The 115,343-nt window shown below is 30.7% G+C and carries 121 protein-coding genes, 6 tRNA genes, 1 pseudogene and 1 CRISPR repeat array (1 of these 129 running past the window's edge); of the genes and pseudogenes, 14 read left to right on the top strand and 114 right to left on the bottom strand.

The features are described from left to right. The 6 genes from purF to JX287_RS04970 all read right to left on the bottom strand — a co-directional run. Positions 1 to 332, bottom strand: the beginning of a protein-coding gene (purF, locus tag JX287_RS04995; protein WP_204643073.1) for an amidophosphoribosyltransferase. The gene continues 1,120 nt to the left of window position 1, outside the view; 332 of the gene's 1,452 nt are visible here — the first part of the coding sequence; it begins with the start codon at positions 330 to 332; the stop codon falls past the left edge of the window. Then, entirely contained in the window at positions 325 to 1,026 is a 702-nt protein-coding gene (purC, locus tag JX287_RS04990; protein ID WP_204643071.1) for a phosphoribosylaminoimidazolesuccinocarboxamide synthase, read from the bottom strand. Before purC ends, purF begins: the two co-directional genes overlap by 8 nt. Further along, on the bottom strand, positions 1,026 to 4,703 hold the full coding sequence (locus tag JX287_RS04985) for a phosphoribosylformylglycinamidine synthase (RefSeq protein ID WP_204643069.1): 3,678 nt from the start codon (positions 4,701 to 4,703) through the stop codon (positions 1,026 to 1,028). Before JX287_RS04985 ends, purC begins: the two co-directional genes overlap by 1 nt. After that, the gene (locus tag JX287_RS04980) at positions 4,696 to 5,739 is read right to left on the bottom strand and encodes a 5-(carboxyamino)imidazole ribonucleotide synthase (protein WP_204643067.1); all 1,044 of its coding nucleotides are present in this window, start codon (positions 5,737 to 5,739) and stop codon (positions 4,696 to 4,698) included. The genes JX287_RS04985 and JX287_RS04980 overlap by 8 nt, the downstream gene beginning before the upstream one ends. After that, positions 5,736 to 6,212 (bottom strand): 5-(carboxyamino)imidazole ribonucleotide mutase, encoded by a 477-nt coding sequence (purE, locus tag JX287_RS04975; RefSeq protein ID WP_204643065.1) that lies wholly within the window; start codon positions 6,210 to 6,212, stop codon positions 5,736 to 5,738. The genes JX287_RS04980 and purE overlap by 4 nt, the downstream gene beginning before the upstream one ends. A gap of 309 nt (positions 6,213 to 6,521) precedes the next feature. Further along, positions 6,522 to 7,895, bottom strand: coding sequence for a glycine--tRNA ligase (locus JX287_RS04970; protein WP_204643063.1), 1,374 nt, complete (start codon positions 7,893 to 7,895; stop codon positions 6,522 to 6,524). Positions 7,896 to 8,283: 388 nt separating this feature from the next. On the opposite strand from JX287_RS04970, the gene JX287_RS04965 reads away from it, so the two are divergent. After that, positions 8,284 to 8,976 (top strand): CPBP family intramembrane glutamic endopeptidase, encoded by a 693-nt coding sequence (locus JX287_RS04965; RefSeq protein ID WP_204643060.1) that lies wholly within the window; start codon positions 8,284 to 8,286, stop codon positions 8,974 to 8,976. Between the two features lie 9 nt (positions 8,977 to 8,985). Continuing rightward, positions 8,986 to 10,143, top strand: a complete 1,158-nt coding sequence (locus tag JX287_RS04960) for an MFS transporter (RefSeq protein WP_204643058.1) — start codon at positions 8,986 to 8,988, stop codon at positions 10,141 to 10,143. A gap of 112 nt (positions 10,144 to 10,255) precedes the next feature. On the opposite strand, the gene JX287_RS04955 is transcribed toward JX287_RS04960, so the two are convergent. From JX287_RS04955 to JX287_RS04935, 5 genes are all read right to left on the bottom strand, one after another. Continuing rightward, positions 10,256 to 11,290, bottom strand: a complete 1,035-nt coding sequence (locus JX287_RS04955; protein ID WP_204643056.1) for a M42 family metallopeptidase — start codon at positions 11,288 to 11,290, stop codon at positions 10,256 to 10,258. A gap of 67 nt (positions 11,291 to 11,357) precedes the next feature. Continuing rightward, on the bottom strand, positions 11,358 to 12,224 hold the full coding sequence (fba, locus tag JX287_RS04950; RefSeq protein ID WP_003145913.1) for a class II fructose-1,6-bisphosphate aldolase: 867 nt from the start codon (positions 12,222 to 12,224) through the stop codon (positions 11,358 to 11,360). 367 nt (positions 12,225 to 12,591) lie between these two features. Continuing rightward, the gene (locus JX287_RS04945) at positions 12,592 to 13,491 is read right to left on the bottom strand and encodes an RluA family pseudouridine synthase (RefSeq protein ID WP_204643054.1); all 900 of its coding nucleotides are present in this window, start codon (positions 13,489 to 13,491) and stop codon (positions 12,592 to 12,594) included. A gap of 296 nt (positions 13,492 to 13,787) precedes the next feature. Further along, positions 13,788 to 14,036, bottom strand: a complete 249-nt coding sequence (locus tag JX287_RS04940; protein ID WP_204643052.1) for a hypothetical protein — start codon at positions 14,034 to 14,036, stop codon at positions 13,788 to 13,790. Positions 14,037 to 14,091: 55 nt separating this feature from the next. Continuing rightward, the gene (locus tag JX287_RS04935; protein WP_204643050.1) at positions 14,092 to 15,036 is read right to left on the bottom strand and encodes an Rpn family recombination-promoting nuclease/putative transposase; all 945 of its coding nucleotides are present in this window, start codon (positions 15,034 to 15,036) and stop codon (positions 14,092 to 14,094) included. Between the two features lie 285 nt (positions 15,037 to 15,321). On the opposite strand from JX287_RS04935, the gene uvrB reads away from it, so the two are divergent. The 3 genes from uvrB (at position 15,322) to JX287_RS04920 (ending at position 20,042) form a co-directional block, all read left to right on the top strand. Further along, positions 15,322 to 17,322, top strand: a complete 2,001-nt coding sequence (gene uvrB, locus JX287_RS04930) for an excinuclease ABC subunit UvrB (RefSeq protein WP_204643042.1) — start codon at positions 15,322 to 15,324, stop codon at positions 17,320 to 17,322. Positions 17,323 to 17,604: 282 nt separating this feature from the next. After that, positions 17,605 to 18,672: a D-alanine--D-alanine ligase gene (locus tag JX287_RS04925; RefSeq protein WP_204643040.1), complete on the top strand. Its 1,068-nt coding sequence runs from the start codon at positions 17,605 to 17,607 to the stop codon at positions 18,670 to 18,672. An 8-nt stretch (positions 18,673 to 18,680) separates the two neighbouring features. Further along, positions 18,681 to 20,042, top strand: coding sequence for a UDP-N-acetylmuramoyl-tripeptide--D-alanyl-D-alanine ligase (locus tag JX287_RS04920; protein WP_204643037.1), 1,362 nt, complete (start codon positions 18,681 to 18,683; stop codon positions 20,040 to 20,042). A gap of 210 nt (positions 20,043 to 20,252) precedes the next feature. Further along, positions 20,253 to 22,782: direct repeats of the CRISPR family, unit length 36 nt; unit sequence GTTTAGTAGAATTCAAAATTTACATATCTCTCAAAC. A 169-nt stretch (positions 22,783 to 22,951) separates the two neighbouring features. Here JX287_RS04920 and csn2 read toward each other — a convergent pair. From csn2 to JX287_RS04600, 64 genes are all read right to left on the bottom strand, one after another. Beyond that, positions 22,952 to 23,617 carry a type II-A CRISPR-associated protein Csn2 gene (gene csn2 / locus JX287_RS04915; protein WP_204643035.1) on the bottom strand — a complete coding sequence of 222 codons (666 nt, stop codon included), beginning with the start codon at positions 23,615 to 23,617 and terminating at the stop codon, positions 22,952 to 22,954. Continuing rightward, entirely contained in the window at positions 23,614 to 23,919 is a 306-nt protein-coding gene (gene cas2, locus JX287_RS04910) for a CRISPR-associated endonuclease Cas2 (protein WP_204643033.1), read from the bottom strand. The genes csn2 and cas2 overlap by 4 nt, the downstream gene beginning before the upstream one ends. A gap of 4 nt (positions 23,920 to 23,923) precedes the next feature. Continuing rightward, positions 23,924 to 24,799, bottom strand: a complete 876-nt coding sequence (cas1, locus tag JX287_RS04905) for a type II CRISPR-associated endonuclease Cas1 (protein ID WP_204643022.1) — start codon at positions 24,797 to 24,799, stop codon at positions 23,924 to 23,926. Then, positions 24,774 to 25,970 carry a Cas9 endonuclease PAM-interacting domain-containing protein gene (locus JX287_RS04900; RefSeq protein WP_204643013.1) on the bottom strand — a complete coding sequence of 399 codons (1,197 nt, stop codon included), beginning with the start codon at positions 25,968 to 25,970 and terminating at the stop codon, positions 24,774 to 24,776. The genes cas1 and JX287_RS04900 overlap by 26 nt, the downstream gene beginning before the upstream one ends. Positions 25,971 to 26,154: 184 nt before the next feature. After that, positions 26,155 to 26,337 (bottom strand): hypothetical protein, encoded by a 183-nt coding sequence (locus JX287_RS04895; protein WP_204643011.1) that lies wholly within the window; start codon positions 26,335 to 26,337, stop codon positions 26,155 to 26,157. Between the two features lie 121 nt (positions 26,338 to 26,458). Next, positions 26,459 to 26,959, bottom strand: a complete 501-nt coding sequence (locus JX287_RS04890) for an IbrB-like domain-containing protein (protein ID WP_204643009.1) — start codon at positions 26,957 to 26,959, stop codon at positions 26,459 to 26,461. Then, on the bottom strand, positions 26,956 to 28,056 hold the full coding sequence (locus JX287_RS04885; RefSeq protein WP_204643007.1) for a phosphoadenosine phosphosulfate reductase family protein: 1,101 nt from the start codon (positions 28,054 to 28,056) through the stop codon (positions 26,956 to 26,958). The genes JX287_RS04890 and JX287_RS04885 overlap by 4 nt, the downstream gene beginning before the upstream one ends. Beyond that, on the bottom strand, positions 28,040 to 29,068 hold the full coding sequence (locus JX287_RS04880) for a hypothetical protein (protein ID WP_204643001.1): 1,029 nt from the start codon (positions 29,066 to 29,068) through the stop codon (positions 28,040 to 28,042). The genes JX287_RS04885 and JX287_RS04880 overlap by 17 nt, the downstream gene beginning before the upstream one ends. Next, positions 29,041 to 30,288 carry a DEAD/DEAH box helicase gene (locus tag JX287_RS04875; RefSeq protein WP_239650335.1) on the bottom strand — a complete coding sequence of 416 codons (1,248 nt, stop codon included), beginning with the start codon at positions 30,286 to 30,288 and terminating at the stop codon, positions 29,041 to 29,043. Before JX287_RS04875 ends, JX287_RS04880 begins: the two co-directional genes overlap by 28 nt. A gap of 1 nt (position 30,289) precedes the next feature. Then, positions 30,290 to 30,640 (bottom strand): hypothetical protein, encoded by a 351-nt coding sequence (locus JX287_RS04870; protein WP_204642999.1) that lies wholly within the window; start codon positions 30,638 to 30,640, stop codon positions 30,290 to 30,292. A gap of 2 nt (positions 30,641 to 30,642) precedes the next feature. Beyond that, on the bottom strand, positions 30,643 to 31,158 hold the full coding sequence (locus JX287_RS04865) for a hypothetical protein (RefSeq protein WP_204642997.1): 516 nt from the start codon (positions 31,156 to 31,158) through the stop codon (positions 30,643 to 30,645). A gap of 12 nt (positions 31,159 to 31,170) precedes the next feature. Next, entirely contained in the window at positions 31,171 to 31,497 is a 327-nt protein-coding gene (locus JX287_RS04860) for a hypothetical protein (RefSeq protein ID WP_204642995.1), read from the bottom strand. Positions 31,498 to 31,630: 133 nt separating this feature from the next. Beyond that, positions 31,631 to 32,434: an N-acetylmuramoyl-L-alanine amidase gene (locus JX287_RS04855; protein WP_204642993.1), complete on the bottom strand. Its 804-nt coding sequence runs from the start codon at positions 32,432 to 32,434 to the stop codon at positions 31,631 to 31,633. Further along, on the bottom strand, positions 32,418 to 32,678 hold the full coding sequence (locus JX287_RS04850; protein ID WP_239650334.1) for a phage holin family protein: 261 nt from the start codon (positions 32,676 to 32,678) through the stop codon (positions 32,418 to 32,420). The genes JX287_RS04855 and JX287_RS04850 overlap by 17 nt, the downstream gene beginning before the upstream one ends. 15 nt (positions 32,679 to 32,693) lie before the next feature. After that, a complete protein-coding gene (locus JX287_RS04845; protein WP_204642983.1) occupies positions 32,694 to 33,869 on the bottom strand; it encodes a hypothetical protein in 1,176 nt (391 codons plus the stop codon). 6 nt (positions 33,870 to 33,875) lie between these two features. After that, a complete protein-coding gene (locus JX287_RS04840) occupies positions 33,876 to 34,253 on the bottom strand; it encodes a phage holin family protein (RefSeq protein WP_204642981.1) in 378 nt (125 codons plus the stop codon). Positions 34,254 to 34,290: 37 nt separating this feature from the next. Continuing rightward, positions 34,291 to 34,428 carry a CD1375 family protein gene (locus tag JX287_RS04835; protein WP_204642979.1) on the bottom strand — a complete coding sequence of 46 codons (138 nt, stop codon included), beginning with the start codon at positions 34,426 to 34,428 and terminating at the stop codon, positions 34,291 to 34,293. Continuing rightward, a complete protein-coding gene (locus JX287_RS04830; RefSeq protein ID WP_204642976.1) occupies positions 34,403 to 34,834 on the bottom strand; it encodes a DUF1366 domain-containing protein in 432 nt (143 codons plus the stop codon). The genes JX287_RS04835 and JX287_RS04830 overlap by 26 nt, the downstream gene beginning before the upstream one ends. After that, the gene (locus JX287_RS04825) at positions 34,821 to 38,927 is read right to left on the bottom strand and encodes a phage tail spike protein (protein WP_204642974.1); all 4,107 of its coding nucleotides are present in this window, start codon (positions 38,925 to 38,927) and stop codon (positions 34,821 to 34,823) included. The genes JX287_RS04830 and JX287_RS04825 overlap by 14 nt, the downstream gene beginning before the upstream one ends. Next, positions 38,927 to 39,721, bottom strand: coding sequence for a distal tail protein Dit (locus JX287_RS04820; RefSeq protein WP_204642966.1), 795 nt, complete (start codon positions 39,719 to 39,721; stop codon positions 38,927 to 38,929). The genes JX287_RS04825 and JX287_RS04820 overlap by 1 nt, the downstream gene beginning before the upstream one ends. 11 nt (positions 39,722 to 39,732) lie before the next feature. Beyond that, positions 39,733 to 42,219, bottom strand: coding sequence for a tape measure protein (locus tag JX287_RS04815; protein ID WP_204642964.1), 2,487 nt, complete (start codon positions 42,217 to 42,219; stop codon positions 39,733 to 39,735). 15 nt (positions 42,220 to 42,234) lie between these two features. Continuing rightward, entirely contained in the window at positions 42,235 to 42,513 is a 279-nt protein-coding gene (locus JX287_RS04810; protein ID WP_204642962.1) for a hypothetical protein, read from the bottom strand. A 71-nt stretch (positions 42,514 to 42,584) separates the two neighbouring features. Then, positions 42,585 to 42,935 (bottom strand): tail assembly chaperone, encoded by a 351-nt coding sequence (locus tag JX287_RS04805; protein WP_204642960.1) that lies wholly within the window; start codon positions 42,933 to 42,935, stop codon positions 42,585 to 42,587. Between the two features lie 57 nt (positions 42,936 to 42,992). Next, complete coding sequence (locus JX287_RS04800; protein WP_204642958.1) at positions 42,993 to 43,514, bottom strand: phage major tail protein, TP901-1 family; 522 nt, start codon at positions 43,512 to 43,514, stop codon at positions 42,993 to 42,995. Positions 43,515 to 43,524: 10 nt separating this feature from the next. Next, positions 43,525 to 43,914 carry a phage capsid protein gene (locus JX287_RS04795; protein WP_204642956.1) on the bottom strand — a complete coding sequence of 130 codons (390 nt, stop codon included), beginning with the start codon at positions 43,912 to 43,914 and terminating at the stop codon, positions 43,525 to 43,527. Next, complete coding sequence (locus JX287_RS04790) at positions 43,911 to 44,252, bottom strand: HK97-gp10 family putative phage morphogenesis protein (protein WP_204642954.1); 342 nt, start codon at positions 44,250 to 44,252, stop codon at positions 43,911 to 43,913. Before JX287_RS04790 ends, JX287_RS04795 begins: the two co-directional genes overlap by 4 nt. Then, complete coding sequence (locus JX287_RS04785; RefSeq protein ID WP_204642952.1) at positions 44,242 to 44,550, bottom strand: hypothetical protein; 309 nt, start codon at positions 44,548 to 44,550, stop codon at positions 44,242 to 44,244. The genes JX287_RS04790 and JX287_RS04785 overlap by 11 nt, the downstream gene beginning before the upstream one ends. Continuing rightward, positions 44,550 to 44,888, bottom strand: coding sequence for a phage head-tail connector protein (locus tag JX287_RS04780; protein ID WP_102169759.1), 339 nt, complete (start codon positions 44,886 to 44,888; stop codon positions 44,550 to 44,552). The genes JX287_RS04785 and JX287_RS04780 overlap by 1 nt, the downstream gene beginning before the upstream one ends. Before the next feature lie 10 nt (positions 44,889 to 44,898). Beyond that, a complete protein-coding gene (locus JX287_RS04775; protein ID WP_204642949.1) occupies positions 44,899 to 45,939 on the bottom strand; it encodes a major capsid protein in 1,041 nt (346 codons plus the stop codon). 15 nt (positions 45,940 to 45,954) lie between these two features. Next, positions 45,955 to 46,335 (bottom strand): hypothetical protein, encoded by a 381-nt coding sequence (locus JX287_RS04770; RefSeq protein ID WP_204642947.1) that lies wholly within the window; start codon positions 46,333 to 46,335, stop codon positions 45,955 to 45,957. An 11-nt stretch (positions 46,336 to 46,346) separates the two neighbouring features. After that, positions 46,347 to 46,925 (bottom strand): DUF4355 domain-containing protein, encoded by a 579-nt coding sequence (locus JX287_RS04765; protein ID WP_204642943.1) that lies wholly within the window; start codon positions 46,923 to 46,925, stop codon positions 46,347 to 46,349. 246 nt (positions 46,926 to 47,171) lie between these two features. Continuing rightward, positions 47,172 to 47,342 carry a hypothetical protein gene (locus JX287_RS04760; protein WP_204642940.1) on the bottom strand — a complete coding sequence of 57 codons (171 nt, stop codon included), beginning with the start codon at positions 47,340 to 47,342 and terminating at the stop codon, positions 47,172 to 47,174. Beyond that, positions 47,342 to 49,120: a minor capsid protein gene (locus JX287_RS04755; RefSeq protein ID WP_204642937.1), complete on the bottom strand. Its 1,779-nt coding sequence runs from the start codon at positions 49,118 to 49,120 to the stop codon at positions 47,342 to 47,344. The genes JX287_RS04760 and JX287_RS04755 overlap by 1 nt, the downstream gene beginning before the upstream one ends. Beyond that, on the bottom strand, positions 49,104 to 50,735 hold the full coding sequence (locus JX287_RS04750; protein ID WP_204642922.1) for a phage portal protein: 1,632 nt from the start codon (positions 50,733 to 50,735) through the stop codon (positions 49,104 to 49,106). The genes JX287_RS04755 and JX287_RS04750 overlap by 17 nt, the downstream gene beginning before the upstream one ends. 3 nt (positions 50,736 to 50,738) lie before the next feature. Next, positions 50,739 to 52,121, bottom strand: coding sequence for a terminase large subunit domain-containing protein (locus JX287_RS04745; protein ID WP_204642908.1), 1,383 nt, complete (start codon positions 52,119 to 52,121; stop codon positions 50,739 to 50,741). Beyond that, complete coding sequence (locus JX287_RS04740) at positions 52,114 to 52,569, bottom strand: terminase small subunit (RefSeq protein ID WP_204642905.1); 456 nt, start codon at positions 52,567 to 52,569, stop codon at positions 52,114 to 52,116. Before JX287_RS04740 ends, JX287_RS04745 begins: the two co-directional genes overlap by 8 nt. Positions 52,570 to 52,813: 244 nt before the next feature. Next, positions 52,814 to 53,251, bottom strand: coding sequence for a hypothetical protein (locus JX287_RS04735; RefSeq protein ID WP_204642902.1), 438 nt, complete (start codon positions 53,249 to 53,251; stop codon positions 52,814 to 52,816). Beyond that, on the bottom strand, positions 53,232 to 53,564 hold the full coding sequence (locus JX287_RS04730) for a hypothetical protein (protein ID WP_204642899.1): 333 nt from the start codon (positions 53,562 to 53,564) through the stop codon (positions 53,232 to 53,234). The genes JX287_RS04735 and JX287_RS04730 overlap by 20 nt, the downstream gene beginning before the upstream one ends. Positions 53,565 to 53,696: 132 nt before the next feature. Next, positions 53,697 to 54,278 carry a med21 domain-containing protein gene (locus JX287_RS04725; RefSeq protein WP_239650333.1) on the bottom strand — a complete coding sequence of 194 codons (582 nt, stop codon included), beginning with the start codon at positions 54,276 to 54,278 and terminating at the stop codon, positions 53,697 to 53,699. A gap of 12 nt (positions 54,279 to 54,290) precedes the next feature. Beyond that, the gene (locus JX287_RS04720) at positions 54,291 to 54,557 is read right to left on the bottom strand and encodes a hypothetical protein (protein WP_204642896.1); all 267 of its coding nucleotides are present in this window, start codon (positions 54,555 to 54,557) and stop codon (positions 54,291 to 54,293) included. Between the two features lie 11 nt (positions 54,558 to 54,568). After that, positions 54,569 to 54,967, bottom strand: a complete 399-nt coding sequence (locus JX287_RS04715; RefSeq protein ID WP_204642893.1) for a DUF7448 domain-containing protein — start codon at positions 54,965 to 54,967, stop codon at positions 54,569 to 54,571. 2 nt (positions 54,968 to 54,969) lie between these two features. Continuing rightward, positions 54,970 to 55,350: a YopX family protein gene (locus JX287_RS04710; protein ID WP_204642890.1), complete on the bottom strand. Its 381-nt coding sequence runs from the start codon at positions 55,348 to 55,350 to the stop codon at positions 54,970 to 54,972. Between the two features lie 13 nt (positions 55,351 to 55,363). Continuing rightward, positions 55,364 to 55,693, bottom strand: coding sequence for a hypothetical protein (locus JX287_RS04705; protein ID WP_204642887.1), 330 nt, complete (start codon positions 55,691 to 55,693; stop codon positions 55,364 to 55,366). A 74-nt stretch (positions 55,694 to 55,767) separates the two neighbouring features. After that, positions 55,768 to 55,989: a hypothetical protein gene (locus JX287_RS04700; RefSeq protein WP_204642884.1), complete on the bottom strand. Its 222-nt coding sequence runs from the start codon at positions 55,987 to 55,989 to the stop codon at positions 55,768 to 55,770. Positions 55,990 to 56,000: 11 nt separating this feature from the next. After that, on the bottom strand, positions 56,001 to 56,303 hold the full coding sequence (locus JX287_RS04695) for a hypothetical protein (protein ID WP_204642882.1): 303 nt from the start codon (positions 56,301 to 56,303) through the stop codon (positions 56,001 to 56,003). Positions 56,304 to 56,306: 3 nt separating this feature from the next. Then, a complete protein-coding gene (locus JX287_RS04690; protein WP_204642879.1) occupies positions 56,307 to 56,519 on the bottom strand; it encodes a hypothetical protein in 213 nt (70 codons plus the stop codon). Positions 56,520 to 56,521: 2 nt separating this feature from the next. Continuing rightward, positions 56,522 to 57,907, bottom strand: coding sequence for a DEAD/DEAH box helicase (locus tag JX287_RS04685; protein WP_204642877.1), 1,386 nt, complete (start codon positions 57,905 to 57,907; stop codon positions 56,522 to 56,524). Next, positions 57,904 to 58,191, bottom strand: coding sequence for a VRR-NUC domain-containing protein (locus tag JX287_RS04680; RefSeq protein WP_204642875.1), 288 nt, complete (start codon positions 58,189 to 58,191; stop codon positions 57,904 to 57,906). Before JX287_RS04680 ends, JX287_RS04685 begins: the two co-directional genes overlap by 4 nt. Before the next feature lie 368 nt (positions 58,192 to 58,559). Then, the gene (locus JX287_RS04675; RefSeq protein WP_204642873.1) at positions 58,560 to 60,968 is read right to left on the bottom strand and encodes a virulence-associated E family protein; all 2,409 of its coding nucleotides are present in this window, start codon (positions 60,966 to 60,968) and stop codon (positions 58,560 to 58,562) included. A gap of 15 nt (positions 60,969 to 60,983) precedes the next feature. After that, on the bottom strand, positions 60,984 to 62,957 hold the full coding sequence (locus tag JX287_RS04670; protein ID WP_204642871.1) for a DNA polymerase: 1,974 nt from the start codon (positions 62,955 to 62,957) through the stop codon (positions 60,984 to 60,986). A 53-nt stretch (positions 62,958 to 63,010) separates the two neighbouring features. Further along, positions 63,011 to 63,694 (bottom strand): DUF2815 family protein, encoded by a 684-nt coding sequence (locus tag JX287_RS04665; protein ID WP_204642869.1) that lies wholly within the window; start codon positions 63,692 to 63,694, stop codon positions 63,011 to 63,013. 27 nt (positions 63,695 to 63,721) lie between these two features. Beyond that, complete coding sequence (locus JX287_RS04660; RefSeq protein ID WP_204642867.1) at positions 63,722 to 64,903, bottom strand: DUF2800 domain-containing protein; 1,182 nt, start codon at positions 64,901 to 64,903, stop codon at positions 63,722 to 63,724. Then, positions 64,903 to 65,397 carry a hypothetical protein gene (locus JX287_RS04655; protein WP_204642860.1) on the bottom strand — a complete coding sequence of 165 codons (495 nt, stop codon included), beginning with the start codon at positions 65,395 to 65,397 and terminating at the stop codon, positions 64,903 to 64,905. The genes JX287_RS04660 and JX287_RS04655 overlap by 1 nt, the downstream gene beginning before the upstream one ends. A gap of 11 nt (positions 65,398 to 65,408) precedes the next feature. Then, positions 65,409 to 65,768 (bottom strand): hypothetical protein, encoded by a 360-nt coding sequence (locus tag JX287_RS04650; RefSeq protein WP_204642858.1) that lies wholly within the window; start codon positions 65,766 to 65,768, stop codon positions 65,409 to 65,411. Continuing rightward, positions 65,746 to 65,934, bottom strand: coding sequence for a hypothetical protein (locus JX287_RS04645; protein ID WP_204642856.1), 189 nt, complete (start codon positions 65,932 to 65,934; stop codon positions 65,746 to 65,748). Before JX287_RS04645 ends, JX287_RS04650 begins: the two co-directional genes overlap by 23 nt. Continuing rightward, positions 65,924 to 66,328 carry a DUF3310 domain-containing protein gene (locus JX287_RS04640; RefSeq protein WP_204642854.1) on the bottom strand — a complete coding sequence of 135 codons (405 nt, stop codon included), beginning with the start codon at positions 66,326 to 66,328 and terminating at the stop codon, positions 65,924 to 65,926. The genes JX287_RS04645 and JX287_RS04640 overlap by 11 nt, the downstream gene beginning before the upstream one ends. Before the next feature lie 69 nt (positions 66,329 to 66,397). Continuing rightward, positions 66,398 to 66,634 (bottom strand): helix-turn-helix domain-containing protein, encoded by a 237-nt coding sequence (locus JX287_RS04635; protein WP_204642852.1) that lies wholly within the window; start codon positions 66,632 to 66,634, stop codon positions 66,398 to 66,400. Continuing rightward, positions 66,631 to 66,978: a helix-turn-helix domain-containing protein gene (locus JX287_RS04630; protein ID WP_204642850.1), complete on the bottom strand. Its 348-nt coding sequence runs from the start codon at positions 66,976 to 66,978 to the stop codon at positions 66,631 to 66,633. Before JX287_RS04630 ends, JX287_RS04635 begins: the two co-directional genes overlap by 4 nt. A gap of 15 nt (positions 66,979 to 66,993) precedes the next feature. After that, complete coding sequence (locus JX287_RS04625; protein ID WP_204642848.1) at positions 66,994 to 67,434, bottom strand: dUTPase; 441 nt, start codon at positions 67,432 to 67,434, stop codon at positions 66,994 to 66,996. A gap of 3 nt (positions 67,435 to 67,437) precedes the next feature. After that, a complete protein-coding gene (locus tag JX287_RS04620; RefSeq protein ID WP_204642845.1) occupies positions 67,438 to 67,629 on the bottom strand; it encodes a hypothetical protein in 192 nt (63 codons plus the stop codon). 3 nt (positions 67,630 to 67,632) lie between these two features. Next, positions 67,633 to 67,869: a helix-turn-helix domain-containing protein gene (locus tag JX287_RS04615; RefSeq protein WP_204642843.1), complete on the bottom strand. Its 237-nt coding sequence runs from the start codon at positions 67,867 to 67,869 to the stop codon at positions 67,633 to 67,635. Continuing rightward, on the bottom strand, positions 67,856 to 68,056 hold the full coding sequence (locus JX287_RS04610; RefSeq protein ID WP_204642840.1) for a hypothetical protein: 201 nt from the start codon (positions 68,054 to 68,056) through the stop codon (positions 67,856 to 67,858). The genes JX287_RS04615 and JX287_RS04610 overlap by 14 nt, the downstream gene beginning before the upstream one ends. 1 nt (position 68,057) lies before the next feature. Continuing rightward, the gene (locus tag JX287_RS04605) at positions 68,058 to 68,381 is read right to left on the bottom strand and encodes a hypothetical protein (RefSeq protein WP_204642837.1); all 324 of its coding nucleotides are present in this window, start codon (positions 68,379 to 68,381) and stop codon (positions 68,058 to 68,060) included. 56 nt (positions 68,382 to 68,437) lie between these two features. Beyond that, positions 68,438 to 68,632, bottom strand: a complete 195-nt coding sequence (locus tag JX287_RS04600; protein WP_204642834.1) for a helix-turn-helix transcriptional regulator — start codon at positions 68,630 to 68,632, stop codon at positions 68,438 to 68,440. A 168-nt stretch (positions 68,633 to 68,800) separates the two neighbouring features. Between JX287_RS04600 and JX287_RS04595 the strand changes: the two genes are divergently transcribed. From JX287_RS04595 to JX287_RS04575, 5 genes are all read left to right on the top strand, one after another. Further along, positions 68,801 to 69,214: a helix-turn-helix domain-containing protein gene (locus JX287_RS04595; protein ID WP_204642831.1), complete on the top strand. Its 414-nt coding sequence runs from the start codon at positions 68,801 to 68,803 to the stop codon at positions 69,212 to 69,214. Then, on the top strand, positions 69,204 to 69,641 hold the full coding sequence (locus tag JX287_RS04590; protein ID WP_204642829.1) for an ImmA/IrrE family metallo-endopeptidase: 438 nt from the start codon (positions 69,204 to 69,206) through the stop codon (positions 69,639 to 69,641). The genes JX287_RS04595 and JX287_RS04590 overlap by 11 nt, the downstream gene beginning before the upstream one ends. Positions 69,642 to 69,654: 13 nt before the next feature. Continuing rightward, positions 69,655 to 70,221 (top strand): hypothetical protein, encoded by a 567-nt coding sequence (locus tag JX287_RS04585; RefSeq protein WP_204642826.1) that lies wholly within the window; start codon positions 69,655 to 69,657, stop codon positions 70,219 to 70,221. 251 nt (positions 70,222 to 70,472) lie between these two features. Beyond that, a complete protein-coding gene (locus tag JX287_RS04580) occupies positions 70,473 to 71,675 on the top strand; it encodes a hypothetical protein (protein ID WP_204642823.1) in 1,203 nt (400 codons plus the stop codon). A gap of 434 nt (positions 71,676 to 72,109) precedes the next feature. Beyond that, on the top strand, positions 72,110 to 73,186 hold the full coding sequence (locus JX287_RS04575; protein WP_204642820.1) for a tyrosine-type recombinase/integrase: 1,077 nt from the start codon (positions 72,110 to 72,112) through the stop codon (positions 73,184 to 73,186). Between the two features lie 45 nt (positions 73,187 to 73,231). Here JX287_RS04575 and cas9 read toward each other — a convergent pair whose 3' ends face one another. Both cas9 and JX287_RS04565 read right to left on the bottom strand, forming a co-directional pair. Further along, positions 73,232 to 76,315: a type II CRISPR RNA-guided endonuclease Cas9 gene (gene cas9, locus JX287_RS04570; RefSeq protein WP_239650332.1), complete on the bottom strand. Its 3,084-nt coding sequence runs from the start codon at positions 76,313 to 76,315 to the stop codon at positions 73,232 to 73,234. A gap of 252 nt (positions 76,316 to 76,567) precedes the next feature. Continuing rightward, on the bottom strand, positions 76,568 to 78,046 hold the full coding sequence (locus JX287_RS04565; RefSeq protein WP_204642817.1) for an aldehyde dehydrogenase family protein: 1,479 nt from the start codon (positions 78,044 to 78,046) through the stop codon (positions 76,568 to 76,570). A 343-nt stretch (positions 78,047 to 78,389) separates the two neighbouring features. Here JX287_RS04565 and JX287_RS04560 point away from each other — a divergent pair, with 343 nt between their 5' ends. Further along, positions 78,390 to 78,935, top strand: coding sequence for a thermonuclease family protein (locus tag JX287_RS04560; protein ID WP_204642800.1), 546 nt, complete (start codon positions 78,390 to 78,392; stop codon positions 78,933 to 78,935). A 124-nt stretch (positions 78,936 to 79,059) separates the two neighbouring features. On the opposite strand, the gene JX287_RS04555 is transcribed toward JX287_RS04560, so the two are convergent. From JX287_RS04555 to JX287_RS04540, 4 genes are all read right to left on the bottom strand, one after another. Further along, positions 79,060 to 80,430 (bottom strand): amino acid permease, encoded by a 1,371-nt coding sequence (locus JX287_RS04555; RefSeq protein ID WP_204642783.1) that lies wholly within the window; start codon positions 80,428 to 80,430, stop codon positions 79,060 to 79,062. Positions 80,431 to 80,695: 265 nt separating this feature from the next. Next, positions 80,696 to 81,811, bottom strand: coding sequence for an alanine dehydrogenase (gene ald, locus JX287_RS04550; protein WP_204642780.1), 1,116 nt, complete (start codon positions 81,809 to 81,811; stop codon positions 80,696 to 80,698). Between the two features lie 686 nt (positions 81,812 to 82,497). Continuing rightward, positions 82,498 to 83,100, bottom strand: coding sequence for a 30S ribosomal protein S4 (gene rpsD, locus JX287_RS04545; RefSeq protein ID WP_048803338.1), 603 nt, complete (start codon positions 83,098 to 83,100; stop codon positions 82,498 to 82,500). 271 nt (positions 83,101 to 83,371) lie between these two features. Beyond that, positions 83,372 to 84,037 (bottom strand): gamma-glutamyl-gamma-aminobutyrate hydrolase family protein, encoded by a 666-nt coding sequence (locus JX287_RS04540; RefSeq protein WP_204642777.1) that lies wholly within the window; start codon positions 84,035 to 84,037, stop codon positions 83,372 to 83,374. Positions 84,038 to 84,405: 368 nt separating this feature from the next. Here JX287_RS04540 and JX287_RS04535 point away from each other — a divergent pair, with 368 nt between their 5' ends. Continuing rightward, a complete protein-coding gene (locus JX287_RS04535; protein ID WP_204642775.1) occupies positions 84,406 to 85,026 on the top strand; it encodes a hypothetical protein in 621 nt (206 codons plus the stop codon). Between the two features lie 157 nt (positions 85,027 to 85,183). Here JX287_RS04535 and rpsI read toward each other — a convergent pair whose 3' ends face one another. The 29 genes from rpsI to JX287_RS04390 form a co-directional block, all read right to left on the bottom strand. After that, positions 85,184 to 85,576 (bottom strand): 30S ribosomal protein S9, encoded by a 393-nt coding sequence (gene rpsI, locus JX287_RS04530; RefSeq protein ID WP_003145894.1) that lies wholly within the window; start codon positions 85,574 to 85,576, stop codon positions 85,184 to 85,186. Between the two features lie 19 nt (positions 85,577 to 85,595). Further along, positions 85,596 to 86,033 carry a 50S ribosomal protein L13 gene (gene rplM, locus JX287_RS04525; RefSeq protein WP_003144827.1) on the bottom strand — a complete coding sequence of 146 codons (438 nt, stop codon included), beginning with the start codon at positions 86,031 to 86,033 and terminating at the stop codon, positions 85,596 to 85,598. Between the two features lie 253 nt (positions 86,034 to 86,286). Continuing rightward, positions 86,287 to 87,750 carry a glutamate--tRNA ligase gene (gene gltX / locus JX287_RS04520; RefSeq protein ID WP_204642772.1) on the bottom strand — a complete coding sequence of 488 codons (1,464 nt, stop codon included), beginning with the start codon at positions 87,748 to 87,750 and terminating at the stop codon, positions 86,287 to 86,289. A 447-nt stretch (positions 87,751 to 88,197) separates the two neighbouring features. Beyond that, complete coding sequence (locus JX287_RS04515; RefSeq protein WP_204642768.1) at positions 88,198 to 90,075, bottom strand: acyltransferase family protein; 1,878 nt, start codon at positions 90,073 to 90,075, stop codon at positions 88,198 to 88,200. Between the two features lie 11 nt (positions 90,076 to 90,086). After that, positions 90,087 to 92,255 carry a Tex family protein gene (locus JX287_RS04510; RefSeq protein ID WP_204642765.1) on the bottom strand — a complete coding sequence of 723 codons (2,169 nt, stop codon included), beginning with the start codon at positions 92,253 to 92,255 and terminating at the stop codon, positions 90,087 to 90,089. Position 92,256: 1 nt separating this feature from the next. Continuing rightward, entirely contained in the window at positions 92,257 to 93,384 is a 1,128-nt protein-coding gene (gene alr / locus JX287_RS04505) for an alanine racemase (protein WP_204642762.1), read from the bottom strand. A gap of 4 nt (positions 93,385 to 93,388) precedes the next feature. Further along, a complete protein-coding gene (gene acpS, locus JX287_RS04500) occupies positions 93,389 to 93,742 on the bottom strand; it encodes a holo-ACP synthase (RefSeq protein WP_204642759.1) in 354 nt (117 codons plus the stop codon). Between the two features lie 373 nt (positions 93,743 to 94,115). Beyond that, on the bottom strand, positions 94,116 to 94,841 hold the full coding sequence (locus JX287_RS04495) for a zinc metallopeptidase (RefSeq protein WP_318263724.1): 726 nt from the start codon (positions 94,839 to 94,841) through the stop codon (positions 94,116 to 94,118). A gap of 239 nt (positions 94,842 to 95,080) precedes the next feature. Continuing rightward, entirely contained in the window at positions 95,081 to 96,388 is a 1,308-nt protein-coding gene (der, locus tag JX287_RS04490) for a ribosome biogenesis GTPase Der (RefSeq protein WP_048803331.1), read from the bottom strand. Positions 96,389 to 96,490: 102 nt separating this feature from the next. Beyond that, positions 96,491 to 97,699: a 30S ribosomal protein S1 gene (gene rpsA / locus JX287_RS04485; RefSeq protein WP_204642756.1), complete on the bottom strand. Its 1,209-nt coding sequence runs from the start codon at positions 97,697 to 97,699 to the stop codon at positions 96,491 to 96,493. Positions 97,700 to 97,780: 81 nt separating this feature from the next. Next, positions 97,781 to 98,512 (bottom strand): tRNA (guanosine(37)-N1)-methyltransferase TrmD, encoded by a 732-nt coding sequence (gene trmD / locus JX287_RS04480; protein ID WP_204642753.1) that lies wholly within the window; start codon positions 98,510 to 98,512, stop codon positions 97,781 to 97,783. After that, entirely contained in the window at positions 98,512 to 99,021 is a 510-nt protein-coding gene (rimM, locus tag JX287_RS04475) for a ribosome maturation factor RimM (protein WP_204642750.1), read from the bottom strand. The genes trmD and rimM overlap by 1 nt, the downstream gene beginning before the upstream one ends. A gap of 24 nt (positions 99,022 to 99,045) precedes the next feature. Continuing rightward, positions 99,046 to 100,605, bottom strand: coding sequence for a PhnE/PtxC family ABC transporter permease (locus JX287_RS04470; protein WP_204642748.1), 1,560 nt, complete (start codon positions 100,603 to 100,605; stop codon positions 99,046 to 99,048). Next, the gene (gene phnC / locus JX287_RS04465; RefSeq protein WP_204642744.1) at positions 100,580 to 101,317 is read right to left on the bottom strand and encodes a phosphonate ABC transporter ATP-binding protein; all 738 of its coding nucleotides are present in this window, start codon (positions 101,315 to 101,317) and stop codon (positions 100,580 to 100,582) included. The genes JX287_RS04470 and phnC overlap by 26 nt, the downstream gene beginning before the upstream one ends. A 214-nt stretch (positions 101,318 to 101,531) precedes the next feature. Continuing rightward, positions 101,532 to 101,879 carry a thioredoxin gene (locus JX287_RS04460; protein ID WP_204642729.1) on the bottom strand — a complete coding sequence of 116 codons (348 nt, stop codon included), beginning with the start codon at positions 101,877 to 101,879 and terminating at the stop codon, positions 101,532 to 101,534. A gap of 149 nt (positions 101,880 to 102,028) precedes the next feature. Beyond that, positions 102,029 to 102,104, bottom strand: a tRNA-His gene (locus JX287_RS04455). 26 nt (positions 102,105 to 102,130) lie between these two features. Beyond that, positions 102,131 to 102,203: transfer RNA gene (locus tag JX287_RS04450), tRNA-Phe, on the bottom strand. Positions 102,204 to 102,208: 5 nt separating this feature from the next. Next, positions 102,209 to 102,284 (bottom strand) — tRNA-Asp (locus JX287_RS04445). Between the two features lie 31 nt (positions 102,285 to 102,315). Then, a tRNA-Glu gene (locus JX287_RS04440) sits at positions 102,316 to 102,390 on the bottom strand. Between the two features lie 11 nt (positions 102,391 to 102,401). Further along, positions 102,402 to 102,489: transfer RNA gene (locus JX287_RS04435), tRNA-Ser, on the bottom strand. 2 nt (positions 102,490 to 102,491) lie between these two features. Continuing rightward, positions 102,492 to 102,565: transfer RNA gene (locus JX287_RS04430), tRNA-Asn, on the bottom strand. Between the two features lie 180 nt (positions 102,566 to 102,745). Then, positions 102,746 to 103,630, bottom strand: a complete 885-nt coding sequence (locus tag JX287_RS04425) for a phosphate/phosphite/phosphonate ABC transporter substrate-binding protein (protein WP_204642727.1) — start codon at positions 103,628 to 103,630, stop codon at positions 102,746 to 102,748. Positions 103,631 to 103,785: 155 nt separating this feature from the next. Next, positions 103,786 to 104,556 carry an RNA-binding protein gene (locus JX287_RS04420; RefSeq protein WP_204642724.1) on the bottom strand — a complete coding sequence of 257 codons (771 nt, stop codon included), beginning with the start codon at positions 104,554 to 104,556 and terminating at the stop codon, positions 103,786 to 103,788. A gap of 4 nt (positions 104,557 to 104,560) precedes the next feature. Further along, positions 104,561 to 104,842 (bottom strand): YggT family protein, encoded by a 282-nt coding sequence (locus tag JX287_RS04415; RefSeq protein ID WP_204642721.1) that lies wholly within the window; start codon positions 104,840 to 104,842, stop codon positions 104,561 to 104,563. Between the two features lie 2 nt (positions 104,843 to 104,844). Beyond that, positions 104,845 to 105,267, bottom strand: coding sequence for a cell division protein SepF (locus tag JX287_RS04410; RefSeq protein WP_204642718.1), 423 nt, complete (start codon positions 105,265 to 105,267; stop codon positions 104,845 to 104,847). 226 nt (positions 105,268 to 105,493) lie between these two features. Further along, on the bottom strand, positions 105,494 to 106,642 hold the full coding sequence (locus tag JX287_RS04405) for an AI-2E family transporter (RefSeq protein ID WP_204642703.1): 1,149 nt from the start codon (positions 106,640 to 106,642) through the stop codon (positions 105,494 to 105,496). Positions 106,643 to 106,662: 20 nt separating this feature from the next. Next, positions 106,663 to 106,869 carry a DUF1146 family protein gene (locus JX287_RS04400; protein WP_204642700.1) on the bottom strand — a complete coding sequence of 69 codons (207 nt, stop codon included), beginning with the start codon at positions 106,867 to 106,869 and terminating at the stop codon, positions 106,663 to 106,665. A 22-nt stretch (positions 106,870 to 106,891) separates the two neighbouring features. Continuing rightward, positions 106,892 to 107,845 (bottom strand): magnesium/cobalt transporter CorA, encoded by a 954-nt coding sequence (gene corA / locus JX287_RS04395; RefSeq protein ID WP_204642697.1) that lies wholly within the window; start codon positions 107,843 to 107,845, stop codon positions 106,892 to 106,894. Positions 107,846 to 107,913: 68 nt separating this feature from the next. Next, positions 107,914 to 108,669, bottom strand: a complete 756-nt coding sequence (locus JX287_RS04390; RefSeq protein ID WP_204642694.1) for a TrmH family RNA methyltransferase — start codon at positions 108,667 to 108,669, stop codon at positions 107,914 to 107,916. Positions 108,670 to 108,790: 121 nt separating this feature from the next. On the opposite strand from JX287_RS04390, the gene JX287_RS04385 reads away from it, so the two are divergent. Together JX287_RS04385 and JX287_RS04380 are read left to right on the top strand one after the other, a co-directional pair. Next, positions 108,791 to 109,177, top strand: a complete 387-nt coding sequence (locus JX287_RS04385) for a rhodanese-like domain-containing protein (RefSeq protein ID WP_204642691.1) — start codon at positions 108,791 to 108,793, stop codon at positions 109,175 to 109,177. A 142-nt stretch (positions 109,178 to 109,319) separates the two neighbouring features. After that, complete coding sequence (locus JX287_RS04380) at positions 109,320 to 109,580, top strand: TM2 domain-containing protein (RefSeq protein WP_204642688.1); 261 nt, start codon at positions 109,320 to 109,322, stop codon at positions 109,578 to 109,580. Positions 109,581 to 109,686: 106 nt separating this feature from the next. On the opposite strand, the gene JX287_RS04375 is transcribed toward JX287_RS04380, so the two are convergent. The 4 genes and pseudogenes from JX287_RS04375 to dnaG all read right to left on the bottom strand — a co-directional run bounded on the left by JX287_RS04375 (position 109,687) and on the right by dnaG (position 115,181). After that, positions 109,687 to 111,102 carry a peptide MFS transporter gene (locus tag JX287_RS04375; RefSeq protein ID WP_204642685.1) on the bottom strand — a complete coding sequence of 472 codons (1,416 nt, stop codon included), beginning with the start codon at positions 111,100 to 111,102 and terminating at the stop codon, positions 109,687 to 109,689. Positions 111,103 to 111,561: 459 nt separating this feature from the next. After that, positions 111,562 to 112,025, bottom strand: a pseudogene (gene tnpA, locus JX287_RS04370) (IS200/IS605 family transposase). A 264-nt stretch (positions 112,026 to 112,289) separates the two neighbouring features. Continuing rightward, the gene (gene rpoD / locus JX287_RS04365; RefSeq protein WP_204642682.1) at positions 112,290 to 113,375 is read right to left on the bottom strand and encodes an RNA polymerase sigma factor RpoD; all 1,086 of its coding nucleotides are present in this window, start codon (positions 113,373 to 113,375) and stop codon (positions 112,290 to 112,292) included. 12 nt (positions 113,376 to 113,387) lie between these two features. After that, positions 113,388 to 115,181 (bottom strand): DNA primase, encoded by a 1,794-nt coding sequence (gene dnaG, locus JX287_RS04360; protein WP_204642680.1) that lies wholly within the window; start codon positions 115,179 to 115,181, stop codon positions 113,388 to 113,390. Positions 115,182 to 115,343 lie beyond the last annotated feature (162 nt).

Raw genomic sequence — 115,343 nt, 5'->3', positions numbered from 1 at the left:
TTACCATTATGACAAATACCAACACTCATATCATAGAAATGAAATAGAAATGGTTGGATATTTTGGATGCTATTGCTACCGCTAGTTGCATATCTAACATGTCCAATAGCACTTTCACCTACTAATCTTTCTAATTTCTCTTTATCACGAAATACTTCTGATACTAGACCTAGGTCGCGATGCCCTCTAAGTGTTGTACCTTCTTTAGAAACTATTCCAGCTCCTTCTTGACCTCTATGTTGTAAACTATGTAAACCGAAGTACGTCACATTACTAGCTTCAGGATGTCCCCAAATACCAAATACTCCACATTCTTCATTAAGACTACGCATTTTTTAATCTCCTTAAAACTTCTTCATAAGCTTCCATTACTGAACCTAAATCTCTTCTAAATCTATCTTTGTCTAATTTCTCATTTGTATCCTTATCCCAAAGACGACATGTATCTGGAGAAATTTCATCAGCTAGAATTATTTCACCATCTTTAGTTTTTCCGAATTCAATTTTGAAGTCAACAAGTACTAAGTTTGCATCTAAGTATAATTTTTGTAATAGTTCATTGATTTTTAAAGCTTGTGTACGGATATTTTCTAACTCTTCTTCTGTAACGATTTCTAATGCCACTGCATGATCATTGTTGATTAATGGGTCATTTAGTTCATCATTTTTATAACTTAACTCAAAGACTGGTTTTTTTAATTTTTTTCCTTCTTCAAGTCCATATTTTTTCGCCATAGAACCAGCTACTATATTACGAACAATTACTTCTAAAGGAATAATAGTTACGTGTTTACATATTTGATCTGTTTCGTTAACTTTTTTAATGAAGTGTGTTTTTACACCTTCTTTTTCTAAGTATTCAAAGATTAATGAAGTAATTGTGTTATTAAATACCCCTTTACCTTCAAATTCTTCTTTTTTTACACCGTTAAAGGCTGTAGCACTATTTTTATAATGCACATATATTTCATCATTGTTTTCACATTCGAATAGTTGTTTAGCTTTTCCTTCGTATAAAAGTTTCATTATTTTCTTCCCCCTTTGAAGTAATTCACTCCATTTTTGAATATATCTTGTTTTACTTTTATTGTATTTGTTTTATATAGTGTAGCTCCGTATCTTTCACTGTGTCCCATTTTCCCTAGAATTAGTCCATCTTCACTAATTAATCCTTCAGTAGCTAGAACTGATCCATTAGGATTGAAGCGACCATTTAATGTAGCATTACCATCGAAATCACTATATTGGAAAGCTACAAGATGTTTAAATTTATTAATATTAAGTCCTACCACTTTACCTTCACCATGACTGAATACCACTTCGTGTTGATCTCCAATATTAAAATCTTGTAACCAAGGTGAGTTTGTATTAGCTACACGAGTAAAGGCTGTAGTTGAAATATGTTCATAACTATCGTTTCTATAAAGTGTTAAGTCGTCTTCAGCTAATTCTCTAACTTCACCATAAGGTAATAGTCCTGATTTAAGCAATGCTTGGAATCCATTACACACACCTAAGATTAATTTTTTCTGAGCAAGGTGTTTATGAATCGCATCTTTAACTTTTTCATTTTTTAAGAAGTTTACAATGTATTTAGCACTTCCATCTGGTTCATCCCCACTTGAGAATCCTCCAGGGAACATAATGATATGAGACTGTTCAATAGCTTTTGTGAATTCATCTATCGATTGTTCAATATCATTTTCACGAGTATTTCTAATAACTACTGTAATAGGTGTAGCTCCAGCTTCTAAGAAGGCTTTTTCACTATCATACTCACAGTTTGTACCAGGGAATACTGGAATAACTACTTTTACATCTTCTACATATTCTGGATAATATTTTTTCTCTTTGTATTCTGTATGTAGATTTTCAACATTACCTTTATCTTCATTTTGATATAATGGATAAACTTTATTTAGTGTTTTTGTGTATGCTTCGTAAATATCTTTATGCATAAACACTTCATTATTAATTATAATTCTTTCACTAACTTTTCCTAATTCTTCAAATGGAAGTTCAGCTGTTGCTTCTACTACTAGAGATGCTGGATCAAAGTTAAGAATATTTTCTTTTTCCACCTCAAAACCAAGATCATTACCTAGTGACATTTTCACTAATGAAGCGGCAATACTTCCCTCTTCTTGAACATAAGCAGATACTATCTTACCTTCTTTAATATATTTATGAACAAGTTCATAATTTTCTAAAGTTTTCTTAATGTCTGGGTATCCTTTTTCATCTTTTTCTACAGGAACGTAGTATAATCTATTGCCAACTTGTTTAAGTTCAGGAGTTATTACATCAGCTATTTTTACAGGAGTACAAGCGAATGAAATTAATGTCTCAACTACATTTAAATCATTGAAAGTACCTGACATACTATCCTTACCACCGATACTAGGTCTACCAATTTCTTTTTGAGCATAAATACTTCCTAATAAACTTTGAGTAACTTTACCCCATTTAGTACTATCAGTACCTAGTTTTTCGAAGTATTCTTGGAATGAGAAGTATAAGCTGTCTTTATTTCCACCTACTGCATAAACTTTTGCTACTGATTCTAACACCGCATAAATAGATGATAGGAATGGTGAGTAGTAAGAAATTTTTGGAATAAATCCATAAGTTAAGATTGTTGCAGTATCACTTGTTGTATGTAATGTTGGTAAAGCTTGAACACTTGCTTGAACTGGTGTAAGTTTATGTTTACCAGCAAAAGGCATAAGAACTGTAGTTACACCAATTGATGAGTCAAATTTTTGAGCAAGACCTTTTTGACAAGTTACATTTAACTCACCTAATTCGCTTAAGATATTTTCACGAGTTACTTCTTTATTTAAGAATGGATTAGCTGCAGTGTTATCTTTCATCGTTACTGTCGATTTTTGACGAACACCACTTGTTTCTAAGAAATCAGCACTCATATCAACAACTTTCTCATCGTTGTAATACATTTCTAATCTACGTCTATTAGTTACCGTAGCAACGTGAGCGTACTCAATATTTTCTTTCTCACATTCACGAACAAACTCATCATAATCTTTCTTATCAATAGCTACTGCCATACGTTCTTGAGATTCACTAGTAGCTAATTCTGTCGCATTTAAGCCTTGATATTTAGTAAGAACTTTTTCTAAATGAATTTCAATACCGTCAGAAAGTTCACCGATAGCTACACATACACCACCAGCACCAAAGTCATTACATTTTTTAACAAGTCTTGTAACTTCTGGTTTTCTAAATAAACGCTGTAACTTACGTTCTTCAGGGGCATTACCTTTTTGAACTTGGCTAGACATAGTGTTTAATGAATCGTTAGTATGTTCTACACTTGAACCACTCGCACCTTGAATACCATCACGACCAGTTCTACCACCTATCATTACAACGATATCACCATCGACAAGAGTTTCACGTTTATAATCTCCGTCCTTAACAGCTCCGACTACAGCACCAACTTCCATATGTTTAGCTACATAGCTATCATCATATAATTCACGAACAAAAGTAGTCGCAAGTCCAATTTGGTTACCGTATGATGAATTACCATGTGCAGTTCCTTTAGCTATATCTACTTGAGGAAGTTTGTGTTTTAAAGTATCTTCACGTTTTTGTAATACATTACCACTTCCTGAAATACGCATAGCTTGATATACGTAACTACGTCCTGAAAGTGGATCTCTAATAGCTCCTCCTATACAAGTACTCGCTCCTCCGAATGGTTCAATTTCACTTGGGTGGTTATGAGTTTCATTTTTGAATTGGATTAACCAGCGTTCTTTTTCACCATTATTTTCTATAGTAGTAAAGAATGAGCATGCATTAATCTCTTCACTTACTTCAATATTTTCATCTTTTAATACTTTCACATGATATTTACCGATAATACTCGCCATATCCATAAGCGTGATAGGTTTATCGTTACGGTCAAGTTCATCACGGACGTTTAAGTAATAATCAAATGCATCTTGCATCTCTTTTTGGAAAAGTTCTGACTCAATTTTAACTTCATCCAACACAGTTTCAAATGTAGTGTGTCGGCAGTGGTCACTCCAATAACAATCTAATACATAGATTTCAGTTTCAGTTGGTACGCGACCTTCTTTTTTGAAGTAATCTTGGATAAATACTAAATCTTCAATATTCATCGCTAGAGAAAATTCTTTTTTAAGACCAAGTAACGCATCTTTGTCAAACTCTAAAAATCCAGCTAAATCTTTTAGTGGTTTTGGAGTAGAATCTAATGTAAAGTCAAGAATTGATAAATCTTTTTTACGAGCTTCAATAGGATTTACTAAATAACTTTCAACAAGTTCTAATTGCTCATCTGTTAATTCTTTATTAAAAAGAACTAGCTTACCACTTCGTACAGTTGCTTTACTCTTCGAGTTAAGCAGTCTTATGCTTTCTTTTGCGCTGTCAGCTCTTTGATCGTATTGAGCAGGTAACACTTCATAAGCGAAGTACTTCCCATCATTTAGCTCAATATCTTCAAACACTTTATCGACAACAATCTCAGAAAACACAGAAGTTTTAGCTAGTTCATAAGTTTCTTCATCAATATTAAAGACATCATAAATTACATACAACTCGACAGAGTCAAGACCTAGATTAAACTCTAAGTTCAGATTATCTCTTAGCTGTAATTCTTCTTTATTATATCCATTACGTTTCTTTACAAAAATTCGTTTGTTAGTCATGTTCTCCTCCTAAAATTACATCACCGTAAAAATTAATATGTCCTATTTTTCTATCTTGTCGTGGTTCTTTTTCATATAAGTGTAAGTAACCACCATTATTTTTATACACAGCTATATAATAATCTAAGTCTTGACCTAGGATATTATATAATGTCGTTTCTTTATTCTCTATCTTACCAACTTTTAAGCCGCAAATAGCTTCAATATGAGCTCTAAATTGACTCTTAGTTGCACTCTGCATCGTTATATGTCCTGAATTGTGAACTCGTGGTGCTATTTCATTAAAAATAACTTTTCCTTCACTTATAAAAAACTCAACAGTAAGTACTCCGTAATAGTCAAAATTACTAAGAATTCTTTTCGTATACTCTATTGCAAGAGCTTCTTGTTCACTAGTTGCTGTAGTTGGTACTTTCGAACGATATAGAATATTATTTCTATGCTCATTCTCTACTACTGCAACGATATTAACCTCTTCTTTATCTTTAACAGCGACGACTGAGATTTCTTTATCAAGTTTAACGAACTCTTCTAGTAACGTATGTGGTTCTACTTCTTCACTAGAGCTTATTTTTTTCTGACCTTTTCCATCATAACCAAAACGTACAGTTTTCATTAAATAAGGCTTAGTTATTTCTACATTAGTATCTTCTTCAATATATATATAGTCTACTGTTGGAATGTCTAGTTTTCTAGCAAATTCTTTTTCATAATATCTATGTTGAGTAGTTCTCAGTACTTCTGCATTTTGTACAATATTATACTTTTTCTCTAGTTTTTCTAAAGAAGCGGCATCAATATTCTCGAATTCAAAAGTAATGATATCACTAACGGAGCATAACTTTTCAACACTTGCGAAATCATCGAACTCAGCTTGAATAAAAATATCGCTAAAAATTTTTGCACAACAGCTGTCACTAGGATCTAAAACAACAATTTTGTATCCCATCTCCTTGGCACTCATTGCGAGCATTCTTCCTAGTTGACCACCACCGATTATTCCAATAGTCTTTCCTGGTAAAATTGTCTTAATCATAGTTTCATCTCTTCCAATACTATTCTTTCTTGTTCTTTTTTAAATTGTTCGTATTTATCAGCATACTTCTCATCATAAATTCCTAGTATTGATAAGGCACTAATTGCCGCATTTTTAGCTCCAGCTAACCCAATTGCCATAGTTAAGACCGGTACACCTGCAGGCATCTGAACTATTGAATACAATGAGTCAACTCCACTAAGAACACTAGATTTAATCGGAACACCAATAACTGGTAATGTCGTCATAGAAGCAACCATCCCAGGAAGATGTGCTGCACCTCCTGCAGCCGCTATGATTAATGAATAACCATTTTTCTTCGCATTTTTAGAAAATTCAACTAAAAGATCAGGCGTTCTATGTGCACTTACTACTTTTTTATCAAAAGGAATTTCAAACTCTTCTAACAACTTACAAGTTTCTTCCATCGTTGTATAATCCGACTTCGAACCCATAATTACCGCAACTTTCATACTTTAAGCTCCTTTTTTTATTTGAATGTACGTTATTTAATCATAAATTTACATATTTTATTTTTATCGTACGTCTACATTTCAAATTATACTACTTGTTTAAATTTTTATCAAGTATAAATAGAATAAAAATCGGATATTTTTAATTTTTTATAAACAATTTTTAAGATTTTATGAACTTTTCAACCTATTCATTTATTTATACTACTTATTCACATAGGAAAATACAGACGTTTGATTAGAGTCTTTTAAATAACTCTTCAAACCGTAAAAAAACACTCAGAACAAATGTTCTGAGTGTCCATTTAATTAGAATTTAATTTTTTCTTCGATATATTGTTTTAATTCAGTGATAGGAATACGAGTTTGTTCCATAGTATCTCTATCACGAACAGTTACCATTCCATCGTTTTCAGACTCGAAGTCATAAGTGATACAGAAAGGAGTACCAACTTCATCTTGTCTTCTATATCTCTTACCAATTGATCCAGTTTCATCGAAATCAACCATAAAGTCCGCAGCTAATTGTTGATATACTTCAACAGCTTTATCACTTAATTTTTTAGAAAGTGGTAGTACTGCTGCTTTAAACGGAGCAAGAGCTGGGTGGAATTTAAGAACTGTACGAGTATCATTTTCTCCAACCACTTCTTCGTTATATGCATCACATAAGAATGCTAAAAGAACACGGTCAACCCCTACAGATGGTTCGATACAATATGGGATGAATTTTTCATTTGTACTTAAGTCTTGATAAGTTAAATCTTGACCAGAGTGTTCCATATGTTGTTTTAAGTCGTAATCTGTTCTTGAAGCAATACCCCAAAGTTCTCCCCAACCAAATGGGAATTTGAACTCGATGTCAGTAGTTGCATTTGAATAGTGAGATAATTCTTCTTGATCATGATCACGTAAACGGATATTTTCTTTAGTCATACCTAAGTCTAATAAGAATTTCTCACAACTGTTTTTCCAAGTTGTGTGCCAATCTAATTCTGTTCCTGGTTCACAGAAGAATTCTAATTCCATTTGTTCGAATTCACGAGTACGGAAGATAAAGTTCCCTGGTGTAATTTCGTTACGGAATGATTTACCAATTTGTCCAATACCAAATGGCAATTTTTTACGCATACTACGTTGAACGTTTTTGAAGTTAACGAAGATACCTTGTGCTGTTTCTGGACGTAGGTAAATTTGGCTTGTAGAATTTTCTACTACACCTTGGTTTGTTTTAAACATTAGGTTAAATTGACGAATGTTAGTGTAGTCATGGCTACCACATTCTGGACATTTAATGTTTTCACGATCGATAATAGCTTCTAATTCTTCAAATGGAAGACCATCAACTACTACATCCTCATTTTTTTCGTTGAAATAGTATTCTTCGATTAATTTATCCGCACGAAGACGTGATTTACAAACTTTACAATCCATCATAGGGTCACTGAAGTTACCTACGTGTCCTGATGCTTCCCAAGTACGAGGGTTCATAAAGATAGCAGCATCTAACCCTACGTTATATGGTGATTCTTGAATGAATTTTTTCCACCATGCTTTTTTTACGTTATTTTTTAATTCTACACCTAGTGGACCATAATCCCAAGTATTAGCTAATCCACCATAAATTTCAGATCCTTGAAATACGAATCCTCTATTTTTTGCTAGAGATAAAATTTTCTCCATTGTTGTTTCCTCCTTATTAATTAAAAATATAAAAAGCCCTAGATATGCCTAAGCACATCTAGGGACGAAATAATTTCCGCGGTTCCACCCTGATTAGTAAAAACTCAACTTTAACAATATTAAATTGTATTTAATGCCAATATTGTTGCTGAACTTTCACCATCATCAGCTCGCTTTCTTACTTTACATTCTATCACTAAATTTATAAATTTTCAAGTGAAATTTATAAAAATATCATGAATACGTTTAACTCTTGATGATAGATTATTTAAGTTAGATTTTTATCTTATTATTTTCACCATTATATACAACTTTTAATTAATAAGGTTGTACTCAGTATTTATAGATGTTATAATAGAAAATGATTAAAATTTAATAAGGAGGGTCTATGAGATTTTCATTAACTCGTGGTAATGTTAACCACCTACTTCTTAGTGGAATTATTTATATATTAGCAGTATTTGTTATTCCACTTCAACTCCCTCGAGACATTAGTGTAGATAAGCGTGTTACTATTGTCCTATTTATATCCATAACAGCTACTTTAATTCTTGGTTATATAGCAAGAAAAGGAACTAATGATATAGATAAACAAAAGACTAAGTATAATCTTATCACCCTTTTTGCGATTGGTATTATTGGATTTATTTCGATGATGTTTCTTCAAGGTATTTTGAACGGTTTGTTAGTATACCTATCAAACTTTTTCAACTTTCCTACTAAAAGTAAAAACACAAGTAACGTCGTTGAAGTATTAAAATTAAAACCATACTTCGTACTATATGTAGCTGTACTAGGACCAATAATGGAAGAATTATTCTTTAGAAAAGCAGTATTTGGATATTTTTACGATGCAATGATAGGTAGTAAAAAATGGATTAGATTTACTATTCCTGCATTAGTCACAGGAATAATATTCGCACTACCTCACGACGGTTTTTCACCAATTATGATCGTCTATATCGGTATGTCATTCGTATTTTCTTATCTATATTTACATACGAAAAGAATAATTACACCTATCGTAGCTCATATTCTAATGAACAGCTTAGTAGTTCTAGTGCAATTTTTCGTAAATTAGGAGGTAAATATGTCATCAAAAACTTGGTTATCGTCTAACTACTTTTTACAATTTTTAGTAACGGGTACTTTTTTACCATTCTGGATGGTATATCTGACTTCTATAAAAAACTTAAGTGTTCTAGAGGCCAGTTCGATATTCTCAATGCTGTATTTTGCTAGAGTTATCAGTGGTATATTTTTAAGTCCTTATTTGATAAAAAAATATAACTTAAATATCACGATGAAATTATCCGTTGCTTCAGGTCTAATACTTGCAGTCAGTTACGGTTTTACAAACGAAAAGATATTACTAGGGATTATAACCTTTCTATTCGGTTTAGTTTACTATATGATTAATCCTTTAGTAGAAGGACTAGCTTCATTGTTTTTACGCGAAGAAAATATCGACTACGGGAAAGCAAGAACATACGGATCACTTGGGTATACAGTTGTTGGTATATTTATCGGAGGAGTATTAGGTTATGTAGGTAATGGGGCACTATATTACATACTTATATTTTTAGTAGCATTATATTTAGTATTTATGTTCCTACCACAGCCTAAATTAGTAAAAAACTTAAACTTGGATAATAACAGTAACAACGATAAAAAAGAAAGCCTATATGACTGGGTATTAAAAGATAGAAACGCAATTCTATTGATAGTAACTATTTTCTTATACCAACTTTCTCACACAGCATATAACAACTATAACGCTATATATTTAGAAAGTATGAACATATCAGCCAAATGGCTATCAGGAGTAATCTTAAATATATCAGTAGTAGCGGAAATTATCTTCTTTATCTTTTCGAAAAGATTGGTAGATAAAATTAAACCAAAAAATCTATTGGTATTCGCGGGAGTTTGTGCCGTGATACGTTGGGCAGCCTTAGCAACTTTCCATAATATATATGTATTTACAGTAATGCAAACATTCCATGCGATAACATTTGCAGTTGCACATATAGCATTCATCTTAATGCTAAATAGAGATTACAACAACAAAGAGATTATAGATATGCAAAATCTATATACAGCAATCTGTTTCCAACTAAGTATGGCTATAGGATTGTATATTATGGGAGCATTATGGGATATTAGTACTTCATATGTGTTCTACGCGTCAGCAATTATCGCAGCTATAGGAACAATAGTCGCAACGAGATTAAAAGCAATTAGATAAAATTTAAAAGACCTAAAAACTATAGAATATATAAGTTTTCAGGTCTTTTGTCATACAATATTACTAAGTGTTTTTAAAAATCTATTAAAGCATATATTATTCTTTATAGTCACTATACTAAAGGACTTCGTAAATAAACATTAACTAATTTATGAGTTTGCTCTACTGAATCTACGTGCGTTCTTTCGTAAGAGTGGCTTGACTCTATTCCCGCACCTAGTAGGGCGTGTTTGACTTCAGCACCTGCTCGCATAGCGGCTGAGGCATCACTTCCATAATATGGATATATATCTAGTTTATATTCTATTCTATTTTCTTTAGCTAGATTTACTAGGTGATTTCTGAATTCATAGTTATATGGACCACTAGCATCTTTTACACAGATAGACACTGTGTATTCATCTGTTTGTTGGTCATCACCCATTGCTCCCATATCTACCGCAAGGTACTCTACTGCTTCTTTCGGAAGACTTGAGTTAGCTCCATGCCCTACTTCTTCAAATACACTAAACATAAAATGTGTTGTATATGGAAGTCCAACATTTTCTTCCTTATATATTCTTAATAAATCTAATAATATAGCTGCACTAACTTTATCATCTAAAAATCTACTCTTAATAAATCCTGTATCTGTAATGATGGTTCTAGGATCAAAACTAATGAAATCTCCAACGTCAATCCCTAATTCGCGTGTTTCTTCTTCGTTAGTTACTTTGGCATCTAATCTTACTTCCATATTATCTTCTGTGCGTTCTACAGTACCAGCATCTCTATATACGTGTGTGCTAGTTTGGTGAACTAAGATAGTACCACTTACAGTTTTTCCTGTACTTGCTACATGGACAAGACAGTTTTCTCCTTCAATCATATTCCAAGGATAACCACCAACTTTAGCTAATTTAAGTCTACCATCTGGTTTTACAGCACGAACCATAGCACCTAAAGTATCAACGTGAGCAGTAATTACACGATGTTTAGAATCGTCTTTCCCTTTTACTACTACATTCACTCCACCTTTATTAGTTCTTATTGGATTGTAGCCAAGTCTTTCCAGTTCTTCTACTAAGTAGTTAGAGATTTCTTTAGTGTATCCCGTAGGTGATACTATACTTGTTAGTTTTTTTAAATAATTTATTGTTTCTTGCATTGGAATTCTCCCTTCTATTAAAAAAAGACCCATGCAAAGCATGAGTCTTAAATATGTTTCGTAGTTATTATGCTTTGTTTCTTGAACCGAAGATATCGATTTTTTCGTGAACCATAGCTTTAATAGCTTCAAATCCAGGATTTAATAATTTACGAGGGTCGAAACCTTTAGGTTTTTGATCTCCACCTTCTTCAATGTATTTACGTGTAGCTTCAGCAAATGCTAATTGACATTCAGTGTTAACATTAACTTTAGATACTCCTAGAGAGATAGCTTTTTGGATTTGCTCAGTTGGGATTCCTGAACCACCGTGTAATACTAATGGAATTCCACCAGTGATGTTAGAAATTTTTTCTAATGTTTCAAAGCTTAATCCAGCCCAGTTTTCTGGATATTTACCGTGGATGTTACCAATACCTGCAGCTAGGAAGTCAATTCCTAAGTCAGCCATTGTTTTACATTCGTTTGGATCAGCTAATTCACCGCTACCGATAACTCCATCTTCTTCTCCACCGATTGAACCTACTTCACACTCGATAGAAAGACCTTTAGAGTGAGCTAAAGCAATCATTTCTTTAGATTTAGCGATGTTTTCTTCGAATGGATAGTGAGATCCATCGAACATTACTGAACTAAATCCAGCTTCGATAGCTTTTTGAGTTCCTTCGTATGAACCGTGGTCTAAGTGTAATGCAACAGGAACTGTAATTTTCATTTCTTCTACCATAGCTTCAACCATAGCTGCTACAGTTCTGAAACCAGTCATGTATTTAACTGCTCCTTCACTTACTCCTAAGATTACTGGACTTTTTGCTTCTTCACAAGCAGCTAAAATAGCTTTTGTCCATTCTAAGTTATTGATGTTGAAATGCCCTACTGCATATCCTTCTTTTCTTGCTTTTACAAGCATGTCTTTTGCTGGTACTAATACCATGTTGTTTGTCCTCCTTAAATAACTACTTACTATATATTATAATACTACACTTTTTAGAAAAAATAAACTATTTTCTATCATTATTTTCAATTAAGTGTAATATTTATTAAATTTTAACATATTAATTACTCTATTCTTTGGTATTACAAGTTTTTGTTGTTAACGTATACATCGTTAACTTCTTAGTTTTTATAAATTCCTTATTAAAATTTCATAATCAAATTTCTTAAAGATTTTCATTTATTTAATCTATTTAATTTTTTCCTCTAAACTAGATTGTTATACTAGTACACCTATAAATCTTTAAAAAATCACCCCAAAATTAGCTGTTTAAACTAATATTTGAGGCGATATATTATACTTTATACTATTTATCTAATTTAGACATAGTCTCAACCATATACTCAGGAATTTTTGTTTCAAAATATAAATGTTCTCCTGTAATTGGATGGTTGAATTCGATACTTTTTGAATGTAATGCTTGTCCATTAGTATTTAATGTTTTTCTCGGCCCATAGACTGGATCGCCTACTAATGGGTGGTTGATGTATTTCATATGCACTCTGATTTGGTGAGTACGTCCAGTTTCTAATTCACATTCGATAAGTGTATATTTCTCAAATCTCTCTACTACTTTAAAGTGTGTAATAGATGGTTTCCCTTCATCGATAACAGCCATTTCTTTACGTTCTTTTGGATTACGAGCTATTGGAGCATCAATTGTTCCGTAGTCATGTTTAATACTACCATGAACAAGAGCATAATATTTTCTCTTAACATCTTTATTCGCAATCATCTCAGATAATTTGACGTGTGCTTTATCATTTTTTGCAACGATTAATAAACCTGAAGTATCTTTATCAATTCTGTGAACAATACCAGGTCTAATAGTACCATTGATACTTGAAAGTTCACTGTGGAATAATAAGGCATTTACTAATGTTCCATCTTTGTGTCCTACTGATGGGTGAACAACCATACCTTTAGCTTTATTTACGATAATTAAATCATCGTCTTCATATACAATATCAATTGGAATATCTTGTTTTACAACATCTAATTCTTCAGGTTCCTTGTATTCAATAGTAATAATATTACCTTCTTTTAATTTAAAATTTGTTTTAATATTATTTCCATCTACTTTGATATAACCTTCAGAAATTAAGTTCTGGATATTTGTTCTAGAAACATCTGTTAATTCTTGTTGTAAAAATTTATCGATTCTTTCACTTTTCGGTGAAGTATATATAATTTTTTGTGTATCCATTACTTCCTCCTTTTTTCATACTATACTATCTTAACATATACATTCAAAAAAACAAAATAAAATATAGTAGAAATGTTTTAAAATATAGTATTAATTACACTATTCAAGATTTATTAATGTAAAGTTTCAATTATAATATAAATAATAAGAAATCTCCCTCTTCATATTTAGAAGCTATATTCCCATAAAATAGAAAAATGAGAGCAATAATTTAGAATCCGTTTATTCAAACTATGATTCAATATCACTCTCAGTTGTTGTATACATTTTTAGAAATACTAAATTACAAATCTTAATTAAGCCTGTAGATATTTATCTAACTCTTTTTCTGTTAAGCCTAAATCTTGGCAGGCATCTTTTTTTGAAATTACTCCTAGTTTTACATATTTGATAAATCGCGCTATTGAATTATTTCTCTCTTCACTACGACCTTTTTCTATTCCTTTTTCTATTCCTTCATTTCGTCCTAACTCTAGTCCTTCTACAAACTTATATTGTAATGCGTCTATATATGCATCATACTTCCTTGTCTTTTCATCATACATCTTCTCTAATTCACCTCATTTTCAGCGAACATCTTTTTAAAACCTGAAATCTTAATTAAGCCTGTAGATATTTATCTAACTCTTTTTCTGTTAACCCCAAATCTTGGCATGCATCTTTTTTTGAGATTACTCCTAGTTTCACATATTTGATAAATCGCGCTATTGAATTATTTCTCTCTTCACTACGGCCTTTTTCTATTCCTTGTTCTAGTCCTCTTTCTATTCCTTCATTTCGTCCTAACTCTAGTCCTTCTACAAACTTATATTGTAATGCGTCTATATATGCATCATACTTCCTTATTTTTTCATCATACATAGCTTTCTCCTCCTCACTCCAATTTTTATATTCCATCAAACTATCAGCACTTTCAATTATTTCATCCTGACTTTGAGTGAATGGCTGATTAGAGAATAATTCTAACCAACGTTTTTTATTATAGTTTTCTCTGATATCAGGATTGTATTTACTCAGTTCTAGAAATGCCATAGTTATTAAATTTCTTTTTTCTTGTATTCCTTTTACATCGACTTTTAGCTGTTTATTTGTATCATCATCTCTTAGACTGAAACTTCTTATTGCTCTATCATCGTCAAAATAATTTTTTTCTAAAATCGAAACTGAATAAACTGGTATTAACTCTGAATATATAGGACTAGTTCTACCTAGTTGTAATCTTATTGTATCCATATTTTTTGATACTTGATTACATATATACACCCATAATCTTTTTAAAAATTCTAACTGCTTAGCTACCTGTATTTCTATAATAACTTGAGTACCATCATCTAATTCAGCAAGAACATCCAAAGATGTATTATACAGTAATATCTCGTCTTCGAAACTAGAATGAATTTGAGTTCCATCTAATATTTTTGAACATTTAACCGATAGTCCTAGTATATCACTAATGAAAGCTGATGTTATCTCTGTATTAGAGAATATTTTCTTAGCTACTAAATCTTCAGTTGGTTTTACATGTTCATGTCTAACTTTTTTCATAATTATACACCTCCCATTGTGTTTAATTACAATCTCCTATAACAATATTATATCATACTAATATCATCTATTTCCATTGATATAAAGTGTTTTATGAGTAATTTCTTAATAACTATTATTACAAATATAAACAATTTTAACATTTAAATACTGATTACTTTTTCTTCCACTATTCTCCTATCTATATTATAATGTTATAGAAAGAATTAATTAACCTTTTGTGTGAGTTACTTTACCTTTTATGATATTACTCACAATACTACTATTAAAAAAGGAGTGGATTTTTTGGAAATTAATAGATTACATGTAGATTTTGATCTTCAGAGTAAGTACGAACCGAAAGGTGATCAGGTGAATGCAATTGCCGAACTTACTGAGGGTTTAAATAATGGAGAAAAATATCAAACTTTACTTGGAGCTACAGGTACTGGTAAAACTTTCACTATAGCTAACATCGTGAAAAATGTAGGCAAACCTACCCTAGTTCTTGCCCACAACAAGACACTAGCAGGGCAACTTTACAATGAGCTTAAAGAGTTTTTCCCGAATAACCGAGTTGAGTATTTCGTTTCATACTATGATTACTTCCAACCAGAAGCATATGTTCCATCAACGGATACTTATATAGAAAAAGATTCTTCTGTGAACGATGAAATTGATAAACTTCGACACAGTGCAACATCATCTTTATTTGATCGTGATGATGTAATTATAGTTTCAAGTGTTAGCTGTATATATGGTTTAGGGTCTCCAGAAGAATATTCTTCTCTAGTGCTATCATTACGAGTTGGAGATGAAATTAATCGTAATAAAATAATGGAAAAACTAATCAGCATTCAATATGTGAGAAATGATATTGAGTTTACTCGTGGTACTTTTAGAGTTCGTGGTGATGTTATTGAGATTTTCCCGGCATCTCGCAGTGAAAATTCGGTTCGTGTAGAAATGTTTGGAGATGAAATAGATCGTATTCGTGAAATTAATCCACTTACCGGTGAAGTACTAAGCGAACTTGAACATATTGCAATTTACCCTGCCAGTCACTTCGTAGCAGGTGATGAAAAAACTAAAGAAGCAATTAAAAGGATTCGAGCAGAATTAGAAGAAAGATTAAAAGTTCTTAATATGGAAAACAAACTTCTAGAAGCTCAACGCCTTGAACAACGTACTAACTATGACCTTGAAATGATGGAAGAAATGGGATTCTGTTCAGGGATAGAGAACTACTCTCTTCATCTTACACTTCGTGAACCTGGTAGTACACCTTATACTTTACTAGACTATTTCCCTGATGATTGGTTGCTTGTAGTTGATGAATCACACGTTACTCTTCCTCAAGTTCGTGGTATGTTTAACGGAGATAGAGCTCGTAAACAAGTTCTTGTTGATTATGGATTTAGATTACCTACAGCTCTGGATAACCGACCTTTAAACTTCGAAGAATTCGAGAAGAAATTAAACCAAGCTATTTTCGTATCAGCTACTCCTGGAGACTTCGAATTAGAGCATAGTACTAAAATTACTGAACAAATTATTCGTCCTACTGGTCTACTAGATCCAATTATCGATATTCGTCCAGTTAGCGATCAAGTCTTCGATATAACTAAAGAAGCTGAGAAGATTATAGCTAAAGGAGAACGTGTTCTAATAACTACTCTAACTAAGAAGATGGCAGAGTCTCTTACTGCTTATCTGAAAGAGAATGGTCTAAAAGTAGAATATCTTCATTCAGATATAAAAACTTTAGAACGTACTGAAATAATTAGAAATCTTCGTCTTGGTAAATTCGATATTCTTATTGGAATTAACCTATTACGTGAAGGATTAGATATTCCTGAAGTGTCGCTTGTAGCTATTTTGGATGCTGATAAAGAAGGATTTTTACGTGGAGATAAAGCTCTTCTTCAAACAATCGGTCGTGCAGCTCGTAATGCAAATGGTCGAGTAATCATGTATGCAGATAATATTACTCGAAGCATGAGAAAAGCGATTGATGAGACAAATCGTCGTCGTGAAATTCAAATGGCATACAACGAAGAACACGGAATCACTCCTCAAACAATTATAAAAGATATTCGTGATTCTATAAGTGCTAAGAAAGAAGTCGTTAAAGATGATGAAATTCTTGAACTTGAAGAAAGTGCAAATATCAATGATGATAATATTGAAGAGCACTTAGCAGAACTAGAACAACAAATGTTCGCCGCTGCAGAAAAATTTGAGTTCGAACAAGCTGCGAAACTTCGTGATACGATTGCAGAACTTAAAGAAAAGTATAAGCTTTAGACAGTAATTTTAAAGAAGCAACAAGATTAATTTGATTAATATAAAATCAAAAATCTTTGAGCTTCTTTTTATTATTCCTAAACATTTTAATTTTTTTAAAAATTTATTCTATATATCTTACAAATTTATTCTACTTTTAAGTTTTTATGATATAATAAAGTATGTTAGTTTTGTATCGTATTCATAAAATAATGAACATTACTAATTTAGCACATGTGTAAATCGACATTTATACATTTCAATTAAAGACAAAAACAATTTTATTTCTTAGGAGATTAAAAAATGACAAAACAAAATATTGGAATTATTTATGGTGGAAAAAGTGCTGAACACTCAATTTCACTATTAACAGCAAAATCAATTATTAACGCAATTGACAAAGAAAAATACAACGTATTCCCTATCTTCATCTCATTAGAAGGAAACTGGGCACGTGGCGAACAAATTACATCAGAAATAGCTGATCAACACGATCTTATTTTCTCAAATTTTGATAATGACATCAGTGGATTATTATTTGAAGATGGACGTAAATTTGATATCGTCTTCCCTGTTCTTCACGGACCTAATGGTGAAGATGGAACAATCCAAGGTTTACTAGAAATTATGGATATAGCATATGTAGGTAACAACGTACTTTCAAGTGCTGCAGGTATGGATAAAGTAGTTATGAAACAATTATTCGCTGCTTACGGCTTACCGCAACTACCTTATGTTCACTTTATCGAGTATACATGGAAAAATAAAAAAGAAGCTATTATCAATGAAATCAGCGAAAACCTTAAATACCCTGTTTTCGTTAAACCTGCAAACTTAGGTTCATCTGTTGGTATTAGTCGTTGTAACGATGAAGCTGAATTAGTTAAAGGTATCGAAGAAGCCCTTAAATTCGATAAAAAAATCGTTGTTGAACAAGGTGCTGTTGGAGCTAAAGAAATCGAAGTTGCAGTTCTTGGTTACAATGAAGTAAAAACCACAGATCCAGGTGAAATCGTAAATATTTCTTCAACAGAATTCTACGATTATGAAACTAAATACACTGATGGACAATCACGTATGGATATTCCTGCACCAGTAGATACTACTCTATATCCTAAATTTAGAGAAATGGCAGCTACTGCTTTCCGTGCAATCAGTGGTTCTGGTTTAGTACGTGCTGACTTCTTCTACACTAAAGAAGGAGAAATTTTCATTAACGAAGTAAACACAATGCCTGGTTTCACACCATTCTCAATGTTCCCTTCACTATGGGCAAACATGAATGTAAGTTATTCTGAAATTATCGAAGAATTATTCAAGTTAGCTATAGAGCGTTACGAAGATCGCAAAAACTTATTAACTGAAGAATAGGATAAGACATGAAATATTTAGTTAAAGATTTAGAAAAAATATTAAATGCAAAAAAAGTAAATATCATAAACGATACAGAAATTACTGGTATAGCAATCGATAGTAGAAAAGTTAAACAAGGGGATCTATTCATCCCTTTCTTAGGTGAAAATATAGATGGTCACAACTATATAGAAAGTGCTTTTGAAAAAGGTGCTGCAGCAAGTTTATCTTTAAAAGATGACTTCATTTCTGATAATAACATTATCTATGTTAATGATAGCTACGAAGCTATTCAAACTCTAGCAAAACATTACTTAGATAGCCTAAATGCTAAAACCATCGCAATCACAGGTAGTAATGGTAAAACTACTACAAAAGATATAATTACTAGTGTGTTATCAACAAAATATAAAGTTCACAAAACACAAGGTAACTTTAATAACGAACTTGGTGTGCCATTAACTATTCTTGCTTCACCAGAAGATAGTGAAATACTTGTTCTTGAAATGGGAGCTGATGGATTCGGTCAACTTGATTTCTTATCTAAGATGGTTGAACCAGATTATACAGTAATTACTAATATCGGTGAAAGTCATATTGAATTCTTCAAATCACGTGAAGGTATAGCTAAGGCTAAATTCGAAATTACTAACGGAATGAAAAAAGACGGATACTTCGTTTATAACGGAGATGAAATTCTTCTAAAAACATTAGTAGATTCATCAGATATTAATGCTACTTCATGTGGTGAAAATAGCTATAACGATATTATTTTGGAAAACTACACTATTACTCGTGATAGGATTGATTTCAAACTGAGCATAAGCGATGAGCAATACTTCACTAAATTAAAAGGAAAACATAATCTATTCAACATTATGTTCGCAACTGCTATCGCAAGTAAAATTGGATTAACTAACGAGGAAATCCGCAAGGCTATAGAAAATACTGTAGAAATAACAGGAATGCGTCTGCAAAGTATTCCTTACAAAGAAGACTCACTAATTATTAACGATGCTTATAATGCCAGCCCTACTTCTATGAAAGCTGGAGTAGATGTCGTAAGTAGTTTCGATGACTTCGATTATAAAACATTAGTATTAGGAAGCATGTTCGAACTTGGACCAAATGAAGTTAACTATCACGGTGAAGTTGGTGAATATATCTCTAACAATACTAACGATATAGATTTAGTAATTAGCGTTGGAGATCTAGCTGAAAACATTACTAAACAAATTAAAAATGACAAAATAAAAACACTACACTTCCCTACTACTGCTGAAGTTAGTGAATATTTAAAAAATAACAAACACAAAAACGAAGTTATCCTATTTAAAGCAAGTCGTTCAATGAAATTAGAAACGATTATTGAAGAAATAGCGAAGTAAAACAGAATATTAACAAGCGTTTACGTTTATTGAGATTAACGTGAACGCTTTTTTTATGAATCTTCTTTTTTAGTTACCTAGGTTTATGTAAACAAAAATAAGATTATCGATCAAATAACACTCAATGTTATCTCATCAATAATCTTATTAAATAATCACAAAATTTACATATCTCTCAAACAATCAATAACTTAGCGTCTCTTAACTTATGTTTAGTAGAATTCAAAATTTACATATCTCTCAAACGGGCGTTCCCCAGCTTTCTTATAGGATATCGTTTAGTAGAATTCAAAATTTACATATCTCTCAAACTCAAGTTCTGGCATAGGTCCATACCACATGGTTTAGTAGAATTCAAAATTTACATATCTCTCAAACATTATCTGTGTGGGGGTTACAGACAAAACGGTTTAGTAGAATTCAAAATTTACATATCTCTCAAACTTATATTGTGGTATTTGCATCCAGTAAATAGTTTAGTAGAATTCAAAATTTACATATCTCTCAAACAATTGTTCTTCTCTTAATCTCTCATATTTGTTTAGTAGAATTCAAAATTTACATATCTCTCAAACATACATCTTTAAAACAGCTTCTGACAATACGTTTAGTAGAATTCAAAATTTACATATCTCTCAAACCCTAATTGACTTTCAACCCAAGTTTTAAGTGTTTAGTAGAATTCAAAATTTACATATCTCTCAAACTTCGCATTGACTGAATTAAGTCTTTCACGAGTTTAGTAGAATTCAAAATTTACATATCTCTCAAACAATCAGACACACTACTTTTACTAGCTCCAAATTTAGTAGAATTCAAAATTTACATATCTCTCAAACAGCTAATAAGGTATTAAACTTTATTGCTCGTTTAGTAGAATTCAAAATTTACATATCTCTCAAACACATAAGGTTCAATTCTTACACCATAATATGTTTAATAGAATTCAAAATTTACATATCTCTCAAACTTAGTCATTGCTATTCCTCCATTAAATATCGTTTAGTAGAATTCAAAATTTACATATCTCTCAAACTATGACAAGTAGGACAATTAATTAGACCACGTTTAGTAGAATTCAAAATTTACATATCTCTCAAACGTTACATGATTAATATCGTCTAATGAAAAGTTTAGTAGAATTCAAAATTTACATATCTCTCAAACAATATGTTTATTTACTTCATCTACTATGAGTTTAGTAGAATTCAAAATTTACATATCTCTCAAACGATGTGTCTAATCAGTTTAAGTACTATGATGTTTAGTAGAATTCAAAATTTACATATCTCTCAAACTTCAGTTCAATACATTTGAAAATATATTGGTTTAGTAGAATTCAAAATTTACATATCTCTCAAACTAAAAGCAACTCATTTATATAGCTATATTCGTTTAGTAGAATTCAAAATTTACATATCTCTCAAACTTAGTGTATTCACTTTCTGTAAACTTCCTAGTTTAGTAGAATTCAAAATTTACATATCTCTCAAACTCATTGCCTTTATTTACCTTATTAGCAAACGTTTAGTAGAATTCAAAATTTACATATCTCTCAAACCAGTAGACGATAACGAAGTAGTAGAAGAAGTTTAGTAGAATTCAAAATTTACATATCTCTCAAACAAGAAAGGTTGTTCTTCAGCAAAATGTTTGTTTAGTAGAATTCAAAATTTACATATCTCTCAAACTAACGCTTTTAAACGTTCCTTAATAGGTGGTTTAGTAGAATTCAAAATTTACATATCTCTCAAACGGGAGATTGGGAGCTTGTAAGAGAAGTTAGTTTAGTAGAATTCAAAATTTACATATCTCTCAAACTATTTTCCATTAGTTTGTTCAACGGATGCGTTTAGTAGAATTCAAAATTTACATATCTCTCAAACGACTATGTTCTTCATCATTTCCATGGATAAGTTTAGTAGAATTCAAAATTTACATATCTCTCAAACTGTCCTCATAATATTTTATAATATCAATTAGTTTAGTAGAATTCAAAATTTACATATCTCTCAAACTAATGGACACAACTTATACAGCTGGGCATCGTTTAGTAGAATTCAAAATTTACATATCTCTCAAACTTAATATCGAGTGTAATTTTATTGTTTTCTGTTTAGTAGAATTCAAAATTTACATATCTCTCAAACATTTCAATAAAGTTTTGTTTTGGCAGGTCAGTTTAGTAGAATTCAAAATTTACATATCTCTCAAACTTAGCGTTAATAGTCTTAGGATCTAACACGGTTTAGTAGAATTCAAAATTTACATATCTCTCAAACGCGGTCTTTACTATTTCTTACTTGTTTACGTTTAGTAGAATTCAAAATTTACATATCTCTCAAACGTCGAAATATACCGCAAAACATAACAGCGGTTTAGTAGAATTCAAAATTTACATATCTCTCAAACCGAACTCCTGTATTGAATAACTCATTTGTGTTTAGTAGAATTCAAAATTTACATATCTCTCAAACTTACGTTCGACAACAAGTCCGTTATCCAGTGTTTAGTAGAATTCAAAATTTACATATCTCTCAAACGGAATAGTAATTCCAAATTGTTCATCATTGGTTTAGTAGAATTCAAAATTTACATATCTCTCAAACTTTCTTTCGTTTATTTTAAATGGTATCGTAGTTTAGTAGAATTCAAAATTTACATATCTCTCAAACTATAGGCTTCAAATAAATCTTCAAAGCTGGTTTAGTAGAATTCAAAATTTACATATCTCTCAAACCTCAAATCGAGATTTGGAGTGAAAATTTTGAATTTGGGTATAAAAAAATGGACCGACACCGATCCAGCCAAAAGGCAATTTAGATAAAATCTTTATTTGAACTTGAATGTAAATTTTGAATCTATTTATATTATACAATTATTTTCGCAAAAATGCAATACTATATTTCTCAATTGTCTCTATCAAAAATATAAACTTTTTCTATATAATTTTCATCAGATATATTATCAAATTGTTGATATTCTATATTTATAATACTAATTTTATTGACACATACTTCTTTATATATTTCTCTTACCTCTTCATCTGTAAAAACGTTATGAAGTCCCACTATAAAGATAATAGTTATTCCGCATAATTGAACAAGCACTTTCAAGAATTTAATGAATTTTTCTAAAATATCATCTTCTTCTACATGTATTCGAAAATCACCTAATTTCAATAGTGAATTTATGTCTATTTCTTTACCTTGTTCAACTTCAAATGGACTGTTAAATATTAATTTTTCAAAATATGCTCTTATATGTGTTGTCAATTCATTATACTCTATAGTATCATCTATAATTTGTTTTAAAAGTGAATTATAAATCTTTGTTAAAACCTTTTTACTATTAATTTCAATATTGAAAATATCAGTAATTATATAGCTACTCTTTTCAAGCGATATCTCTTTATTATCATTTGAATATATATAATTACCTTCATTTCCTTTGTGTTGACTAATTAACTCCGTTATATTTTCCCTATAATATTTTTTATTTTCAAATACTAATGTATAAATTGTGTTTTCTTCAATTTCAATTTTCCTTTGCCAGTTTTTATTAATTATCTTCATAATTCCAGTAACCTTTCATCGTTATCAACATATTCCGTTTGACTCTCTCCTACTAAAAACTCCATTTTAGAAAATTGTTTTTCTGTGACTTGTAAAACTTGTACAATACCTTCTTCAGGACAAATCTTTCTGATACTCTTCACTATTAAATCAGTACTTCCTTGATTCATTGCCAATTTCACATAAACAGATTCTTGCATCATAATAAAACCATTTTTTATTAAAGTTTTTCTAAATTTTCTATAGTTTTTTCTTTGGAGTGATGTTTCTGTAGGAAGATCAAACATAACTAGTACTCTCATAAATCTATAACTCATAACTATACATTTTAATATACTCTAAATCATTTTCTTTTAATGCTGTGAACAAACTTCTAACGTATAGTTTTATTGCATTAGCTACAGTTTGTTCTTTATCATCAATCTTAATGGTAGTATTTAGAATATTGACTAGTATATTTTTATGTTCTTTAATAAATTCATTATCTTCTAAACTATATACTACTTCATCTACTAATATTCTGAAAGGTTCCATAAAATCACTGGCTAGATTAAATTTATTATATGGATTTCTGTGGCATAGTCCTAGTTGAGTGAAATATCCGCACGATACAATTTCTCTATTAAATGCAGAAAGAATTATAGAATAACCATAATCTAATGCAGCATTTATAAAACATTCTTTATTTCTACTAAAATCCATACCAAATATAGCATTAAAGTAAACCTTGGCAGCATGACCTTCTCTGTTACTGTAGTCATTCCACTCTAATTCAGTAAGATATTGTTCTAATAATTTATACTCTTCTTTACCTAGTTTTTTTAGTAATAACATCTGATTTTGTATTTTTTCATATACTATTCTAGTCCAAATACGCTCTTTACTTTCCCTAGTCCATTCTAACTGATTTTTATATTTTAAACTTGTGTCATGACTACCATAGTATGCTATTAGTTCCGAACTAGGATTTCTTTTTTCGTCACAAAATATTACTTTTATTTTATTTTTCATGAGTTCATTTAAAAGCACGGCGGTAATTGATACCGCTGTGCTTTCAATAATGATCATGTATATTTCGCTAAGACTAACTTTTCTAGTTTCCGCTTCTTTTCTTACCGTTAGGAAATTTAAGCTATAATCTAGCTTCGCCCTATCCCTAATAATTATTGTTCTCCATGTCATTTTCTTTATCCCCTATTATTGTTATCTCTTTTTCATAGAATCCTGTTACAGATTGTTCTATAATTGAGAATTGATTTAATTTTGTTAAATCATAACTTTGTTGAGCTCTTGAGTATTTAACTCCTAGTAAGTCACCACAATATTTATATTTATTAATTTTATTAGTTAACATATCCAAAATATCTAATAACACATATACCTTATTATTTAATTCCAGAGATATAAATTTTTCTACAGTATTTTCTAAAGATAATTCATTATATTTATTTGGATACTTTAGTCTTCCTATATCACTATTCATTTTTTCGATTAAAATTTGATACAATTTATTACACTTTTCATGAGTAATTTTCTTAGGAATTTCTATACTAGTAGTATTTTTTTCTATTTCTCTATCATTTTTGTATTTAAATAATATTTTTAAATATTTCTCACTTTCACTACCTAACAACAATTGCAAGGCGTTGTTATAATAGAAAGTATCATTACTTCTCCCCCCTGAAAAGTATATGTAATTATTTTTTTTTATTAATGTATTTTCTTTAAACTTTGCATAAAGAAGCTGAAATTCAATTAATTTTCCATATTTTTCTTTCTCTATTTTTGATAGCAAATATTTCTCTAATGTATTTATATCTCTTATTAATATTGAATCTTTAATAGAGATCGGAATTACTCTCGTTAACGTCTTTTTTTTCCCTTTATTTTCAACTGTAAAATTTACAATTGAAGAATAAGATATATTACCGCTTGTGTACCCTCCATGTTTGGCTACATTATTAATAACTAAATTTTTTTCTTTTTTTGAGTAGTATTTTTTAAAATTCTTCACCGATTTATCAATTTGATTCTTTATTGTTTTAGCTTTAATTATAGATATATCATAGAATTTCCCTTTTTTAACAGCTGTGCGTTTTGTAACTAAAATATTATTGTTATTCATAACTTTTTCTATTTGATAAATTGTTTTATCCATTTCCCAAGCTACTGTTTTTGAATCTGAAACATTTTCATAGAATACCTTATTAAGTGAATATTTTCTTCCTTCTTTTTTATCTTTAATAAAATTAAATACATTACGCGTAAACTTCGTATCATAGACATTTCCTACCACTATGTTTAAATAAGCATCCTTGGCATAGACATCTTCGTATATCTCATATATCCTCAAATATGCTTAGAACTCCTCATATTACTGACTTCTCACTCTCGCATTTACCCGTAAAAAAATGCTTTTTCGGGGATATTTGCCCCTAATTTGTACCCCTGTGCCCCTTAAATAAAAATAAGGGGTAGTCGTTAAACCACCTCTTTTAATTCAAATATGTAAATTTTGAATTCTACTAACTATTTCATTATACACGATTATCTTTATTTTCGCTATAGATTTTAATTAAATCTTTCATATCTTCTTCAGTAGCATATGATTTTACAAATAATCTTGCTGATCTTCTATAGTTATTAATTCTTGTCTTCTCTCTGTTACGTTCTTCATATTTTCTTGTTGCTCTTTTTTGTGCTTCAGATACTTTGTTCATGTTTCTTCTCCTAGATAATTTTCTATAATTATATCAGAAAAATAAATTTAATGAAAGAGGGAGAAAGCTCCCTCTTTAGTATAATTATCTATCTCCACTTAATAACATTTAGATCACCTCCTTAATTAACTACCCAAGATTTTGAATGTGTTCTATCTTTAAATAATTCTGCTATTCCAGTTTGTTGTTTTAATCGTAGCACTTCTTCTAATGTCATTCCTAATTCTTTTGAAATGTCATTATCATTCCAACCTTTTTTTAGTAAATCAACAACCATATCTGCTTGTAAGTCTACCTTGTGGACTCCTCTTGCTCGATTATGTCTTACTGTACTTGCCATTCTTTGCTTAATATCCTTATCAATTACACTAATCGCAACAACATCTGACTTAAAATAATCCTTAACAATTGTGTAACGATGGAATCCATCTACAATAACGTATTTATCTATTTTATCATCATAAAATGTTACTACTGGCATTGTTAATCCGTCCTCTAAAATAGATTTATATAACAATTCCATTTCTGGCTTAGCTACTTTATTAGGATTATAATTATTTGCTACAACCTTATCAATTGATACTAACTTAGGTTGCAGGCATGGAAATTCTAGTTTCTTCATAATAGTTTACTCCATTCTTCAATTTGTTTTTTCTTTTTGTCTTCATATTGCTTAATAGCACTTGCTGTAGGTACTGGAATACCATTTCCCCAACCATTTAATAATAACTGCTTACATTGTCCTCTGTAGGTTCTCTCATGATTAGGTTGATTAGCAAATCTTTTTATAAATATGTCCTTATGCTCAAGGGGGGTAGTTTCTAATAAGAAATTACGATATTCTTTCCACGTTTTAAATTTAGAAGGTAACTTTTTCGTATCATACATAACCGCTTCTTTTGAGTACCTAGCAGCAATATGAACACCACCTATCCTTTCTAATAAAGCATTGTATGTATCTGGTTCAAATTTTGGAAGTGAAGACAAACATTTAAAAGCGTGAATGTGAATTAAATTTGATACTCTCATTTCATTCATTCCAAAATTTAATTTGTACATGAAATCATATATTTTATTGTATGGCACGTTATTTTGTGCTATATAAATCCATATATCCTCGAATGTCCAATCATACAATGGATAAACTTTAATTTTACCTTTTGTATTAGTGGTCCACATTAAATCATCAATCCCAGGATATTTAGTTACTGCTCTGAACCTATTAAGACTTTCTTCAGCTCTTAATCCTACTAGAAAGCAAGTTTTCTCTTTATCCCATTGTTCCTCGAACCAATCTATAAAATCATAAAATCTGCTATTGTACTCTGCTTTAACTTCATGAATAGAAATATCGCTTTTCGGTCGCATCCACTTTTCACCAATACCCCAAGCGTTTAAATACTCTTCTGTATAACTTGTTACATTTCTCATTTTAATAGGTACTTGATACCAATATGGGACTACATTTGATAATCTCATATAATAATCAATAATTTCTATTGTGTGACTGTATTCTGCCTCTTGATCTAAAAAAAATACATTTACTTTTCTATCTCTTTTTTTAGCTTCTTCTAATGCCAAATGCAATAATACAGTACTGTCTTTTCCTCCAGATAGAGAACAACATATATTTTCAAACTTATCAAACATTAATGATATACGCTCTTTAGCACTCGTTAAAACATCCTTATCAATATAAATCTTAACTCCTTGTTTCAATGCAATCAATCTCCCTTCTTAAAATTCTAGTGAATTCATCTAACTGTGTATATTCTTTTACCATGCGATTATATAGTAATTTAATAGCAGGAACATTAGGTTTAATAATATGTACTGTTGTTCCTTTATTTAATCGACTTAATACATCTGTGAATAAGTACGCTCTAGCTATAGGTACTTCACATAGTATTATATTTTTGTAATTTTGTTCATCTCCGTTCACATCATAGAATGTTCTAACATTTACATTAGGAAATCTTTGTTTTAAATATTTATTATGAGTTTTTATGTTAGTATATAGTATCACTTCTCCGTTTATACCTTGTAATACCTCTCCTATTTTTTCGTAAACACTATCTCTCATATTTGAATAATCGCTTAATGCTGTAACAATAGGATTAAATCTATCAAACTTATTAAAGCATTCTTCTTTTTTCTTTTCATATCCATCTTTTTCAGCTGGAGTTAACACTACTTCATGAGTTTTTATATCAATTCCAGATAAGAATGACTGATATTCTTGATAGGTAATACCGCTCATTTTCTTAGCATTCAATTCAAAATCATGACTTCTCCATTGCTTATCTTGATATATTTCACTATTATTTTCTCTAAATGAATAATAATGTTGATATCCTAATATATTTCTATCTATATACGATAAAGGAACATATAAGAATTCTATTTCACTAGCAAATGGCACGCTGTCAATAATTATTTTATTTGTGTATTGTTTACTGATTTTACTTAATCTGCTAAATTTAGCACTACTAATATTTTTGTATCTCGCTGGACTATCCAGTATCAACAGACTTTCATCTCTTGCATAATTAATTAAATCATTACTCTTTGAGATGTCCTCATAGAAATGTACCTCTACCCCTTCTAGACTCTCTTTTAACTCATCATAGAATTTTTTAGGGAGTAAATAAACTATGTGATTATATTCAGTTTTCTTTTGATTTATTATTTCTTTCTTTTTATTTAAAGTTTTGATGTAAAATAATCGCATGCATTATCCTCCTTAATCTTATCTATCAATAGCTCTTTTAAACTTCTTTTCTTTTCGTTATTTTCAAAGATCATATTGAATATACCTAAATTAGAAGTAAAATAAATATACTCAATATCTTTTTCTTGACCTATTCTTTTAATTCTACTAATAGCTTGTTCTGTTTTTGCATAATCAAATGTTATGCTGCTAAATGCAACCTTATTACAAAATTGCAAATTCAAACCATAAGCTCCAGTCCCTAATGTCATTACTAAAGCTTTACTATCATTTTTAAATTTCTTTTTTATTTCAGAACGTTCGCTTAATGGAGTATCACCTGTGATTAAATAGCAATTCAATTGATTAGCAATGTTTACCGCCTCACTAACTAATGTACAAAACACAATTATCTGATTTTCATTTTTAACATATTTAGCTATCTCTACATGCCTTTTTTCATCGTTAAAACAACTATAAGCAAGATTTTGGAATTGATCTATTATACTCTCTCCCTTACTAATAGAATTGAGTAATTGTTGCTTTTTACGATTGTAACTTTCCTGTGCCTCTCCACTAGCAATTATTCTAATATATTTAATCTCTTCATTTTTATCAAATTCAAACTCACATTCAAATATATACGGTGCTATCAGTTTATGTAAATAATCTATATTTACATCCGAAAGCTTGTAAAATTCTTTAGGACGTTTCCCTGCTTTCTTATAGGATATCTTTTTAAAAAATACATTTAGAAATTCTTGCTTACTCATCCCTATTATTTTTTCACTTAGAAAATTTATCTGATTGTAAATATCCCACTCATTTTTTGTTAACGGTGTGCCATTTAAAATCAATCTATAATCGCTCATTTTAGCAATGCTCATAAGTCTTTTATATCGTTTTGTATCATCGTTTTTAATAAATATACTTTCATCAGCAACAATGAATAGCTTTTTATTCTCTATTTCTTCAAGTAATTCAATGTAAGTTTTATCACTATTTGATAACGTTTGGTAACCTATAATTTTATATTCTATATCTAACGTCCATTTATTTATCTCATCTTGTAGATTATCTTTTGTAGAAAACGGACAGAAAAACAAAACTAAATCACAATCTGTAGTTTTAATTAATTCTAACGCTACCTTAGTTTTTCCTGTCCCTTGTTCCATGAACAAAGCACCTACTTTTAATTTTTTAAACTTCTCAAATGCTTGTTTCTGATTTTCTGTAAGCATACTAACGCTCCAATTCTGAAATTATTTCCACATTCTTGTTAATCTTAACAGGTTCTGTTATTTCTAAATAACTTGTGTCATCTTCTTCTGTAAGTTGATTAAAACATAACGCTAATTCTTCACCACAGATTTCTTTAGTTGTTTTATCATTTTTAAAAATTTTAAATCTGAATTCATCTGTGTAGGATAAACTTAAGAAATATCCATTTCCTTTTCTCAACGGTCTAATTAATTTAGATGGATGCCAAAATTTATAATTTTTATAATATGAACTGTTGGGCAGTTTTATTAATACTGCCCTATCAGTCTCAAATTCAATATTTTGTTTATTAAATTGAATTGTTTTCCACATAGTTACAGATACTCTACTACTGCTTTGTCTAATTTGTATCTGATTTTTTCACCGTTAAATTTTTCTAATTTCATATTCCATTTACAACCATCAATTGTAAATTCAATTACCTCATTACCTTGTTTAGAGGTATAAATTCTTTTATCTTGTGCAATATCTTGAATATATTGTGGTTCATATCTAATTGTGTAAGGTTTAAAACTATATTCTAGTTTATTATCTTTTACTTCTTCTACTAATTCCCAATCGACTAGAATAGCTTCTAAAACTTCTAAAATTGTTTCATCTTTTTGATTTCTATTATCAATTTGATTATTTTCAAAATCAAAACTTTCTTCTAAAAAATCTCCGTATACACCGTAAATTCCTGCGTTTGAAAAAGCAAATACTCCAGCGTAGTTTTTAGTATCAAAGTTAGCTAAATATCTATTTATTCTTTTGTGTTTAAGGGCGAAGTTTAATTCGCCCCCGTTTGCTACTGTTTCTTTCATTAAATTTAATAAATCTTGTGCTTTCATTTTTATTTTCTCCTATTTATCTTCTTCTTTTTTATATTTGTAAAACATTGATTTTTTACCGCATAATCTTATAAAATCATCTTGAATCATTTTAATTAATTCATTAGCTTTATCAAAATCTTTATCTAAGATACTTCTAGTTATTTCATATACTCTGTCGTAAGTTCTGAAATCTTGATTATAACGTTGAATAGCTGTTCCAATATAAGCGTTCGTTTCATTATATAGCCATTTTGTAAACTCTGGTAAGCAGTTGATTTCATTGTTTTTATATGCTCTATAAACAACTCCTGCTTCGTATTTTGTGATTTGACCTCTTTTATAAATTGTGTATGCCATGATATTTTTACCTCTATCTTTAATGTACTTTAATTATATACCGTATACTTTATAATGTCAATAGATATTTTAAAATTTTTTTTAAAAAATGCATAAAAAAATAAGCCCCTACTATTTAGTAAGGGCTAAATCATTAAAATACTTCAACTTCCGTTAAATATTTATCCTCAATCCATTGATCACTATCTTTATAGTTCACTCTACTCCAACCGCCTTTTTTCTCGTAAACACGTACTCTTGTTCCAGCAGGGACAAATTCTTTATCCTCGCTATCTTCGGTTGGTTGACTTTCTAGAATATAATCAATGCTTACAGTCGCTTCGTAGTATGGTTCATCACGTTTAGCAAGTTCTACGTCTTCATCTAATATGCTTTTTTCAACTACTGGCGATTCAGTTACGTCCCCAGCTAATAGTTGTTTAATTCTGTTGATGAAATATTGTCGACACGCTTCAGTTCCTGCTCCATTATATGCTCCACCATTTCCGTGCAATTCCATACTTCTATGAGGGCATGAAGTCGCACTAAATTCATGATGTAATTTAACTGTATCTTCATTGATAGGTAAACCATAGCTTTGAAGCACTTGACCAGCTAACAGTAGCGTTGCGTCTTCATTAGCTAGAAAATCAGTATCAGAAGCGGACATTGATTGACAAACTTCAAATCCTATGAAATTAGTATTTCCGTACCAGTTCGCTGTGTGCCATTCTTGATGGTTAGTAGGTTGGAATACGTAAATATCGTTACGGTCAACATAGTAGGCTGCGAAACCTCTATCAAGCGTTCCGTTGTTCACTCTGTCAACTAAAAATCCGTCATATTGTCTAGCTGAGAGAGAACCCCCATCATTGTGAATTACAACGCCTAGTATATCGTTTTTAGGTGGAGTGAAATACACTCCGTTTTGAAAATAGTCACTATAAATTTCTGTCATTGTTTTTATCCTCCGTTTTTATTTGTTTATAAATTTGGTGCAGTCCGACTGCTCCAACTCCCACTAATACTGCATTAGCGTCTTTAAATAGCAGTATTCCTATGATACCGCCTATAGTACCTAACACATGCGGTATATATTCAGTTGGAAATACATTCCATTCTTTTAATAATTTGCCTAATAAGTTAAGTAAAATTACTATAATCGGCACTAAAAATTGTTGTAATTGTTGTATCTGTTCCATAATCTCACCTCCTTTCTATGGCAATTTAGTAGGCCACTCGTCTTCTGTTAAATATGAAAACGGTCTGACATAACATTGGTCGGCGGAACTACTTGATGCTCTGAAGATTTTTAGAGTTAATTGTTGTTGTCTATCAAACCCAAGTATAAACGCACCTATTGATTGGGCATGTGATTCATCTCTCCCCGATGCACCTAAATGCACAGCATCTAGACTTCTTGTTATACGATGAGCAATAGTGGTTGTTGGTTTAAATCCGTCAATTGATAGTTGTTCATTGACCTCGTGATTAATGGCTAAATGTAAGTTTACGTCATCTTTTAGATAAATATGCATCATATAGTCCGCTTCAGCTTTTACGTGTACTGTATCATTGATACGTCGAATATATATACTATTAGTATGATAGTCAACTGTAAATTGCTTACATAATAGCCATCCCGTATCACCTTCAACAACTTTCCAACCAGTATTTCCACTATCTGTAGTTTTTATCCACTTCAAAGCACCGTTAGTTTTAGCTGTGCCTATGTAAGTAGCACCAATAGGAGCTTCTACTACACCGTTCGGCATTCCAGTACCTCGTATTTCAGATTGACTGGCAGGTAATATTACGCTATTTCCACCCTGTATACTTAATGTATTATTGTTGTACGGAGCCGGTAGGTCTGTTTTTTTAACGTAAATTTTTTCAGCCTTAACTTCTGTTAGTAGTCCTTCTGTTGCCACACCACCAACATTTTTTAACGCTTCCTTTAATTCATCCTTTGTCACAACGTCTAATCTATCGACAATTACTGTATTGTTGATAAATCGTTCTTTGACTTCGTAACGACTCATTTTATCTATTTCAGATACTTTTACTTTGAATTTAAATCTGAATGTGTCAGCTGTTTGTTGTTCTTCGTCAAAATATAAGTAACAAATAACCGTTTCGTTTTGAGTAATTAAACTAGTGTCAAACGTTACTTTTACTTTATTGCCTTCAACAGTCCCAGTAGTCTTCCAGATTTTATTGCTTTCTGTAAATTTGAATAACGCTATTACCTGTTCTGTTGTAAGAGTGTCGTTTAATATTTCAAACTCAAATGATCCGTTATTTTTATCGTGAGAGTATAATTCTGAATAGCTATCCACAGTCTTACGTTCTCTTGTAGTGTTGTCAAAATCTAATTTAATTAATTTTTTCATTTAATTTTACTCCTTTCCATCTAATTCATCTCTTAATTTCTCTAATCGCTTTTTAATACCAGTTGGAAATGGCACTCCTAATGCACTTAAATTCTCGATTAAAGATAGACAATATCCAACTGTGAAGAATAACAGGAAAGCTGTTGCAAATTCATTAAATCCTAAATACAGCATATAAGGATAAACTGTGATACACATTATTGCAACAATACCATGTTCAATTAACCCTTTTCTGTTTACTGTTGAATTTAGTTTTCTTGTAACCCAAGCTTTTGCCATGCCTGTCAATATATCAAGAAATATTATTAGCGTAAAAGCATGAATATATACATCTTTTGCTAAGTGATAATAGCGTTCTGCTAACTCTGGTAATGTAATTTCCATTAATTAAACTCCTTTCTTTGCAAAATAAAAGAGGGCTTTAAGCCCCCTCTTTTGCTAAATGTTCTAAATCCATATCGATTAAGCATTCTCTGACTTTATCTTTAAGGAATTTAGGTACTTGAGAAAATGTTCTTTTCCCTTTTGCTATATTAATTGCGAATAACATTGCCATCATTACTGTCACCTCCTTCAGTTGTATTTTTAGGTTGTGAATTAACTTCATGGTGTTCAGCCTCCAAACTTCCACTTATTTGTGTGATTAAATCCATTAGTGAACCTTGTGTGATTTCAAGTTCTTTTTTCATCTTATCCATTTCAGCTAGTTTAGTGTCTAGTACTTTTAGTTTTTCATCAACTTTTGTAAATCGTTCATTCTCAGCACGATTAGGGTAAGTATCTTGATAAAATTGTTCCAGCGCCAGTTGTACTATTTCATCTTCTGACTTACTTAAATGGTCACCTTGCAGCGTTATTTCGATTACAGTTCCACCATCAGCACTATATATACTAACAATGGTTGTGAGTACTGCTCCGTTGCTATCGTATGTACCACGTGCATAGTTCTTCTTAAATGTTGCCATTAATTTTATCCTCCAGTTTATTTAATCTTTCATCCATTTCTTTTAGTTGTAATTTAAGTTGTTGATTTTCGGCTGACAGTTCTTGAATGGCTTTAAGCGATATGTTGATTAGTCGTAAACCATCTAGCCCTAAATACTTACCATAATCAACAACTAAGCTTGCATCCAGTTCTTGCAATTCTTGTGCTATTAGTCCACATTTAGTATGAGGTCTATCATAACCAACCTCATCCTTATTCCATCCATGTTCTTTGAATTTTAATTTATCTACAAATTCAATAGCGTTAAATTCTGAATTTTTAATATCAGTTTTCAACTTCCTATCTGAACCCCACTGGTCAACCTTAATCAACCACGCATCTGAATCTGAGTCATCTGTCCCATAAAAATGCATAAATCCACCTTCACGATAACCAATAAATTTTACTGGTGCTACATTAGTAAACGGAGAAGTATAATCTAAATTTGTCAAAACTGGCTGACCTTTCACCACTGACCCTAACACTCTCGATGAGAAACAAGCCATCCCAGCGACAGTTAACAATACTCTGTTAACTGAGTTCGGAATAGTAGAACTTTTTGTAAAGTCTGAGTTTTCATATATAAATAGTCCAGGTGGAATTCCAGTTTGTTTCGGATTAACACCAGTCCCGGATATTTGAAGTCCCACACCTCTCTTACTTCCAAAGTTTTCGGGGGCATTTATTTGTAAGCCTTTATCAATAGGCTGTAAAAAGCCATATTGACCTATTTTAATTTTACTATTACCTTGAATAGTAGCACCTTCTATAGTTTTCCCATATAAATAGTCAGCTATTGCATTTCCCGTAATTCTAGTGCCTTCCCCGCTTATGTTAATGGAATTAATCACATTATCTTTTGAAACTTTTAATCCAATTTCATCTTTAGTTTGCTTAATCGAACTTTCAATCCTACTATTTTGTAAATATACATCCTCTGGTGCTGGGCTGTAATTCTTAGGTAATGCATTTCCCTCACACATATAAGGCTTAGCAAATGCTAGATATCCATTTTTTACGTGATAAATCCAAAATGAACTGTCGCCTAAATCCAAATCCCGAGTAGCAGTAAATTTATATTCAAGAACATTCCACTCCCCTTTTTTGTACTTATCTAAGTCTAATCTAGTCCTCCACAATACTTGTTGCGTATTATGATTTTTAATTTCAAGGTAAGACCCCTCATCAGTGTTTGTAGTCCTACCAAAAAACACAGGAATTCTTATTGAATAAGTTTCACCTTTACTGATTTTTGAAATAGATAATTTAAAACCTACACCTTGCCAAACTTTTGAAGTTTGGTCGTAAGAATATACAGATAAATAAGGGAAACCTTCGTAAGCTTGATTGAGCGTAAGGTCAACGCTATTACCTAGTTTTTTAAAATCGCTTTCTGACAACATTCTACTACCTAACACTAAATTTCTTTTTTCTTCGATTGCTAGTACTTGTTGCTTAACCTCTCCTATTGTTGAGTTAAACTGGTCTAATGTGCTGTCAAACGTTTTATATTTTTTAGTTATTTCTTTAATCTCTACAACATCTGGAATATTTTCCATTCTAGAGGTAGCTACTGCACTCATACCTTTGTAATCTATCAAAACAATAACTTCAAGAGGTGTACCGTTTTGCTCTTTGTTGCCCCAATCGTATTGCAAAATTTCACCATTTTCGGTGTAATTTCTAGTGTAGAATGCACCCCATTGAGTATTATTACCGCCTTTATGTTTAATTTTAAGATTGTAACCGTTAATTACTTTTTTTCCGTCATAATAAACTTCAGCGAATATTTTTACATTGTTCGTTACATTGTTAATATATGTACCTTCGAATCTTACATTAGCGGTTAGCGTGTGACCTTGTAGGTCTTCGTAAGCCGGCGACCATTCTGTTGCAACATTTCCAGTTTCAAGTTTTGGAAAACGTATATAGATTTTATCACCATTATTAAAATTACTAGTAGGATTGTAAAATGTGAACGCGTAATAATTTACAAACTTATTTACAAACGTGTGGCTAATTCGTTGCCATTGTGTTGTAAGATTAAATGACCGTTGACCGTTAGTTTCAAATCCAATGCGATTGAATGTGCAATTTTTACTAGATCGAACATCCATTGACCATGTTATCGTCTCATTTTGAAATTGAGTTTTAACTAATTCTGTTAGATTAAAATAAAAACCATAAGTATCACTTCCTCCAACTTTGGTTAAAACTAGAGTATCTCCTTCTACTGATTTATCCCATTTATTCCAACCGTAAAATCCTTTACTGTTTAATTTATCGCTATCAGATATATAGTTTCTATTTATAGACTTACCATCTACACCATCTCTACCACGCTCTCCATCTTCACCTTTAATCTTAGTCCAACTATACTCGCTAGCGTTAGTAGGTGCTTGTTCTTTATCTCCAGTATATATTCCTATGTATTTAAGATTAGAGTTGTCACTCATGTCACGTCCATCGGCATTATCGCTGTATTTTTTGTGGATGTAAGAACTCTTTCCTTTAAGCTCTTCTTTAGTAGGTAAATTTTTCTTAATATCTCCTACTATTTCCTGCACCTTACCATCAACTACAGTTTTTACCGCTTCATTAATGGCATTTTGTTCCATATGGAATTCCCCTGTGTCTAAATCCCAATAACTTCGACCGTCAGCAGATTGAATACGACCAGCTTTTAACACACCTGTATTAATTAAATCTAGCGTTGCTCCTCTTCCGTCAAGGAATGTTTTCCAGTTCCATTCTCCTGTAGGTTTCTTACTGTCAGCTATCGCAATCTTACCAGCTCCCATATAAACTACTTTAGTTGGATTTTGATCGATAGGTTTATCGAATGAATAGTAACCTGCAGGCACTTTATACTCATTATCAGCTTTCAAATCATAGTTATAACCATCTTCATTTATTAATTTATCAGATAGTCTTTCTCTTATCTTATCCAGCCAATAAACTGTGTCGTCTTGAAAGTTCTTCATCTCTTTAGCTAATTCAATAGTTCTACTGAACGGAGATGTAGTCACCTTATCACCTATTCCAAATTCAGTTAGTTTATTGTTAACTAAATTTCTTTTAACCTTAAATACTCTTGTCTCGTACTTAATACCTAGATTAGGATTAAATATCCCAACAGTATCACCTAATTCAAGATTACCAACGTTTAAAACTTTAGCACTATACTCTACTTGCATCCTACTATTTTTTTCAAGCCACTCATAAGAAAGTCTTAATAGTTTTTCTTTATCCGTTTCGTCTTGAAATTCAACGATTTTAATACGTGGTTTAGTACCTTTTTCAAAACCATATAATCTAGTCATAGCTGGTATTTCTACGTACTCTTGACCTACTGGTTTATCAACTGGTTGACCGCTTGTTCTTCTCCATTCAACATCTTTAAATGTTATCCTACGACCATAACCACCAGTGTCAGTTTCTTCACCTTTACCACGCCCTACAACAGCTGTATAAATTGCTCCTTGTGACTTCTTCTCACTAACTGTTAATAAGTCTCTACCATGAACAAATACTTTACCGTTCCTTGCTCCTAGTCTAGTAAACACATCTAAATATCTACCTATGATTTTCCCACGACTAAATTCTAATCGTGGTTTAATTTCAATCTGTGTTGCTTCAATTAGCTTGCTTATAGCTTCCTTACGTGTCACATAGTAGAAATTACCTGTATATCTTCGCTGTATATTTACTGTACCTAGTTGCCAACGTGAACCATCTAAAATAGTTGTAAGTACTCCTACTAACTCTCTATTGGTTGGTCTGAAGTCCTTAATGTATCCATCACTTTCCATATCATCGAAAAATGTATGTACACCAACGATTTTTACATCTGTAGTGCTGGTTTTTGTAACATGGTCTATTTTATAAAGATGGAATATTCTATTGTCATTATAATCTTTATGACCTATATAAGAGGCTTTCTCAATCAATTCTGAATACACAGTTGTACATTCTATCGTTTGAATTTTATTTATTTCTTCGTTCTGAATACATTCTAACGGGCTTACTGTACCTATTAGCTTTTCATCGTTATTAAACAGAAATAATTTCATTAATACATCCTCTCTTTCGTATAAATTTCTAACACTCGACTGTTACTGCAAGTGATAACGTCACCTTGTTTAACTGTAAAATCAAAATTACTTTCAAAAAAATCAATTAATTCACTTCTTACCATTGCATTTAATTTCAACGGATAATTTTTGTTCAAATCAATCTCAAGCACATCACCAACAGCAAATGAATTATTAATTATTATTTTTTTAGTAGTAGTTTGATTTTTAATAATTATTTTATCGCTAACGCTATCTACAATTACCTTAATCAATTCTGGTGTAAACTCATTTCTGTTGTTAGGTAGTTTAGTAATAGTCACGTTATTTACTCCTGTATCTTTATCAACAGCTTTATATTTGTATGGATCTAAACACAGGAAAGTGAATGTTGATACAACACTGTTTGATGTTTCTTCTATGTCACCAGTTTTTTGCAAGATAGCATCAAATGAATAATCTGGTTCATCTGTGAATTTTAAAATCTTCGGTTCATCTGAATGTAACAACATATTTAACTTATTGAATTTTTTTCTAAAATCTTCGTTAGTTGTTGCTTTCATCTGGAATTTAACCACAATAGGTCTAACCTCTAAATTGCCATATAAAAAATATTTCCCGTCCGTTCCTGGTATATCAGTTGAGTTTATGTTCTTGCTTAACAAACCTCGACCACTTACCGCTAACGTTCGAAAACCTTCTAAATCTGTATCGATATTTACACCATTAAATATAGTTTGAATAGAAGAGTGTAATTGCTCTCCTATTTCATTAGTATTAATAAAATTGTACATTTACACTCCTCCTAAATTGAATAAACTTCTTCTAATTGTACCGCTTCACCGTTTACTTGATTAATATCACTCACAAAGGCTCTAAAGTCCTTATTACCTAATTTGAATGTAATTACCATAGGTTGTGAACTGATAGTATTTTCAACGTTTAAAGCTTTACTTTGATTGATATTAAATCTTGACTCAATGGCACCTGTGATACTTTGTACTTTTGCCATAGTTTTATCAAAGCCGTTGTCTAAACCTCTGTTAAGTCCACCCATAATTGCATTACCAGCAGGAATTAATAAACGTCTATCGTATTCAATCGGGCCTTTATGGTCTCTAATCCATCCAGCAATACCGCTAACAAAACCTTTTACGCTTTCCCAAGCAGATTTTAATCCATTTAAAAGTCCATTCATGATAGCTCTACCTATATCCCACAAGTTGATGTTCCTTAATGTATTAAAGATATTTTTTACGCTATTAACTAAACTTTGAACACCATTTTTGAAATTATTCCAAGCGTTTTGAGCAGCATTAACCAAGCTTTGAATAATACTAGTCACACTCGACTTAATAGAATTCCATGTGTTTACTGCAACACTTTTCACAGTATTTATTAAAGTTGTAAAGAAAGATTTAAATCCCTCCCACAATGCTTTTATTCCATTAACTAGTCCAGTTACTAATGTAGTTACAGTCGTTTTAATAGCATTCCATATAGTTGAAGCTGTAGTTTTTAAGAAATTCCAAATAGCTTCTAACGCTGTTTTTAGTCCTTCCCAAGCATTTTTAATCAATGCTACTGTTACTCCGACTATTGCTGTAATAACAAACTTGATACCCTCCCAAACCATTTGAACCGCTGATTTAATAGCGTCCCAAATCATTTGTAGGTCTTCTTTCAATTTTGTAAAGTTCCCTGTCACTATATCAATTACAATCAGCGCAGCTCCCATTACAATTGCTTTGATGAATTCCCAAGCACCTTGAATTACCATTTTGACACCTTCCCAAACAGCTGTAAGTCCAGCTTTTAAAGTTTCCCATGATGAAATGAAAGTATCTATAAATGGTTGAACTACTGCGGAAATAGCACCGACAATATAATTCCATGCAAACGTTGCTGCAAAAGAAATTATATTCCATACTGCTTGTAATAAAGCTACTGCACTATTCCATTTATCGACTATCCACTGAACCACAGTTTGTACTCCAGTTTTTAATCCTTCCCACAATGTGCTAAAGAATGTACCGCAAGCACTCCACGCTGTTTTTATCGCTTCCCAAGCTGTAATAAATACTTGTTTGATAGCATTCCATATAGCTATAACTGCATTTCTAAAACCTTCGTTTGTTTTCCATAAATATAAAACTATAGCTACTAAAGCTACCACTCCAGCAATTATTAAAGCTATTGGATTAGCTTTCATAACTAAATTTAAAGCAGCTTGAGCCATCGTCCATAATTTTGTCCCAGTAACAATTTTAGTTATCCAGGCAACAAAACCTCCAGCACCAGAAATTACACTTGCAAAATGTAATGTTGCTAACGCAGCACCAGCTCCAATTAAAACAGGTGCTAAGGTTGATATTACGGATACCAAACCACTAATAGCACTTGCTACAGGCGGTACTACTGTTTTCAAAACATCTAATCCACCAGTTACTAACTCACCTATTCCAGATATAATCCCTGTGATTTTATCTTTACCAATGGCATCTATTATTTCATTGATTTTCGTGACAATACCCGCTTGCATATTCCCTACTGCACCTTCGATAGTTTTAGTAGAAGTTGCCGCTTCTCTTGCAACGTCTGTCATACCTAAATCCATAATAGCTTTATTAAATTCATCAGCACTGATTTTACCTTGCTCTAGTGCTTTTCTAAAATCTCCAGTATAAGCTCCATTTTGCCTTAAAGCTTCTTGAATTTTACCACTAGCCCCAGGAATTGCATCAGATAACTGTCTCCAGTTTTCACCAGTTAATTTGCCAGCAGAAGCGGTCTGAGTCATTACCATTGCTACTGATTTAAACGTATCTGCATTACCCCCAGCGACTGCATTTAAGTTTCCTGCTGCTTGCGTTAGTCCGTCATAATCTTTAATTCCATTGGCTGCTAACTGTGCTGTAGTATTTGCTATTGTGTCTAAATCATACACAGTGTCATCTGCATATTTCCTTACACTTGCTGCACTTTTTTCTATCGCACTATTATCTAATCCAGCAAACTGCATTGTACTTCTGAACTTATCCATCGCATCAGATGCTTTGAATGATTCACTAATCAAACTACCTATATCACCAGTTACTTTAGTAATAGCTCCTGCCGCTAAATTTGCTAATGCCATAGCTTTGAATGTACCGCCGATTTTCTGTCCGCTTTGTTCACTCTTACTAGCTTTAGCATCAAACTTATCTAGCTTTTCGTTAATAGCATCTAACGTATGAGTAAAACCTTTATCCACCGCAGATAATATCGCTTCTACTGAATATTGTTCTGCCATATTTTATTCTCCTTTCTACATATTTGCTTTTAATAGTAAATTGCTTAATTCTTCATCTTTGATAGTAGGCACTATTTCACCAGTTATTTCTCTATATTCTTTTTCGTAGTCGAAAAAGTCTTTAAAACTTCCGTACACATATACTTCTTGCTTACCTTTCGTCTCTGTTCGTTTAACTACACGATTCAACCATGCTTGCTTGTAAATTAAATGTTCTTCATCTAACAACCTTAATTGAGCACCTTTCATCAGTAAGTTATATTGATTAAGAGTAAGTATATTGATTTCATACATACTTGTGATACCCAGATACCTAACACAATTTACTATTATTTCTTCGTATGCTTCTTTGGAGTTTTTTAATTCTACGCTTCTTTCAGAGTCTCTCTGTTCTGTTTCAGAATTCTCTTTCCCGCATTACTTTCTTCTAATGCTTTGATTACTTCATCGAATAAAGCTTCGATATCTTCATGTTCATCGATAAAATTATCAACTTCAGTTTGTGTTGGTCTTTCTTTTTCTAGAAATGTTCCTGCATATAGAACATCAGACAGACTTGCCACATCTCCTCCTAGAATTTCTGGTATTTTCATACTTAAAGACATACCAAGCTTTATCCCTTTAGCTTCTAGTGGATGGTTTTTATCTAATTCACGTACAAAACCAACTCCAAATTTTACTTCTACTGTTTTATTTTCGTTTAATCTTAATTGCATATTATTTTCCTCCAAAAAAATAGCTAACCAGTATTCCTACCAGTTAGCTTTGTTTAATTATTCTTCTGTTGTGTCAACAGTAGTGTCTTTAAACACATACTGCACTACTTTAGCTTGCTCATCAGTTAATGTTGCATAACCTGTTTTCCCAACTCCATTGATTGAAAATTCAAGCTCTAACTCTACACTATCTTCTGAGTTAGGATTAGTACCAAATTTAGTTACATATCCTTGATAGTAAGTAGCTTTATATTTATTATCTTGATTTTTTTCAGCTTTATCAATTTCCCAGATTTCAATAATATCACCATTGATTAAAGCTTCTCTTAATTCCTCGATATGCTTATCACCTTTAGCAACTATTGATTTAGCAGAAAATTCATACTCTACTGCTCCTAAATTTTGGATATTTCCATCTTTAGTTTTTTGTGCGTCAGCATCTCTGCTGATTTCATTACTGTGTTCAGTCTGAAAAGCTAATTTAAAAGCCGCTTCTGTTTTAGCATTCTTTAAAAATCGATATAAAAGAATAATATCTATACCCTTTTTAGCTTCATAAGTTTTTTTTACTTCTGACATTTTTATCTCCTTATCTTAAATTAAATTCTAATTCAATAACCGCCCTTTTAAGAGGTGTTACCGTTGTTTTATCATCAAGTATTCTAATATTGCTTGAATTAATATTTAAACTCCAAGAATAACCATCTGTATGCTCTATTCTCAAGCATTTTTCTAATATAGCATTTGCCATACTAGATACTTCTTTTCGTTTTGTTTGTAACCCCCACACAGATAATGAGAGAGTGACATTTCCTTTTGCATCTGTTTTATTAATAGCATAACTAACTGATGTATCTTCCATTTCTACAAATGGATAAGGTACTTCATTCATCGGTTTATAATCGTAGACTTTATAACCTAAATTCTTACATATCTTAAATACTTCATCGAAAATACTTTGTTCTCTAGTTTTAATCATGTTAATTTTTTCAAGTCATTAACGAACTCTTTCTTAACCTGTTGGAAAGCAGGTTTAACAAATGGTTGTTTATCCATAAAACGTGTACCATATTCAACGTACGGAGAGTATTTAGTCGTTGGTTTAACTCTTGCCATTAAACCACCTTTTTCTATTAAGATATTGATACTTCTTCTAGTAGCACCAGTTGAATATCCACCTTTAAATACTGCCTTTTTAACCATTTGTTGATTTAAGTTTGCTCCGTGTTTCTTCACAATTTCTTTTACTAAAGTCATTTGTGCTTTATCTTTTAAACTTATCTGTAATTTCTTAATGCCGTATATTTTAAGTCCCATCGCTATCATCCCTTTCAAGATAAAAAGCTTTACTAAGTTGCTTATCTGCCGTTGGTATATATCGTTTCCCACGATATTCAACAACATTAAAAGGTTTATTATAAGCATTTTTTAAGAATATAACTTTTCTTTGTTTGTTATAATCTCCAAAAATCTGAACTGACTTACCAAGTCCTAAATCCATTGTGAAGCATGCAACGATATCTGAATAGAGTTCTTTATAGACATGTTCTCCTGTTTCATAATCATACTCGTTTTTATCTACTTGCTTTAAAATTGCTCTATCTGAATATCTCATTAGAATATTAATAATTGACCTTTCTTTGATTTTTCTTTCTTGAAGTCTTCTCTTAACATTTCATCCCAGGGGGCGAACTCATTTAAAAAAGTCTCATAGTTAACAGAGTGACCTTCAACAGATTCAGATGTAGCACCTTCAGCACCACGTCTGTTAAATCTTTTAATAACACAATCTTCAATAATGAACCTGTATTTATTTTCAATTTCATCTTGTTTATAAGTGAATTTGAAATGGTCAATAACCTTATCGATAAGTCTGCATAGGATAGTATCTTGTAGAGTATCTCGAATATCTAAATCTTCTTTCACGTTATCTAATACTAAATCTCTATCCATAAATTATCTCCTAAGGTTCGATATCTAACATATACACATCATCTAATCTTTCAAATGATGGTAAAGCAATCATTGTTACTTTAGTTTGAACATTGACAGGATCAACTAGTTCTTGAGTTGTAATAGCAATACCAGTATTTACAACTTTCACTTCAACCCCAGCAACGTTACCTCCTAATAAATCAGATTCTTCTGGAGTAGTACCGAATACTGTTTTACCTAAGGTAGCATTAGGAATGAATGATACATAACCTTCTGGATAGAATTTTTTAGCAACTCCATCATCATCTGTGAATGTATCATTTTTAATCTCAACTTTTACACCATGTGCATCTAAAAGGTATTCAGTTAATTCAGTATTTGTTACTGTTGCCCCTTTAGGTGCTAATGGTTTAACAATTTTAATAGTTGAGTCTGCTTTTCTGATTAAACCAAAAGTTTTTTGAGTCATGATAAGAATTTCCGCTTTCTTACCTTGATTTTCCATAGCTTCAATTGCTTTTTCAATATCCGCTAGTGGAGTTGCTGCTGCATCAGTCCACGCTTTTTCAACAGTCCCTTTCATAGAGTCTTTAACTCCATAATCAAACTCTTGAGCTACTCCGTTGTTGTTAAATGATATTTTACCAGTTGCTAACACTTGCATTCTCATAGCTTCTAATCGAGCCTTAGCACCATTTAATAAGTGTGTTTGGTCATCAAAAATACCAGTAACCACGCTGTCAATAAGTGCTTGATTACCAGTAGCTTCAATCATATTTAATTGTTGTCTTTCTTCTTCTTTGACTACAACAGCCTCTTTGAAGAATGGCATTTGTTCTTCAGTTACGCTTAAGTTCATTCTTTCACGTAGTGGAGCTTTAGTATCGAACGCAGCAGGTTTTAAAGCTACTGCTTTACCACTTCCGCCTTTTACAAATGCTAATTTAATTCCTAATTGTTTTCTAGCAGGGAATAATTTATCTCCTAAAGTAGTATCAACGTTTTCTTGTGAAGCGTTCCAATATCCACTTACATTTTCTGCTGTAATTGTATCGTAAATTAATACCATATTCTATAATCCTCCTTATACACCTTTTACAAATTTGATTAAGTTTAATTTTGATTTTACGTTTGCATCAACAGTACCACCGTTACATTTGTCTTCACGTAAAGTACCTTTAAACACACACGCTACTACTGAGTCTCCATCGGTTAAATCAACATCATGTAACGCTACTCCATCAACGTATTGTGCTGTTGCATCGTTAGTCAATTTCTTAACTTTTTTTGTTCTATCTTCGAAAATAGACTTACCATCTCCAGCTAGTAATGTTCCAGCTTTTAATAATTTACGTCCGTTTTCTGTTACTGTTCCTGTAGTTGTTTTATCTACTGTTACTGAAATAGCTTCAAACTCTAAGTTATGTAAGATTTCAGTTTTATTAAAAATTGTTGTTGTTTTCATCTCTTATCCTCCTAAAATGGTTTTTTATAACTTACACCTTGTGCCAGTCTTGCTCCTAAGTTCAACGGTTTTTCTGCTCCAGTAGCACCTACATTAGGTGTCGTTTGTCTAGCGGATTCTTTCACGGCTTTATTTACCGCTTCATTGAATACTTTCTCAAGTGTATTCACCGCTTTTAAAGCATCTTCTGCTGTACCATGTAAAGCGAATGTTTCAGCTAATTCAGTAGGTAAACCTTTACTAACTAAATCCTTCTGAACTTCCACAATTAGTTGAGAGTGTCTAAACTCAGCTACTTGTTTCTCAAATTCTGCTTTTTTATCTTCGAAATCTTTATCACGTTTTTGACTTTCGCTTAATTTTGAATAGTCTTCACGTTTTTTTATTTCTTCTTCTACTCTCGAATTAATGTTAGCCTCATGTTTCGCTTGTTGATTTTTTAAAGCTGTTTGTACTGCTTTATTCACATAGCTATCTAATTCAGATTGGGTAGCAGGTGCTTTAAACTCAGGTTCAGTATTGTTTGTTTCCGTTGTTCCTTCATCTGCAAAGTGTTGTAAGTTTAGTTTTAATAAAAATTGTTTGTTCATTGTTTCTCCTTATCCACGCTAGTCTTATTTTTTATTGATCAGTTGTGCACCACTTATCTTTAGAAATAAGCCACGCTAGTTTAATTTGACATAATAAAAAGACCTTTTAACGTCATGTCTAGGACGAAAATGGAAAAAAGGATGTATTTTTCCATTTTGATATCAGTTATTTAATTGAAAATGGAAAGTAAGCGGTTTATTTCCATTTTGATATAATAAAAACACCTAACAAAAAATGTTAAGTGTTTATTTTAATTCTTTAATGATTAAATCTTCTCCTAATTCTTCTAGCCTTGAAATAGCTTCATTTAAAGTCAAAGATTTATCTGTTTTTAAATCTGATTCTAAGTCTGATATTATTTGTAATACTTCTTCTTCATTGTCTTTATTTCTAAATAATTCATCTGGTAAATACATTATTTAATCCCCTCTTCATTCATAGCATTAACTAACACATTCTGATAAACAAAATTCTCTGGATGTGTTAATTGTTCATTCTTATTAAGTTTACTGAATATACTGTCTATATCTTTAATCATATAGTCTTTATATTTTCTCTGATTAGGTGCATTTTCTAAAAACTTATCTACTAGTCTTTCTTTATTTTCTAAGATGTAATCTTTATATTGTAAACCATATTGTTGCCAATTATGTTCAATTTTACCTATTTGACTTGCAAGTTCATTCCATTGTGAGTTTTGGCCGTTTAACCTGTCATTCCATGCTATCTCACCTAAATCAATTATATTGTTTATCGAACTATATTTTTCTAGTTTTTTCAATCTAGGTACAGTATCAAGTAGATATTCTGCATAAGCTGGGCTTAATTGTTCCTTAATACCTAATCTACTTATAGCATAATGAGAAGAACTTTCTGCGAACGTTTCTTCTATCGCTAACGATGGCTCATTCATTGAACCATTAGAAAAATAATCAAATTTACGTCCGTGTCCTTTAGCATGGTATGCTTCATGTAATATAGTTTTTAATTGATAATTTTTACTTCTATCATCGTTTTCTTCTAAACTATAACCTGTAATGATTAATTTATCTCCATCAGCTTCAAAACTGCAATAACCTCTTGCACTTTTTCCAGTATGATAGCCTACTGGTATTTTTTCTAAACCTAATCTATCTAGTAAGTCTCTAGCAATACTTAAACGTTGTCTATTTTGGAATTGTAAACCATTTGACATTTTATCAAATGCACTTTCTTCTTTAATTATATCACCTTTATTATCATCTTGTAAATTATTATCCAGCCCTCTTGCTTTACGATATTCAGCTATTTCTTTGTCTAGTTTTTCGCTATCATAGTAAGCTGCACTTGAACATTTACAAAACGGATGCATAGGATAGTAATTTACACCTACTTCTCTATCTTTAATCTTAAAATGTTGTCCATCAAGATGCTTGCATATATCACATGCTGTTGGTTCAGAGATATACACATATTCATCATATCCCGCTTGCTCCATGCTGTCTATTTGTACATCTCCTTGAACTCTTGCCGCTTCGGTTACTAACAGTCTTTTAGCTTCATAAACACCTACATCAAACTGTTTTCTAAGCCGTCCTACTAATTCAGTTGAGTTTCCACCTTGAATAATAGAACGTCTTAACATAACCTCAATAGTATTCATTAAAGCTTTTTGATTAGTCCACAATGTTTTACTAAAGTTACCATATTTATAATCACTATTCACAATAGCTTTAATGCCTTCTTTACTATACCTTAATTCAGTATCAAGTATTCCAGCCTGTCTAGCATATTCAGTCTTACCTAACTTTTCTAAGTGATCAGTTATTTCTTTGCTATTCTCTTCAGTTAAGTTTGTTAAGTGTAAGTTTATTTCCGCTTTTAACAACTCTAACCTATTAATTCTCATAGTAGCATTGTAAAGCTTCAATTCTGCATTAGCTTCTGGGCTAAAATCTTTGTTCTTAACATACTCTTTTGCTTTCTTCTGAAAGGCTTTTACATCATGTTCAGAGACTCTCTTTTGTGCTTCCTCTATAGAAATACCTTCTGTCTTCGCATAACGTTCATAGAACACTTTAATTTGATGTTCTACATCTGCTAAGGTAATAACAAAGTTTTTTTCAATCTGAGTCATTGTCTCTTTTTCATCTTTAATTTGATTAAGTTGGTTCGCTAATTCTCTTTTCTTCCAGTAATTAAACGATTGTTTCATCTACTATCACCTCTTCACCGTCGTGTAAGTAGCTTTCTATATCCATTTCATTAAGTCCTAAGTCTTTTAAGAATTTTCTTGCTAATGCTTCACTATAATCTCCAGCTTTGAATTTTTTAAGAATACTCGTAATTTTATAAAGTAGTTTTCCTTTGTCAACATCATATCCAGTATTTTCTTCTGGTACTGCTGGAGTATCAAGTAATTCTTGTTCTTTTTTCGGATCTTCAACAATTCCAGTTAGTCTCATTGCTGTTTCATTAGTGACCATTCCTCCTAACGATTTGAAAGCATTAATAGTTTCTTCAAGTGCTTTAGGTAAGTTAGGATTAAATGTGATTTTTAGTTTTGAAATATCAAAATCAGTAAGTTCTTTTACGTAGTCACCGATATTAGCTATAAGTTGATATCTACGTTTTAAACTTTTTTCAAACAACGATTGAGTGTCTACTCTTGCTTGCTCCAGTCCGAACAATTTATACTTCATAGCTTCACCGCTTTGAACACCACTAAAATTAGTATCTGTCATATCTGGAGTATTTGTATATTTATGAATATCATTTACAATACGTTTTTTGTAAGACTCAACACCATTCACATCATACTGTTTGTATAAATATTTAGCATCTACTTTACCTTCAGTCCCGTTAATATCTACAGGTGGTTTTAACTGAAGTAGCCTTGCACGTCTCATTTTACGCATGTATTCAATTTGCTTTTTATTATCACCTAACACATCATCTGGGAAAGCTACTTGTCCGAATATAGCAAGTATTGCATCAGAAGTATCAGTCATATAGTTTGCTGTGTCAGATTGAACTGCATCGTATGAGTCAATTAATGATAGCTCACTTTCATAATCTCCCATACCTTCAGCCGTGTTGAGATATTCTGTGATAGGTACATCGTTAAACATATGAGGTTCAATTGCTAAACGTGTAATTCCACTATCTTCAACTTTACACTTGTGAATAACATCATTTAAATACACATCGATAAAATGCTGTTTGTTATCTGATAGTCCTACAGAGTAATATCTTACACCAGCTAACATTTTATCTTCTAAGGTATTGTCATAAATCACAAATGTATTTAACGGATCTAGTCTCTTAACTTTTGTTACATCTTCCATAGAACGATATACTAAATCGTATGCTCTACCTACTTTTGATAAATCTAGTACAAGCATTCTGTTTAAATCATGAAAGCTGTTGACTTTAGCTATTTCTTTCAGTACTTCATCTGTTGCACTATTTTCTTCTCCGTCTTCATATTCAACTTGAATAGGTTTACCAACTAAATATCCTTGCTTAAACACAGATATACTCTTACCAAAATTATGAATGATTCTAGTATCCGCCATATCTTGCTCACTACGTCTTTGTTGAATGCTAATAGTATGGTTGTTACCTTCTGCATAATCGTATAATTCTTGAATTCTAGGACGTTGTGTACTTTTGTGATGCTCCAGGAATTCTCTTAAGACTTTATATTCATTTTCAAATAGTTCTTCAACGTTATTAATTCTGTAACGCATTCTAGATTCTCTATGAAATCTAAGTGTTAAAGTTTTACTTTTACCTGTACTATCAACGAATGTTTCATTGTATGCCATTTATTATCCTTTCCCAAATCCAGCAACAAGTGTGCTGTATTGATTATCTTGTTTATTTTGTTGACCAATAATATTAATGTAAGGTATATATCCATATTGACTAGCGTTGATAGTATGGTCATTTCTATCTTCTGGTTCGTCTTTATCTTCTTTCCACGAATATATATTTAACTCTCTGATATGTTCTTCACAGTGGTTTAACACTAAGTATTTTAAATTCTTCATCCAACCACTTGAAATATTAATCCTATCTATGATTCTTACACGCTTATCTGCATTATAAAACTCATATATCAAGCCTTTTTGTTGTTTATACTTTCTTAATTCCATCATTGTTGCCTGGTCAGCGTTATCAACATAGACCTTACGACAGAAGCCCCACTTATCTTTACAGTAATCTAAAAAGTTATGTAATTTTACTGCAACGTCTGAAGGTGCTATTTTACTGTTGTTAAAATCTTTGTTGTTATAAGTTTTCTCTTCAAGTGCAATAAGTTCTCCGTCTGTTGTGATACCTTGAAAAATAAACGATATTGTATCTTCAGTCTTATCTGAGTAAGATGTATCGACACCGCAAGAATAACGGATAAATGTTTTAGCCTTTGCTATATCTTCAGTTATAACGTTTAATTTTCTATCAAACATACTGAATACTAAACCTTCTGCACGTCCTCTTAATCCTTGAATTTTGTTCTTATAAAGTTTTGTGCCAACTGCAACTGTATTTTTAATCTTTTCTTTCTTTTCTTCCGATAAACCATAATTATGATCAAAAGAAAAAAACCAGTAAGTCCAATTAGCTTGTTCTGGTTCAATTAACATTTCTCTTATTTCTTGCGGTGTATCATATTCATATTTAGGTAATGCTCTAAACCTGTTTATATACCTTGAATAGATAGGGAGTGTAGGATCGTCTGGATTCATTGTACACATCCAATAATCACATCGCATAGTTGCTTCTTGCACGAAATCAATATCAGCTGTGTTTATTTCATCAATAAAACCGCAACCAAACTGTGAACCTAACGCTTTTTCCCACTTATCTCTTGATGAATAACCTAAAATAAATATAATTTTCTCACCGCTAGGAGTGTCGTATTTGATATGAGGTATTTTATAGTTAGCATCACCATTACCACGATATACTATGTATTCATCGAATATATCGGTAATGCCTAAATCTGATTGAATTATATTTTTTTCAGCATCTCCGACAGACTTCGCACTAATGAAATGTAATTTTTGTTTACTCTGTGCAACTTTCAACATGAATTTAACAACACCTACAGTAGTTTTTCCTGCCGCTGTTGTTCCCTCTAACGCTTCCGCTTCAGCTTTATGCTTTAAAAAATACTTATACTTCGGAGATAACACAATGTTATTCATCGTCTTTTTCCTCTAGTTGAGTTAGGATGCTTTCAAGTTTACTATTTGTAGTAACGTTCATTTCAATTTTTTCAGAGGTTAGTCCGTATCTTTTCGCTAATTCAACCGCAGCACTTTTCCTTGTTGCTGCATTAGGTTTAACCTCTATAATTCGCTGTGCTCCATTTCCTATCCCTAATGCATAAGGCTCTAATATTTCACCACGCATTACAGATGTGAAAAATTGCAACACTTCATCTTGATCAGCTATTTTTTTTGAACTTAATTCAGAAAGCCGTTCATCGATGTAAGGTTTTATCTTAGGATTTCTTAGTAATTTTTTTCCTTCAACTGCAGCTATATTATCATTAACAGCTTTATATCCAGCTTTTTTATATGATTCTGTCGCATTCCCACTAATGATGTACTCATCAGCGAATTTTTTCTGTTTTAATGTTAGTTTTGCCAATTTTCCACCATCCTTTCTTGACAAAATAAAAAGACAGCTTTTACACTGTCTAGGAAGTTTTTATGATAGGTGATTTTAGGTAGAGATATAATACTATGAAAAAAAGTTTGGCATTCACATCAGCTTGTAAAAAATTTAAAATTAATATCTAACATCCAGGAGTCCTCTACCTAAAATCTTATAATACCATTATAAGGCTTTTATCACCGCCATTCAATAGTGTTTCTCCGCCAATTATCGCCAATTAGATTTTTATTGAAAAAATACCTTGAGAATTTAGTCTTTGACATGTTCTCGTTGAGATATTCATTTTATATTTTATAGTCTCTTCATCTAAGCAGTCGTAGTATCTGTAAAACATGTAAAGTCTGCATTTATCATCTTTTATTTTATTCAGAACACCTCTAGTGATAATTTTCACATTCATTAATTCAGAAGTATTGTCATAAATTTCTTTTTCCAACTCAATAATTTTACACACTATTATTTCTTGTTGACTTACATTACTACTGCTTGTTTTAAAATCTTCTTTGCTATAATCAGTAATTTTTATAGATTTTTTCATCTCTGCTAATTCTTTTAACTCATCCATATTTCTTTTTATATGGCTTCTAATCGAGTTTATTTTATTTAAAAAATTTTTTCGCTTATAATACTCTTCGTTACTCAATTTTCTTTGCATACACATCTCCTATTATTAATAATCTATCATAGATATTACATAAATCAACTGTTATTTGTTTAAACTCAACAACAAACTTACCTTTTATAAATTTAACTACACCAATTAAATCATCTTTATATTTTACAATATAATCTTCGTATATTAAATTACCCCATATATCTTTTAATTCACTACAACGTAACAACTTAAAATTCTTAGTTTTAACAGGCATATAAGGTGCAACTTCTAGCTCAACTTCTTGTGTTCTAAAATTATAACGTGTCACTGATTTAACCCCTTGAGTTGGAGTATAAGCCTTTAGATTGTACATCTTACTTCCTCCAATTAATATATCTCTTTAACGCAACAACCATAAACACCATCACAGATATTAGCGATACACAGAAGAATATTCCTATAATGTAAAGTAGAATGTCGATTATAAACATTGATTTTAATTCCATTAGCAAAGCACCTCTTTTATTTCATCTCCGAACTCTTCGATGAATTCTCGCGCTAGTTCCTCGCTCTTGAAATAAGGTAGTTTAATAAATTGTTGACAACAAACACACCAATTTATTTTTAATATATTTCGGTCTGTTTCGTAAGTAACATACCACTTTACTCCATTATCTTCCCAATTCGGTGTCCAACCTCCATTATGTTCTTCAGTCCACTTGTGAAGTTTAAATAGTAATATACGTTCTTTGTCGAACTGTTCAGCTTCTTCTTTACTTTTAAAGGCTAAACCACGTTTGTAAATTTTTTCATATTCAACAATAGTAAATGTATTCAAATCATATATATTGCCAATATTGTTGATATAAACATAATCGCCAATATCCTCTGGCACTTCCACCTCATAAGACTTTTTCTCAGCCTTTCTTTCTAACAATTCAATTCTTACTTCTGTTAGTTGTTCTTCTAGTCGTTTAACTTTTTGTTCTAATTCTTCTTCAGATAGTTCATCTATATCAAAATCTTCATCTACTGGCATATTAAACATAACTCTAAATTCAACATTCAACCATTTTTGTTCATCCATATTTTCTTCCTTCTAATTGTCTAATTCTCCGTTATATTTTGGTATTTCCATCCAATATATAACATCACTATCAGTATTTTCAAAACCTAATCCAATTTCAAAATCTAACCAAGTATCTTTATAAGTATCAACAAATTCTCCAGGAGACAAAGGGTAAGTGACCAGTACTTCTTCGTCAATATCAGGTAACGTTCCATCCCATATTTCATCATAATCTCCTTGATAAAATTCTTTTTCTTCTTCAGTCATTTTTCGCAAATATACTTTATGCCATTTCATAACCGCACCTCCTAATATACTGACAACAGAGTAAAATCGTCTAATTTTTCACCATTTATACTTCTCACATTCACTGATAAAACAGAGAAGTAATATCCACCATTCCCGTTATCCCCGTAACAGTTCGCTTGTGCTATCGTATTTTGATTGTGGAAAATAGTTAATTTTACTCTTTCTTCAACTTCACCATAATCCCCTGTTTTACTATGTTTGTAAGTTACATCAGTTATACAACCTTCAAAATTATCTGATAATATCCACTCACCGTATGCACCTGCACAACAATCGTAATCAGATAAATAAAATTCAATCTTTGTTCCATCAGTCAATTCCAACGTGTTATTTTCTGCTTTTTTAATTTTTTTATAAAGCAATAACTCTCTCAATTTGTACATATTTTCTAATGCCATTTTTAGCCCTCCAATAAATCTTTGTTTTCGTAAATATTGCCAATAACTTCACTTTTTGAGAATGTTTCTCTAAATTCATCCTCTAGTTCTTCTGCAAACCAATATTTATCATCTTTATCGATCGCATAAAAACCATAAACACTGTGAAATTTTATAGAAATGATATCTGCGAAATCTATTTTCAAAATATCTCCAGATTCAATTTCTTTTCCGTTTTTATCTTTAAAACCAGTCCCGTAAATGAATTCAACTTCATCAAAATCACAGTAATGATATCTAGATTCATCTTCGTCGTAAACCTCAACTTCTTCATCAAAATAATCTATCATTGTTGCTTCTGCTATTATTCCTATTTCTTTAATATATACCTTCGGTTGTTTCAACTTCTATCTCCTCCTACATACTAAATAAACTGTATATTTGATATGCTGTAAATATCGTTACAAATATCAATATGATCACTAATAAAATAATTAAATTTCTTTCTCCTATACGTTCTATAAAATTATCAACTTTACAATATACTTTATTAAGTTCTTCTTTTATTACATCTCTTTCTTCAATCGTTACAGTTGATATTGAGTGTTCTGTATATGGATAATCATAACTACACATTGTTTTTTCTATATCATCAAAATGAAATGTTATATTTGAAATAGTGATTTTTAAATTTTCATTTCTTATTACTCCAGCTTTCAATTTACCATACGCTTTATTTATAGCCATAACATCATCAAAATCAATTGAAGTTTCTAAAAATTCACCGCTTTTTAATCAAAATCTTACTCTAACTGGATTCATTATCCATAAATCTCCTTATATTGTTTAAGCAATTGTAATTGTCTTATTCTTTCCTTTTGTTGCTGTATAGTCCTTTCTTTAACGATATTATCGTTAGATAACTCCTCAATCGTGTTACTTGAAACATAAACACCTAATATCAATCCTGATGTAAACATCGCTAACAACATTAATAATGTGATTAGTATTATTTCTATGTTATCCCATATTTTTTTCAGCATCTCTTACTCTCCTACACATCTAAATTAATCATTCTCATTGATTCTTTGAAAACTCGGTTTATATTTATTTTTAAAGTTTTTTCAAATTCCATTAAAAAATCACCGTAATGATAAGTTATAACTGTAAAAATTGTTGAATCATAGACTCTATTCACTATTCTCATACCAAATTTACGCTCAACGTCATCACACAGTATTCTTAATTCATGAAAATATCCGTTACTTATTATCAATTTTTTCTCAGTCTCTTCTTCTACTTTGTCGTATCCATAAGTTGCTGCTATATCCTTTAATCTGTCATATTTCTCTTTCATTTCTTATCCTCCAATTCCATTCAATTCAGCTATTCTTTTAGTTAATTCTGCTTGTTTGTAATCTAACTCATTAATTTTATTTTCTAACTTAACTTTCTCTAACCTTAGTTCAATGTTTTCTTTCCTAAGATTATCTAATTTAACATTGCTAACAATTACTCCTAATAAAGCACCTACGACAATTAAATTCACAATTTCTAATATCTTATCTAACATTTCTACTTACCTTCTTTAACTTTTCTAATTCTAGCTTTCAAGCTTTGTAAGATTTCTTCTTGAACATCCGCTTTACTGTCTAATGCTCGCATTACATCTTCATCCCTCGTATCTTGCGTTACTAAGTGATGAATAATTACTTTTTCTTTTTGGCCTTGTCTGTGCAGTCGCTTGTTAGCTTGTTGGTAATGTTCTAAATTCCAAGTTAAACCGAACCAACACACATGATTTCCACCTTCTTGCAAATTAAGTCCATATGCAGCACTTGCTGGATGTGTCAATAGGATATCTATTTTTCTATCGTTCCAATCATCTTCATCTTGTGTAGTTTTCAATTCTCTAACTACTAAATTGCTTTTTTCCAAAGCTTTCTTAATTCGTTCCTTGTCATGTTGAAAATTGTAAAATACCAAAAGACTTCGCCCTTGTAAACTTTCTACCAACTCAAGAAATGAATCTATTTTTGCATTATGCACTTCTGTGTAAATTCCTGAATTATCATATACAGCCCCATTACTTATTTGTAATAATTTATTTGATAATGCAGCTGCATTTACTGCTGTTATATCCTCTTCTGCTTCCTCAAGCTCCAGGACAAAATCACGTTCCATTTTGTCATAGTCTTTTCTAGCTTTATCATTTAAAACTACGGGTATTTCATTGTATGATAAATCGGGAAGTTCTAAATAGTCCTCAGATTTCATGCTTATACAAATATCAGATATTTTATTTATGATATGATCATAAACTCCTTCTTTAACTTTATAATCAAAAATTTGACTTCTATTTCTCTTATTAGGTTCCATATATCTATTTCTAAAATGAGTGATAAATTTCTCTAATCTTTCACCTTGATCTAGTAAATATATTTGTGCCCACAAGTCTTCCACTCCATTTGGACTAGGAGTTCCTGTTAACTCAATCAACCTATTAATTTTAGGTAGTACCATTTTCAAAGCTTTAAATCTCTTACTTTGACTATTTTTAAAACTACTGCTTTCATCAATTACAACCGTATCGAAATACCAATCATTTCTAAGATAATCAACTAACCAAGGAATATTTTCCCGATTAATAATATATAAATCTGCATTTACACTTAAAGCTTTAATTCGCTTTTGCTGACTTCCTAATACTAGACTTACTCTAAAATCTTTTGTGTGATTCCACTTATCCTTTTCTTTCGACCATGTTCCCTCTGCCACTTTCTTCGGTGCAATAATCAACACTTTATTAATTTGAAATCTATTGTATTTTAATTCCTTAATTGCTGTTAATGTTGATACTGTTTTACCTAATCCCATATCAAGGAACAATCCACATTTTGGAACATTGATCACATGATTGATTGCTGTTAATTGATAGTTATGTGGAATAAACTCTCTCACGTTATCAACTCCTCTACTAACTTATCTACCTCTTCTTTATTTTTTACCTTGTAAACTTTTTGGCCTAATCTATTAAAATCTCTCACTACTAATTTTTGCCTTGCTGAATATCTTCCACCCTTAGGCCTTTTTAATTCTACAAAAGCAACTGGTTTATTTTTTAAAATAATAATTCTATCAGGCACACCTGTATATCCAGGAGATTCAAATTTTAAACATAGGCCCTTTTTATCTTTAATTTTTTTTACTAAATATTTTTCAATTTGCTTTTCTGATATTTCCATTTGTCAAAATCATCTCTCAATTTTAAAATTTTTAATTTGTAACTTGTAACTTTATTTTCCCTATATAGTATATAAAACATAGATATTATAGAATTTATAGATTTATATAATCCTATATTTTCTATAATTCCTTTATTTTTATATTATATATAGGTTTTAAAGTTACAAATTAATATATAAAATACTTATTAGAGTTATTATATCAACGTTTATAAGGTGTAACTTTAGGTGTAACTTTCCACTTTTAAAGTTACATTAGGTTGGTTAAACCGTTGATATAATAAGGTTTTATATTTTTTCAAAGTTACACCAAAGTTACAATGTGATTTTTGATTTGTAACTTTCTTTCTCCAAAGTTACACTCAAAGTTACACCCTTTTAAATCCTTTTTGTGGGCCGTAATTTCCAAAACGTGTTGTTTTTTCATCCTTAACCCACCCAACAATATTACTAATTATTTGATTTATTTCTTTTGCATCACTTCTCTTCATAAATCGTAAATCACCTTTTAAGCACTCCACATATACTTCTACAGCACACACTTTTTGCCTAAATACCATTTTAGCTCCTTTATCAAACTCACCATTTAAGATATTTTTCCGCATACTAGAATCAAGTGAATACCAGTTTTCAGTAATAGGTTTATCAAGATAATCACGGATTAAACCTTCTTTTGCATTTGATTCTTTATGGTGTTCCCGTGCCACATTGGCCAACTCTTCGGCCTCCTTACTAAGTTGCAAGCTTTCACCCATTAGAAATAATGCGTAAGCCTCAGCCCACACCTGGTCCACCTCTTTTGGTAAATCGTCCCATACGCTTTTTTTAATCTCACCTACACAAATATCAATAGGCCAAAAACGTCTATTTCCAGTTGGATCTTTTAAAAATTCATCATCATTTGATGTTCCATAGAAAACACATCTTCTAGGATATTTACTTGTTCTTCTTCCATAAGCTTCCCTGTAAATATCTTCTCTTTTACTCAAGAATTGCTTGATTGCATTAGTATCGTGCCTATTCATAGCGGTAAGTTCTCCTACCTCTACAATCCAGCTTCCCTGGATAAGTTCAGAAGCCTCTTTACCTTCAAAAGTTTGTAAACTATCGTTAAACCATTCTTTACCTAAGATAGAAAAGAAAGTACTCTTACCAACTCCTTGTGGCCCAGCTAAAATTGTCATTACATCGAATTTAACTCCGCCAATAATGGCCCTGGCCACTGCAGCTACTAAACTTTTACGAATTGCTTCTCTAGAAAATACATTATCTGCTGCACCGAAATAATCAATAAGTAGATTATCTATCCTAGGTACTCCGTCCCATTGTAATGATGTTAGATATCTTTCAACATAATTAATTCTATTACCATCACTTACAATTAATAAGGCTTTGTCTTGCTTGTCCTGGCCAGTTATTTTATAAACTGTTTCAAGATACCTAGAAAAGGAAGCATCGTCTACCTCAGACCAATCTCTATGATCTTTATTTGGATCATAATGTTTATCCCAAGGAAGTTGGCCAAAGACTAATCCTCGATTACTAAAAATATCAATCGCAATTTTATCTTTTAAATTCGGATCATTTTCCAGAATTAAAACTATATTATTAATAGTCTTTTGAATTTTACCTTCTTCACTTCTTTCAAGCTGTGAAAGCCAGTTTAATTCATCTTCAGCTTGAGTATTTTCATCACTACCTACGATATTAAAAACATCCTTAGCGTTGGCCACCATTTCACTATTCATCAAAGCTGCTACATTAGCATCTTCAAGAGCTAGTTTTTTCATAGCTGTATAAGATGGATATTTACTTACAGGTGTTCCGTCTTTCACATTTTCATCAAGGTTGCTAAACTTGTGTATTCTTATTAAGTCAAAAGCATTAACAAGTTGGCCACAACATGGATCAGTTGCATGATGTGAATATAAGAATTTATTATCATAAAGTACAGCCCCTCCAGAAGTACTACCACCAGTGAAAGTATATCTATCAGGAGTGGCCGTTGCTTCATATAAAGCAGGGATAAAAGTTTGAATGGCCGATGTGATATCATAAACTTTACAAAACGAACCAACTAAGCCGTTTTTAGTTAATGGATCTTGTTGTCTGGCCAAAAGTTGTTTTTGTTTAGTGTCTTGACCAGGGACGTGTGGCCAAGTTGAAATGTCAGTCCAGTCAGCATACATATTAAGCACACCAACACGGCTACAAAATTGCCCTGGATAAAACTGGAATATGTACTCACTATCAACCGAACATGATGGATAGTACATAAATCTGTTAACTTCAAAAGTAGTTGGATCACAATTCTCAATCCCTAACAAGCTACCTAATTTTCTAGCTATTGGCTCGTATTCATCTGGAGTACAACTTTCATCAAGAGGAATAAGCACCCTAAGTCTAGGTGTATAATTACTGTGTTTTCTAGTTGAATAAACAACAGAGGTACACCCAAGCGAACCTACTCTCTTTAAAATATCGTCCGTCATATTTGGTTGTATGTTATCTAAGTCTAAACAGACAACATCACGACTGATTATGTTCGTTGCTTTTCTACGGCCATCTAAAAGCTTAGCGCCTGTGAAGCCCCCAACATCTTTTAAATTATCTTGATCTGATTTTTTCATCTTGAGAAATTCATCATATTTCTCTTGAGTTCTAACTGGAGATTTTAAAGTTTCTACAAAGTCAAGCCAACTAATATCTGTATTTTGCCAAATAGTTGCTTTTCTGTGATTTGCCTTAGCAATTCCTAATAATCTATTTGCTTGCACTTTTTAACCTCCATTCTAATCTTTCATATAATATTTAGTTTCAAATCCAGCACCTTTTAGCACTAATCCAGGAGCCCAAGGAATAGGCTCGGCCAAAATATTATTTACATCTTCTAGTTTTTCATCATCATAAGCATCTATTACCACTTCATCGTGAATATGCATTACAACGTCATAATTTTTTTCGTATAGTCTTAATAATGTTTCCGCTAGGCAATCTCTTGCTATTGCTTGCACAATATTCTCGACTAGCTTGCCTCCATAAGTTGAGTTAACTTCCCATTTTTTAGTGGTTTGGTTAACCCCGTAATAATGAAGTGCATCTTTTTCAAATTGATTCAGTTTTAGAAAAGGCTTAGGATAATATAGTGAACGCCCACTAGGTAATTTAATTGATATAAAATCAAGCCCATACATCATATCCCATTCACGTTTAATCTCAAGACCTCGTACATATTGAGTTCCGTTGCCATTCATGGCTTGAATTACAGCATCTCCAACGGCATACCACAAGCGGACAATGTTTTTATTAGCTTCTCTCCAACGAACTTTAATATCCGTAAGTTCTTCACTAGTAAGCCCCATTCTATCAGCCCCCATTGCTATTAAAGCTGACTCTCCGCCTTGATATCCTAATGCTAATGTTGCAACTTTACCACGTTGCCTTAAGCTATACTCAGGATTACCTTTTGAGATTTTATCAATTGGTACATTAAACATCTGACTTGCTGTTGCTTCGTAGATTTTACCATGCGTTGCGAATACTTCGTTGACCCACTCTTCACCAGCTAACCAAGCAATTACACGTGCTTCAATAGCACTAAAATCACTTATTATAAACTTATCTTTACTAGCAATAAATGCTGTTCTTACTAATTGGCTTAGAGTGTCAGGCACATTACCATAAAGAAGTTTTAAGGCCTCGTAATTACCATCTTTTGCAAAATTTCTAGCTGTGTCTAGCGTATCAATGTAGTTTCTAGGTAAGTTTTGAACTTGCACAAGTCGACCTGCCCAACGACCAGTCCTGTTAGCTCCGTAAAACTGTAACAACCCTCGAACTCTGTTATCCTTACACATCGCATTTTCCATAGCTGAATATTTACTTACACTAGTTTTTCCTAACTGCTGCCTTATCTCTAATACTCTTTTAACTTTTAACGGTAAATTATCTCTCGATAATAAATCAGAAATAACATCTTTTGTTAATCCGTCAAGTTCTTCTCTTAATTGACTTTCAACCCAGGTTTTAAGTTGACTAACGCTATTAGGATTTTCAAGTTCAGTAATTTTAAAAGCTTCTTCTGTTAAATTATTAGTACTTTCAAAGTCAATAGAAAGCACACCGTTTACTAATGCTCTATCCACCATTACTCCGTTAGCATTCATTAAAATATCCATTTCCCAAAGTTTTTGTTCCTTTGATGGAACTTCAAAAGCTTTTATATATTGATATATTTCATATTCTGCTTCTACGTCCTGCATATTATATTCACAGTATAGTTTCCACTTCTCTAAATCATGATGCGGATCATTCCAAGTCCTACCACCGTTAGTCTTAGTAGGTTTACAAGGAACAGAGAAATATTGAATTAATCTACTTCCAGTTGTCAGCTTTTTCTTATCTTCTGCAATACCTATTGCCTTACCAGTCATTCCTAATCCAGCAGGCAATCCTAAATAAGTAGCGTGCATCATAGTACACCTCCACTGAGATATATTAGTCTCAAATCCAGCCCTATTTAAGCAGTACCACTCAAAAGCAGCATTATATGCATGCTTAATACAATCTGGATTATTTAATAGAGCAACGATATCATCAGGAATTTTCTCACCTTGTTTTATATCTACCAATTTAACTTCCGAATCATTAAGTTTGTAAGAGAATAGCAAAATTTCAAAGTCTTCAGATTGAGCATATTTGTAAGCCCCACATTTAGATATATTCTCACTGCTTCGAGTTTCAATATCGATACTTAAATGTTGCATATAGTCCTCCTAAACATTTAGGGGGGCTAACCCCCCTTAGTAATTTATTAATATTAAAGTGGAAGTCCAGTTAACGGATCTACACCAAATGAACCTTGTTGAGTTGGTTGTTGGTATTGAGGTGTAGTTTGTTGATACTGCTGTACAGGTTGTGCTTGTTGCGGATTAGGGAAAGGATTAGGATTTGATGCACCACCTAACGATGTGAATAATTTATCTGCAGATACTGGAGCACCACCTAAAACTTCACCATCTCTAACTTTTTGAATATGTGTTAGTCCAAATCCTACACCTTTTTTCCCTGTGTGCATATATGGAAATACATTAATAGCTACGTTCGCATAAACTCCAGAATAAATTTCAGATTGATTTAAGATAGGTTGAACATTTTGATCTACAATTTGAGGTTGTCTATCAGCATTTGCACTGGCTGTAAATACCCAACAACCTTTACATTCATCTCCGAAAGGTGTTCCATCTTGCTTCACACCATCACCATCATGAATAGGATTAGCAACTACAGGAGGCATTACTCCGTTCCATTTCTCATTTAATCCCTTTTGAGCTGCAGCTTGAATTGCTGCATCTAATCTTTGTTTACTATTTAAATCACTTTTCGGTAATAAAATTGTAGTGCTATATTTTGGTGGTAAATCTGGATTATTTGAGTATGGTTTAAATACATTTACATAACTTAATCTCACGTTTTGTACTACTGCTGTTGTTTCGTTTGTCATAATTTTAAAATCTCCTTAATTTCTGTTTTAATTTATTGGTTTAAAAATACTAGTTGCTTTTACTGTATTTGTTATTGAAGGTCGTTTGTCATTTTCAAACACTAAAGTAGGTTTCCCTTCGCTGATTACTACCATATCACCTACCAAATTGTTAAATTGTTCTTTTCCAAGGGCTTTTTCTAGTTTAGCCAAAGTCAACGGTACTTTATCAAAGATTATTGCTTCATCAATACCGCCATCAATTAGCTTCTTAAGTGCCTCATCTTGATTAGTCCAAGAGCGTGAGGTTCTTCCAGCTACTGCTTTTAGTCCCTTTACATCTTCACCAGTTAAGCATAGATTCAAGGCATAGGCTTTTAAATCATTAACCCACTTCGCTATGTCCTCACCTCTTGAGATATATTCGAATAATTTATCTCTAGGAATTTCATTAGGATTTAAGTGTATTTCTGATTCAAGAGATAAATTATTCTCCGCCCTGGCCGAACAAATATCACGGGCTTTACAGAATTTACAAGCCTTAGCTGATGGAACTAATTCACCATCACCACTTAGAGCCTTACTTGATTGAACGTTGAAGTAATCTCCCCATAATAACAATTCTGTTAGATCAACTTCCCAACTAGAATAATTATTTAATCGTGGCTGTACAATATTCATTTCAATTCTTTTGATATCGTAGATTAAACTAAAAGCGTTGTAAGCACCAAGTGCATATAATATTAATTGTTCATTTTTCTCAGCTGATACAGGAACACCTTTTCCATATTTCAAGTCGATTATAGAAAGCGTAGATCCGTGAATTAAAATACAGTCACACGTCCCAAATCCACCAGGAACCCAGCTAGAAAAATCTACTCTTTTTTCAATCTCTATATATGGCTTAGATGGAAAGCTTAAAGCTTTTTCTTTTATAAAATCAACATAATTGTCTGTGAACCCATCCATTTCAGCTTGATATAATTCATCTTCTTTTATCTTTTTAACTGATGCATTAAGTTTTCTTTTACCAAAGCCTTTTGAATCTAAATAATGCTTTAATTTAAGTTCGCTTAATTCATGAGCCAATGTTCCTTCCTTTGCATATACAGACTCAGTATCTGGAATACCTTCCTCCATTTGCACGCTACCAGGACAGGTGGCCCACCTACTGGCACCACTAGCACTAAGCTTTGCATGAGCCCTTTCTTTGTGATTAATTTCAGTCATTAGATAGCCGCTCCTAATTCTCTTAATCTCAGTGCAAAAGCTCCGTATTGTTCAGCAGGTAATGTTGTAAGCGCTAATGAGTTAAACTCCTGTAATAAGCCTTGTAAAAGTTGAATTTTACCTGCTTGAACTAAAGTACTTGATGCACGTTGTAAGTCTTCTAAAGTATAAGTTTTCTCTGCAACAGGTACTGCGGTTTGTACTGGTTGAGTTTGCACAGGCTGTTGAACTGGTTGTACTGGTACTGTTTGCTGAACAGTTTGTGTTGGTGCAGTTTGTACTTGCACTGATTGAACAGGTTGAGTTTGTACTGGCACTGATTGAACAGGTTGTTGAGTTGGTAACTGAGTTTGTTGCACAGGAGAATCTTTAATTGGCTCCACATTAACCGCCACATTCTCAACATTATTTCCATATTTAGCTATAATTTCATCTAATAAAAGGATACCCTCCTTATTTGTGATTAACACATTTGCATTTACTATTAATTTCATTTTTTAATCTCCTATTTTAAATCTTTTAATAATCTTCTACCTTCTTGGATATACTGAATTTTTATATTATGATCTGTACATTCTTGAATATTTTCTATAACAACATCAACTAATTTCTTTAAATATCCTCTTCTTGAAAACTCCTCTGATGAATGGTTATAATCTTTTAAAAACGCTATGCTTTCCAAAGCGGTATATTTACCATCTTCAATTAAAATTTCACCATTATTTTTTAGTTTACTTATAGGCATTCTCATTTTTGAGTAAGGAAAACCTAAATCATTAACTAAATCATATTTACTGCATCCAGGATTAGTATATATGTAATTTCTAATCGCTTGAGTTAAATTAACTCCAGTATTCTTCCTCATTCTTAAAATCCTCCAATATGTAAACTTTGTTATCTAAAATATCTCGAGCCTCTCTTAATCTTCTTCGTTCTAAGGAATCGAAATTGTTGCAATCAAGAATATCAGATATTTTATTACTTGTGAATCTTAATTCCTCTATTTGTTCTGAGTATTTTTTATTCTCCATTTTTTTCATCTCCTAATCTCCTTTGTATTTCTTTTACCATACCTTCTAGTACTTTAGCACCATCTACCATGACACAGCTTATATTTCTACCTTTTAAAAACTCTTTCTCTTGTTCGTTTAATAAATCATTTAACTTATCAAATACTGCTATTTCTTCAGAACGCTTTTCACTAGCTTTTAAACCGTCCAAATCATTCAACCAAAATTCACAGTATCTGATTATCTTCTTGATATCGTCTTGCGGTTCGTCATGTTTCTTATTTGCTCTAATTCCATATTTCAAAATGTTAGCTTGACACACACTGCCAAAGTCCTTAACTACATCTTGAATTAAATCTATTGTTTCAATTCCACCTGCTTTATAGTGGTTCGGATTAATAATATCTTTTGTCACTTGCAATTTCCTCCTAAATGTGTTATTTTTAAGTTGTAAATTTTTGTAAGTAGTCGTTGTTTTAAACGACTATTTTTTTATGGGGTAAACTTCCTTAATAGGTTTGACTTCTTCAAATAATTCACCAGGTGTAATCTTGAAATAATTACACAATATATCAATAGTATTCATTTGAATAGCTTTAATTCTATCGAATTTTATGCTATTTAATGTCGGTCTACTCAATCCAGTATCTTTTGATACTTGCGTTATTTTTAAGCTTCTTTCCGCCATTAATTCCCATAGTTTGATTCTGTATTGTTTCAAATCATATAACCTCCTTTGAATTTAAATTTATTATGTACTCTTCTAAGAATTCCTAATATATCCGCTTCAGGCAGCTTAATAAGTTTTTGATATATTTCTTCAACATCGTTTTTACCATCACCATATAGCAATTTATCAACACTAGTATTTCCCATGATAGCTATTTTAAATAAAACTGGTTCTGGAGGAAGTCTAAACCCTTTCTCCCAGTCAGACACACTACTTTTACCAGCTCCAATCTTTTTAGCGAAATCGATTAACGTTAAGTTTCTACGCTTCCTAATAGATAAAATGCGTCTCCCAACTTGTTTTTTGTTAATATTTTCATCTTGGTTTCTTTTCAAATTAAATCACCTCCTTTATTTGTTACCGCTGCTGCCATATCCACCAGTTCTTTCTTGTGACAGAATTTCAATATTGTCTATAGGTAAAAACTTCATGAATATTCCTTGGCCTATTCTTGTGTGTTTTTCAATAATTACTTCTTTATCAGTAATGTTGTCGTACAGAAAAGTGATGTGTCCTTCGTTACTTTTATTGTTGTAAAATCCTTTATCAATAACAGCAACACTATTACTCATTCTCAGTCCATATTTCTTTGCCATACTAGATCTAGCAAATAACAGTAGCACTTCACCATCATTCATATAAGCTTTAACTCCAGTAGGAATTAAATTGTTAATAGTTCCTGGTCTTAATATTATTCTTTCTGCAGTGTAGAAATCAGCACCACCATCACCAACATTTGCAATTACTGGTAATTTTCCATCATACCCTTTTACAAGTTCAAATCCTCTCATATCCTATACTCCTTTCTTCTCTATATAAACTAAAATACTTTCATTTCCTAAACAATCTAAAAAATCGTTAAGATCCTCACAATCATTCTCTTCATATAATCCGTATAAAGTTACTGCCAGTGCCTCACTTGAAATTTTTATGTGTTCTTGAATATTATTTTCAGCATTCAAACGTTCACCTTTAATAATCAACATATCCTATACTCCTTTCAATTCATTTAAATCTATATCTAATACTTTAGCTATTTTAACGATATGTTCTAGTTTTATATTTTTCACACTACTGTATCTGATTCTACCTACAGTGCTATGTGGTATGCCAGTTAATTTAGATATCCGTTCACAAGACATACTAGTTTCCTCTTGTCTTGTTTTCAACAAATATTTAAATGCCGCAATAGCTTCACTACTATTTTCTTTGCTAATCTTCAACATCTTCTTCACCATCTGGGAAAGCGTAAGCTCCTCTTTCATCTAATCCGTAAAACGGAATAAATATTGAGCCCATAAGCCCTGCTAAAATCCTTTCCCACTCAATGTTGCTAAATATTAGCATACATGCTGCAACAACCACGCACGTCCAATAATATGTATTGAATTTTCTTTTTCTTAGTTTATCCATTTTAACCAACTCCTATATTTTTAAATTCTTGTACTGTTTTCTTAGTGAAAGGTAACACATACTTCTCTAGTCTTTTATCTTTGAAATAATCATAGTTAGAAGCAAAGTGTAACCAGGCATAAACATTGAATTGTTCTTGACCTACTTTTAAATAACATCCCGATGGGTAGAATTTTTCGTCAATTTTTTCTTTGAATTTATTTCTATACTTATCATAAGTTGTAGATTTTATGTTAAAACAATTCATTATTTCATCTTTAGAGATGTACGGAAAAGAAAGATCAAGTTTTTTTAATTCCACTAAATTTAATTGAATTTCTGACATTAATTTCACCTCCTTATAAGTTTATATCAAATTTAATTTGATATAATAATCAAAATTTAAAACCTAATGTTATCAAGAGGAATCCCAAAAATTAGGCTTAATTCCTTGGCTTGTTTAACAGAAGGTGTTTGTCTGTACTTTTCCCAATTTACTATAGTTTGCTTAGTAACACCTAGTTTTTTAGCAACATCTTGCTGTGTTAACTGTGCGTTTTCTCTAGCAGCACTAATTGAGATTTCTAATTTAGTCACTGTATCACCACCATATTTTTTATATTCTGAGATTTTTTTTTCTCAACCTCACGATTTTATTATATATCAAATTAAATTTGATGTCAATACATTAATCAAAAAAAATTTTACTTTTTGTATTGAAATTCAAAATAAATTTGATATAATATAAGAAAGGAGTTGAATAACATGAGCAACAATCAAAAAGAAAAAATTATTTTTTCTAACAACTTAAAAAGATTAGTAGCTAATAGTAACTTACCTCAACGAGAAATAGCTAAACGAATTAAGGTATCTCCACAAACATTTAACACTTGGATGCAAGGGATAGCAATTCCTAGAATGTCTAAAATTCAATTATTAGCTGATTTCTTCGCTATAGAAAAATCCGATTTGATTGAAGAAAAAAGTAATATAGTTTCTGAAAATCAAGACATTTCAACGATGGTAGATGATTTAATGAATAATCTCAACAGTAAACAAACCCTAATGTTTAAGGGCGAACCAATGGACGAAACAACAAAGGAGTTAGTGCGTGCTTCTATCGAGCAAGCGGCCCGAATTGCTATGGCACGACACAAAGAATCTAAAATTGACGATTAAAGAGATTTATACTTCTCTTACAAATAAATACGGAACAAACGATCCATTGAGAATAATTAAAGAATTAGGAATAATTGTACAATTTGCCGACCTTGGAGAAAACAAAGGTCTATATCATACGTTGGAAATAGAAGATAACATTTACCACTGCATACACATTAATAACAATTTATCTTCAAATGAACAAAGGTACACGTTAGCACATGAATTAGGACATTATATTCTACATCAAGGCTCTAATTTGCATTTCTTAAGACGTGTAACAAGCACACCTCTATCAAGACAAGAAATAGAAGCGGATTTATTCGCTAGTTATTTCATGGTATCAGATGAAGAGATAAAAGAAATAAATAATCTCACATATATTTCTGAGGCTTATAAACTAGATTATAGAATATGTGAGAAAAGGTTAGAATATATAATTTAAGGAGAGATGCATTATGTTTTTTAAAAAGAATCCAGAAAAAGAACGTTTAAAACAAGAACGTAAACAAAAAGAATTAGAGTTAAAAGAACAAAAGAAAAAAGAAAAGGAAGAGCTAAAAGTTAAATCAAAAGAAAAATCAGAAGAAAACAAAATTAGAAGAACAGAATTTAAGAAAACGTTAACCTTAAGAGGTCTGATAATAGATGAAATAACAGAAACATTTAAAATAAATACTGATTATTTCAAAGTTTTTAAATTTAATGAATTAGTAGACTATAAAGTTATTGAAGACGGAGCAAAGGTTACTCAAGGTGGTGTTTCAATAGGACGTGTAGCTGCTGGGGGATTACTTTTAGGTGGTACTGGAATGATAATCGGAGGATTAACTGGTAAGAAAAAACTAGAAGATCAAGTTACTGAGTTAACAATTGAATTTACGGTTACTGGTTTAAATGAAGGTACATACAAAATAAATTTAATTGATAAACCTGTTAAAAAAGATAGTATTACATATAGAGGCACTACTGTTCAAGCAAAAGAAATATTAGAATTTTTCGATAAAATATCAAATGTAGAATAATAAAACATTAAATTAGATTTATAATAAAATATATGTTATAATGATATCAGATAGGGCAATGCCCACCGTGAAGAAGTCTTTTATCATTAGATAAAGGCTTCTTTTTCTTTTTAAACTAGTCGAATTCGACCAGTTTAGACAAATAAAAAAACTCTACACTAACAAGCGACCAAACTAGATAGTGTAGAGATACAACAAGAATTTTAATAAAATAAAACTCTCTTTTATTATAACATGAAGGAGGTGCTTCTGTGAATACTATGGATACAGAAAGTGCAAATATTTTAAAAATACTAGAAATACCAAAAGAAACTAAATATTGGTTAGTTCGTGCTGGACGTGGAGAAGAATATGAAGATTTTAAACAGTCTAGTAGCATAGGGATTCAATACAATCAAATATCACTTGAAAATTTAATTCAATTAGAAAAAATTTCTATTAATGTACCTGAACTTACACCATCAGGACGTAAACGAAAATCAGAAACTATAGAAAAAGAATATAATAAAAAGAAAAAGGATTTATATACTAGTTTAGTTTTAAGAAATATAAGACCCAAACCGTCAAAAAATGGTGCATCTCAAATAGGATCTAGATTACAAAATTTTTATAACAAAATGAATATCGGTGATATTGTTATAGTTCCTTATAGAAGTTCTAGAAAATTTTTAATAGGTATTATTTCAAGTGAAATGTATGAATTAACTGATGATGAATATTTAGAGTTAAAAAACAAAGTTGAATTAAATTCAATAGGGCAAAAAATATCTGTATGTAAGAAAAGAAGAAAAATTACTTGGGTAAATGAAGTTAATAGAGAATGGATAAATCCTAAACTTTTATATACCATTAATATGCACCAGTCGATTATTGATATAACTGATTATGGAAAATATATAGACGGTTTATTATCGCCTGTTTATATTAAAGATAATGTAATATATGGCAAAATATCTGTACGTACAAAAGATAATATAAATTCTGAAGTTTGGGAAACTCTATATAAAACTATTAATAAATTAAAAAATAAAGATGATGTAATTGACATAAAAAGTAATGTAGAAAGTCCTGGTTCACTCTTACTTTCAATGGGTATAGGAGCTATTTTTATAGGAGTATCAGGCTTCATATGTTGTGTTTTATATTTTTCTAAAGAAATAAGTGTTTTAGGTGTAAAGTTTCAAGGTATAAAACGTTCTCTTAATGAAGAGAAAAAAGAAAAATTAGAAAATAAAAATCTAGAAATTAAAAATGAAAAAGATAAAATTGAACTAAAAAAACTACAAAAAGACCAAATTTTAGAAGATAAAAAACGAGAATTAGACTTATTAGAAATTGAAAAGAAAATATCAGATTTAAGAAATCAATCATCTGAACAAGATAGCGTACGAATAGAATCAATTGATTCTGAATTAGAATTGCCATCTATTTATAATGAAATCGAAAATCAATAACAAAAGAAAAAATATTATTACTAATTTCATTATGAGGAGATACTTTAAATACTGTTAAAGTAATTAAAGAAATAAAAACTACCCACTTAAAAGGCAATAAAAAATAAAATAAACTGTATATTATTGATAAAATGAATAAATAACCACTAATAACTTGTAACTTTTTCATTGTTTTATCTCCTTTAATTTTATAGTATTATTATACCAAAAATAATTGATAATTAAAACCAATTAAACAAAAATAAATAAAAAAACTCCCTGCACCCCGCCAAGAGTTAGAGAGTTTTTGTCAATCGTAAGTCCGTTTCGAGTATTATTATATCGTCATATATTAATAGGATTCTCAAAACTACTTAAGATGTGGAGCGAACCTCGCTCATTTAGTTAATTATAACACACATCTTAATAATTTAAAAGAAAGGATGTGTATTTCTATGTGGATAGAAGAACAAAAAAACGGAAAAGTAAAATATTGTGATCGAGTTAAAGATATTTCTGGGAAACTAAGAAAAATAACTGTCACAATGGATAAAAAAAGCAAGAAAAATGAAGATATCGCAAGAGAGATATTGAGAACCAAAGCTCAAGATTTAAAATACGTAGTAGATAACAATATTACATTTTTTGAGGGATTAGATATAATATACGAAAAACATTATAAACATGCCAGAGCAAATACAAGACACAATAATAAATCTATTATAAATTTAATTAAGAAAAAAGGTTATGACATTAAATTGAATTTAATTAATGCAAGATATTTAAAAGATGTAATAGAACAAAGTACAACTTCAGACAAATACTATAATGAGGTGCTAAAAAGAGTAAGAGTATATATTCGTTTGCTATATAAATTTGATTATTTGAAAGATATAAATTTTCTTGATAAAATGGACTTAAAGAAAGTTGAAGCTAAAAAAGATAATAGATACCTAGAACAAGATGAAATAGATATAATTTTAGATGAATTAGATCATAATATTAGATATAGAAATCTTGTAGAATTCCTTATCAACACTGGATTACGAATAAGTGAATGTCTGGCCTTAACATTTGATGATGTTGAGGGAGATATACTTACAATAGATAAAAGTTTAAATAGAAATAGAGAAATAGACTTAACAAAAACTGATACTTCAAATAGAAGAATATCATTAAATAAAAGATGTTTAGAGATAATAGAATCACAACGAACAATCAGTAATAACTTTTCAATTACTCTATCAGATTTTCACAATAAGAATAATATTATATTCTTTAATACTGTTGGCTCGTACTGGATAAAAGAAAATGTAAGTAGATATTTAAGAGAACATACGACTATTAAATTTACATTGCATATGTTAAGACATACTCACGCTAGTTTGTGCATTGATAAAGGAATAGATGTTGAGTTAATTTCAAAAAGATTAGGTCACAAAAATTCAAGAGTAACTAGAGAAATTTATATCCATAAGACAAACAAACAACAAGAATTAGAATTTGAAAGTTTTAGAAATATTCAATTCTAATTGCCCCTAAACTGCCCCTAAAATAAAAATAGCGTTGTTAACTTCCTAGTTTAACAATGCTTTTTGTATGCTGATGAACACCTTGGCATGATGTAAATCGTTTATTTCACGTACTTTTATTAACTGATCACCGTTTTTTGAATCCCTATTACCTTCTTTAATTTTCCCGAAGTTTTGTCTAAAACTAGATACATTTTCCGCTTTAGAGTAACATATTGATGTTTCTGGATTTAATTCTCCTAAGATACTAGCTACTGCTTTTACTGATTGCGATGTTTCTACTAATTGACGTGCTATAAAACCACTCAGCTCTTCATCAGAAAACTCTTCTGTTCTAACTAATCTATTATATTTTTCATCAGTAATTAATTTTTTTTCTTTTAAAAATTTCCAAAATTTTCTATTGCTAGGTGTTTGAATATCAGAACCTAACGGATATCTATCAGACTTAGCTGCATTATATCCTCGTTCTACTAATACCGTATTCGTAAAACTGTCATCTTTTATTTTTGATTGAGGGTAGATGTGATCTATATCATATTCCGGAGTATACAAATTTTCTAGCTCTATTTGCTTACCACTATACATACATCGTCCTAATTGCATATAATATAGATATAGTTTTTTCGCTTTTAGCTTGGACTGTTCTTCAGAGCTTAGTCTATCATTCAGTACATCAAAATTAATTGCACCAATTTCTTTTTCTAGCTCTTTTACATCTTTCTTAACAGCTTTATAAGCAAGTTTTAATTGTTTTTCACGTGAAGATGTTGGTTCTTTCTCCCCTTGGTTAGATCTTGTTGTCTCTACAAAAATTTTTTCAGGTGCACACCCTATAATCTTCTTAAGTTCTTCTACTATTCTAACAGTTTGCCAAATTGAACGTTTGACAGCTGGGGATACATATAAATCATCTAGGATTTCTGGTGTAATTTCTGTTACTTCTTTTTGTAACTCTTTATTGTAATCAGTTATCTGTTGTGCATAATCGAATCTATCTGCTAATAACTCCATGAATAGTATGTTATTTTGGCGCATAGCTCCTATTATATTTAAGCATTCTCCAGTTTCCTCATTATAAAGTTTTTTACTAACTAATTCTGTTAATAGTTTTCTAGAGAATCTTCCCCAGCCTTTAAATTCTAATTTCGAAATCTTATCTATTTCATCTATTGAATAAATATCTCCATAAACAGATTCTATTTTAGCTTTTATTAGTTTTTCTTCTCCATATAACGTAATCCAAAGAATTATATTTTCTACATATTCAGAGTTAAACTTGTTCCCTAAGATTTTCTTGAAATCTCTATAAGATTTAAGATCATTCTTCACAGTAATATCAATACCTGTGATTTCGCCCTTACCATCTATATATCCTTCTGCTTTCAATAAATTTTTAATACTTGTTTTTGTAACTTTCTTACCTTGTTGTTTGAAAAGTTTTTCAATAATAACATTTCTAGCTTCTAGACTTATTCTATTTCCATCATATTTTAATGCATTCAGCTCATTTAATAATGCAAACTCAGAATATAATAATGAATTCTTCGGAAGAACATCTTCACCTTTAAGATATGTACATTTATTAGTCAAATTCGTAATGAATTTCTCTGCACTAGCACTTTCATCAATTACTTTCTCATAATTCCAAGGAGTTACTGGTGTATTCTCATACCCTTTATTTCTTACAGACCAAGCAAATCCATCTTCTTTAGCTTTTTTACTAGAATTTAGTGGACCAACATAGTACGGTATTCTAAATTCTAATAATTGAATTACTTTTTCTCTTACACTATATCCACTCTCATCTTTTTCATCTAAGAAGCTATAGTATTTAGCCGCATTATCTAAAATTTTTACTAATTCTTCTTTGTGAATTTGATACGGTACTACAGAATTATCTTTTGTTCTTTGAAGTGGTAAGAATAGTTCTAATTCTAAATCTCTTAATATTTCATCTTTAGCTGCACTTTCTTCTAGTTTAGCTAGTTCTTTATCTAAGAATTTTTTAAAGTCTTCGTAATTACAACCTTTACCTTCTTCGCTATTACGAATGTAATTTACATAGTTAGTTCCTTTATCTTTATCCTCTTTAAAAATAGCTGAATACAATTCTATTTTTTTCTCCGCGGATAATTTAGAATCACTTTTCACAAGTTTTTTTAATCTCAACAAATCATCTTTATGTTTCTCATAAAGTTTAACTTTTGATTCTGATAATGTTTTTCCTTCTTTTTTAATATCGGAAAGAATAATACTATCATAAATCTTCTTAGCTAAATCTAGTAATTCAATATAGTTTGATAGAACTTGTTCATAATCATGTCGAACTTCTTCATAGATTTTTTCTTTGAAAGAAACTGATTTTACGGATGCATCTAATTCTTTATACTCATCAATAGCAAATATTTTATCTAATGATGTTTTCCCTCCAAAAATAAGTCTAAACACTTCTAATAATTGTTTTTCTTTTGGATATAGTTCTTTAATATCATTCAACTTATCTTTTGAAGTTTTTTTCTCTAATGAAATATCCGCAATTTTATCAACAACTTTTTCTGTTACTTCAAATCCTACATGAAGTATATCAAGTTCTAATAATTCTTTAATTAAATTGTTTAAATTACCAGCTTTAAAACTTTGACCTTGTAGTAAGAAATGTCCTCTATTTTTTAAGATATGATGTATTGCTAAAAATACTTTTCTTATATCAGGATTTTCCTCAGTCATAAGTTTTGTTCTTAAATGATAGATTGTTGGATATTCTTTATAATAATCTTTATCTGTATAATCTTTATCATTAAAAATCGCATACGGTACTTGATGGGTTTTATCCTCATAATGATATTGACTTTCCTTTAACCTTAAGAAAAAATTAGAATCTATTTTGGCTATTTCTTGAGTAAATAATTCTTCTAATAAGTTTAAACGCCATTTTCTTCTAGCTAATCTTCTTCTACTAGAACGATATCCTCGGCGTTCTTCTGCAGTCTTAGCTTCTTCAAATAGTCTAACTCCCCATAATCTTTTTTTATTTTTTCTAATAATTTTATATTCAGTATCAGTGGCAGCCCAACCCACACTTGCTGTTCCAATATCCAAACCAAGATACCATGTTTTATTAGTCATATTTTCTATACCTCCTCAAAATTCAAATAAATATATTATAAAAACATTTTCATCTTTTATTTTATCATATTTATACTAAATATCCAAAAAAAAAATTAATATTATTTTCAAAATTAATTTACATCAAAAAATTAATAATTACTTTGTTATTTTAAGAGATAAATTCATTTTATAAGAATAAAAAACAAAAGAAGCAACTCAAAACTATACTAATTCTAAGTTGCTTCATGATCATAGTTTTATGTTATTATACTAGTTGTAGAATCCTGATACATCATCACTTAAGTCAATTAAGATATTTTTCATTTGTGAATAATGTTCTAGTATTACTTTGTGAGTTTCACGTCCAATTCCTGATTTTTTGTATCCTCCAAATGGCGCATGTTCTGGGATTTGGTTATAAGTATTAACCCACATTCTTCCTGTTTCTACTTTACGTGCGATGTTTAATGCACGTGTAATATTTGTAGAGAATACTGCTCCTGCAAGTCCGTATTCACTATCATTAGCTTGAGCGATTACTTCTTCATCAGTTTTGAATTTAATAATTACTGAAACTGGTCCGAATACTTCTTCTTGAGAGATACGGCAACCGTTGTTTACTCCAGCGATTAATGTTGGTTTAACGAATGCCCCTTTATCACATCCATTTTCTGTATAACGCTCACCACCAACGATTACTTCTCCACCTTCTTTTTTAGCTATTTCGATATAATTAACAATTTTTTCTGCTTGTTTTTCATCTATTTGGCTACCCATTTGTGTATTTGGATCTAGTGGATCACCGATTTTAATTTTTGCAAATTTTTCTTTTACTTTTGCTACAAAATCATCGTAGATTCCTTCTTGTACGAAAATTCTTGAACCTGCACAACATACTTGACCTTGATTGAATAAAATACCTAATTGTACCCCATCAAGTGCTTTTTCAATATTAGCATCATCTAAGATAATGTTAGCAGATTTACCTCCTAATTCTAATGTAGCTGGAATTAGTTTTTCTGCAGCTGCTACAGCAATTTTCTTACCAATTTCTGTAGATCCTGTGAATGCAAGTTTATTTAATCCTTGATGATTTTTTAGGAATTCCCCTGATTTACTTCCTCGTCCTGTGATTACATTTAATACACCTTTCGGTAACACATCTTGAATTAATTCTACGAATGTTAGTAAGCTAAGAGATGTAATACTTGATGGTTTTAGGACAATTGTATTACCTGCAGCTAGTGCTGGTGCTATTTTCCAAGCTGCCATTAAGAATGGAAAGTTCCAAGGAATAATCTGCCCTACTACCCCAATAGGCTCTCTTAGAACTAAACTTAGGAATTTTTCATCTAAAACTGTTGCTTGCCCTTCATCAGCTAAAATACATCCTGCGAAGTATCTAAAATGTCTAGCACTGAATGGAACATCTACGTTTAGTGTTTCACGAATTGGTTTTCCATTATCTAAAGATTCTACGGTAGCTAATAATTCTGTATTAGCATCAATTATATCTGCAATTTTGTTTAGTAAAGCTGCACGTTCAGATACTGTTGTATATTTCCAAGTTTTAAACGCTTCTTGTGCAGCTTCTACTGCTCTATTTACATCTCCTTCTGTTGCATCTGGGAAGTTTGCTAAGTATTCAGAATTAGCTGGATTATATGATTTTAATACTAATTTGTCTTCAGCATCTACCCACTCCCCATTGATAAACATCTTAAAATTTTCTTTTTTTAATTTAGTCATATTCTTTTCTCCTTTGTTTTTTATTGTAATATTATACTACCACCGAAAGAGTACGTTTACAAAGTATCTGTTTATACTTAATTTAACACTGTTTAAATAAAGTATTATTTGGAAACATTGAAACAATAATTAATCATATATATACAAGTTGAAACCGTTATTTTATAAGCTCTTCTTTAAACTTATAGTAAACTCTTTAGAGTTAATATTTTATTATATAAATCAATATTAAGTTTATAATTATTAGTAAAATTTAACATTAAAAGTTTAAAATTTTCGTGTTAAATTATCACTTTATAACTTTCAGTAAAAGTGATAGAATTAATTATAAGGGGGAATAATTATGAATAAGAAAGTTTTTATAATCTTCTTTATTATCTTCCTAAGTATCTTTATGATTATTATTTCAATTATAAATACTCATGGAGATGACTATAAGGAAGCAAATATTAATGGTATATTAATTAAAGGTGATAAAACTAAATATAAGGTTAAATTCCTTAAAAAAATTGATGGCGATACAATTCTAGTTCAATTTAACCATAAAGAATTAAAAGTGAGATATTTACTTATCGATACTCCTGAAACAGTTAAACCAGGAGTCGAAGTTCAAAAATATGGACCTGAAGCTAGTGATTTAAACGGAAAACTTCTGTCTAACGCTGAAAATGTTGAAATTGAATTTGATGTTTATCAAAAAGAGGATAAGTATCATAGAGCTCTATGTTATGTTTATGCTGATGGCAAAAATGTTCAAGAAGAATTACTAGTGTCTGGTTTGGCTGAAGTAAAATACGTAAAACCACCCGATACTAGGTACTTAGAAAAATATAAAAAGGCACAAAATAAAGCAAAAAGTAACAAGCGTAACCTATGGTCTGGTGTATAAATTAAATAATTACAAAAAAGCAACTCAACAATTAAGATCTGGTAATAGCCCCCAAAATTTGTCCAAATTTTGGAGGGCTATTACCTCTCTTAGAAATCTCTTTTGCTGAGTTACTTCTGTTTTATTATTTTAACTTACTGTTTTTGTATGAGAACGTAAAGTAAATTATCATACCTACGATTACCCAAACAATGAAGATAATCCATGTTGTTAATTTAACACTGTATAATAGTGCTCCGAATAAAACGATAGAGATAATTGGTAATATCGGCATACCTGGTACTCTAAATCCACGTTTTAAATCTGGGAATTTTTTGTAGAATACTATAGTAGTATAACTTACTAACGCAAATGCTATAATTGAAGCTACGTTTGCTAAGTCTGCTAGGTTACCTAATGGTAAGAAACCAGCTAGAACGGCTGTTAAAACTCCTAATCCCCAAGTTACAGTACTTGGTACTTTATTTGCATTAACTTTTGTTAAACCTTTTGGTAATAATCCATCACGAGCAATTGTATAAGTAATACGAATACCTGCATACATGAATGATAAAATACCAGCCATAAGTCCGATTACCGCACCAAGAGATACGATACCAGCAACTTTATTTTGCCCAACTTCTTCTAATACGAATGCTAACGCATCCCCAGTTCCAAGTCTATTGTATTCCACAACTCCTGTTAATACTAAACATACTAGAATATAGAAAGCTGTACAAACGATCATTGTGATAATAATTGCTTTCGGTAATGCTTTTTCAGGGTTAATTGTTTCTTCTGCTGAAGTTGAAATAGCATCAAACCCTAAATAAGCAAAGAATACTGTAGTAGCAGCTAACATTACTCCAGAAAATCCTGTTGGAGCAAAATTATTTGTCCAGTGAGTTGGTTCAACGTAAAATGCACCAACAACAATGAATAAAATTACAATACCTACTTTTGCAGCTACCATAAGGTTATTTACCATTTTACTACTTGAAGTTCCTTTTGATAGAATAAAAGTAATTAACAGTACGATAATAATCGCTGGGATATTTCCATATCCACCTGCTGAAGGTAATGTATAAATTTCTTTTGGAAGATCTACACCTAGCCCTGCTAATAGTCGAGAGAAGTAACTAGACCACCCATTGGCTACTGTTGCGGCTGTAAGAACATATCCTCCTATTAAAACCCATCCGATCGCATACGCTACAATTTCACCAACAGATACATATAAGTAAGTATATGTACTACCACTTGATGGAATTGTCGATGCTAGTTCTGCATAACATAGCGCTGCTAAACAACATGCTAATCCTGCAATTAAAAATGAAAATACTACTGCAGGTCCAGCTTCTGCTGATGCTTTACCTGTTAATACTAAAATACCTGAACCAATAATCGCCCCAATTCCGAATAGAACTAAATCCATAGTTTTCATCGTGGGATTCAACGTTTTATTTCTTGATTCAGCTAAAATTGAATCAATTGATTTTTTTCTAAAAACGCTCATAATTTCCTCCTAATTTAAAGTAAATATTCTCCCCTATTAATAATATTTATTAATTATATCACAGTTATAGATTATTCGCTACTAATTGATTTACTTATGTAAGTAAAGAAAAAATCAAATAATAAATAACCTAATAAAATAATATATTTTTTCTTATATTAAATTTTCCTACCATCTAATAAAAGGAAGTGGATAACATATTATAAATATACATACCACTTCCTCTACAATATAACTATTCTATATTTTATTTTTAAATATTATATTACAAAGCTTGCTCTACTGGAGTATATTCATATCCTAAATCATCTGCAACTGCTTTGAATGTTACTTTTCCGTTAGCTACGTTAACACCTGGTACTAATTCAGGGAATTTAGCCACTGCTTCTTTAACTCCTAATTTAGCTATTAGTTTTACATATTTAGCTGTAGCATTACATAATGCATATGTTGCCGTTTCAGCTACTGCACCTGGAATATTAGCAACTGAATAGTGCAATACACCTTCTTCTACAAATATTGGTTTATCATGACTTGTAGGACGACCTTCTGTAAACTCTGTTGTTCCACCTTGGTCAATAGCAACGTCTACGATAACACCACCATCTGGCATATCTTTAATCATTTCTTTAGTAACAAGTTTTGGTGCTTTAGCTCCTGGAATTAATACTGTACTTACTACTAAGTCAGCAGTTTTAATTGCATTTGCAATATTTAATTTATTAGAGTAAACTGTTTCTACTTTACCACCGAAAATATGTGATAATTCAGTTAAACGATCTAAGTTAACATCTAACATTGTAACACGAGCTCCTAATCCTGAAGCTGCTGTAGCTGCTGCAGTTCCTGCTACCCCTGCACCAATAACTACAACATGCCCTGGTTGAACCCCTGGTACACCTTGTAATAATTTACCTTTACCTCCCTGTACTTTTGATAAGAATCTTGTTCCCTCTTGGACAGCCATTCTTCCTGCAATTTCACTCATAGGTCTTAATAAAGGTAATGTACGACCTACTTTTACTGTTTCAAAAGCAATACCTATAGTGCCTGATTCCACCATTGCTTTAGTTAATTCTGGATCTGCTGCTAAATGTAAGTATGTATAAATAATTAAACCTTTTCTAAAATATTTATATTCTGATGGGATTGGTTCTTTAACTTTATAAATCAAATCAGATTTATTCCATACATCTTCTGCTTTATCTAATAAAACAGCACCCACTTTTTCATACTCAGCATCTGAAATACCTGAAGCTAAACCTGCTCCTTTTTCTACATACACAGTGTGTCCATCTAGCACTAATTCATGTACTACTCCCGGAATTGCAGACACTCTACTTTCATTATTTTTAATTTCTGTTGGTACTCCGATAATCATTTCCCTTACCTCCTTATTTTTTCTCTGTACTTGTATTATAGCATAGATGCCCACAAAATGAAAGCGTTTTTTTATGAAAGTAATAGTGAAAATATTTTCTCTATTTAAATATAGGAAATAAAGAAAGAAACCCTATTAAATGAGTATTATTAATTTTAAATTAATACTATTTTTATGAAAATAAGTATCAATTATTTTAAGAAAAGAAATTTGAAAAACAGCTGTTGTATTTTTACAACAAAACTGTTTCATAACTATACTTCAATTATTTTTAGCGTTCTATTTTAAGATATCTACAAAATTATTTACAAAATTATTCGCTAATAGTATATAATTTTATTAAAAGATAAAAATTTTATACAAAATTAATTTATTTAATTTATTTTCTAAATTTATACTATTTTAATGAAAATTATAGATAATCGATAATACAATATTTTTTGATGTAATATAACTAAACTATTATGTTTTTGTTGATAATTTGAAATTAAAAAATACAATTTCAGTTCTTCCTGCTACTAATTTTCTTCAATTTATGATGAAATAATCCAAGTGACAAGAGGTACTCTCTTGATTCTAATATTTTAAAATTATTTTATAGCTAAAAACAAACTAGTTTTGACTTTTTATTTTGCACATAAATAAAAACAAGCCCCTTAAACGCTAGTTTAAAGGGCTTTGTCTTATTAACGGCTGTAGTACTCAACGATAAGTTGTTCGTTGATTTCTGGGTGTAATTCACTTCTTTCTGGAAGTCTTACTAATGATCCTTCTAATTTATCAGCATCAAAAGTTAAGTATTCAGGTACGAAGTTAGTGATTTCAACAGCTTCTTTAATGATATCAAGGTTTCTAGATTTTTCTCTTACTGAAACTACTTGACCTGGTTTAACAGCGTAAGAAGCGATATCTACTTTTTTACCATCTACAAGAACGTGACCGTGGTTAACTAATTGTCTAGCTTGACGGTTAGTTCTAGCTAATCCTAAGCTGTATACTACAGAATCTAAACGTGTAGCAAGTAATGCCATAAAGTTAGCACCGTGAAGACCTTGTAATTTACCAGCTTTATCGAATAATTTACGGAATTGTTTTTCGTTCATTCCGTGTAGGTAACGAAGTTTTTGTTTTTCTTGTAATTGTAAACCATACTCAGATAGTTTTTTTCTTAAGTTAGGACCGTGTTGTCCTGGTGCGTAAGGGCGTTTAGCTAACTCCTTACCAGTACCGCTTAGTGAAATTCCTAAACGACGAGATTTTTTCCAAGTTGAACCTGTAAAACGAGCCATTATGTGCTCCTCCTTATATCTTTTTGTTTTTATTTTTGTGAAAACAAAAAGCACGATTATCGTTGTTGTATATGTTATAAAACTGGAACTTCGCCTAGCAGCATAGGCTACGAGTTGCCACATTAAATAATGTATAACATAGAGGCAATAACAATTAATCCACTGCTATTATTTTACACAAAGACTAGTTTACCATTATTTTACTTAATAGTCAACTATTTTGATGTTATAATCTTCATTTTTATTAATTTTATATTCGCAACTTTATAAATTATTTGTTACACAAACTAAGAAACTTCTTAAAAGTATCAACTTCAAAGTCCACTTCAGGATGCCATTGTACTCCTATTAAATTTCCTTTTTCTATAGCTTCTATTGTACCGTCTTCTGAAACTGCTGTAACTTTAAAGCCTTCTGCAACTTTATTTATCGCTTGATGATGAATTGAATTTACTTCTGCTTTATTTCCATATAAACTATGAACAAATGAATTTTCTTCTATATCAATAGTATGACGAACTAATTTTTCTTTACTAGTATGCTCATCTATATGTTGTTTTAATGAACCACCATGATAAATATTTAAACTTTGTAATCCACTACAAATCCCTAAAATAGGTTTATTATTTTTCTCGAAAAGTTCTATAAGTTTAAAGTCTAATTCATCCTCATAAGAATCTTCAGGATACTCTAATCCTTCTAAAGGTTCTTCTCCATAAAATCTAGGATTAATATCCCGATCTCTTCCAGCAATTATAAGGCCACTACACATGGCTACAATTTCCTCAATTCCGTTTTGTGAACAAACCGGGAATAATATAAATCCAGCTTCTTCTGCTACTTCTGAAAAATAACCATTAATGTATAGACGTCTCTTCGTTATACCAGCATCTGATTGATAATCGACACTTCGTGTTGAAATTGCAATTATTTTCATATGCAATGACCTCCTTTTTAAATTTATGTTTCTTATTATATAAATATTCGATAAAATTGTCAAGATTCGCTTACCTAAGTCTTTTTCTAAAAACTTTAATATTATTAATAAGTTTAAATATTAATTACAATAAAAGTATTTAACTAATTTTATGATACATGTTTTTATATAATTATCTATCATAATATTAATATTTAAATTTCCACTTTAATAATTTGATTATTATACTCTAACTTTTAAATTTACGATTATTTCCTTATATTAAAATCATATTGCTAATATAAGCTTAAACTTTGTTCATACTATTGTAAATATATGGAAAGATAGGTATAATAGTAATGTGTTAATTATGAAGGAGGAATAATTGAATGAATTATTTATTGACTGTAAAGTATCCCAAACAGGAAGTTATAGAAGATGGTAAAGAGTCTGTTACTAATGTTAGAGAAAATCTAGAAGATGTAACAGTAGAAGAATTATTAGAAAAATATCAGGAATTTCAACGTGTAGGATATGATGTCAAAGTTAATTTTGTTGTTTCAGATGTATATGATGAATTCGATGTATTTAAAATGGCTGAAATTTTAGATCTTAATGCAATTGATTATAGTGCTAAACTAAAATTTATCAATCGCTCTAACAAAGGCTCTCACGATTATATTAGTAGTCTAGCTAAACTTTTCGATAGATACACATTTGATTATGATATATCAATAAAACTTAAGATTAATGAGAAATCTGAAATTGACTTTAAAAACGAAGATACATGGTTTGGAGAAACACCAGTATATCAAATCAACCCAAAAATAAATGTTAAAGATGCTAAACTATTTAAAAACTTATATGATGAATTAAATGAAATAGCTCAAGTTATTGCAGAAATTAAACCTAAGAAAATCGAAGAAAAAATATTATTATTATCTTTAGATAATTATCCAGCAGGAACTGAAGTTATTTTCACACTAAAAGATTCTGAAATTTATGAATAAAATGTGTTAAATTAGAAAACTGAGATTACTACTAAATTATAGGTAACTCAGTTTTTTATGTTACTAACTATTTTCTGAGTTAATAACATAATACTAAGAAAAAAGACAACAGAGAAAGTTCTCTGTTGCCTTGACGTACTTTGGTATAAGACCAATATTAACGTTTTGAGAATTGAGGAGCACGTCTCGCACCACGAAGACCGTATTTTTTACGTTCTTTCATACGAGGGTCACGAGTTAGTAATCCTGCTGGTTTTAAGTCTTTACGGTATTCTGGGTTTACTTCTAGTAAAGCACGTGCAATTCCGTGACGGATTGCTTGAGCTTGTCCTGTGTATCCTCCACCGTTAACGTTAACTAAAACGTCATAGTTACCTGTAGTAGATGTAACTTCTAAAGGTTGCATTAAGTCTAATACTAATGATTCTAATGGTAAGTATTCACGCATTTCTCTGTTGTTGATAACAACTTTCCCTGTTCCAGGTACTAATCTTACACGTGCTACTGAGCTTTTACGGCGTCCTGTACCGCGATATTCTACTTGTGCCATTTAATTATTTCCTCCTATATTATCCACGTAATTCGTATTTTTCTGGTTTTTGTGCTGCGTGTGGGTGTTCAGCTCCACGGTAAACGTGAAGTTTCATTCCTTGAGCTCTACCTAAAGTATTTTTTGGTAACATACCTTTGATAGATAGTTCTAAAAGTTCTTCTGGATATTTTTCTACCATTAATCCAGCAGTTCTTTCTTTTAACCCACCTGGGTGCATTGTGTGACGACGGTAAATTTTATCAGTTAATTTTTTACCAGTTAACACAATTTTCTCAGCGTTGATAATGATTACATTATCCCCAGTATCGATGTGTGGTGTATAAGTAGGTTTGTGTTTCCCTCTTAAAATTGAAGCTACCTCTGATGATAAGCGACCTAAAGTTTGTCCTTCAGCATCGATTACATACCATTTTTTTTCTACAGTTGATGGCTTTGCCATATATGTTTGACGCATGTCTTTTTTCCTCCTAGATGTTGTTTTTAATCTGTCATAACGACTAAGTTTTCCGGGGCTTACTCGTGAAGATATATAAACAATATCATAAGTAATAATACCTTATTTACTGATAAATGTCAAGATATTTTCTTTACATTTATTTATATTTCTTCTCTTATTTTTCCCAGCTGGAAAATTAAAATTAAGGGCTAATCTAAAATTAGATATTCTCAATTTATTTCACCCTTAATTTATAAAAATTTAAAACTTTTTATTTAATTGTTTCTAATGCAGCTTTTACTCTAGATGCTACTCTTTCTTTACCTAGTAATTCTAAGCTTGTGTTTAATTCTGGACCGTGCATTGATCCTGTAGAAGCTATACGAATTGGCATGAATAAGTTTTTACCTTTTACTCCAGTATCTTTTTGAATAGCTTTGATTAAAACTTTGATGTTATCAGCAGTAAATTCTTCTACTTCTTCAACTTTTGTTAAGAAATCTTCGAATACTGTTGCTGTTGTTTCTTGTTTTAGAATTTCTAACTCTTCTTCATCAAATTTTACTTCTTCTACGAAGAATTGTTTTGTTAATTCTACGATTTCAGCACCATAACTCATTTGTGGTTGGTATAAAGAAATTAATTTTTCAAACCAAGCTTTATTTGCTTCAACTTCTTCAGAAGTTGCAACACCTTCTTTTACGAAGAATGGTAATGATAAGTCTACGATTCTTTCTAACGGTTGTGCTTTAATATATTGGTTATTAATCCAAGTTAGTTTGTTATTATCGAAGAACGCCGGTGATTTACTTAAACGTTTTTCATCGAAAATTTCAACAAATTCTTCTTTAGTGAAAATTTCTTGTTCACCTTCTGGAGACCATCCTAATAATGTAATGAAGTTAAATAATGCTTCTGGAAGGTATCCTAATTCATCATATTGTTCGATGAATTGAATGATTGTTTCATCACGTTTAGATAATTTTTTCTTGTTTTCATTTACGATTAGGGTCATGTGACCAAATCTTGGTGGTTCAAATCCTAATGCTTCATATACAACAAGTTGTTTTGGTGTATTTGAAACGTGATCATCTCCACGTAGAACGTGAGAAATTTGCATTAAATGATCATCGATTGCCACCGCAAAGTTATATGTAGCTACTCCATCATTTTTAATAATTACGAAATCACCGAAGTCATGTCCTTCAAATGATAATTCACCTTTAACCATATCATCGAATTTATATGTTCTGTCTTGTAGAACACGAATACGGATAGATGGTTTTCTACCTTCTTTTTCAAATGCTTCTTGTTCTTCTTTAGTAAGATGAGCATGTTTTCCACTATAGCGTGGTGGTAATCCATTAGCAATTTGCTCTTCTCTTTCCGCTTCTAATTCTTCAGCAGTCATGTAACATTTGTATGCTTTATCTTCAGCAATAAGTTGATCTGCGTATTTTTGATAGATATCGATTCTTTCTGATTGACGGTAAGGACCGAATTCTTTTTCTTTTCCAATACCTTCATCATAGTCAAGACCTAGCCAATCCATATATTTAAGTTGGCTTCTTTCACCTTCTTCTTTATTACGTTTGAAGTCAGTATCTTCAATTCTTAGTACGAAGTCTCCACCGTAATGTTTTGCAAAAAGGTAATTAAATAATGCTGTTCTTGCATTTCCGATATGTAAATTTCCTGTTGGAGATGGTGCATATCTTACTCTTACTTTTGTCATAGTTATCTCCTTTTTTTTACTATTAAATAAATTTATAATACTAAATCATTATATCACAAACTATATTCATATTTCAATGAAAGTTCAACAATTCACCAAGAAAAGCCTTATCAATTGTTATCTTTATGTTTCAATCACAAAAATTATTTAAATTTATGATATTCAAAAATTCATGAGAAACTAAACTTAATTCTAATTAAATAAGACTTCTTCGTTTTTATATTGTTATTATTTTTTAATACAAAAAAACTAAGCAGTCTTTTAAAACTACTTAGTTTTTCATTTAAATTTAAAGAGCTGGTCCAAAAGCCCTAAATTTTAACAAAGTGTATATGAGAACTCATAGCCGCAGTGGTTTATTGATATCTAAATTCACTTTATAAAAGCTTTTTAGATATCTAATAAACTGTGCGGGGATGACACGACAAAATCTTGTTTCTTAAGAAATCACGATTTTTGAGTCATTCCCTCTTTAATTTCTACTGGTCGTTTAAGATTTTTCACTATTAAATCAACCATTCTTTCAGCACCTACTGGTTTTAAATGCACCTTATCTGGTTCGAATAAAGTAGTATTACCATTTGCTACAGAATACCAATCGATTATAGTTACATTAGAGTATTTTTCTTTTGCTTTTGTTAACTCTGAATTTACAGTTTTTTCCCAAGCTCTTGGTACTTTAACATTAACGAAGTAAATATCAGCTTTATCAAAAATCTTCACTAATTCATCAAGTTGGCTTTCAGTAAATGGTCCATTAGTTCCTAGTTGGAATATTATCGCTGAATTCTCATTGTTATATTGAGCGTAATTTTTAGCTTCATCCACTGCCATATATAATTGTCGACCAATTTTACCATCGATAACAGCTCCTGGATACAACTCTTTAAATTTCTCTCCGATATCAACTGTCAGAGAATCTCCCATAACAACTACAGAACTATATTTCTTGTCTGAATTATTTTTATCATCTTTATTTTCTTTGTTATCTTTATTCTCGTCAGTAGATTTATTTTGATTATTATCACTTTTATTATTTTGATTATTTACAAATTGAGTTTCTTTATTGTTTTCCATTTCTTTTACAAATGCTGTTGAAAGGAATGGAACACCTTTTCCAAATATCCCCATCACAAATAGTAATGATACTACACCTATAATACTAGCGTATACTTTTCTTGTTTTTTTAGGACGTTTTACTATTTTTTTATAAACCAAGTTAACGTAGTTTATAAATCCTAGTTTTCGAATTGGTGTCTCAACAAATACGTAACTTATAATAGCTACAACAAATGTAAGTATAATTCGTAATATTACATATAAAATATTAGGATTACCAATTTCTGACACTGGTGTAGTTAAAACTAAAATTGGAAAATGCCATAAGTATAAACTATAAGAAATTTTACCAATAAATACAATTGGTTTAAATGATAATAGTCTCGACATTATTGTATGTTGTTTCCCACTACTTATAATAATTACTAGACCTAAAATAGCTACAAGTAAGAATCCTCCACGGTATAGCCAGGTATTATACTCTGAAGTATAAATCATAATAGTTATTAAGATAGCAATCGAAATTAATGATACTAAACTATAGCGCATATTTTCTTTAGGTGTTACTTTTGTATTAAGTTTATCCATAGGATATAAAATCGCACCTACTACTCCTACAAGTAATGAAAATGCTCTTGTATCAGTTCCAAAATAAATTCGACTAATATTATTAATATCAAATAGTAATATGTGAGTTAATAATGAAGCGAATATTATTCCAATTACAACATATAAAAAATTCTTATTTAATTTATATGTTCCATCTTTGGCTTTCTTTTTCCCATTAAATATTAAAAATAACAATGGGAAAACCATGTAAAATTGTTCTTCAATAGCTAATGACCATAAATGTTTAAATGGACTTTGCGAACCAAAACTATCAAAGTAATCTAATTTATGGAATATATACCACCAGTTACTTGAATATATGTAACCAAATAAGGCATCAAGATGACTTTTACGTAGTAATACATCATTGAATAGCACCATCACTATCAATCCTACAGTTATCATAAAATAAACTGCTGGTAATAAACGTCTAGCTCTTCTTAAATAAAAATTATATAAATTAAGAGAGCCTGTCTTTTTATATTCTTTAATAATCAATGAACTAATTAAATAACCTGATAAAACAAAGAATAAATCAACACCTAAGAAACCACCTGGTAGGTAATTTACATCGACGTGATAAATAATAACGGCTAATACCGCCAATGCCCTCAAGCTATCTATACTTGGAAGGTATTTTGATTTGTTATTACTCATTTCTACCTCCTTTAATCTTTGAACATTGCTAGTGCGACACGACCTCGTTCTTTGTCTACATCAATAACATACACATCAACGATTTGTCCTACACTAAGAACGTCTAATGGGTTTTTAATATAATTTTTACTGATTTTTGAAATATGAACCATTGCATCTTGCTTAAGACCTATATCTATAAAAGCTCCAAACTGTGTAATATTTCTAACAGTTCCAGCTAATTTCACACCAATTTTCAGGTCATCTATTGTCAGAATATCTGATTTTAACAATGGTTTAGCAAATGATTCACGTTCATCACGTAATGGCTGTTTTAAATCTTTAATTATATCTTCAAGTGTTTCTATTCCCACACCGATTTTTTCTGCAAGTTCTTTCTTATCTACAGCTTCCACAGTAGTTGCAAACTCTTCAGTTCCAACTTCCTTAGTAGATAATTTCAATTCTTTTAATAAGTTTTCTGCCGCCTTATAACTCTCAGGGTGAATACCTGTAGCATCAAAAATATTTTTACTATCTGGTATTCTAAAGAATCCTACACATTGCTCATATGTTTTCTTACCTAATCTTGGTACTTTAGCAATTTCTTTAATAGTTTCTATTTTTCCATTTTCTTGACGATAAGCCACAATATTTTTAGCTATTTGCTTATTAACACCTGAAACATATGATAATAAAGATACTGAGGCTGTATTAACATTTACCCCTACTTTATTTACCGCTGTTTCAACTACGAAAGTTAGTTCTTTTTCTAAAAATTTAGGTGTTATATCATGTTGATATTGTCCAACACCGATTGACTTAGGATCAATTTTTACTAGTTCACTTAGCGGATCTTGAATACGACGTGCAATTGATACTGCACTTCTCTCTTCTACGTTAAAATCAGGAAATTCTTCACGAGCTACTTCACTCGCTGAGTAAACACTTGCTCCCGCTTCATTTACAATAACATAGTCAATTTTTAATCCCGCTTCTTTTAAATTATCTACAACAAATTTTTCAGTTTCACGAGATGCTGTCCCATTACCGATAGCAATCAGATTAATATTATGTTTATTAATAAATTTAATTAAATCTTTTTTAGACTTTTCTTGTTTATCTGCTGATGCTGGTTTATGAGGATAGATTACCATTTTATCTATAAAATTACCATATTCATCAACAATTGCCATCTTACAACCTGTTCTAAACGCTGGGTCTATTCCTAAAACTTTTTTATTTTTTAGTGGACTTTGCATTAATAGTTGTTTTAAGTTTTCTGAGAAAATAACAACAGAGTCTTCCTCAGCTTTTTTCGTTAAGTCACTTCGAATTTCTCTTTCGATAGATGGATAGATTAAACGTTTCATACTATCAGCAATACATTCTAATAGTAATTCATTTATTACTGTTTGACGATTTTTTGTTAATCCTCTAAGAATATAATTATGTAATCTATCTTTATCATTTTCTATACTTACTCGAATTATTCCTTCTTTTTCTGCTCTATTTAAAGCAAGAATTCTATGTGAAGCTATTTTTGATATTTGTTCACCAAATTCATAGTAGTTTTTGTATGTAGAATTTTCGTCTTTCTCTTCTCCACCTTTTTTAAGCACTGAAGTAATTTGACCGAATTTTCTAGTGTTTTCAAGTACATACTCACGATATTTTGCACTATCAGAAATATTTTCTGCAATAATATCTAGTGCATAGTTAATTGCTTCTTCAGTGGTATTAACCTCTTTTTCAGCATTTATATACTTAGTAGCTTCTTTATTCAAATCTTCTAAAGATTTTGGAAGTTTCAGAATATAGTTAGCTAGTTTCTCTAATCCTTTTTCTTTAGCTATCGTTGCTTTTGTACGTTTTTTCTCTTTAAACGGTCGATACAAATCTTCTACCCTTTGTAGTTTTTCTTGAGCTAAAATATCTTTTTTCAACTCATCAGTAAGTAGACCTTTTTCTGAAATTAATCTAATTACTTCTTCTTTTCTTTCTTCAAGAGATTTTAAATAATTAAATTCATCTTGTATTTGTTTTATAGCAACTTCGTCTAATGAATTTGTTAATTCTTTTCTATACCTAGCGATAAAAGCAATTGTATTTCCCTCTTCTAATAGATTTAATACATTTACTATATACTTATCTTGTATCTTTAGCTTAGTTGCCAAATTTTTTGTAATTTTCTCGTACATTCTATAACTCCATCTTATTTTTATAATAAACTCTTGGAACACGTTTATTTATACAACAAAATATTTCATAACTTATTGTATTTTGATATTCTGCAAAAGCATCTACTGAAACTTTTTGTCCGTTATATTCTCCAAAGAATAGTACGTCGTCTCCCACTTTTACATTTTCACTACAACGAACCATAAGTTGATCCATACATACACGTCCAACAATTTCACACTCTTCAGATCCGACTTTAATTTTAAACCCTTGAGTTCTCCTTAGTAAACCATCAGCATATCCTATTGGTACTGTCGCGATATATTCATCTTGTTTAGCTTCATAACTAATACCATACCCAAGCTTTTGTCCTGCCTGAAATTTTTTCACATGTGTTACTTTGCTAACTAAACTAGCTACAGGTTCTAGTTGCACCTTATCTAATTTCTCAATATTTCCACTTGGATAACATCCATACATAGCAATACCAATTCTTTTAAGATTATACTGATCATCTCTATTGCTATACTTAACTGTACCAGCCGAATTTTCTATATGAATGTATTTTGGTTTATGTGTGAAAACTTTAAGACTTCTTTCGAAGTTTTCTGTCTGATAATTATCATAATTATCATCCTCTCCATCAGCATTTGAGTAATGCGAGAAAATTCCTTCAAAATCAGTTTTTTCCGAATCTAATAAGTTGTCAATTTCTTTTAGTTCTTCTAAATCAGAAGTTCCAATTCTTCCCATTCCCGTGTCTAGCTTAACATGTATTTTTAATTTTCCTTCAATTTTTTGCAAGTGTACTAAAGATTCTTCTAACCACTCTTTAGAAGGACAAGTTAAAGAGACATTATTTTCTACTGCATATTTAACATTTTGGGGATTTATAACTCCTAATACAAGGACCATGCTATCTTTAATAACATCTTTAAGTTCTAAAGCTTCTTCTAATGTTGCTGTTGCGAAATGTCTGACTCCATTTTGATATAAATGATCTGCGATTACTTTCGAACCCAATCCATAGGAATCAGCTTTAACAATAGCTAATCCAATTTTTTCATTATTAAGACCATTTAACTTATTATAATTATTAAGCAATGCATCTAAATTTACTCTTAATTGTGTTGGTCTATCATTAATCATTAATCTAATCCCCTTTCTCTAAAACAACAAACGCCACTACTGTTGTATCAGTATGGCTTATAGTCAGATGTGTCCTAAAGTCGCCATATTCTATATATGGTTTCCCATGCTCATCTTTTTTCACCTCAACATCATGAAAAGAAAACTCCTTAGAAATTCCAACTCCAAGTGCTTTAGAGGCTGCTTCTTTTACCGCAAAGCGTCCCGCAAGGAATTCCATTTTTCTTCTTTTATTTGTTATTTTATAAAATTCATTTAATTCATTTTCTGTATATAATTTTTCAAGTCGTTTTTTATCATCAACATATTTTTCGAAGCGATGAATATCGACGATATCACAACCTATTCCGTAAATCATTTTTTACCTCTTCATTATATAGTCTTACAATATTATAACACTAATATGGATATTATGAAAGCTATATTAACTTGTTATTTAGCTTTGTTATTTACTTAACTGTGGGTGAAACAAGAATCGTAATTTTAGAGAAATCTATTTTGGCGAGTCTATCCCACAAAGTTTATGAGATATCTGAAAAGTTTTTATAAAGCGAATTTTGGTATCAATTCGCTAGAATGTTTATGAGTCTTAATATAAACTAATTTAAAATTTAGGATTTTTTGTTCAACTCTAATATAAAAAAATAAACGACTAGTAAATCGTGATTTTATAAAAATCTTGACTACTAGCCGTTTTTTATTAGTCTGACCACATTGGTCAAAATTAATTATTAGTCTCTATTACTACTGTTTAATAAAATAAATATGAATCTCAATAGTTCCATTAAAGCAACCATCGCTGCTGCTACATATGTTAATGCTGCTGCAGTTAGAACTTTACGACAGTGTCTGTGTTCTTGATCATCTACGATATTCAAATCAACTACTTGCTCTAAAGCACGTTTTGAAGCATCGAACTCTACTGGTAGTGTTACTACTTGGAATAGTACTGCAAATAGCATAAATCCTACTCCAACCCAAGCAATAGTATAACCAAATTGTCCGATTAATCCTGTTAATAAGAATCCTACCATAATAAGAATAGTTGATAAGTTTCCTCCAAGATTTGCTAATGGTACTAGTGAGTGTCTCCATCTCATTGGTTTGTAGTCTGCTACTTTATCTTGAATAACGTGACCGATTTCATGTGCAGCAATTGCAACTGATGCAACTGTTGGTTGATCATGTACGATTGGTGATAAAACTACAACGTTATTAGTTGGATCATAGTGGTCTGACAATTCAACCTCACCTCTAACTACTCTAACACCTGTAATTCCATTTGCTTGCATTATTATTTCTGCAACTTCTTTTCCAGTTAATCCTGATTTTGTTCTTACTTTTTTATATCTTTCGTATGTTCTTTTTACTTTGAATTGAGCCCATAAAGGGATTAACATAATTAGTAAAAAGTAAAGTATATAACTTCCTGACATTCCATAATATCCTAATGGCATATAGATTACCTCCTAATTAGTAAATTATATAAGTTGAATTATACCATGTTCTAAGTATATTTTCTAGTATTTTGACTAAATTTTACCATTTAATTTAAATGAAAATAATGTGGATTGTTTTCATGTTTCCTTTCATGAAATTATTAACATAAAAGAGCAGTTCTAAAATCATTTTAGAACCACTCTCTTATTGTTTTATTAAGTTAATATTTTAAAATTTGAATAACTAATCTATTCCACTAGTTTCTTTGTCTTGCTAATAGTTTAATAGGAGTTCCTTCAAAGTTAAATGAATCACGAATTCTATTTTCTAAAAATCTCTCATATGAGAAGTGCATAAGTTCTGGATAATTCACGAAGAACACGAATGTTGGTGGATTAATAGCAACTTGTGATGCATAGAAAATATTAAGTCTCTTACCTTTATCTTGTGGAGTTGGATTCATAGAAACTGCATCAACAACAATTTCATTAAGTGTTGAACTTTGAATACGACGTTGTCTATTTTCATATGATTCTTTAATTAATGGGAAGATGTTAAATACACGTTGTTTTGTTTTTGCAGAAACATAAACGATTTTAGCATAGTCTAGATATGCAAAACTATCACGAATTTTTTCTTCAAATTCTTTCATAGTTTTATCGTCTTTTTCAATCGCATCCCATTTGTTAACAACGATGATTACACCTTTTCCAGATTCGTGAGCATATCCGGCTACTTTCTTATCTTGTTCAATAATACCTTCTTCGGCATTAAGAACAACTAAGACGACATCTGAACGTTCAATAGCTTTAAGAGAACGAAGAACTGAATATTTTTCACAACTTTCATATACTTTACCACGTTTTCTAATACCAGCTGTATCGATTACGACATACTCATCTCCATTATGTTTAAAATCAGTATCTATTGCATCTCGTGTTGTTCCAGCGATATCAGAAGCAATTACACGTTCTTCTCCTAAGATAGTGTTGATTAAACTTGATTTACCTACATTAGGACGTCCAATTAGAGAGAATCTAATTTTCTCATCTTCTTCCTCTTCTTCTAGAACTTTAAAGTTTTTACATACTTCATCTAGTAAGTCACCAATACCTAATCCGTGTGATCCTGAAATTGGGAATGGATCTCCAAATCCTAATGAATAGAAATCATAAATCATATGATTCATATCAAAATTATCAATTTTATTAACTGCTAATACTACTGGTTTATCAGTTTTATATAATAATTTTGCAACTTCCTCATCATCACTTGTAACACCATCACGACCATTTGTTAAGAATATAATTACATCGGCTTCATCGATAGCTAGTTCTGCTTGTGCTCTGATTTGTTTTTGGAATGGAGTATCTTCTAACTCAATTCCTCCTGTATCAATCATGAAGAATGAATAGTTTAACCATTCTGCTTTTGAATAAATTCTATCACGTGTAACACCTGCTACATCTTCTACGATAGAAAGTCTATCACCAATAATCTTATTGAAAATTGTAGATTTACCTACATTAGGTCTACCTATTATCGCAACTGTTGGTTTTGCCATTTTTTTACCTCCATATCTATATTTTATTACTTTATCTTTATACCTAAAAAATAAAAGCAATAGACAAGCTATCTACTGCCTTTATTTCTCTATTTTTTCAAATTAAAGTTCGATGTCTTTAAATTTGTCACCTAAACTAAATGAAGTATCTTCATCTTTTAAGTAAGAAGTATCGTATTCTGCTTCTTCTTTAACTTCTTCTTTAACTGGTTTTTCTAAAAGTTCTTTGATTGATAGAGATAATCTTTCGCTTTCGAAATCAAATTCTAATACTTTTACAGTAACTTTGTCACCTTTTTTAAGAACGTCTTCTACGTTTGTTACTCTATCATGAGAAATTTGAGAAATGTGAACTAATCCTTCAACTTCTGGTAAAACTTCTACGAAAGCACCGAATGCAGTTGTGTTACGAACAACTCCTTCCAATACATCACCAGCTTTGATTGTAGCACGAGCTACTTCCCATTGAGTTGGTAATAATGTTTTTGCTGAAAGTGAAATTTTTTCATTTTCTTTATCTACAGCGATAACAGCAACTTTAACTGTATCCCCAACTGAAAGTACGTCAGAAACTTTTTCTACACGAGCGTGAGAAATTTCTGAGATGTGAAGTAATCCGTCAACTTCACCAATGTTTACAAAAGCACCGAAGTCAGTAATACGACTAACTTTACCTTCAATAACATCACCTTCATTAATGTTACCATAAACTTCTGCTAATTTTTTAGCTTTTTCTTCTTCTAAAATTACACGTCTGTTTAAGATAATTTTATTTTTAGATTTATCCACTTCTTCAATTTTGAATGTGTACTCATTTCCTACAAATTTAGATAGGTCTTTTCTAAATTTAGTGTCGATATATGAACCTGGGATAAACGCACGTAATCCTTCTACGTCTGCTAATAATCCACCTTTAGTTTGTCCTGAAACTGTTGCTTGAATTAATTCACCATTTTCGAATTTTTCAATGATTCCTGTCCAAGATAATTCCATTAATTTTTTATATTCAGCATTTTCTAAAATTTTGTGTGATAAATAAATTACACCAGGTACGTCTTCTGATTTTTTTTCACGGTCAGCTCTGATTCCTGTTACTTGAGCTTCTACTTCATCGCCAACTGATAATACTTCTTCAATATTTTCGAATGGTTTTCTTGTAATTTGATTACGTAAAATTACGCAGTCATATTGAGCTCCTGCTACATCAACGTATACTTTATCGTTATCGATTTTAGATACTGTACCAGTTACTTTGTCTCCTTTTTTCAGCATTTCTGAGCTATTTAATAATTCCTCAAATGAAGTTGTCATTACTTCTAATCCTCCTGTGCTTACAATACATACTATATTAATATTATACATCAAAAATACAGTTATGTCATTTATTTTATGTTAATTTTTTAATTCTTTTTTTATTTCATCGAGTAATTTTGATTCCTCTTTACTCAATTCATAGTTATCTAGTAAATCTGGACGTCTTAGATATGTTCTTCGTAGACTTTCTTTTTTTCTGTAAGTTTCTATATTCTTATGATGTCCACTTGTTAACACATCAGGAACTACCATCCCTTTGTAGTCTTTTGGTCTTGTATATTGTGGATATTCTAAAAGACCAGTTGAAAATGAATCATCTTTATGAGATTCTTCTTTCCCTAATACATCTGGTACAAGTCGAGCAATACTATCAACCATAGTCATCGCAGCAAATTCTCCACCAGTTAAGATAAAATCTCCAATCGAAAGTTCATCGGTTACAAGGTATTCTCTAATTCTTTCATCATAACCTTCATAGTGTCCACATATAAAAATTAAATGTTCCTCTTCTGAAAGTTCTTCGGCTTTTTTCTGACTGAATCGCTCCCCTTGAGGGCATAATAAAATTATACGAGTTTTATCCGTTTTATCCAAACTTTCAACAGCATTAAATATCGGCTCTGGTTTTAAGACCATACCTTGACCTCCACCAAATGGATAATCATCTACCTGATTATGCTTATTACCAGAGAATTTACGATAATCGACTATATTTATGTCTAATAACTTATTATCTTTTGCTTTTCCTAAAATTGAATGATTTAATGAGTCAAACATATCTGGGAATAAAGTCAGTATATCAATTTTCATTAGTCAATTAATCCTTCCATAACTTCGATATCTATTTTTTTATTTTCGATATCTATTTTCTTAACTACGTCCTCAATATATGGAATCAAGATTTCTTTACCTTTTTGACCTTTAATCACCCAAACATCATTAGCCCCCGGTGTTAAAATTTCAATAATTTCACCCAATAATTTTCCATTTTCGTCAAACACTTCACATCCAATAATTTCATGGAAGTAAAACTCATTTTCTTCCAACTCTCCAATATTTTCTGAGTCAATTTTAATTTGCAGATTTTTAAGTTTTTCAGCTTCTTCAATCGAGTCAATTCCAACAAACTTCACTAAAAGGTTGTTTTTATGAGTTCTATAGCTTTCCACAGTCACTTCTTTTACAACTTGATTACCACGTGTTATTAATAATTCAGTGCCTTTTTCAAAGCGTTGCTCTTCAAAATCTGTAGATGAAATTACTTTTACTTCTCCTTTCAATGAGTGCGTATTTACAATTTTTCCTACTTTTAAACGCATTTAATCCTCCTATGTGCTTTTATACTATTTTTTAACTTTCATTCTAATTAAATATGATATATTTTCTATAATGATTATCGAAAGTGATAACCCAATTAATAATGTTGAAATTCTATTCCAATTCCTATATTCTATATTATTTACAAGTAAATGTCCAATTCCACCTGCTCCAACCATACCTAGTATCGTAGAATTTTTAATATTCGATTCAAATCTATACAACACTATAGTAACAAATTCAGGGAAATATCCATTAAATATTATTTTTATATAACTAATGAAACTTCCAAGACCTAGACTCTTCGTCATTAAAAGCACATTAGTATTTATCCCTTCTAGAACCTCATTATACATTTTTGTCATTACACCAACTGTATAAATGTATAATGCGAAAAAGCTACTGATTGCCCCTGGTCCAAATCCTCTAAAGAATATTAAGGCTACTATTATTGGAGGGAATGTTCTTAGTATATTTATAAAAATTTTCATGCTTAACGCCTTATATTTACCAAATAAATTAACCGATGATAAATATGAAGTAAATATTGCCGTTACCGCAGCAAAAATCGTAGCACTAAAAGCTATTTCTATACTTATCATTAACTCGGCGAACATCTTTGGTACATATGCTAGATCAGGATTTATAATTCCATTTCCCAGTACTCTTAACTGTTTTAGTCCTATTAAAAATCTTTCTTGAGTAATAGTAATATATTTAGTGACATACAGAATACTACCAACTAGAACTATAGGCGTAACAACTTTAATAATATTTTTTCTAAAGATGAATTTATCAAAAGTTAATTGTGAAGAGTTACTATAATTCCTAAAAAAGTAACTCACTAAATCGATAAAAAATATTAGAATTACTAGAGTAAGTATAATTATTGAGACTCTATCATATCTCAAATGATTCAGCTCTTGCCACAATCTTTGACCTATTCCACCTGCTCCTACTAATCCTAGAACACTCGCTCCACGAATACTAGACTCTAATGTTAGGAAATAAACCGAAATTACTTGAGGTTTCAAATTAGAAAGAATTGCATTTTTATATATAATAAATTTTGAACTTCCTAGTGATTCCATTGCCTCTAGCTGTTTAATCTCTACTTCTTCTGCATACTCCTTAAGCAATTTAGAAGCTGTAAGGAAATTAATTAAATAAATACTTACAAATCCACTAAACACACCTGTACTAAATAAACTAACAAGAATAGCCGCAATAATTAGAAAAGGTATTATTCTAAAAATAGAAAATACAGCACTAAATAATTTAGGTATTATTTTCAATTTAAAAAGTACATTTGTCAATATCGGTAAAAATAATAACGCTGTAAATAAAGATAATATTGATGAAAACAAAGCAATATTTATAGTTTCAATTATAGGTTGTTTTAGTTCTCCTAAAATAGTAAAATCAATAGGATACATACGACCTAATAAATTTTGTATTCTTTTAAATCCTACTGAAAAAGTCTTAGCATCATATTGCATATTAGCAATCAGAAATATACATATTACAAATATCCCCGCTAATATTTTATTTATATGTTTTTTAATTATAAAGTTCTTCAAATTCATCTTCAGTCACCATAGCAGAATCTTTATAAAATAAAACTTTTCCGTCTTTCAATCCTAAAATTTTTGTACTATATTTTTTTGCAAGATTTACATCATGTAAGTTAATTAAAACAGTAATTCCATTTTTTTCATTCAACTTTTTAAATGTATCCATAATTAATGTAGTATTTTTTTCATCTAAACTACTTACAGGCTCGTCAGCTAACAATATTGTTGGATTTTGAGCGAGAGCTTTAGCTATTGCAACACGCTGTTTTTGCCCTCCAGATAAGTACTTAGATTTTTTAAACGCTTCTTCTTCTAATCCAACCTGTTTTAAATATCCTACACCTTCAATATACTCTTTTTTTGTATATCCAAGTAATAAACCAAGAGCTGACTTATTTACTAAATAAGGAGTTAAGACATTTTCAACTGTATAAAGATTATCAAGAACATTGTAATCTTGGAAGATAAAAGCAATTTTTCTTCTAATAAGTTTCAATTTCTTTTTATTAAAATTTATTATATTCTCACCTGCAATATTAATTTCTCCAGATTTAGGTTTATTCAATAGATTCAAGCAACGCAGTAAAGTTGATTTACCTGCACCACTCTTTCCTACTACAGCTACAAATTCCCCTTTTTCAACGTTGAACGAAATATCATTCAAAATATTTTTTACTCCATAATTAAAAACTAAGTTTTTAACTTCTAACTTTTCACTTTTCACTCAATCACCTCATTATCATATAATGAATTTTAAAATAAACTAATAAATACTTTAGCAAAATTTTATAACTACTATTATATCATTTAAAACGTTTTTTTTCAGTATTTTACATTTAAAATTTATACAATATATTTACCATGAATTTTTATAATAATTGATTATTGTAGCTTATAAAATAATAAACTCGCCTACCTTAAATAGACGAGTTGAATTATTATTTAATAAATGATGTAATTTCTTCTACAGATAAACTAGAATCACATACAACTTTAACTTCACCAGCTTCAGCAACTAATAAACCTGGTACTGTTCTAACTGAATATTTTTCACGTAATGACTCTATTCCTAATGCATCAGAAAAATCTTCAGAGTTAATGAAGAATGCTTCTACGTTATTAGAAACAACTACTTCACTAATTTTTGGCATAAATCTTCTACAGAATGGGCATGATGATCTACCAATAAATAGTACAAATTTTTCTTTTGATTCAATTTTTTCAAATGCAGTTTTTGAATCAGTTACTTTAAAGTTTTCTAAATCTTGTTCGAATGTTTTTTCCATGTTGTTTTATCTCCTTGAGTTTATAGGTTTAATTTTACTCTTATTTTTTAAAAATTTCTATTTTTTTGCTTACAAACTTTAAAATTCAATATTATATAGAAAAAAGAAGTAATGTATTTCTACACTACTCCTTTGCTAAATTCAAAAAATGGGGCGGCTGAGGGGAATCGAACCCCCGAATGTCGGAACCACAATCCGATGCGTTAACCACTTCGCCACAGCCGCCAAAATATTAAGTTTAAATAAAAAAATGCCTTGAGACAGAGTCGAACTGCCGACACATGGAGCTTCAATCCATTGCTCTACCAACTGAGCTATCAAGGCAAAAATGGCGGTCCCGACGGGAATCGAACCCGCGATCTCCTGCGTGACAGGCAGGCGTGATAACCGCTACACCACGGGACCTAACTCTTATTCTCAATGTATTTAATTCAAATGGTGACCCGTACGGGATTCGAACCCGTGTTACCGCCGTGAAAGGGCGGTGTCTTAACCACTTGACCAACGGGCCAATAAAAAAAACGGAGCAGGAGGGATTTGAACCCTCGCGCCGGTTTCCCGACCTACACCCTTAGCAGGGGCGCCTCTTCAGCCTCTTGAGTACTACTCCAACTCCACAGGCAGGACTCGAACCTGCGACCCTCTGATTAACAGTCAGATGCTACTACCAACTGAGCTACTGTGGATAAATATTTGTGTTCCTAACGAACAATATTTATTATACAAAAGTATTAACATAATGTCAATACTTTTGTATAACTTTTTTTATCTTTTCGTTTTTCAACTTTAGAATCACTTATTATTACAGCTTTTAGTATATCCAACACTTTCTTTACTGAGCATTAATAATCTCCAAAATATTAACTTTATTTTACTTTATTTAAATCAATATTCATTTTTTCAGAGATTCTTACTATCGCTTTATATGCATCATTATTTGGTTCTTCAAATCCTGTAATACTAAATAAATTTGTTAAAATTTGTATTGTTTCTTTATCATTTTGAATATCTAATAATGCCTGTTTTATTTTTTTCTGTGTTTCTTCATCTAAGTTATTAGAAGCTACCACTGTTACCCCTGGTATTAATTCACTTTTTGCGATTGGTGTTACATCTTCTTTTAGCGTAGGAAACTCTTTTGTATATTTTCTAATTACATTTTCATAACTGGCTACTGCATCAACATCTTTATTCAGTAACAATTGTAAACTTTTATCATGCCCCCCACTAAATTGATATTTGATGTCTTTATCTAAGTCTATGCCAGCTTCTTTTAACATTGCACCAGCATAAATGTAACCAGATGCAGAAGATGGATCAACAAAGGCAATTTTTTTACCTTTTAAATCAGATAAGTTTTTAATATTAGAATCTTTTCTTACGAAAACTTCAGCAAAGTATCCAGGTTTTCCACTCGTACTTCTTCCTACAAGTAAATTTTTTGTATTACTTTGTTTATTAGATAAAACAGCTGAAAATGGTGGTACTAGTCCGAAGTCAACACTACCACTACCGATACCTTCTATCACCCCTATATAACTGCTTGCTGTAAATACCTCTACCTTCATTCCTAGTTTATTTCCTAAGGCTTTTGCAAATGGCGTCAAATCATCTACGAGCTTTTCACTATTACTACTAGGTACTACACCAAGTTTTAACACTTTTTCTTCTTTTGTTGAACTTTTCTGAGAACAACCAATTAAAGAAAACACCAATAGAACAGAAAAAATAGTTAATAATATTTTTTTCATTTTACTTACCTCTTAATATATGTGTAAATTTAATTTATATCATTGAGTATACCACAATATTTTTATTAACAAAATGAAAACGCTCAAGTTTTGTAATAAAAAAAGATGACTCAATAGCTTACGTTTAAACCGAATCTATTGAGTCAACATTAATTTTAAACTAATTTTGAGATTGTTATTCTAAATTTTAAGCTCTTTTTATTTTGTTTATACTCTTTTACTACAAATCTTCCATACTTTCTAATAGATATTACATCTTCTAAAGCACAGTTTTTTTCTCCATTTTTCATAATTACATAGTTTAACTTTATGAAATCTTGTTCTAAAAATTCTTTAACCTTGCTACGAGATTTATTAGTAATTTTAGCTACTATTGAATCTAGTCTGAATGATGAACTAACGATTTCAAAATCCTCATATTTCTTTTCTATAGAAACATCTGTAAGATCAACTCTTTCAAAGTTTAAGTTTACTCTTCCTGCTTTTGTGAATTCCATTGCGATAACATCGGCAATTTCCTCATCAACAAAAATATAAACTTCATTTTCAAGAACAATAATATCTCCAAACCTATTAAAATTAATCCCCAGATTATGAATTGCTCCTAGTATATTTCTATGTTCAACCTTATTGAATTTGTTATTAAGTTTAGCTTTAAGACAAACAATATCATAATCTACATCATAATATTCATTAGAAATGATTTTTGCTTTTTTTCTCTCTGCACCATTAAAACCACCAAAAAATTCAATTTTAAAATCACTATAATTATATGCAACTATACGATCTAAAATAACCTGTTCGAAATTTGTAAGAAATTTCGTAACAGTATTCCTATTTTCTACAAAACTTATAGTTTGTAAAAGCTTTTCAGCTACTTCTTTTTCTTCAGTAGACGCATGTTGTAAAAAACTTAATTTTTTCATAGCACTAAACTACTTTAAATAATAATACTTTTATTAAGTTTTCTATGACACCTAATACAATAAGTGCTGCTACAGGTGAAATATCTAACATACCTAATGGTGGAATTATTTTCCTAAAAACTTTTAGATATGGCTCACAGATTGTCTCTAAAAATTCTACAATGAAATTATTTTTTAATTGTGGTACCCATGAAGTTAAAATATACGCTAGCATACTATATTCATAAAAATTAAATAGATATGTAATGAATTTATATACCCAAAAATACTCTGTTATATTTAACAAAATTAATACTCTCCTTCATAAAAGTCTCCTGATACTTCAACTCCATTAGGAACGCAAAGGTAGATATCTTCACCTATAGTTTTTAATCTTGCACCAAGAGCATAGATTCCTCCAGATATAAAATCTAATAATCTATCAGATGTTTCTACATCTAATTTACTTAAATTAATAATAACTACTTTGTTACGTTTTATATCATCTACGATATCTTTACTATCTGCAAAAACTAAAGGTTCTGTCAGTATTACATTATTTGTTCTTCCAGTTGGTTGATTTTGAACGCTTGGTTTACTTTGCACTTGATTCTCCTTTTTAACAACTCTTGGTTTGGGTTGTTCCTGTCTTACTTCTTCTCTTTCTACTACTTCATCCTCAAAATCATCTTCATTAACGAATAAATTATTGAATTTTTTCATCATACTCATATTCTCAAACCTCAACTTACTTATATTTAACTATATTATTATAGCATATTTCTAGCGTTTTTGAAAATGATTTACTAAGTATTTGTTTTTTATTTTAAAAATATTAATAATATTTCAAAATATAGTAATTGTATTTCATAGTCAATTCTTTTCAATACTAAGTCTCTATTTCTACGAAGTTTACAAATCAAAAAGCCTTAGAGTTTTATACTCTAAAGCCTTTATTTTATCCGTAAAATTTATCATATCTTTCTTTAATTGAATGTAATAATTTTGAAATTAATACTTTTAATATTGAATAAACAGGTATTCCTAGAATTGCACCTACAACTCCCGATATGTTAACACCTACTAAAATTACAAAAATAACTGTAAGAGGATGCATATTCATACTTCTTCCCATTATATTAGGAGAGACAATATTTCCTTCTAGGAATTGTACGATACCCCAAACTACTAACATCTTAACTACCATAACCCAACTTGTAGATGCTGCAACTAGCATAGCAGGAGTTATAGCAATAACGGGTCCAAGATAAGGTACTATACTTAAAAATGCTGCTATTGTGGCAAGTGAAAATGCATAATGTAATCCTATAACGTTATATCCTATAAACAACATCCCGCCTATACAAAGCGACACTAACATCTGACCTTGGATATACGATCCTACCTTATCATCAATTTCATCAATGGTCTCAGCAACTGGATTTTCAAATTTTTCCGGTAATAAACTTATCACAAACTTATTAAATTGTGATGCGTCTTTTAATAAGAAAAATAGAACAAAAGGCATAGTTACTAGTACTGATGCTGTTGAAGAAATAGATGAGACTATTCCTTGAGCTACAGATGTAGCGATAGATATCAGCCTCTCACTAATCTTAGAAACATTTAAATTTGTATTCACATACTCTACTACTACTTGAACATAAGCATTATCTGAGTATTCTTCCAAATATCCTTTTACAATTTCAATATATCTTGGTAGAGCTGTAATCAAGTTTTGTGTTTGTTCTACAATGATTGGCACCACTCCAATAATAACGATAAGTATCGTAATTACACCAACTAAAATTGCAAGTAAACTTGCTGAAAATCTTGAAATTTTCTTAGAAAAGAAATTCACAAGTGGATTTAACATATAATAAAATACATATGCTACTATTATCGGCGTGATTATACTAGATACTATCGTATTTATTGGTGTAAAAATATACGATATTTCTGTATAAAGATAAATAGCGATTCCTAAAAGAATAACTATTAATAGTATATAGATTATAAATTTACCTCCGATAAAAGCTAATAATTTATCTTCTCGAGATTTCTCTAATTTTGATTCTCTTTTATTTTTTTCTAATTCTTTATCCATACAATTTCCTTTCTATTAAATTATCTAACAATACTTAAAGATAACTCATAAATTGTGGTAATTGTCATATAAGCAAGATACCCCAATGCAAGGGCTACTATGCTAACAAATACTTTAATTTCTCTAGTACTATTTTTCTTAAAAAATTTCCCAAAATCTATTCGTATTAAAGAAAAATTTGCAAGTAATATCATAATAAATAACACTGTTAATTTGAAAATACTCATTAAATCCTCCTCAATTAATATACTATTTAAACATATCAAGCCAACCTTTTTTCTTGAAGAACCAAAGCATTCCTAGTGCAATTGCAAACATTATTGCGACTACTAAAAAATAACCATAATGCCAGTCTAACTCTGGCATATTTTTAAAATTCATACCATACCATCCAACTATGAAGGTTAACGGAAGGAATATTGTAGATATAACCGTTAAGGTCATCATTATATTGTTTGATTTCAACGAGTTATAGGTCATAAAGTTTTCACGAATATCACTTGCTAATTCACGATTAGCTTCAATAATCTCCGTTTGTTGAACAAGGTCATCATATATATCGTGGAAATACTTTCTATCATTATCTGTCATCTCAACACGACGAGAAACTAAAAATCTATGAATAAGTTCTCGAGTCGGTAATAATCCTCGTCTAAGCTTTAACAAATCACTTCGAAGATCAAATACCTCATCCATTATCTTACTTCCTGAAGTGTATGAGTCTGTTTCTTCTATTTCATCAAGACGATTTTCGATTTTTGAAATTATAGGTATGTATCCTTCTACAATTTCTGAAACAAGCATATGCATTACATGTAAAGGTGAATATTCTGCACCACGTTGTAAAATTTTGGGTATAATCTTATTAACATAACGTATATGTGAGAGGTGAAACGTTACGATATAATTTTTTCCAACAAACATATTTAATGTTTCATAATCATCATCAATATTTTTTAAAACATGAGACACTAAGAATATTTGTTGTCTTGTAATTTCAATTTTCGGTCTTTGTAAAAGTGTCAAACAGTCTTCTATTAAAAGTTCGTGGAACTTGAAGAATGTTGATAGCAAATTGATTTCACTACGCGTTGGAGCATCAAAATCAACCCAAAACCATGCTATATCCTGATCTTTAAGTCTTTCTAAACTAACATCAGTAAGTATGTTTCCTTTTTTATCTACTGCTATAGTTTTTAACATTAGATTTCACCTCTCTCATTATTTTCACAATTACAATAATACCACACTTATAATAAATAGTAAATTTATTATTTTAAATTAGAAGAAATATAATGCATCACAATACCCGCAGCTATTGAGACATTCAAGCTCTCCGCTTTACCAGGCATTGATATTTTAAGTAAATTATTTACTTTATCTAAAATTTCTTCACTTACTCCAGCACCTTCATTACCAAATATTACTGCAACATTTCCTGTAATATTATTTAATTGTTCTATATATTTATCAGCTTTTAAACTTGTTGCATAAACACTAAAGTCTGTCATTTTTTCTAGTAAATCCACTAGTTCAATATTATCAAAACAATCTATATGGAAATTACTTCCTTGTGTACTTCTAATAACCTTTTGTCCATATAGGCTCGTTGTGCCTTTCCCAAGGATTATACAATCAAAAGCAAATGCATCAGCAGTTCTGATAATAGTACCTAAATTCCCTGGATCTTGAACCTTGTCTAGAATAAGAACTTTCTTATATTTTTTAATATCTAGTTCTTTTTTTTCTATATTACATACCCCTATTATTCCTTGTGTAGTTATAGTATCAGATAAATGTTTCATTACACTGTTTGCAACTTTAGTAACTTCTCCATCAAAAGCATCCATCAGACTATACTCTTCAAAGTCTTCTGAAATCACCATCTCGTCAACTACGCCTACTTTCATAGCCTCTTCAACAAGATGCTTACCTTCTATTAGATACTTTCCATATTTTTTTATATTTTTATTTTCTTTTAATTTTTGTATGTCTTTAATTTTCTTATTACTAACTGATGTAATCATTTTTTCTCCAATAAATTTATTTTGTACTTTTAGCATTCATAATAATTATAAACAATATTGAAGAAATATTCAAATTATGATATAATTCATTTACAGATATTACAATAAAAAGGAGTTCATTATGTCATCATTTTTACTATCAACAATAGTTTTAGTGGTTGTTTTAGGAGCAGTTGGACTTTTTAATTATTTTAGATTAAAAGGTGCTGTAACAAAACTTCCTTATGAAGAATTTAGAAAAAATCTTAGAAAAGTTCAATTAATTGACGTTAGAGAAAAAGAAGATTTCAAATACGCTCACATCAATGGAGCTCGTAACATGCCATCTTCTCAATTCAATTTCCTTTACACATCTTTAAGAAAAGACCAACCTATTTATCTTTGCGATAAAAATGGAACATTAGCCCCACGTGCAGCTTTAACTCTTAAAAAACATGGTTACAAAAATGTCTACATGTTAAAAAACGGTCTTCAAGATTGGAAAGAAAATCTTAAAACTAAAAGATAATAGATTAGTACTTAATTTAATCTCGATGAAGATTATTAAGTACTTTTTTATTTCAACAATTTAAATTTTATGAGCATCCTCTGTTGTATCCTATATTTTTTGTGGTATTATATGCATAACTAATCCAAATGTAGGTCAATTTATGACTAAATATTACTATGATCTTAATATGAACCGTGGATATATTCCAGGAAGATATGTTAACAAAGTTGTATATCTCCTAATTACATTCTTCTTAGGAGATTTTGGAATTCAATATTTTTATATTGGTAAAAATTTTAAAGGAATACTGTGTCTATTATTTTGTTGGACATTTATACCATCAATAATAGCTGTTTTCTCATTTATAATTACACTATTTAAGCCAGCTAATAAACATGGTGATATTTTTATCCATTATTAGATATTAATTTTAAATGGTACATAAATATTAAGATAACAATAAACTCAAGGCTATCACATCTGTAACAGCCTTGAGTTTATTATTATTATCTATTTTAAATTATTAATTAAGCTTCTTTTGCTTCAGCTTCAGCCATTGCTTTTGCTTCTTCTTCTAATTTATCAATATGCATAAATTTGTTTAAGTATCCTTTAAGAAGAACTAATATAGCACCTAGAACAATTACTACCCCTCCGATGTATGTGAATACTTGAGTATAGTTTAATTGAACTGTTAATTTAGCTAAGTATCCTGAGATAATGTTAGCTAATGAGAATGTTAGGTACCAAATACCCATTGCTAATGAAGCGTATTTTGCTGGAGCAAGTTTATTGAACATTGCCATTCCGATTGGAGATAAGAATAATTCCCCAACTGTTAATAATACATATGTTAAAAGAACATACATGATGTTAATTTTCATTCCGCTTTCAACATCACCATTGATTGTATTTAACCCTAATACCATTACTACGAAAGCTAATCCTGAAATTATCATTCCTAGACCCATTTTAGTACCTGTATCTAAGTCACCGCGTTTTGTTTTACTTAATTTAACCCAGAATGCACCAAACACTGGAGCTAAGATTGCACATAATAGACCATTGAATGATACTAACCAAGGTGTTGGGACTGTCCATCCGAAGATATGTCTATCTACTGCTTTTTGAGTCAAGATAGCAAATGATGTTTGAGTTTGGAACCAAGCTGCCCAGAATAATGTTGAGAATACAAACATTACTGCCATAGCTTTCATTCTATCCATATCAATTTTCGTTAATGGATGGTTAACAGATTTTTTAGCAGCTTTACTTGCTGTTGGGTATTTACCTTTATCTTTTAACCAAGTAGGAGCAAAGAATGCGAATACTGCAAATTGTAAGAATGCAAGTGCAGCAGCAGCTAAGAATCCAACACGATATCCATAAGAAACAATTTTTCCATCATTAGCAATATTAGCAAACCAACTATCTGTAATTAATCCGAATACTATTGGCCCAAATAAACTACCAATGTTAATCGCCATGTAGAAGATACTATATGCTGCATCTTTCATCGTAACTTGGTCACGTTCATAAAGTGCACCAACTATAGCACTAATGTTACCTTTACCAATACCTGCTGCAACTAGTAAAAGAATTAAACTTGAAATTACTGTCCATAATTCACTAGTTGAAAAGTATAAAGCAATATAACCTATACAACTAAATAATGTCCCCAAGATAATAGATTTTTGAAGACCTAGGTATTTATCGGCTAACCAACCACCAATAAGAGCCATCATATATCCTGCAGCAGCATAGTAACCGTATAAAGTTACCGCAAATCCTTTTTCAAGACCTAATCCACCTTCTGCAGTTCCTGTTGTGAAGAACAGAATCATGAACCCGATGATACCATAAGCATAAAAGTTTTGTATAACAGTTGTTAAATTTACTAAATGAAGACCTTTGGGATGTTTCATTTTTTCTTTTTTTTCCATAACATTTTCCTCCTTAATTTATTATCGTTATGTATTTACAATTACATTATATACTAAGCTTTTATAAAAATCAATTTATTTCTGAAATGTTGCGTTAGCGACAATTTTACACCATAAATATATTTTCCTATTTTTAAAATTTTATGTACTATAACAGTAAAATGATACGTGATTATTTTACTGTTATTCTTTTATTATTTTATAATACGTAAAGTTGAATTCAAATGATAAATTATATCGATTACATTAAAAAAATGTTAAAAAAATTTATCTCTTAGTTTCAACAGATATATATTTTAAAATAGAAATTTCTCATAAAATAATGACCACCCCTGAAAAGGGGTGGTTTTCTCTTCGGGTATAACCCTTTGTTACTAACACGCACCTCAAGGCGCTGGCTTTCACATTCGTTCAAGCCCTATTGTATTTTGACGCCCACCATCCGTTAAACGGGGTTATCTATTTTTTCTTATCTCCAAATGGATTTGTATATTCTTTTGTTGTCAGTTTGTCTATCGCAATGTCATGCGATTCTTGTTCTCTGATATATTTTCTTATTGTACTTTCATTCAATCCTACAGTACTTACATAGTATCCTTCTGCCCAAAACTTTCTATTTCCGTATCTGTATTTCAAGTTTGAATGCATATCAAATATCATTAATGAATTTTTCCCTTTCAGATATCCCATAAAACTTGATACACTATATTTTGGCGGTATTGATAGTAGCAAATGTATATGATCTGGCATTATATGTCCCTCTATTATTTCTACACCTTTATACTTACATAATCTCTTTATTATACCTACTATACCCGTTTATATTGATTAAATTCTATTTTTTGTCTATAATTAGGTGTAAATACAATATGGTATTTACACAACCACTTTGTATGCGATAAACTAATATGTTTATTTGACATAATTAAAATCATCCTTTCTTTATTTTAGAGCTTGAACTACTCTTATTTTATCAAGAAAGGATGATTTTTCAATTGTTTAACTTGTATCTCGCACCCGCTTAGCGGGTGTTTTTTTATTTTGGAGACTTCGCCTCCTTAACTGGCTAAAGCCTTTAATAAAAAGACAGTCTTCAGACTGCCTTTTTACTGTTATAATAATTTCTTTAAATACTATCCATTGCCATTATTATAAGTTTAATCTATATGAATCAATTCAATTAAACATTATTCCATGAACCCTTTTAATTTATTAAGTTTAGATGGATGTTTTAATTTTCTGATTGCTTTTGCTTCGATTTGACGAATACGTTCACGTGTTACACCAAATGCACTACCTACTTCTTCTAGAGTGTGAGTCTTACCATCTTTTAGACCAAAACGTAATTTTAATACATTTTCTTCACGATCAGTAAGTGTTTCTAATATTTCTTCTAGTTGTTCTTTTAGTAGTTCATTTGCTGCATGTTCAACTGGAGATTGCGCTTCTTTATCTTCGATAAAATCTCCTAAATGTGAATCGTCTTCTTCACCAATAGGTGTTTCTAATGATACTGGTTCTTGAGCTATTTTTAATATTTCTCGTACTTTTTCTGGAGTCATATTCATTTTTTTAGCGATTTCTTCTGGTTTAGGTTCACGTCCTAAATCTTGAAGTAATTGTCTTTGAATACGAATCAGACGGTTAATTGTTTCAACCATGTGAACAGGGATACGAATTGTTCTAGCTTGGTCAGCAATAGCACGAGTAATTGCTTGACGAATCCACCATGTTGCATATGTTGAAAATTTGAATCCTTTTGAGTAATCGAATTTTTCAACAGCTTTAATTAATCCCATATTCCCTTCTTGAATTAAGTCTAGGAATAACATTCCACGTCCAACATAGCGTTTTGCAATACTTACTACAAGACGTAAGTTAGCTTCAGCTAAGTCTTTTTTAGCTTGTTCTTTTTCCGCTTCTGTTCCTGTTTCAATAATTTTAGAAAGTTCTAATTCTTTTTCTTTTGATAATAAAGGAACTTTACCAATTTCTTTTAAATACATTCTTACAGGGTCATTTGTTCTGATTCCCACTGGAACTGATAAATCTTCTAAATCTAATTCCTCTTCCTCTTCTTCTACATGATTTGCATTAATTAAAATAATATCTTCATTATTTAACTCTTCATAAAAATCATCCATCGCTTCTGAAGAAATGTCTAATTTTGATAATGCATCTACAATCTCTTCTTGAGTTAATTCACCCTGTTTTTTACCCTTTTCTAACAATTCTTTTTTTATTGTTTCAAAATCTTTTGCTTTCTTAGCCATGTTCTTCTCCTTCTATTTCTTATACTTTTTCAACTGTGACAGTAATTCTTTTTGAGTTTCCACATCCATTTCTTGAATTGCAACCCTAAGCCTGTCTTTTATCTCTTCTAATGTAATTTGATTATCTGAAAAATACTTGATATAGTCGCTTACAACCTCCACAGTTGGATTTTCTTCCATTAGAAAATCTGTTTCATCAATATAAGTTGCAAGTCTGACAACCTCATCATCTTCAATACTATGAATGAATTTATGAATATGAAACTCAAGATTATTATTATAATAAATAACTAAGTAATCCATAAGATTCACAAATACTTCTTGTGGGAAATTGCATTTCTCTAGATCATTGTATTTTTCAATAAACAATGCCCTATCTACAAAAAAGTATTTAAACAACTTACACACTTTTTTGTCATAATTTGTTACTCTAAACAACTGTTCTGGACTAGTTGGTGCTACCCATTCTACAGCCGCTTGTTTTCTTTTCACATTCACTTGACCTAATTCTCTAAGAAGAACTTGTCGTTCGATTCCGAACTCCTCTGCCAAATTAGTAAGCAATATGTATCTTAATGATTCATCTTCTATAAAAGCAATATTTTTAAGTAATTCATTTTTATAGATGATTCTTTGTTCAATATTACTTTTGGAATCATTTTTACAATATTCAATTTTATAATTAATAAAGTGCTCTTTATTATTTTTCACATAATTTATCGCATCAAAATCTTGATTTTTAGAATTTTTATCTGATAAAAATTCATCTAAATCTTTAGCTCCAGAAAATTTTAATTTATAGACATTATCTGTTATCTGGATAATCCTATTCCCAATTTCTATCTGTGCTTTTGAACCAGCCTCATCATTGTCTAAACTTAATGTGACCTTCTTCACAAGTGATAAAATCTCTTTTAATTTATTATTGTCTATATTAGTTCCCATCAAAGCAACAGCATTCTTTATTCCGTTTTGATGAGCTTTAATAACATCCATATAACCTTCACATAATATTACTTCATTCTCTTTAGCTATAAAAGCTCGTGCATCCGAGAAGTTATATAAGACTGTTCTTTTTTCAAAAATTTTCGTTTCATGCGTATTGTAGTATTTCGCAACACTTTTGTCCGTAGACATAGTTCTACCCGAAAATGCTACAACCTGATTTTGATTATTCTTTATAGGAAACATTACTCTGTCTTTAAATACATCATAATAAATACCATTTTCATTTTTTTTTCCTAACAGTCCCGCTTCAACCATTAAATCTAAACTAATTTGATTAGAATTAAAAAAGTTTAACGCTATATTATTATCACGAGGAGCATAACCAAGATTAAAATGTTTAATAACATCAATGCTAAGTCCCCTATCCAATAAGTAATTAAGTGCTTCTTCAGCCTCTTTTGTATTTAGTAAAATATAGTTATAATAATCTGCTAAAAGCATGTGCCCATAATACATTATGTCCAGCTCATTATTCAAATCGTAATTAGCTTCTAAATTAACTTTTGACTCTATATTCAGTCCTAACCTTGCTCCAAGCTTTACGATCGCCTGATTATATGTAATATTTTCAATTAGCGAAACAAATTGGAAAATATTTCCACCTTTACCACATCCAAAACAATGGGCTATTTTTTTCTCTGGAGAAACAGTAAACGATGGTGTTTTCTCATTATGAAACGGACATAAACCTAAATAATTTTGTCCTCTTTTTTCTAATTTGACATATTCACTAACTAGACTAACTATATCAATATTATCAAATATATAGTCAATGTCTTGTTTAGATATTTTTGCCACCTTATTCCTCCTCTTCCTCAATTTACCATTAAAAATAAATGAATAGATTATTTCCCAACACTAATTATAACATAAACAAAAGTATTTTAATAGACTTTGGTAAAATATTTATATTATCCCAATAACCTCATTTCTCATTTCAAACACAATATTATATTATTT

It is taken from the genome of Gemella haemolysans, from assembly GCF_901873445.1.
Lineage (GTDB): Bacteria > Bacillota > Bacilli > Staphylococcales > Gemellaceae > Gemella > Gemella haemolysans_C.
Note: the sequence above shows the minus strand (reverse complement) of the source record. Positions and strands in the feature narration are given on the sequence as shown.

What these genes read in the sequence shown, in the direction of transcription:
- JX287_RS04655 (WP_204642860.1), bottom strand. Translation starts at nt 65,397, where the DNA reads ATGAAATTAATAGTAAATGCAAATGTGTTAATCACAAATAAGGAGGGT.
- JX287_RS04735 (WP_204642902.1), bottom strand. Translation starts at nt 53,251, where the DNA reads ATGCAAAGAAAATTGAGTAACGAAGAGTATTATAAGCGAAAAAATTTT.
- JX287_RS04565 (WP_204642817.1), bottom strand. Translation starts at nt 78,046, where the DNA reads ATGACTAAATTAAAAAAAGAAAATTTTAAGATGTTTATCAATGGGGAG.
- JX287_RS04380 (WP_204642688.1), top strand. Translation starts at nt 109,320, where the DNA reads ATGACTAAATATTACTATGATCTTAATATGAACCGTGGATATATTCCA.
- purC (WP_204643071.1), bottom strand. Translation starts at nt 1,026, where the DNA reads ATGAAACTTTTATACGAAGGAAAAGCTAAACAACTATTCGAATGTGAA.
- JX287_RS04840 (WP_204642981.1), bottom strand. Translation starts at nt 34,253, where the DNA reads ATGGAAATTACATTACCAGAGTTAGCAGAACGCTATTATCACTTAGCA.
- JX287_RS04815 (WP_204642964.1), bottom strand. Translation starts at nt 42,219, where the DNA reads ATGGCAGAACAATATTCAGTAGAAGCGATATTATCTGCGGTGGATAAA.
- JX287_RS04650 (WP_204642858.1), bottom strand. Translation starts at nt 65,768, where the DNA reads ATGAGGAAGAATACTGGAGTTAATTTAACTCAAGCGATTAGAAATTAC.
- JX287_RS04390 (WP_204642694.1), bottom strand. Translation starts at nt 108,669, where the DNA reads ATGATTACATCAGTTAGTAATAAGAAAATTAAAGACATACAAAAATTA.
- JX287_RS04410 (WP_204642718.1), bottom strand. Translation starts at nt 105,267, where the DNA reads ATGAGTATGATGAAAAAATTCAATAATTTATTCGTTAATGAAGATGAT.
- JX287_RS04925 (WP_204643040.1), top strand. Translation starts at nt 17,605, where the DNA reads ATGACAAAACAAAATATTGGAATTATTTATGGTGGAAAAAGTGCTGAA.
- JX287_RS04920 (WP_204643037.1), top strand. Translation starts at nt 18,681, where the DNA reads ATGAAATATTTAGTTAAAGATTTAGAAAAAATATTAAATGCAAAAAAA.
- JX287_RS04875 (WP_239650335.1), bottom strand. Translation starts at nt 30,288, where the DNA reads ATGCTTACAGAAAATCAGAAACAAGCATTTGAGAAGTTTAAAAAATTA.
- trmD (WP_204642753.1), bottom strand. Translation starts at nt 98,512, where the DNA reads ATGAAAATTGATATACTGACTTTATTCCCAGATATGTTTGACTCATTA.
- JX287_RS04865 (WP_204642997.1), bottom strand. Translation starts at nt 31,158, where the DNA reads ATGAAAGCACAAGATTTATTAAATTTAATGAAAGAAACAGTAGCAAAC.
- alr (WP_204642762.1), bottom strand. Translation starts at nt 93,384, where the DNA reads ATGATTAATGATAGACCAACACAATTAAGAGTAAATTTAGATGCATTG.
- JX287_RS04775 (WP_204642949.1), bottom strand. Translation starts at nt 45,939, where the DNA reads ATGGTATTAATTTACGATACAATTACAGCAGAAAATGTAAGTGGATAT.
- acpS (WP_204642759.1), bottom strand. Translation starts at nt 93,742, where the DNA reads ATGATTTACGGAATAGGTTGTGATATCGTCGATATTCATCGCTTCGAA.
- JX287_RS04890 (WP_204643009.1), bottom strand. Translation starts at nt 26,959, where the DNA reads ATGAAGAAACTAGAATTTCCATGCCTGCAACCTAAGTTAGTATCAATT.
- JX287_RS04660 (WP_204642867.1), bottom strand. Translation starts at nt 64,903, where the DNA reads ATGACTGAAATTAATCACAAAGAAAGGGCTCATGCAAAGCTTAGTGCT.
- JX287_RS04765 (WP_204642943.1), bottom strand. Translation starts at nt 46,925, where the DNA reads ATGAACAAACAATTTTTATTAAAACTAAACTTACAACACTTTGCAGAT.
- rpoD (WP_204642682.1), bottom strand. Translation starts at nt 113,375, where the DNA reads ATGGCTAAGAAAGCAAAAGATTTTGAAACAATAAAAAAAGAATTGTTA.
- JX287_RS04625 (WP_204642848.1), bottom strand. Translation starts at nt 67,434, where the DNA reads ATGAGAGGATTTGAACTTGTAAAAGGGTATGATGGAAAATTACCAGTA.
- rpsA (WP_204642756.1), bottom strand. Translation starts at nt 97,699, where the DNA reads ATGACAACTTCATTTGAGGAATTATTAAATAGCTCAGAAATGCTGAAA.
- JX287_RS04695 (WP_204642882.1), bottom strand. Translation starts at nt 56,303, where the DNA reads ATGAAAGAGAAATATGACAGATTAAAGGATATAGCAGCAACTTATGGA.
- rplM (WP_003144827.1), bottom strand. Translation starts at nt 86,033, where the DNA reads ATGCGTCAAACATATATGGCAAAGCCATCAACTGTAGAAAAAAAATGG.
- JX287_RS04705 (WP_204642887.1), bottom strand. Translation starts at nt 55,693, where the DNA reads ATGGCTATAAATAAAGCGTATGGTAAATTGAAAGCTGGAGTAATAAGA.
- JX287_RS04880 (WP_204643001.1), bottom strand. Translation starts at nt 29,068, where the DNA reads ATGCGATTATTTTACATCAAAACTTTAAATAAAAAGAAAGAAATAATA.
- JX287_RS04515 (WP_204642768.1), bottom strand. Translation starts at nt 90,075, where the DNA reads ATGAGTAATAACAAATCAAAATACCTTCCAAGTATAGATAGCTTGAGG.
- JX287_RS04870 (WP_204642999.1), bottom strand. Translation starts at nt 30,640, where the DNA reads ATGTGGAAAACAATTCAATTTAATAAACAAAATATTGAATTTGAGACT.
- JX287_RS04620 (WP_204642845.1), bottom strand. Translation starts at nt 67,629, where the DNA reads ATGTTGATTATTAAAGGTGAACGTTTGAATGCTGAAAATAATATTCAA.
- JX287_RS04785 (WP_204642952.1), bottom strand. Translation starts at nt 44,550, where the DNA reads ATGAGATATTCAGATAGAGCAATTTTAAAGCAAGTAGATAAAAACGAG.
- JX287_RS04860 (WP_204642995.1), bottom strand. Translation starts at nt 31,497, where the DNA reads ATGGCATACACAATTTATAAAAGAGGTCAAATCACAAAATACGAAGCA.
- JX287_RS04730 (WP_204642899.1), bottom strand. Translation starts at nt 53,564, where the DNA reads ATGTACAATCTAAAGGCTTATACTCCAACTCAAGGGGTTAAATCAGTG.
- JX287_RS04790 (WP_204642954.1), bottom strand. Translation starts at nt 44,252, where the DNA reads ATGGGACTTAAAATATACGGCATTAAGAAATTACAGATAAGTTTAAAA.
- JX287_RS04595 (WP_204642831.1), top strand. Translation starts at nt 68,801, where the DNA reads ATGAGCAACAATCAAAAAGAAAAAATTATTTTTTCTAACAACTTAAAA.
- JX287_RS04610 (WP_204642840.1), bottom strand. Translation starts at nt 68,056, where the DNA reads ATGGATAAACTAAGAAAAAGAAAATTCAATACATATTATTGGACGTGC.
- JX287_RS04400 (WP_204642700.1), bottom strand. Translation starts at nt 106,869, where the DNA reads ATGAGTATTTTCAAATTAACAGTGTTATTTATTATGATATTACTTGCA.
- JX287_RS04420 (WP_204642724.1), bottom strand. Translation starts at nt 104,556, where the DNA reads ATGAAAAAATTAAGTTTTTTACAACATGCGTCTACTGAAGAAAAAGAA.
- JX287_RS04645 (WP_204642856.1), bottom strand. Translation starts at nt 65,934, where the DNA reads ATGGAGAATAAAAAATACTCAGAACAAATAGAGGAATTAAGATTCACA.
- JX287_RS04960 (WP_204643058.1), top strand. Translation starts at nt 8,986, where the DNA reads ATGTCATCAAAAACTTGGTTATCGTCTAACTACTTTTTACAATTTTTA.
- JX287_RS04720 (WP_204642896.1), bottom strand. Translation starts at nt 54,557, where the DNA reads ATGAAATGGCATAAAGTATATTTGCGAAAAATGACTGAAGAAGAAAAA.
- JX287_RS04540 (WP_204642777.1), bottom strand. Translation starts at nt 84,037, where the DNA reads ATGAAAATAATTGCAATTTCAACACGAAGTGTCGATTATCAATCAGAT.
- JX287_RS04935 (WP_204643050.1), bottom strand. Translation starts at nt 15,036, where the DNA reads ATGAAAAAAGTTAGACATGAACATGTAAAACCAACTGAAGATTTAGTA.
- JX287_RS04460 (WP_204642729.1), bottom strand. Translation starts at nt 101,879, where the DNA reads ATGGAAAAAACATTCGAACAAGATTTAGAAAACTTTAAAGTAACTGAT.
- JX287_RS04850 (WP_239650334.1), bottom strand. Translation starts at nt 32,678, where the DNA reads ATGGAACAGATACAACAATTACAACAATTTTTAGTGCCGATTATAGTA.
- JX287_RS04495 (WP_318263724.1), bottom strand. Translation starts at nt 94,841, where the DNA reads ATGCCATTAGGATATTATGGAATGTCAGGAAGTTATATACTTTACTTT.
- fba (WP_003145913.1), bottom strand. Translation starts at nt 12,224, where the DNA reads ATGGTATTAGTACCAGCAAAAGACATGCTTGTAAAAGCAAGAAAAGAA.
- JX287_RS04795 (WP_204642956.1), bottom strand. Translation starts at nt 43,914, where the DNA reads ATGATTAAAACTAGAGAACAAAGTATTTTCGATGAAGTATTTAAGATA.
- JX287_RS04965 (WP_204643060.1), top strand. Translation starts at nt 8,284, where the DNA reads ATGAGATTTTCATTAACTCGTGGTAATGTTAACCACCTACTTCTTAGT.
- JX287_RS04700 (WP_204642884.1), bottom strand. Translation starts at nt 55,989, where the DNA reads ATGCTGAAAAAAATATGGGATAACATAGAAATAATACTAATCACATTA.
- JX287_RS04845 (WP_204642983.1), bottom strand. Translation starts at nt 33,869, where the DNA reads ATGAAAAAATTAATTAAATTAGATTTTGACAACACTACAAGAGAACGT.
- JX287_RS04725 (WP_239650333.1), bottom strand. Translation starts at nt 54,278, where the DNA reads ATGGATGAACAAAAATGGTTGAATGTTGAATTTAGAGTTATGTTTAAT.
- JX287_RS04825 (WP_204642974.1), bottom strand. Translation starts at nt 38,927, where the DNA reads ATGAAATTATTTCTGTTTAATAACGATGAAAAGCTAATAGGTACAGTA.
- JX287_RS04690 (WP_204642879.1), bottom strand. Translation starts at nt 56,519, where the DNA reads ATGTTAGATAAGATATTAGAAATTGTGAATTTAATTGTCGTAGGTGCT.
- cas9 (WP_239650332.1), bottom strand. Translation starts at nt 76,315, where the DNA reads ATGACTAATAAAACATGGTATCTTGGTTTGGATATTGGAACAGCAAGT.
- JX287_RS04770 (WP_204642947.1), bottom strand. Translation starts at nt 46,335, where the DNA reads ATGAAAACAACAACAATTTTTAATAAAACTGAAATCTTACATAACTTA.
- JX287_RS04895 (WP_204643011.1), bottom strand. Translation starts at nt 26,337, where the DNA reads ATGAACAAAGTATCTGAAGCACAAAAAAGAGCAACAAGAAAATATGAA.
- JX287_RS04800 (WP_204642958.1), bottom strand. Translation starts at nt 43,514, where the DNA reads ATGTCAGAAGTAAAAAAAACTTATGAAGCTAAAAAGGGTATAGATATT.
- JX287_RS04750 (WP_204642922.1), bottom strand. Translation starts at nt 50,735, where the DNA reads ATGGCATACAATGAAACATTCGTTGATAGTACAGGTAAAAGTAAAACT.
- JX287_RS04970 (WP_204643063.1), bottom strand. Translation starts at nt 7,895, where the DNA reads ATGGAGAAAATTTTATCTCTAGCAAAAAATAGAGGATTCGTATTTCAA.
- JX287_RS04615 (WP_204642843.1), bottom strand. Translation starts at nt 67,869, where the DNA reads ATGTTGAAGATTAGCAAAGAAAATAGTAGTGAAGCTATTGCGGCATTT.
- JX287_RS04375 (WP_204642685.1), bottom strand. Translation starts at nt 111,102, where the DNA reads ATGGAAAAAAAAGAAAAAATGAAACATCCCAAAGGTCTTCATTTAGTA.
- JX287_RS04425 (WP_204642727.1), bottom strand. Translation starts at nt 103,630, where the DNA reads ATGAAAAAAATATTATTAACTATTTTTTCTGTTCTATTGGTGTTTTCT.
- JX287_RS04805 (WP_204642960.1), bottom strand. Translation starts at nt 42,935, where the DNA reads ATGCAATTAAGATTAAACGAAAATAAAACAGTAGAAGTAAAATTTGGA.
- JX287_RS04760 (WP_204642940.1), bottom strand. Translation starts at nt 47,342, where the DNA reads ATGTATTTACCAGATGAATTATTTAGAAATAAAGACAATGAAGAAGAA.
- JX287_RS04745 (WP_204642908.1), bottom strand. Translation starts at nt 52,121, where the DNA reads ATGAATAACATTGTGTTATCTCCGAAGTATAAGTATTTTTTAAAGCAT.
- JX287_RS04680 (WP_204642875.1), bottom strand. Translation starts at nt 58,191, where the DNA reads ATGGAAATATCAGAAAAGCAAATTGAAAAATATTTAGTAAAAAAAATT.
- JX287_RS04755 (WP_204642937.1), bottom strand. Translation starts at nt 49,120, where the DNA reads ATGAAACAATCGTTTAATTACTGGAAGAAAAGAGAATTAGCGAACCAA.
- corA (WP_204642697.1), bottom strand. Translation starts at nt 107,845, where the DNA reads ATGTTAAAAACTATAGCAGTAGATAAAAAAGGAAACATACTTACTGAT.
- JX287_RS04945 (WP_204643054.1), bottom strand. Translation starts at nt 13,491, where the DNA reads ATGGATACACAAAAAATTATATATACTTCACCGAAAAGTGAAAGAATC.
- JX287_RS04940 (WP_204643052.1), bottom strand. Translation starts at nt 14,036, where the DNA reads ATGTATGATGAAAAGACAAGGAAGTATGATGCATATATAGACGCATTA.
- JX287_RS04985 (WP_204643069.1), bottom strand. Translation starts at nt 4,703, where the DNA reads ATGACTAACAAACGAATTTTTGTAAAGAAACGTAATGGATATAATAAA.
- JX287_RS04605 (WP_204642837.1), bottom strand. Translation starts at nt 68,381, where the DNA reads ATGTCAGAAATTCAATTAAATTTAGTGGAATTAAAAAAACTTGATCTT.
- JX287_RS04855 (WP_204642993.1), bottom strand. Translation starts at nt 32,434, where the DNA reads ATGACAGAAATTTATAGTGACTATTTTCAAAACGGAGTGTATTTCACT.
- JX287_RS04555 (WP_204642783.1), bottom strand. Translation starts at nt 80,430, where the DNA reads ATGAGCGTTTTTAGAAAAAAATCAATTGATTCAATTTTAGCTGAATCA.
- gltX (WP_204642772.1), bottom strand. Translation starts at nt 87,750, where the DNA reads ATGACAAAAGTAAGAGTAAGATATGCACCATCTCCAACAGGAAATTTA.
- purE (WP_204643065.1), bottom strand. Translation starts at nt 6,212, where the DNA reads ATGAAAGTTGCGGTAATTATGGGTTCGAAGTCGGATTATACAACGATG.
- cas2 (WP_204643033.1), bottom strand. Translation starts at nt 23,919, where the DNA reads ATGAGAGTACTAGTTATGTTTGATCTTCCTACAGAAACATCACTCCAA.
- JX287_RS04585 (WP_204642826.1), top strand. Translation starts at nt 69,655, where the DNA reads ATGTTTTTTAAAAAGAATCCAGAAAAAGAACGTTTAAAACAAGAACGT.
- der (WP_048803331.1), bottom strand. Translation starts at nt 96,388, where the DNA reads ATGGCAAAACCAACAGTTGCGATAATAGGTAGACCTAATGTAGGTAAA.
- rpsI (WP_003145894.1), bottom strand. Translation starts at nt 85,576, where the DNA reads ATGGCACAAGTAGAATATCGCGGTACAGGACGCCGTAAAAGCTCAGTA.
- JX287_RS04575 (WP_204642820.1), top strand. Translation starts at nt 72,110, where the DNA reads ATGTGGATAGAAGAACAAAAAAACGGAAAAGTAAAATATTGTGATCGA.
- csn2 (WP_204643035.1), bottom strand. Translation starts at nt 23,617, where the DNA reads ATGAAGATAATTAATAAAAACTGGCAAAGGAAAATTGAAATTGAAGAA.
- rpsD (WP_048803338.1), bottom strand. Translation starts at nt 83,100, where the DNA reads ATGGCTCGTTTTACAGGTTCAACTTGGAAAAAATCTCGTCGTTTAGGA.
- ald (WP_204642780.1), bottom strand. Translation starts at nt 81,811, where the DNA reads ATGATTATCGGAGTACCAACAGAAATTAAAAATAATGAAAGTAGAGTG.
- rimM (WP_204642750.1), bottom strand. Translation starts at nt 99,021, where the DNA reads ATGCGTTTAAAAGTAGGAAAAATTGTAAATACGCACTCATTGAAAGGA.
- JX287_RS04830 (WP_204642976.1), bottom strand. Translation starts at nt 34,834, where the DNA reads ATGGCAACATTTAAGAAGAACTATGCACGTGGTACATACGATAGCAAC.
- JX287_RS04535 (WP_204642775.1), top strand. Translation starts at nt 84,406, where the DNA reads ATGAATTATTTATTGACTGTAAAGTATCCCAAACAGGAAGTTATAGAA.
- JX287_RS04405 (WP_204642703.1), bottom strand. Translation starts at nt 106,642, where the DNA reads ATGGATAAAGAATTAGAAAAAAATAAAAGAGAATCAAAATTAGAGAAA.
- JX287_RS04470 (WP_204642748.1), bottom strand. Translation starts at nt 100,605, where the DNA reads ATGAATTTGAAGAACTTTATAATTAAAAAACATATAAATAAAATATTA.
- JX287_RS04670 (WP_204642871.1), bottom strand. Translation starts at nt 62,957, where the DNA reads ATGCAACATTTAAGTATCGATATTGAAACTCGAAGCAGTGAGAATATA.
- JX287_RS04835 (WP_204642979.1), bottom strand. Translation starts at nt 34,428, where the DNA reads ATGATGGCAATGTTATTCGCAATTAATATAGCAAAAGGGAAAAGAACA.
- JX287_RS04980 (WP_204643067.1), bottom strand. Translation starts at nt 5,739, where the DNA reads ATGATTAAGACAATTTTACCAGGAAAGACTATTGGAATAATCGGTGGT.
- JX287_RS04780 (WP_102169759.1), bottom strand. Translation starts at nt 44,888, where the DNA reads ATGGATAGAGATTTAGTATTAGATAACGTGAAAGAAGATTTAGATATT.
- JX287_RS04560 (WP_204642800.1), top strand. Translation starts at nt 78,390, where the DNA reads ATGAATAAGAAAGTTTTTATAATCTTCTTTATTATCTTCCTAAGTATC.
- JX287_RS04385 (WP_204642691.1), top strand. Translation starts at nt 108,791, where the DNA reads ATGTCATCATTTTTACTATCAACAATAGTTTTAGTGGTTGTTTTAGGA.
- JX287_RS04810 (WP_204642962.1), bottom strand. Translation starts at nt 42,513, where the DNA reads ATGTATGAAATCAATATACTTACTCTTAATCAATATAACTTACTGATG.
- JX287_RS04665 (WP_204642869.1), bottom strand. Translation starts at nt 63,694, where the DNA reads ATGACAAACGAAACAACAGCAGTAGTACAAAACGTGAGATTAAGTTAT.
- JX287_RS04820 (WP_204642966.1), bottom strand. Translation starts at nt 39,721, where the DNA reads ATGTACAATTTTATTAATACTAATGAAATAGGAGAGCAATTACACTCT.
- JX287_RS04955 (WP_204643056.1), bottom strand. Translation starts at nt 11,290, where the DNA reads ATGCAAGAAACAATAAATTATTTAAAAAAACTAACAAGTATAGTATCA.
- JX287_RS04510 (WP_204642765.1), bottom strand. Translation starts at nt 92,255, where the DNA reads ATGTACGAGAAAATTACAAAAAATTTGGCAACTAAGCTAAAGATACAA.
- JX287_RS04715 (WP_204642893.1), bottom strand. Translation starts at nt 54,967, where the DNA reads ATGGCATTAGAAAATATGTACAAATTGAGAGAGTTATTGCTTTATAAA.
- cas1 (WP_204643022.1), bottom strand. Translation starts at nt 24,799, where the DNA reads ATGACATGGAGAACAATAATTATTAGGGATAGGGCGAAGCTAGATTAT.